The 111,821-nt window shown below is 56.6% G+C and carries 120 protein-coding genes, 3 tRNA genes and 1 pseudogene (2 of these 124 cut by a window edge); 59 read left to right on the forward strand and 65 right to left on the reverse strand.

From position 1 onward, the window contains the following. The 18 genes from GMO_RS13520 to GMO_RS14960 all read right to left on the reverse strand — a co-directional run. Positions 1-163: the 5' portion of a DNA circularization protein gene (locus GMO_RS13520; RefSeq protein WP_008851295.1), read on the reverse strand. The gene continues 1,187 nt to the left of window position 1, outside the view; the window shows 163 of its 1,350 coding nt (coding positions 1-163); the start codon lies at positions 161-163; the stop codon falls past the left edge of the window. Continuing rightward, the gene (locus GMO_RS05360) at positions 160-2,214 is read right to left on the reverse strand and encodes a phage tail tape measure protein (RefSeq protein WP_008851296.1); all 2,055 of its coding nucleotides are present in this window, start codon (positions 2,212-2,214) and stop codon (positions 160-162) included. The genes GMO_RS13520 and GMO_RS05360 overlap by 4 nt, the downstream gene beginning before the upstream one ends. A gap of 171 nt (positions 2,215-2,385) precedes the next feature. Continuing rightward, positions 2,386-2,961 carry a hypothetical protein gene (locus GMO_RS05365; RefSeq protein WP_008851297.1) on the reverse strand — a complete coding sequence of 192 codons (576 nt, stop codon included), beginning with the start codon at positions 2,959-2,961 and terminating at the stop codon, positions 2,386-2,388. Continuing rightward, on the reverse strand, positions 2,958-3,350 hold the full coding sequence (locus GMO_RS05370; RefSeq protein ID WP_008851298.1) for a phage tail tube protein: 393 nt from the start codon (positions 3,348-3,350) through the stop codon (positions 2,958-2,960). Before GMO_RS05370 ends, GMO_RS05365 begins: the two co-directional genes overlap by 4 nt. After that, the gene (locus GMO_RS05375; RefSeq protein ID WP_040508309.1) at positions 3,350-4,834 is read right to left on the reverse strand and encodes a phage tail sheath subtilisin-like domain-containing protein; all 1,485 of its coding nucleotides are present in this window, start codon (positions 4,832-4,834) and stop codon (positions 3,350-3,352) included. Before GMO_RS05375 ends, GMO_RS05370 begins: the two co-directional genes overlap by 1 nt. Before the next feature lie 3 nt (positions 4,835-4,837). Next, on the reverse strand, positions 4,838-5,065 hold the full coding sequence (locus GMO_RS05380; RefSeq protein ID WP_040508311.1) for a DUF2635 domain-containing protein: 228 nt from the start codon (positions 5,063-5,065) through the stop codon (positions 4,838-4,840). Next, positions 5,010-5,618, reverse strand: a complete 609-nt coding sequence (locus tag GMO_RS05385) for a phage tail terminator protein (protein ID WP_008851301.1) — start codon at positions 5,616-5,618, stop codon at positions 5,010-5,012. Before GMO_RS05385 ends, GMO_RS05380 begins: the two co-directional genes overlap by 56 nt. Next, positions 5,615-6,154 (reverse strand): hypothetical protein, encoded by a 540-nt coding sequence (locus GMO_RS05390; protein WP_040508312.1) that lies wholly within the window; start codon positions 6,152-6,154, stop codon positions 5,615-5,617. The genes GMO_RS05385 and GMO_RS05390 overlap by 4 nt, the downstream gene beginning before the upstream one ends. After that, positions 6,139-6,549 (reverse strand): phage head completion protein, encoded by a 411-nt coding sequence (locus GMO_RS05395; RefSeq protein ID WP_040508313.1) that lies wholly within the window; start codon positions 6,547-6,549, stop codon positions 6,139-6,141. The genes GMO_RS05390 and GMO_RS05395 overlap by 16 nt, the downstream gene beginning before the upstream one ends. Position 6,550: 1 nt before the next feature. Next, positions 6,551-7,192: a head-tail connector protein gene (locus tag GMO_RS05400; protein WP_083813615.1), complete on the reverse strand. Its 642-nt coding sequence runs from the start codon at positions 7,190-7,192 to the stop codon at positions 6,551-6,553. A gap of 3 nt (positions 7,193-7,195) precedes the next feature. After that, positions 7,196-7,396: a hypothetical protein gene (locus GMO_RS05405; protein WP_040508317.1), complete on the reverse strand. Its 201-nt coding sequence runs from the start codon at positions 7,394-7,396 to the stop codon at positions 7,196-7,198. An 11-nt stretch (positions 7,397-7,407) separates the two neighbouring features. Further along, positions 7,408-7,887: a hypothetical protein gene (locus GMO_RS05410; protein WP_008851305.1), complete on the reverse strand. Its 480-nt coding sequence runs from the start codon at positions 7,885-7,887 to the stop codon at positions 7,408-7,410. A 40-nt stretch (positions 7,888-7,927) separates the two neighbouring features. Continuing rightward, positions 7,928-9,331, reverse strand: coding sequence for a phage major capsid protein (locus tag GMO_RS05415; protein WP_008851306.1), 1,404 nt, complete (start codon positions 9,329-9,331; stop codon positions 7,928-7,930). A gap of 62 nt (positions 9,332-9,393) precedes the next feature. Continuing rightward, complete coding sequence (locus GMO_RS05420; protein WP_008851307.1) at positions 9,394-10,062, reverse strand: HK97 family phage prohead protease; 669 nt, start codon at positions 10,060-10,062, stop codon at positions 9,394-9,396. 3 nt (positions 10,063-10,065) lie between these two features. After that, a complete protein-coding gene (locus tag GMO_RS05425; RefSeq protein WP_050801413.1) occupies positions 10,066-11,427 on the reverse strand; it encodes a phage portal protein in 1,362 nt (453 codons plus the stop codon). Between the two features lie 18 nt (positions 11,428-11,445). Continuing rightward, on the reverse strand, positions 11,446-12,942 hold the full coding sequence (locus GMO_RS05430; protein WP_008851309.1) for a terminase large subunit: 1,497 nt from the start codon (positions 12,940-12,942) through the stop codon (positions 11,446-11,448). A gap of 194 nt (positions 12,943-13,136) precedes the next feature. Beyond that, positions 13,137-13,679, reverse strand: a complete 543-nt coding sequence (locus GMO_RS05435; RefSeq protein WP_040508319.1) for a phage terminase small subunit P27 family — start codon at positions 13,677-13,679, stop codon at positions 13,137-13,139. A gap of 103 nt (positions 13,680-13,782) precedes the next feature. Next, positions 13,783-14,043: an HNH endonuclease gene (locus GMO_RS14960; RefSeq protein WP_408734794.1), complete on the reverse strand. Its 261-nt coding sequence runs from the start codon at positions 14,041-14,043 to the stop codon at positions 13,783-13,785. On the opposite strand from GMO_RS14960, the gene GMO_RS14655 reads away from it, so the two are divergent. After that, on the forward strand, positions 13,971-14,201 hold the full coding sequence (locus GMO_RS14655) for a hypothetical protein (protein ID WP_040508321.1): 231 nt from the start codon (positions 13,971-13,973) through the stop codon (positions 14,199-14,201). The two genes, GMO_RS14960 and GMO_RS14655, sit on opposite strands and share 73 nt — an antisense overlap. Before the next feature lie 8 nt (positions 14,202-14,209). On the opposite strand, the gene GMO_RS14145 is transcribed toward GMO_RS14655, so the two are convergent. Continuing rightward, positions 14,210-14,791: a hypothetical protein gene (locus tag GMO_RS14145; protein WP_139064390.1), complete on the reverse strand. Its 582-nt coding sequence runs from the start codon at positions 14,789-14,791 to the stop codon at positions 14,210-14,212. Between the two features lie 327 nt (positions 14,792-15,118). Here GMO_RS14145 and GMO_RS14150 point away from each other — a divergent pair, with 327 nt between their 5' ends. Together GMO_RS14150 and GMO_RS13525 are read left to right on the forward strand one after the other, a co-directional pair. Then, complete coding sequence (locus tag GMO_RS14150; protein WP_139064391.1) at positions 15,119-15,562, forward strand: hypothetical protein; 444 nt, start codon at positions 15,119-15,121, stop codon at positions 15,560-15,562. After that, entirely contained in the window at positions 15,559-16,233 is a 675-nt protein-coding gene (locus GMO_RS13525; RefSeq protein ID WP_050801414.1) for a BRO-N domain-containing protein, read from the forward strand. Before GMO_RS14150 ends, GMO_RS13525 begins: the two co-directional genes overlap by 4 nt. Positions 16,234-16,263: 30 nt before the next feature. Here the strand turns inward: GMO_RS13525 and GMO_RS05460 are convergent, their stop codons facing one another. The 10 genes from GMO_RS05460 to GMO_RS14965 form a co-directional block, all read right to left on the reverse strand. Then, a complete protein-coding gene (locus GMO_RS05460) occupies positions 16,264-16,875 on the reverse strand; it encodes a DUF3164 family protein (RefSeq protein ID WP_008851313.1) in 612 nt (203 codons plus the stop codon). After that, positions 16,875-17,141, reverse strand: a complete 267-nt coding sequence (locus tag GMO_RS14535) for a hypothetical protein (RefSeq protein ID WP_083813617.1) — start codon at positions 17,139-17,141, stop codon at positions 16,875-16,877. The genes GMO_RS05460 and GMO_RS14535 overlap by 1 nt, the downstream gene beginning before the upstream one ends. Positions 17,142-17,187: 46 nt before the next feature. After that, positions 17,188-18,039 carry a tyrosine-type recombinase/integrase gene (locus GMO_RS05465; protein ID WP_040508326.1) on the reverse strand — a complete coding sequence of 284 codons (852 nt, stop codon included), beginning with the start codon at positions 18,037-18,039 and terminating at the stop codon, positions 17,188-17,190. A gap of 692 nt (positions 18,040-18,731) precedes the next feature. Further along, positions 18,732-19,253 carry a hypothetical protein gene (locus tag GMO_RS05475; RefSeq protein WP_008851316.1) on the reverse strand — a complete coding sequence of 174 codons (522 nt, stop codon included), beginning with the start codon at positions 19,251-19,253 and terminating at the stop codon, positions 18,732-18,734. Between the two features lie 12 nt (positions 19,254-19,265). Beyond that, positions 19,266-19,493, reverse strand: a complete 228-nt coding sequence (locus GMO_RS05480; RefSeq protein ID WP_139064392.1) for a hypothetical protein — start codon at positions 19,491-19,493, stop codon at positions 19,266-19,268. Next, positions 19,490-19,672, reverse strand: coding sequence for a hypothetical protein (locus GMO_RS05485; RefSeq protein ID WP_008851318.1), 183 nt, complete (start codon positions 19,670-19,672; stop codon positions 19,490-19,492). Before GMO_RS05485 ends, GMO_RS05480 begins: the two co-directional genes overlap by 4 nt. Then, on the reverse strand, positions 19,669-20,874 hold the full coding sequence (locus GMO_RS05490) for a hypothetical protein (protein ID WP_008851319.1): 1,206 nt from the start codon (positions 20,872-20,874) through the stop codon (positions 19,669-19,671). Before GMO_RS05490 ends, GMO_RS05485 begins: the two co-directional genes overlap by 4 nt. Positions 20,875-20,876: 2 nt before the next feature. Continuing rightward, the gene (locus tag GMO_RS05495) at positions 20,877-21,179 is read right to left on the reverse strand and encodes a hypothetical protein (RefSeq protein ID WP_008851320.1); all 303 of its coding nucleotides are present in this window, start codon (positions 21,177-21,179) and stop codon (positions 20,877-20,879) included. A gap of 8 nt (positions 21,180-21,187) precedes the next feature. Continuing rightward, positions 21,188-21,487: a hypothetical protein gene (locus tag GMO_RS05500; protein WP_008851321.1), complete on the reverse strand. Its 300-nt coding sequence runs from the start codon at positions 21,485-21,487 to the stop codon at positions 21,188-21,190. Between the two features lie 12 nt (positions 21,488-21,499). Further along, a complete protein-coding gene (locus GMO_RS14965) occupies positions 21,500-21,781 on the reverse strand; it encodes a GcrA family cell cycle regulator (RefSeq protein WP_083813618.1) in 282 nt (93 codons plus the stop codon). A gap of 77 nt (positions 21,782-21,858) precedes the next feature. Here GMO_RS14965 and GMO_RS05505 point away from each other — a divergent pair, with 77 nt between their 5' ends. The 4 genes from GMO_RS05505 to GMO_RS05520 all read left to right on the forward strand — a co-directional run bounded on the left by GMO_RS05505 (position 21,859) and on the right by GMO_RS05520 (position 23,915). Then, positions 21,859-22,173, forward strand: coding sequence for a hypothetical protein (locus GMO_RS05505; protein WP_040508329.1), 315 nt, complete (start codon positions 21,859-21,861; stop codon positions 22,171-22,173). 629 nt (positions 22,174-22,802) lie between these two features. Beyond that, entirely contained in the window at positions 22,803-23,168 is a 366-nt protein-coding gene (locus tag GMO_RS13530; RefSeq protein ID WP_175282589.1) for a helix-turn-helix domain-containing protein, read from the forward strand. A gap of 118 nt (positions 23,169-23,286) precedes the next feature. Further along, positions 23,287-23,673 carry a hypothetical protein gene (locus GMO_RS05515; protein ID WP_008851323.1) on the forward strand — a complete coding sequence of 129 codons (387 nt, stop codon included), beginning with the start codon at positions 23,287-23,289 and terminating at the stop codon, positions 23,671-23,673. Further along, positions 23,670-23,915 (forward strand): hypothetical protein, encoded by a 246-nt coding sequence (locus GMO_RS05520; protein ID WP_139064393.1) that lies wholly within the window; start codon positions 23,670-23,672, stop codon positions 23,913-23,915. The genes GMO_RS05515 and GMO_RS05520 overlap by 4 nt, the downstream gene beginning before the upstream one ends. Here GMO_RS05520 and GMO_RS05525 read toward each other — a convergent pair. Then, positions 23,888-24,337, reverse strand: a complete 450-nt coding sequence (locus GMO_RS05525) for a hypothetical protein (RefSeq protein WP_040508330.1) — start codon at positions 24,335-24,337, stop codon at positions 23,888-23,890. The genes GMO_RS05520 and GMO_RS05525 overlap by 28 nt on opposite strands. On the opposite strand from GMO_RS05525, the gene GMO_RS14375 reads away from it, so the two are divergent. From GMO_RS14375 to GMO_RS05565, 9 genes are all read left to right on the forward strand, one after another. Then, a complete protein-coding gene (locus tag GMO_RS14375) occupies positions 24,330-24,485 on the forward strand; it encodes a hypothetical protein (RefSeq protein ID WP_175282586.1) in 156 nt (51 codons plus the stop codon). The two genes, GMO_RS05525 and GMO_RS14375, sit on opposite strands and share 8 nt — an antisense overlap. Continuing rightward, positions 24,472-24,717, forward strand: coding sequence for a hypothetical protein (locus GMO_RS05530; RefSeq protein ID WP_050801416.1), 246 nt, complete (start codon positions 24,472-24,474; stop codon positions 24,715-24,717). The genes GMO_RS14375 and GMO_RS05530 overlap by 14 nt, the downstream gene beginning before the upstream one ends. A gap of 296 nt (positions 24,718-25,013) precedes the next feature. Further along, positions 25,014-25,157 (forward strand): hypothetical protein, encoded by a 144-nt coding sequence (locus tag GMO_RS14380; protein WP_008851327.1) that lies wholly within the window; start codon positions 25,014-25,016, stop codon positions 25,155-25,157. Between the two features lie 47 nt (positions 25,158-25,204). Next, complete coding sequence (locus GMO_RS05535) at positions 25,205-25,651, forward strand: hypothetical protein (protein ID WP_139064395.1); 447 nt, start codon at positions 25,205-25,207, stop codon at positions 25,649-25,651. Beyond that, positions 25,651-25,998: a hypothetical protein gene (locus GMO_RS05540; RefSeq protein ID WP_050801417.1), complete on the forward strand. Its 348-nt coding sequence runs from the start codon at positions 25,651-25,653 to the stop codon at positions 25,996-25,998. Before GMO_RS05535 ends, GMO_RS05540 begins: the two co-directional genes overlap by 1 nt. A gap of 388 nt (positions 25,999-26,386) precedes the next feature. After that, a complete protein-coding gene (locus GMO_RS14155; protein WP_139064396.1) occupies positions 26,387-26,596 on the forward strand; it encodes a hypothetical protein in 210 nt (69 codons plus the stop codon). 190 nt (positions 26,597-26,786) lie between these two features. After that, positions 26,787-27,920 carry a tyrosine-type recombinase/integrase gene (locus GMO_RS05555; protein WP_008851330.1) on the forward strand — a complete coding sequence of 378 codons (1,134 nt, stop codon included), beginning with the start codon at positions 26,787-26,789 and terminating at the stop codon, positions 27,918-27,920. A gap of 603 nt (positions 27,921-28,523) precedes the next feature. Further along, positions 28,524-29,198: a hypothetical protein gene (locus tag GMO_RS13840; protein WP_245528442.1), complete on the forward strand. Its 675-nt coding sequence runs from the start codon at positions 28,524-28,526 to the stop codon at positions 29,196-29,198. A gap of 431 nt (positions 29,199-29,629) precedes the next feature. Then, positions 29,630-30,214, forward strand: coding sequence for an NUDIX hydrolase (locus tag GMO_RS05565; RefSeq protein WP_040508337.1), 585 nt, complete (start codon positions 29,630-29,632; stop codon positions 30,212-30,214). 285 nt (positions 30,215-30,499) lie between these two features. On the opposite strand, the gene GMO_RS14540 is transcribed toward GMO_RS05565, so the two are convergent. The 6 genes from GMO_RS14540 to GMO_RS05595 form a co-directional block, all read right to left on the reverse strand. Further along, positions 30,500-30,706, reverse strand: a complete 207-nt coding sequence (locus GMO_RS14540; RefSeq protein WP_280985123.1) for a DUF5694 domain-containing protein — start codon at positions 30,704-30,706, stop codon at positions 30,500-30,502. Between the two features lie 22 nt (positions 30,707-30,728). Continuing rightward, positions 30,729-31,492, reverse strand: a protein-coding gene (locus tag GMO_RS13850; protein ID WP_139064397.1) for an IS5 family transposase whose coding sequence is annotated in 2 segments (ribosomal slippage) — positions 30,729-31,153 and positions 31,153-31,492 — 765 coding nt in all. Because the reading frame shifts where the segments join, the coding sequence is not laid out codon by codon here. 908 nt (positions 31,493-32,400) lie between these two features. Then, positions 32,401-32,592 carry a hypothetical protein gene (locus GMO_RS05580; protein ID WP_008851336.1) on the reverse strand — a complete coding sequence of 64 codons (192 nt, stop codon included), beginning with the start codon at positions 32,590-32,592 and terminating at the stop codon, positions 32,401-32,403. A 73-nt stretch (positions 32,593-32,665) separates the two neighbouring features. Then, the gene (locus tag GMO_RS05585; protein ID WP_008851337.1) at positions 32,666-33,268 is read right to left on the reverse strand and encodes a nucleoside 2-deoxyribosyltransferase; all 603 of its coding nucleotides are present in this window, start codon (positions 33,266-33,268) and stop codon (positions 32,666-32,668) included. Positions 33,269-33,316: 48 nt separating this feature from the next. Beyond that, a complete protein-coding gene (gene xylB / locus GMO_RS05590; protein ID WP_008851338.1) occupies positions 33,317-34,777 on the reverse strand; it encodes a xylulokinase in 1,461 nt (486 codons plus the stop codon). A 93-nt stretch (positions 34,778-34,870) separates the two neighbouring features. Beyond that, entirely contained in the window at positions 34,871-35,731 is an 861-nt protein-coding gene (locus tag GMO_RS05595) for an N-formylglutamate amidohydrolase (RefSeq protein WP_040508340.1), read from the reverse strand. 75 nt (positions 35,732-35,806) lie between these two features. Between GMO_RS05595 and GMO_RS05600 the strand changes: the two genes are divergently transcribed. Next, positions 35,807-35,881 (forward strand) — tRNA-Val (locus GMO_RS05600). Positions 35,882-36,148: 267 nt separating this feature from the next. On the opposite strand, the pseudogene GMO_RS05605 reads toward GMO_RS05600, so the two are convergent. The 3 genes and pseudogenes from GMO_RS05605 to GMO_RS05620 all read right to left on the reverse strand — a co-directional run. After that, a pseudogene (locus tag GMO_RS05605) lies at positions 36,149-36,390 on the reverse strand (hypothetical protein); the annotation flags it as partial. 25 nt (positions 36,391-36,415) lie between these two features. Next, a protein-coding gene (locus GMO_RS13860) for an IS5 family transposase (RefSeq protein WP_139064397.1) occupies positions 36,416-37,179 on the reverse strand; the annotation gives its coding sequence in 2 pieces (ribosomal slippage) (positions 36,416-36,840 and positions 36,840-37,179; 765 coding nt in all). Positions 37,180-37,577: 398 nt separating this feature from the next. Continuing rightward, positions 37,578-37,784, reverse strand: coding sequence for a cold-shock protein (locus tag GMO_RS05620; RefSeq protein WP_008851341.1), 207 nt, complete (start codon positions 37,782-37,784; stop codon positions 37,578-37,580). A 976-nt stretch (positions 37,785-38,760) separates the two neighbouring features. On the opposite strand from GMO_RS05620, the gene GMO_RS13865 reads away from it, so the two are divergent. Continuing rightward, a complete protein-coding gene (locus tag GMO_RS13865; protein ID WP_008851342.1) occupies positions 38,761-38,913 on the forward strand; it encodes a DUF3309 family protein in 153 nt (50 codons plus the stop codon). Here GMO_RS13865 and ruvX read toward each other — a convergent pair. Then, the gene (ruvX, locus tag GMO_RS05630) at positions 38,867-39,397 is read right to left on the reverse strand and encodes a Holliday junction resolvase RuvX (RefSeq protein ID WP_050801418.1); all 531 of its coding nucleotides are present in this window, start codon (positions 39,395-39,397) and stop codon (positions 38,867-38,869) included. The genes GMO_RS13865 and ruvX overlap by 47 nt on opposite strands. A 69-nt stretch (positions 39,398-39,466) precedes the next feature. Between ruvX and gatC the strand changes: the two genes are divergently transcribed. The 4 genes from gatC to GMO_RS05650 all read left to right on the forward strand — a co-directional run bounded on the left by gatC (position 39,467) and on the right by GMO_RS05650 (position 42,881). Further along, positions 39,467-39,754 carry an Asp-tRNA(Asn)/Glu-tRNA(Gln) amidotransferase subunit GatC gene (gatC, locus tag GMO_RS05635; protein ID WP_040508489.1) on the forward strand — a complete coding sequence of 96 codons (288 nt, stop codon included), beginning with the start codon at positions 39,467-39,469 and terminating at the stop codon, positions 39,752-39,754. Continuing rightward, positions 39,754-41,241, forward strand: coding sequence for an Asp-tRNA(Asn)/Glu-tRNA(Gln) amidotransferase subunit GatA (gatA, locus tag GMO_RS05640; RefSeq protein WP_008851345.1), 1,488 nt, complete (start codon positions 39,754-39,756; stop codon positions 41,239-41,241). Before gatC ends, gatA begins: the two co-directional genes overlap by 1 nt. Next, on the forward strand, positions 41,238-42,695 hold the full coding sequence (gatB, locus tag GMO_RS05645) for an Asp-tRNA(Asn)/Glu-tRNA(Gln) amidotransferase subunit GatB (RefSeq protein WP_008851346.1): 1,458 nt from the start codon (positions 41,238-41,240) through the stop codon (positions 42,693-42,695). Before gatA ends, gatB begins: the two co-directional genes overlap by 4 nt. Positions 42,696-42,789: 94 nt before the next feature. Next, positions 42,790-42,881 (forward strand) — tRNA-Ser (locus GMO_RS05650). 369 nt (positions 42,882-43,250) lie between these two features. Here GMO_RS05650 and GMO_RS05655 read toward each other — a convergent pair. From GMO_RS05655 to GMO_RS05680, 6 genes are all read right to left on the reverse strand, one after another. Continuing rightward, a complete protein-coding gene (locus tag GMO_RS05655) occupies positions 43,251-43,463 on the reverse strand; it encodes a hypothetical protein (protein WP_040508343.1) in 213 nt (70 codons plus the stop codon). A gap of 203 nt (positions 43,464-43,666) precedes the next feature. After that, positions 43,667-44,485 (reverse strand): lytic transglycosylase domain-containing protein, encoded by an 819-nt coding sequence (locus tag GMO_RS05660; protein WP_008851349.1) that lies wholly within the window; start codon positions 44,483-44,485, stop codon positions 43,667-43,669. A gap of 53 nt (positions 44,486-44,538) precedes the next feature. Next, the gene (locus GMO_RS05665; RefSeq protein WP_008851350.1) at positions 44,539-46,320 is read right to left on the reverse strand and encodes an aminopeptidase P family protein; all 1,782 of its coding nucleotides are present in this window, start codon (positions 46,318-46,320) and stop codon (positions 44,539-44,541) included. Continuing rightward, positions 46,317-46,847, reverse strand: coding sequence for a GNAT family N-acetyltransferase (locus GMO_RS05670; protein ID WP_008851351.1), 531 nt, complete (start codon positions 46,845-46,847; stop codon positions 46,317-46,319). The genes GMO_RS05665 and GMO_RS05670 overlap by 4 nt, the downstream gene beginning before the upstream one ends. Position 46,848: 1 nt before the next feature. Then, positions 46,849-47,754, reverse strand: a complete 906-nt coding sequence (locus GMO_RS05675; RefSeq protein WP_008851352.1) for a 50S ribosomal protein L11 methyltransferase — start codon at positions 47,752-47,754, stop codon at positions 46,849-46,851. Further along, positions 47,754-49,976: an ATP-dependent helicase gene (locus tag GMO_RS05680; RefSeq protein WP_008851353.1), complete on the reverse strand. Its 2,223-nt coding sequence runs from the start codon at positions 49,974-49,976 to the stop codon at positions 47,754-47,756. Before GMO_RS05680 ends, GMO_RS05675 begins: the two co-directional genes overlap by 1 nt. Before the next feature lie 27 nt (positions 49,977-50,003). Here GMO_RS05680 and GMO_RS05685 point away from each other — a divergent pair, with 27 nt between their 5' ends. Next, entirely contained in the window at positions 50,004-50,693 is a 690-nt protein-coding gene (locus GMO_RS05685) for a JAB domain-containing protein (protein WP_008851354.1), read from the forward strand. Next, positions 50,690-51,412: a RadC family protein gene (gene radC / locus GMO_RS05690; RefSeq protein WP_008851355.1), complete on the forward strand. Its 723-nt coding sequence runs from the start codon at positions 50,690-50,692 to the stop codon at positions 51,410-51,412. The genes GMO_RS05685 and radC overlap by 4 nt, the downstream gene beginning before the upstream one ends. A gap of 10 nt (positions 51,413-51,422) precedes the next feature. Here the strand turns inward: radC and GMO_RS05695 are convergent, their stop codons facing one another. From GMO_RS05695 to rpmE, 6 genes are all read right to left on the reverse strand, one after another. Beyond that, a complete protein-coding gene (locus GMO_RS05695) occupies positions 51,423-52,550 on the reverse strand; it encodes a 5-(carboxyamino)imidazole ribonucleotide synthase (protein ID WP_040508345.1) in 1,128 nt (375 codons plus the stop codon). Next, entirely contained in the window at positions 52,547-53,074 is a 528-nt protein-coding gene (gene purE, locus GMO_RS05700) for a 5-(carboxyamino)imidazole ribonucleotide mutase (RefSeq protein WP_008851357.1), read from the reverse strand. Before purE ends, GMO_RS05695 begins: the two co-directional genes overlap by 4 nt. Further along, positions 53,075-53,278 carry a YdcH family protein gene (locus GMO_RS13870; RefSeq protein ID WP_008851358.1) on the reverse strand — a complete coding sequence of 68 codons (204 nt, stop codon included), beginning with the start codon at positions 53,276-53,278 and terminating at the stop codon, positions 53,075-53,077. A gap of 156 nt (positions 53,279-53,434) precedes the next feature. After that, positions 53,435-54,019, reverse strand: a complete 585-nt coding sequence (locus GMO_RS05710; protein ID WP_008851359.1) for a DUF1013 domain-containing protein — start codon at positions 54,017-54,019, stop codon at positions 53,435-53,437. Between the two features lie 220 nt (positions 54,020-54,239). After that, positions 54,240-54,695, reverse strand: a complete 456-nt coding sequence (locus GMO_RS05715) for an Hsp20 family protein (protein WP_008851360.1) — start codon at positions 54,693-54,695, stop codon at positions 54,240-54,242. Between the two features lie 159 nt (positions 54,696-54,854). Then, complete coding sequence (gene rpmE, locus GMO_RS05720) at positions 54,855-55,082, reverse strand: 50S ribosomal protein L31 (protein ID WP_008851361.1); 228 nt, start codon at positions 55,080-55,082, stop codon at positions 54,855-54,857. Between the two features lie 189 nt (positions 55,083-55,271). On the opposite strand from rpmE, the gene mscL reads away from it, so the two are divergent. Further along, a complete protein-coding gene (mscL, locus tag GMO_RS05725; protein WP_008851362.1) occupies positions 55,272-55,760 on the forward strand; it encodes a large conductance mechanosensitive channel protein MscL in 489 nt (162 codons plus the stop codon). Beyond that, positions 55,760-56,140, forward strand: coding sequence for a hypothetical protein (locus GMO_RS05730; RefSeq protein ID WP_008851363.1), 381 nt, complete (start codon positions 55,760-55,762; stop codon positions 56,138-56,140). Before mscL ends, GMO_RS05730 begins: the two co-directional genes overlap by 1 nt. A gap of 39 nt (positions 56,141-56,179) precedes the next feature. On the opposite strand, the gene secF is transcribed toward GMO_RS05730, so the two are convergent. Continuing rightward, positions 56,180-57,124 carry a protein translocase subunit SecF gene (gene secF, locus GMO_RS05735; protein WP_008851364.1) on the reverse strand — a complete coding sequence of 315 codons (945 nt, stop codon included), beginning with the start codon at positions 57,122-57,124 and terminating at the stop codon, positions 56,180-56,182. A 5-nt stretch (positions 57,125-57,129) separates the two neighbouring features. After that, entirely contained in the window at positions 57,130-58,671 is a 1,542-nt protein-coding gene (gene secD / locus GMO_RS05740) for a protein translocase subunit SecD (protein ID WP_008851365.1), read from the reverse strand. A gap of 152 nt (positions 58,672-58,823) precedes the next feature. Between secD and GMO_RS05745 the strand changes: the two genes are divergently transcribed. After that, entirely contained in the window at positions 58,824-59,807 is a 984-nt protein-coding gene (locus GMO_RS05745) for a Gfo/Idh/MocA family protein (protein WP_008851366.1), read from the forward strand. A 26-nt stretch (positions 59,808-59,833) separates the two neighbouring features. Here the strand turns inward: GMO_RS05745 and GMO_RS05750 are convergent, their stop codons facing one another. Together GMO_RS05750 and GMO_RS05755 are read right to left on the reverse strand one after the other, a co-directional pair. Further along, complete coding sequence (locus tag GMO_RS05750) at positions 59,834-61,645, reverse strand: ABC-F family ATP-binding cassette domain-containing protein (RefSeq protein ID WP_008851368.1); 1,812 nt, start codon at positions 61,643-61,645, stop codon at positions 59,834-59,836. Positions 61,646-61,707: 62 nt separating this feature from the next. After that, positions 61,708-62,439, reverse strand: a complete 732-nt coding sequence (locus tag GMO_RS05755) for a response regulator (RefSeq protein WP_008851369.1) — start codon at positions 62,437-62,439, stop codon at positions 61,708-61,710. 243 nt (positions 62,440-62,682) lie between these two features. Here GMO_RS05755 and GMO_RS05760 point away from each other — a divergent pair, with 243 nt between their 5' ends. From GMO_RS05760 to recQ, 8 genes are all read left to right on the forward strand, one after another. Then, positions 62,683-63,159: a sigma-70 family RNA polymerase sigma factor gene (locus GMO_RS05760; RefSeq protein ID WP_008851370.1), complete on the forward strand. Its 477-nt coding sequence runs from the start codon at positions 62,683-62,685 to the stop codon at positions 63,157-63,159. A 131-nt stretch (positions 63,160-63,290) separates the two neighbouring features. After that, complete coding sequence (locus tag GMO_RS05765; protein WP_008851371.1) at positions 63,291-63,866, forward strand: sigma-70 family RNA polymerase sigma factor; 576 nt, start codon at positions 63,291-63,293, stop codon at positions 63,864-63,866. Between the two features lie 201 nt (positions 63,867-64,067). Then, entirely contained in the window at positions 64,068-64,244 is a 177-nt protein-coding gene (locus GMO_RS14385) for a NepR family anti-sigma factor (RefSeq protein WP_008851372.1), read from the forward strand. 95 nt (positions 64,245-64,339) lie between these two features. Continuing rightward, positions 64,340-66,124: a sensor histidine kinase gene (locus GMO_RS05770; RefSeq protein ID WP_008851373.1), complete on the forward strand. Its 1,785-nt coding sequence runs from the start codon at positions 64,340-64,342 to the stop codon at positions 66,122-66,124. A 107-nt stretch (positions 66,125-66,231) separates the two neighbouring features. After that, a complete protein-coding gene (gene cydD, locus GMO_RS05775) occupies positions 66,232-67,920 on the forward strand; it encodes a thiol reductant ABC exporter subunit CydD (RefSeq protein WP_008851374.1) in 1,689 nt (562 codons plus the stop codon). Beyond that, complete coding sequence (gene cydC, locus GMO_RS05780) at positions 67,917-69,590, forward strand: thiol reductant ABC exporter subunit CydC (RefSeq protein ID WP_040508350.1); 1,674 nt, start codon at positions 67,917-67,919, stop codon at positions 69,588-69,590. Before cydD ends, cydC begins: the two co-directional genes overlap by 4 nt. A 58-nt stretch (positions 69,591-69,648) precedes the next feature. Beyond that, positions 69,649-70,056 (forward strand): OmpA family protein, encoded by a 408-nt coding sequence (locus GMO_RS05785; protein ID WP_008851376.1) that lies wholly within the window; start codon positions 69,649-69,651, stop codon positions 70,054-70,056. Between the two features lie 13 nt (positions 70,057-70,069). Then, complete coding sequence (recQ, locus tag GMO_RS05790) at positions 70,070-71,923, forward strand: DNA helicase RecQ (RefSeq protein WP_008851377.1); 1,854 nt, start codon at positions 70,070-70,072, stop codon at positions 71,921-71,923. A 7-nt stretch (positions 71,924-71,930) separates the two neighbouring features. Here the strand turns inward: recQ and GMO_RS05795 are convergent, their stop codons facing one another. After that, positions 71,931-72,410, reverse strand: coding sequence for a copper chaperone PCu(A)C (locus GMO_RS05795; protein ID WP_040508352.1), 480 nt, complete (start codon positions 72,408-72,410; stop codon positions 71,931-71,933). A gap of 108 nt (positions 72,411-72,518) precedes the next feature. On the opposite strand from GMO_RS05795, the gene nrdR reads away from it, so the two are divergent. Genes nrdR through thiL form a run of 3 tightly spaced genes read left to right on the forward strand, consistent with a single transcriptional unit; the run spans position 72,519 to position 74,452 of the window. Continuing rightward, entirely contained in the window at positions 72,519-73,022 is a 504-nt protein-coding gene (gene nrdR / locus GMO_RS05800; RefSeq protein ID WP_008851379.1) for a transcriptional regulator NrdR, read from the forward strand. Next, positions 73,019-73,501: a transcription antitermination factor NusB gene (nusB, locus tag GMO_RS05805; protein WP_008851380.1), complete on the forward strand. Its 483-nt coding sequence runs from the start codon at positions 73,019-73,021 to the stop codon at positions 73,499-73,501. Before nrdR ends, nusB begins: the two co-directional genes overlap by 4 nt. 3 nt (positions 73,502-73,504) lie before the next feature. Further along, complete coding sequence (gene thiL, locus GMO_RS05810) at positions 73,505-74,452, forward strand: thiamine-phosphate kinase (RefSeq protein WP_008851381.1); 948 nt, start codon at positions 73,505-73,507, stop codon at positions 74,450-74,452. A gap of 30 nt (positions 74,453-74,482) precedes the next feature. On the opposite strand, the gene GMO_RS05815 is transcribed toward thiL, so the two are convergent. After that, on the reverse strand, positions 74,483-75,676 hold the full coding sequence (locus GMO_RS05815) for a hypothetical protein (protein WP_008851382.1): 1,194 nt from the start codon (positions 75,674-75,676) through the stop codon (positions 74,483-74,485). A gap of 142 nt (positions 75,677-75,818) precedes the next feature. Between GMO_RS05815 and GMO_RS05820 the strand changes: the two genes are divergently transcribed. Both GMO_RS05820 and glk read left to right on the forward strand, forming a co-directional pair. Continuing rightward, complete coding sequence (locus GMO_RS05820; protein ID WP_008851383.1) at positions 75,819-76,640, forward strand: SDR family NAD(P)-dependent oxidoreductase; 822 nt, start codon at positions 75,819-75,821, stop codon at positions 76,638-76,640. Between the two features lie 78 nt (positions 76,641-76,718). Continuing rightward, positions 76,719-77,687 carry a glucokinase gene (gene glk, locus GMO_RS05825; RefSeq protein ID WP_008851384.1) on the forward strand — a complete coding sequence of 323 codons (969 nt, stop codon included), beginning with the start codon at positions 76,719-76,721 and terminating at the stop codon, positions 77,685-77,687. 307 nt (positions 77,688-77,994) lie between these two features. Here glk and GMO_RS05830 read toward each other — a convergent pair. Continuing rightward, a tRNA-Cys gene (locus GMO_RS05830) sits at positions 77,995-78,068 on the reverse strand. Between the two features lie 154 nt (positions 78,069-78,222). Here GMO_RS05830 and GMO_RS05835 point away from each other — a divergent pair. From GMO_RS05835 to GMO_RS05850, 4 genes are all read left to right on the forward strand, one after another. Beyond that, positions 78,223-79,680: a TolC family outer membrane protein gene (locus GMO_RS05835; protein ID WP_008851385.1), complete on the forward strand. Its 1,458-nt coding sequence runs from the start codon at positions 78,223-78,225 to the stop codon at positions 79,678-79,680. Between the two features lie 33 nt (positions 79,681-79,713). After that, positions 79,714-80,223 (forward strand): DUF2497 domain-containing protein, encoded by a 510-nt coding sequence (locus GMO_RS05840; protein ID WP_008851386.1) that lies wholly within the window; start codon positions 79,714-79,716, stop codon positions 80,221-80,223. 45 nt (positions 80,224-80,268) lie between these two features. Beyond that, a complete protein-coding gene (locus tag GMO_RS05845) occupies positions 80,269-82,935 on the forward strand; it encodes a valine--tRNA ligase (RefSeq protein ID WP_008851387.1) in 2,667 nt (888 codons plus the stop codon). A gap of 542 nt (positions 82,936-83,477) precedes the next feature. Next, positions 83,478-83,693, forward strand: coding sequence for a hypothetical protein (locus tag GMO_RS05850; protein ID WP_008851389.1), 216 nt, complete (start codon positions 83,478-83,480; stop codon positions 83,691-83,693). 20 nt (positions 83,694-83,713) lie between these two features. On the opposite strand, the gene ilvD is transcribed toward GMO_RS05850, so the two are convergent. Beyond that, positions 83,714-85,570, reverse strand: a complete 1,857-nt coding sequence (gene ilvD, locus GMO_RS05855; protein WP_008851390.1) for a dihydroxy-acid dehydratase — start codon at positions 85,568-85,570, stop codon at positions 83,714-83,716. A 154-nt stretch (positions 85,571-85,724) separates the two neighbouring features. Between ilvD and GMO_RS05860 the strand changes: the two genes are divergently transcribed. Genes GMO_RS05860 through GMO_RS05870 form a run of 3 tightly spaced genes read left to right on the forward strand, consistent with a single transcriptional unit; the run spans position 85,725 to position 89,696 of the window. Then, positions 85,725-87,662, forward strand: a complete 1,938-nt coding sequence (locus GMO_RS05860) for a CocE/NonD family hydrolase (protein ID WP_008851391.1) — start codon at positions 85,725-85,727, stop codon at positions 87,660-87,662. A 50-nt stretch (positions 87,663-87,712) separates the two neighbouring features. After that, positions 87,713-88,270 (forward strand): peptide-methionine (S)-S-oxide reductase MsrA, encoded by a 558-nt coding sequence (gene msrA, locus GMO_RS05865; protein WP_008851392.1) that lies wholly within the window; start codon positions 87,713-87,715, stop codon positions 88,268-88,270. A gap of 43 nt (positions 88,271-88,313) precedes the next feature. Next, complete coding sequence (locus GMO_RS05870; protein WP_008851393.1) at positions 88,314-89,696, forward strand: DUF2252 domain-containing protein; 1,383 nt, start codon at positions 88,314-88,316, stop codon at positions 89,694-89,696. A gap of 3 nt (positions 89,697-89,699) precedes the next feature. Here the strand turns inward: GMO_RS05870 and GMO_RS05875 are convergent, their stop codons facing one another. From GMO_RS05875 to GMO_RS05895, 5 genes are all read right to left on the reverse strand, one after another. Then, positions 89,700-91,013 (reverse strand): ABC transporter ATP-binding protein, encoded by a 1,314-nt coding sequence (locus tag GMO_RS05875; RefSeq protein ID WP_008851394.1) that lies wholly within the window; start codon positions 91,011-91,013, stop codon positions 89,700-89,702. After that, a complete protein-coding gene (locus GMO_RS05880; protein ID WP_008851395.1) occupies positions 91,010-92,653 on the reverse strand; it encodes an ABC transporter permease subunit in 1,644 nt (547 codons plus the stop codon). The genes GMO_RS05875 and GMO_RS05880 overlap by 4 nt, the downstream gene beginning before the upstream one ends. Positions 92,654-92,743: 90 nt before the next feature. Further along, positions 92,744-93,199, reverse strand: coding sequence for a dUTP diphosphatase (dut, locus tag GMO_RS05885; protein ID WP_008851396.1), 456 nt, complete (start codon positions 93,197-93,199; stop codon positions 92,744-92,746). Positions 93,200-93,218: 19 nt separating this feature from the next. After that, complete coding sequence (coaBC, locus tag GMO_RS05890; RefSeq protein WP_008851397.1) at positions 93,219-94,424, reverse strand: bifunctional phosphopantothenoylcysteine decarboxylase/phosphopantothenate--cysteine ligase CoaBC; 1,206 nt, start codon at positions 94,422-94,424, stop codon at positions 93,219-93,221. Between the two features lie 3 nt (positions 94,425-94,427). Next, positions 94,428-95,216 carry a class I SAM-dependent methyltransferase gene (locus tag GMO_RS05895; RefSeq protein WP_008851398.1) on the reverse strand — a complete coding sequence of 263 codons (789 nt, stop codon included), beginning with the start codon at positions 95,214-95,216 and terminating at the stop codon, positions 94,428-94,430. 30 nt (positions 95,217-95,246) lie between these two features. Here GMO_RS05895 and mutM point away from each other — a divergent pair, with 30 nt between their 5' ends. From mutM to GMO_RS05955, 12 genes are all read left to right on the forward strand, one after another. After that, complete coding sequence (mutM, locus tag GMO_RS05900; protein ID WP_008851399.1) at positions 95,247-96,089, forward strand: bifunctional DNA-formamidopyrimidine glycosylase/DNA-(apurinic or apyrimidinic site) lyase; 843 nt, start codon at positions 95,247-95,249, stop codon at positions 96,087-96,089. 117 nt (positions 96,090-96,206) lie between these two features. After that, entirely contained in the window at positions 96,207-96,476 is a 270-nt protein-coding gene (gene rpsT, locus GMO_RS05905; RefSeq protein ID WP_008851400.1) for a 30S ribosomal protein S20, read from the forward strand. Positions 96,477-96,791: 315 nt separating this feature from the next. After that, positions 96,792-98,228 carry a chromosomal replication initiator protein DnaA gene (dnaA, locus tag GMO_RS05910; protein ID WP_040508359.1) on the forward strand — a complete coding sequence of 479 codons (1,437 nt, stop codon included), beginning with the start codon at positions 96,792-96,794 and terminating at the stop codon, positions 98,226-98,228. A gap of 87 nt (positions 98,229-98,315) precedes the next feature. Then, complete coding sequence (gene dnaN, locus GMO_RS05915) at positions 98,316-99,440, forward strand: DNA polymerase III subunit beta (protein WP_008851403.1); 1,125 nt, start codon at positions 98,316-98,318, stop codon at positions 99,438-99,440. 10 nt (positions 99,441-99,450) lie between these two features. Next, positions 99,451-100,554, forward strand: a complete 1,104-nt coding sequence (gene recF, locus GMO_RS05920; protein WP_008851404.1) for a DNA replication/repair protein RecF — start codon at positions 99,451-99,453, stop codon at positions 100,552-100,554. 82 nt (positions 100,555-100,636) lie between these two features. Beyond that, on the forward strand, positions 100,637-103,081 hold the full coding sequence (gene gyrB / locus GMO_RS05925; protein WP_008851405.1) for a DNA topoisomerase (ATP-hydrolyzing) subunit B: 2,445 nt from the start codon (positions 100,637-100,639) through the stop codon (positions 103,079-103,081). Positions 103,082-103,109: 28 nt separating this feature from the next. Next, a complete protein-coding gene (locus GMO_RS05930; protein ID WP_008851406.1) occupies positions 103,110-103,859 on the forward strand; it encodes a DUF3108 domain-containing protein in 750 nt (249 codons plus the stop codon). Positions 103,860-103,962: 103 nt separating this feature from the next. Next, positions 103,963-105,297 carry a bifunctional UDP-N-acetylglucosamine diphosphorylase/glucosamine-1-phosphate N-acetyltransferase GlmU gene (glmU, locus tag GMO_RS05935; RefSeq protein WP_008851407.1) on the forward strand — a complete coding sequence of 445 codons (1,335 nt, stop codon included), beginning with the start codon at positions 103,963-103,965 and terminating at the stop codon, positions 105,295-105,297. Beyond that, positions 105,297-107,123 (forward strand): glutamine--fructose-6-phosphate transaminase (isomerizing), encoded by a 1,827-nt coding sequence (glmS, locus tag GMO_RS05940; protein ID WP_008851408.1) that lies wholly within the window; start codon positions 105,297-105,299, stop codon positions 107,121-107,123. Before glmU ends, glmS begins: the two co-directional genes overlap by 1 nt. Positions 107,124-107,194: 71 nt before the next feature. Continuing rightward, entirely contained in the window at positions 107,195-110,182 is a 2,988-nt protein-coding gene (locus tag GMO_RS05945; RefSeq protein WP_008851409.1) for an FAD-binding and (Fe-S)-binding domain-containing protein, read from the forward strand. A gap of 146 nt (positions 110,183-110,328) precedes the next feature. Beyond that, positions 110,329-110,949, forward strand: coding sequence for a thiamine phosphate synthase (locus tag GMO_RS05950; protein WP_008851410.1), 621 nt, complete (start codon positions 110,329-110,331; stop codon positions 110,947-110,949). Between the two features lie 48 nt (positions 110,950-110,997). After that, positions 110,998-111,821: the 5' end (the start) of a cation:proton antiporter gene (locus tag GMO_RS05955; protein WP_008851411.1), read on the forward strand. It continues 1,759 nt past the right edge of the window; the window shows 824 of its 2,583 coding nt (coding positions 1-824); its start codon is at positions 110,998-111,000; the stop codon falls past the right edge of the window.

Raw genomic sequence — 111,821 nt, forward strand, 5'->3', positions numbered from 1 at the left:
TATTCCGGAAAGGATATTCGTGGACTGCCGTGCGTCGTCCGCGCCGGGTCTCAGAGCGTTCAACTGCGAACTCTATTCCGCGCCAGGAGGCAGGGAGGAGCGTGTCGAGCCAGGACGTAAGATCTCTGGCCGCACCAAGAACTGAGAGTAGGCTCTCACTCATGCCATTACGCCCGTCACATTGTTATGCACTACACGGGCATCGTGAATGGCGCCCTCCTTGCTCAGCACGCTGGCATGGGTTCCTGGAGCCGCCTGTACCTGGATGGTCATCGAGCCGCTTGCCCCAGCAGTTGTCCCGCTGGACGGCGTGATATTGACCGTCTCGCCAGAGGGGCGCCGGGATAGATTCAAGGAAACGGAATCAGAATACCTTGTCCCTGATGTTCCGTAAGCATCATGTCCGGCGCGTCCCGTCTCAAGCCATTTGGCAGCCCCACCTGCGCCCTGGTTATGCGCATAACCAAGAATGGAGAGTTTCTCTTGAGGAGAGGCATTCCGATAAGCAGCGCTGTGCTGAGACAGATAACGCGCATGCATATCAGTATAGGCTTCAAAGAACTGCTCCTGCATGCCTGGGTTGCCCAGGAACTGCTGACGGGTGGGCTCTTGGACACCAAGGTACCGCGCGGCTTCAGAGATCTCTTGAGATCCCATCTGATATCGGCCTGCAAACCGACCGCTTGAGCCGCCCATCTGGTCGTAACGGGCGCCTTCGATACCGGCGACAGATCTGGCGAAGGTCTGGTATTGCTGCTGGTTTGCACCTGTGTCTTTCAGGAGCGTGCCAGCCTGATACGGAACGCCTGGACTTGCCAGACCCATCACGGCGTGCGCGGCACGGCTCATCCCTCGTGCGATGCCGCCGACTGCATGGCCGATCCAGCTGTTTCTGAAGAGGTCAATCGTGTGGGAAATATGTTCCCAGGCGTCATCAAACGAGGCCCGGACGTTTGCCCACATGTTCGAAAAGAACTGGGATATTCCTGCCCAGTGCTTGTAGATCCCAAGTGCGCCAGCACCAATGAGTGCGGCAGAGGTAGAAATCAGGAGGCCTTGAGGGGTGAAAACGCCGGCCACTTGAGCAATGGTGAGGCCAACTCGACCGATCGCCAGCGCAAGATGGGTCCAAGGCGCAGCCATTTTGAGAAGCATAGACCCGGTCATGAAGGCGACCAGGCCTTTCAAGGCATTCTCTGGGCCACCTACCAAGCCTGTCAGAGCGCTGATCCTCTGGCCCCAGATCTGAAGCTCATGACCAACACTCTGCCAGTTTATGGCTCGAACCCATGACGCAAATTGCTCAACGGCAGTGCCGAGCGTGTTTACGGCCGTGGTCACCTGAGGACTGGTTGCAAGCCATTCCGCAAACTGATTCAGAAGAGGGGTCAGGGTAGGGGAGAGACGTTCAGATATCCGGTTTCCTAGCCCTTGTACGGCAAGGGTCAGGCGCGTCTGCGCCATTCTGAAGGCATCTGCCGCGGCCGTCGTCTGAGGGGTGACATGAAGATAGCGCTCCGCTTCGCGCTGATAGTCCCTCATCCCCTGGGCGCCACGCCTCAGGAATGGCAGCAGCGCTTCGCCCGCACCTCCGAAGGCGATCGCAGCGGCCTGGGACTGGGCGAAGGGATCTTTGAGAGCCGCTATGCGCTCGGCAATCTTGGGGAACACCTCGGATGCGTTGCGTCCCTCAAGAGCAGTCTTGCGAAAAGCGATATGCCAGCCGTTCATCAGGGCCACAAAACTGGCATTTCGTCCGCCTACGGCGTCGTACATGTTCTGCCCGAGGCCTCGGAGAGCGGATGTCATGGTCCCGGCAGAGGCGCCTGCTATCTGGGCCGCAGCTTCCCAGGAAGAAAGCCGCTGTGTCGAAACCCCGATCCCCTGGGAGGCAAAGCGAAGCTGCGATCCCCACTGCGACCATGCGGCGACCATACGATACATGCCTGCCAGACTGGCCGCACCCGTAATGGCCCCGAGCGGAGCGACGATCGAGCTTACCCGATCAAAGACATCCCTTGCACCTCGGCCTACATCGCGTAGTGAATTGCCAACCTGATTGAGGCCTGACACCTGTGAGAGGCGATTGACGGAAGCATAGAGATTTCGAAAAGGCTGGAAGGTTTCGCGGGTCTTCTTGGTGATATCGTCGAGTGTCTTTGTGACCTTGTCGACGGCGGTGATGGTGACACTGAAGCCCTTTCCACCGGCCATGTCCGCTCCTGCTTATCGTATTTATCGTGAGAGGGAATGGCGTCCTCTATGAAGGAGGCCTTTGGGCGGCAATCTGGCGGGTAGCCTGCTGAGCGGCCTCGACAAGCTCTTCACCCGTCATGCCCCAGAAAGGATCCGGACCGCAGCGGAAATGATACGCCAGATCCCAGATCAGCTGTTTCCAGTTCCGCGGCCATCGTTCGTAAAAACCTCGATCACCTTGGCAGTCTTATACACAGTCGAGGCCGGGAATTTATGAACGGTCGTGATGGGAATGCCGCAGACTTGGCTGACCAGAGACATACGGTATTTCAGGTCAGAGGCGGGGCCCTGGGAATTACGAAGGTTCGAATTCGCCTTGATCATTTCCCCGGTTGTGGCGCTTCGGACGTACAGTTCCGAGTAACCGATCGTGCCTACGTTGACCGGAGGATTCAGTTCGATCGTATCCTGTGAAGGATCAAATTCGAAACCATCGACTTCAGCCATAATGGTCGTCATGACCAAATCGGAAATGGCCGCGGTAACTCCCAGAGGAAGGAGATCAGCGACCTTCGAACTTATGCCGCAACACGCCACGACGATGTCGCGAGCAAAAATCGACATGGCTTCCGGATTGGCATCGACCTCGATGGCCCGCTGAGCATTGCAAAGCTTCAGCGCATCAGGTTCCTGGATGGACAGGGTTTGGATCTGTCCGCCTTCGAATGAAATCGGGGCAGCGAGCTCATAGGATTCGAAGTTCATTTCGTGATCTCCGTCACAACCCCGTCAAAGCGGACCTCAAACGTGCCTTCTGCTGTGTTCACGCCTGCGACATCGGTAGCGATCACATTCGTTCCGACTACGGTCTTCCCGTTGGCCAGGACCGCTACGACCGTGACTGCACCGATATCGACAATCGCGGCCTGAGAAAGGCCACCGCTGTCGCGCATCATGAAGGAGATAAAGCCCGGTTTCGGGGTTTCAGAATAACCCTGCACACCAGACTGGCCCGTGAGAACTTCACGTTTTTTCGTCGTGGCATCGTATGTCAGCTCGGATGCGACATCGACTGCAATGCCCTCGATTTCAACCGAGACTGTACCAGCCCGGACAGCCATGGAGTTCGGGGCAGAAGTGTAAATGCCGGCCATTAGGCAGAGACTCCACTGATGAAGTTGACCTTGATGGCAATCATCCGAAGCTGATCAACAAGGTGGAATGGCAGCATGAGAGCCACTGTTCCGTTGCCCATGTTTTCTGCTGAGGCGTTCGCCTTGAATGTTTCATACCCCTGGGCGAACCCGTTGTCGCAGAGGGTCTTATAGCGACCGACAGCCGCTGCCAGGATCGTCTGGGACGTCACCATATTGGAGCCGCCAGAAATATCCGTCCCATCGGCAACGAGCTTTTTGCGGCCGTAACGGGCTTTCAGAAAGGCCTGAATATCACGGATGATATAGACAAGGCTGTAAGGCGTTTCGACGTTCAGCCATGTAATGTCGGGCGCGCCAGACGTATTCGTCTGCCAAAAAGTGATGGCACGGTCGATAACAACCTGACCTGCATCATTCACCACAAACGTCGAAATACCATCGTACAGAAGGGTATTTCGAATGGAGAGATCGAAACGACTTTCCACAGGCGGCGCCAGAACATTCAGGACCAGTTCCTGCAGCGGCACGCCAGGATCTGCACGAAGGCTGGCTGCGGCCGCCCCCATATAATCTGCTCCCCACAGCCATGCGGGGCTGGGGCTGTCGTCAAACCCCATACCAGTCCCAGTGAACTCATCCCGCCCATTGCCGAAGGTCGACAATGTGCCAGCCGTGCCGCGGACGCCACAGAAGTAACCGCCATAAAGCATCTGAGCCCAGGACCATCGTCCGGACGTCTCATCCAGAAGTGCCTCAAGGAGGCCGAGTGACGTGCTGTCAGTATAAGGCGAAACGATGAAATCGAACGTCTTGTCAGACAGATTGGTCAGCCCACTGGACAGACTGTCTGAAGGATTTGTCTCGCCTCCGGTCAATGCCGAAACTGACAGGGTCAGGCCAGCCGGCGTGCTTTCGCCTCCGGCAGTCCCGAGATAGTTGAAACGGACATCAATCTCGTTGCCGACTTCTCCCTTGTTGAGAGACGTCAGGGTGATGACACCGGCACTAGAGCTCACCGATACCGGAACGTTGGCGGTTGCGTTAATCTTGGCGACGATGGCAGCTGCTACCGTTGTCGCGTCGGATCCGCTAGCCACTCCAATCTGGATTTTCGTGCCGGCAAGATATAACGCAATGGTTCCGCCCGCTGTCGCTGTGCCGGCAACGGTGATGGTTCCTTTGGCCGCGACCGCCGTACTGTCTTCAGACTGCGGGAGAATATAGATCGTCGCCGTAGGATCCTGCAGGATATACTGCCGATACATCAATGCTGGCACGGAACCGACACCACAGGCGGCATCGACAGCGCTTTTTCCCGTGGCCAGAAACGGCACATCGGGAGTGGTTGTTCCCGACGAGAGCATAGGTCCGAGGATCAAAGTCCGCTGGATCTGATCTCCGCTTACGTATTGCGGATCAACCTCAGCGAATACGCCATGTGTCCGCTGCGTGAGATCAAGGCTTTTGAAGGTAATCGACATACATCAGGCCTGCGGTTTCGTGAGAACGGCCGGAGCAGCTTCAGGCGCCGGTGCAGCCGATGGAGCGGCCGGAGAAACGATTTCGACATCCTTGTCGCGAAGGAGACGCTTCCAATAAGCCGCCCTGGGCTGTTCTCCGATGGCTTGCACCTGGATGCCGCTGTCCGGGATCAGTTCATGGGTGACGTAGTCGCGGATCTTCAGACCCGCCCGAGGTTTGAGAGTAATCATTGGATTTCCCAGAAGGATTGAGATCCGGCACCCGGAATGACAGCCCTGGCGTTCCGGACTGATCGACCGTTTCAATGTCGATCTCGATCAGGGGAGGGGCGCCAATTTGGAAGCCGTCTGCAGCCGAAATCGTGACATCGATTGCGAAATCGAACTGCCATGCCAGACGGGCACGGTTTGGATCGCCGAGAAGACCGCCTCGGGCATAGCGAAAGCCCTGTGAGGCGCAAATGTCATCAGGACGCCAGTTCAGAATGGCGGAAAAAAGGGATTTCTTGACATCATTTACGGCCAGGGTTGCCGTTTTCTGTCCCCGTCGGTCAGAGCTGTTATCGAGAAAAACGATAATCCCAACCGTTTCAGTTACCTTCTGGACCAGACTATTCTGAACCTGGTTCCCTTCCGGTTCGTCTTCGAGAGGAATCACAAACGCACAAGGTGGCTGCATCCAGGTTGTATCGTTGGCCATCGCGTACTCTGCCGCTCCGGCCACCTGGCCGTTGAAGACGCCAGCGTAAGCTTTCACCTGCCGGATTATCGTGTCGATGTTCATCGTTTCTTTCTGACCATCCTGATCCCGGCTCGGGCAGCAGCTTCCAGGCGAGGCTCTATGCTCTCCTCACTTTCACCCAGCGCGCGGGTGAGGAAGGGTCGTGGCTCAAGACGTCTTATCGTTCCGATGCCACTTTTGCCGCGGATCCTTTTCCCGCCTGAACTCAGCCGTCCGCCTCCTTGCGCTCCTTTTTCAAGAAACAGTGCATAGAAAGCGGTGTCCCTGATCGACACGCCTTCGCCGCTGCGGAACGCCCGGACCTTTATCGAGCGCGAGAGTGTGCCAGTGATGCTGGTGGGCGATTGTCCTGGAGAAGAAGCCTGATGGAGGCCTTTTTTATAGCCTCCTCGGTATCTGGCAGCTGACCCGCCTGGCCCTCGATAAACACGGCCCGTCCCGATGCTCTTGCGAATATCAGAGCGGGCTTGTTTGGCGACTTCCCGCCCGGCCACCATGAGGGAAGCCTTGAGAGCCTTCTTATCGAACTGAAGAGCCGCTGCATCGACCGTAATCCGAAGATTTATGGCATCGGCCATGGGTCGTTTTCTTTCTCAAGCTGGCATTCCAGAATGACGAAGCGTTTCCTACCGGCGATTTCCCGCATGCGCCGTATCCGGAAGATCTCCATGCGGATGCTTTGATCAACTCGCTTTGTCTGTCGGATAATGGCGTCAGCATTGGTGACGGCATCCAGCCATCGGATAAAAATCCGATGGGTTATTGGCGCACCATCGACCTGTTCGATACCGCCTGCAGCCGCCCAGAAGCTAAGGGCTCCTACTGGCTGCACATCGCCGCGCACTTTCTGGACATTCCCCAGAGTTTCAATGATGCCTGTTCCCTCATCGAGGGCCTGTGCAACTTGCTGTCGCGTCGCCAGAAGAAGTGGCCAGCGCAGCCGGCCTATTCGAACCGACTCACTCTCAGCCATTCTACCCTCCGAAGGTTATCAGCCGGTATGGAGCTAGGAGAGCCTCTGCCGCAGCAGGGATCTGTGCATCCGTATCCCCCCGGTTTTCGTAGAGATACGACGCGATCATCATCACTGCCTGCACGATTGGAACCGGAATCACAGAAGGGTCGGCTCCATACCCAGCTTCGAAAATCGTGCTCAGATGCTGGATAGGCCCTTCAATTGCATCAGGCAGGATCCGAAGATGGGCTGGCTGCAGGACATTATCGAGAATGTATTTGTCTGAAGCCAGAAGCTGCGTTGTACCATCCGGACGCATCAGACTGACGCTACTCACTGACACGACCGGGCTGCGGGGCAGTTCAAGCGGTGTCCGGCCAAGGCGCGGCAACCCGAAGGCATTTCCACCTGGAAAAAAGAGTGGGGCATAAGGCGTGGGGCCAGCCGCCTGAGGCATCAAGCGCCGACCCACAGACCACTGAAGAGTCTGTGTGATCAGCGCCCGCGACAGGTATTGTTCAGCCAAAGTGCGAGCCGTAGCCAGATATATGGCCAATAGATCGTCATCATCCTCGTAATCGATACGAGTATGGCGCCGCAGTCTTTCCAGGGAGACTGGCTCGCACGAAGGAGGGGACACCACCGTAAGGGCGGTATCCATGGCTTAGGCCTTCCGAACCGGTGCCGAGACCTTGGTGGTACGGTCTTCCTTGGCGAGAAGATCTTCGTAGGGCTTCGCAAGCTTCAGCCGGATCAGCTTTTCACAGATCGGGCGCGGAAAGCTTGCGGATTCACCAGCATTATAGGTGTTTCCACCGACGCCCTGGCGCCGGAGGAATGTCACACTCGCATCAGTCGAGTTCATCAGAGGCTCCTTTAGGCCGCAGGGTAGCGGGCAAAGCCTGCCGCAATGACCGCTGCCATAATGGTCGCGGTATCCTTTTCAGAGGCCGACAGCGTCGGCGTGAACAGGATCCGGAAGTACTGCTGGGCAGACGCCACATAGACCTCAAGGCCAGTAACCGTCTCCACGGTACTGCCTCCCGTGGCGCCGGTACCGACAACACCTGGATCAGCAGGATCGCCGTAGGATGATTCGTAAGGCTCCCACGTCACACCATCCCCGCTCGTCTGGAACGTGATGTCCGTCAGGCTGAGTGTCGCGGCAGCGGAGAGAGTTGCGGAAGACTGAAGAAGAAACACAAGCGACTGAGGGACACCCAAAGCCACCAGATCGATGGTGATGCCTGTTACGGCGGCAGCATTTCCCGCGCCTCCCGCAACCGCATTGACGACGGCCGCAGCTGCGACCGCCGAAAAGTAGGATTTTGGATCCCGAAGGCCAACGATATCCATGGTCTATATCCGTAGAAGTTGAAAAGTGTGACGTCGGCCGTCAGGACGGCTGCCAGGTTACGCCCTGGACCATGGCAATCGCTTCGTCGTGCCTCATCTGGAAATCATGCTCCGAGATGGCGCGGACGAGGGTCTGATCCTGCTGGAACGTCGAAACGGTGTTCCCATCCAGATCCTGATAGGAGGCCTCTCGGGAAACACTCAGTTCCATGGACATGGAATCCAGAAGAAGAGCCTGGGTCATTTCCACCAGATAGATCTCAGAGCACCCGGTGACCGAACTGATCGTCAGATTGGTGGGGATCTGTGTCGTGGTCTTGTAAGGGATGCCAAGGATCTTTCCGTCATTCATCTCGTCGCGATAGACGTACTGCCCATAGGCATTGAGCAGCGAATAGAGGAACATCTCGCTGCGCGGATTCATGATCCAGCACGGCTTCTGAACCGTGATGTTGGCCATGCGCAGACGAGTGATGGCACCCGTCAGAGCCGAATTGACCGTTGCGAGCGAAACATCCGAACTGGCCGAAATGATCGAAGAAGCCAGGCAGAAGGATTTGAAACCGCGGGGGCTGTCATTCAGGCCATCGCCACGGATAAAGGCCAGATCTTCTCGCCGAGCCATAACCTGCACGATATCGTCACGCACAAACGCATCCACTGCGGGATCACTGTAACGCATGAGGTCATTCGAGACGGGGACGAGGGCTGTCAGCTTTTTGTAGCTGGCCACGATCTGGTCAAGGCGCTGCTCACTGACCGGGATAGACGCCAACTCTGCACCATAGCCTGCTGTGGCAGCCTGGCTCTGGCGCGGCAGGGTCATGGTGCCACGCGGCATTGGCAGCCCGCGTGGACCAGCCGCTCGCACAACAGTCTGGGCACGAAGAAGCTCGATGATCTCGGCCACGTAATCAGGTGGGACGATGAAGCCACCGCCCGGCCCGGAGCCGGTATTCAGAGCCTTGGTGACGGGATGGTTTTCGCCATAGACGCTCTTCGCCTCGAGGGCAGCAAGATGGGCATTTCCGCCGCCCTTTGCCATCATCTTGGCGATGCCGGCAAAGACGACACCCTTCTCGAATTTCGGCTTGGGCGTCGGAGCGGCTCGGCCAGCTCCGGCCCCCTTCCGACGAAGACGGGCAAGAGCCTTCTCGGCTTCTTCTCGGTCTTCCGGATCCTCGGGGTCCTCTGGGTCCTCGGGATCTTCCGGATCCTGTGGGTCTGCCGGCTCTGCATTATCGCCCTCGGCTTCCTGAGCGCGCTCGCAGAGGTCGATACGCTTGCCAAGGTCCGCAATCTGGCTCTCCAGTTCATCGAACCGGTCACTGTCTTCCTTCGACAGTTCTTCACCTTCCGGCAGGTCTGCAGCCTTCTGTGCGAGGGTCTTCATTCCAGCAGCGAGATTCGCCTTCTTGCGGCGAAGTTCATGCAGCTTGCGCATCAATATATCCGTATTTTCAGAAAAGGCCGGCTAGACCGGCAATCACGCTGGCGGCCTGGTCTTCAGACCAGAGCGGCTCGGGCGCGCATCATGAGAAGTCGTTTCCGGCGAGAGGCAGTGTTGCTGCGTGCCTCGCTTCCCATGGAAATGTTCTGATCCTCAGCACTGACAGCGACGTCCTGGTCTGTTTGCTGGGGAGGTTCGATCAGGGCTTCCGGATTGGAAGGGATCGTCACGATGGACCATTCCAGAAGCTTCTGACGGGTGAAATCCATGCCGAAATCATCCATCCGCTCCGAGGAAAACTCGAAATCAACCGGATGAAAACCGACACTTGCAGCGTTCAGAAAGCCTCCTTGGCACATCTGAAACACGGCATCAGCGCGCGGGCCGGCAAGGGGGACATCGGGAGAGATGAATTCGACCTCAGCCCAGAGGAGGTTGTCTGTGACATCCACCTGAACGCTTTTACCAACCGGAAAATTTTCCGCGTCGTGGGCATAAAGAACCACAGGATTCTTCCTGTATTCCGTCAGATCCCACCCTGCTGGATCAATGACGTCTGCATCCCGGTCGATAGCGTCAGTCGAGATGGTAAAGCGCAGACGCCTGTCTCCCGTCTGGGAAATGTCGGAAAGAGCAACCTGCTTTCGGATCCGTAAATCCGCCGGCAGTGGATCGCCTTTCCGCGCCAGCGACTTGAAGCGTCGCAATGGCGTGATGCGTGACATGAATCAGTCTCCAACGACGTTCTGGGCAGGTCCTGGCGGACCATCCGCACTGCTGACGTCTTCGGTGGCAGGTGCCGGCGCGACTGGAGCCGCGGCGGTCGGAGGCGGCTTGGTTTCCGGTTTTCCTCCCGGATCAGCCATGTTCAGGGGAATGATAAACTCGTCCCCACCTGGGACAGGGTTCATTCCTTCCCTGATCCGTACTTCATTGCGGGTCATGAACAGACCATCCAGAGCCGTCTTGTAGGCTGTAAAACGTGACTGCTGGTCTCCCCTCAGGAGCGCCTTGAAGTCGAATTCAAAAAAGAGCTTCGAACGTTCGTCATCGAAAAGAAGCTTCTGACGGGCTCCTTGCTCAAAACGAACTGCCATCGGCGCCAAGGCATCATCGATATAAGCCTGGTTGGCATTCTCGAAGTTCGAATAATGAGCGTCCGACATATCGAACACCTTGTGAGGCGGCGTACGAAAGAGTCGACAGATGTCCGGGACTGCGAAACGCCTTGTCTCTAGGAACTGAGCTTCTTCAGACGTCATCGCAATCTTGTCGAACTTTACCCCTTCCTCAAGAACGGCAACTTTGCTGCTGTTTTCGACGCCCCCATACAGGTCTTTCCAGGACTGCGCCATTCGCTGCGCTGCTTCGGAAGAGAGTTTGTTCGGTGAGCTCAGGACGCCCCCCAGCTGCGCCCCGTTTCGAAACAGGGTTGCACCATGTGCCTGGGCGGCAAGCGCTATGCCAATCGTATCCTGGGCAATCGCAATCGGGCTCAGTCCCAGATAGCCCCCGTCAATGGAGATGTTGCGAATATGGAGCACATCATCGCCATGCAGCGTGAGCCCGTCTCCAAGTTGGGGATGGCTGACGTTGTAATACAGCCAGCCCTTGGGGGAGAGCAGGACATTCACGCGGTCTGGATTGAGAGGGATCAGTCCGAGAGGCTGCCCGGCTTTGCCTCTGACAATGACCGCATAAGCGTTTCCACGCAGCTCCAGGGCTGTGACCATGTAGCTGATGAATTCAAAAGGGGTCTGCCACCCATTGGGCTGTGCCAGGAGAGCGTTTAGGGGGTGGGAGGTATCCACGATGGCGCCTCCGCCAGGCAACGACCTTTTGAGGAGAAGTGGTAATTTCCCCATGTCCTCGGCCTTGGCTTTGACACAACCATAAACCGTCGAGACCTGCATCGCTGTCAGCGGGGTGACAGGTATTCCGCTGGAACCTGTCCATCCACCGAACATCCCCATCATATTGGGGTTTGGCCATGCAAGGCTGAAATCAGTCGGAGCCACGCTATCCGCCTTCTGGCGGCGTTGCGGCATCGTTAGATACGGCTCCACGCGGCGCCTGGTGCGAGATGGCATCCGGGCTTCTCCTGGGTATTAGAATGCAAGCAGCCCCCTTTCTTCGTAAACGGAGCCTGTACTTTCCCCTCCCAGATAACGGGAGCGGGCCATTATGAGAGCGACGGGGCCGTCGATCTTGTTCTCTGGACGTGCCTTCCGAGGAAAGACCTGTTCTTTTCCGTCTTCTCGGGCCTCTACGTTCGACATCATCCAGGTCATAGGGTCATTCTTCTCGCACCCATGCTCGAATTTCCCGGCATCGATCTCAGCTGCAACCTGCTTCATAGGTTCTGAATAATTCCGGGCGTTCTGATCGAACTGGATGACCGTAACGCCTTTATCCATCAGGCTTGTTACAAGCATGGTTGCTTGAGCCGGATCGAAGACAACTTCTGCCACTGTGAATTGCTGCCGGATCTCCTCCAGATCGTCCTCAATACGCTTGAAGTCGATCATGTTGCCGTCAGTCACGATCAAGGATGGATCTGCGGAATTTGCCCAGCCTCGGTAGTGCTCATTGGCCGGAACATCGAGAGCCGCCTCCGGGAGGTAGTATTTTCCGAAGGTGGCAAAGCGCCCATCTTCCAGGGGGATGAGCACCTGCATGGCGGCGATATCATTCTTGGATGCGAGATCTAGGGCGATGACTGCCGTTCGACCGTGATAGTCGTAGGCATCAAAGCCTTCTTTCCTGCAATCATTCCAGGACTGGACGTTGAAAAATCCGGACCGGCTATTCACCCAGACATTGAGATGCTTTGTCTTGAATGTTGCCTGAAGACGGGGGTTGCGAATGGCGTCTTTCTGTCGGGTCAGCAAGAATTCTTCGTTGACCGAAACCCCGATGTTTGGATTGGCCTTTCGAAGAGAGGCGGGGTCGGTCCAGTCATCTCCATCATCGATCGTCCACTCGATGTAGAAAAGCGTGTCATCCTCGAAGACCTGCTCAAGGACTTTTCGGCCTGTGAGGATCTGGTCGTAGCAGGGGCCGGCAATGTTGGAGCCGGCCGTGGTGATACCCCACATGAGCGGTTGATCACGCGCGCCCATACCGGTGAGCATCGTATCCCACAAATCCGATGTGGCATGCTCATGGTACTCATCCACAATAGCGCATGAGGGCGATGAACCGTCCCCAGGTTTCCCGATAACGGGCTCAAAGCGCGAAGACGTGCTCAACACGTTGATGTTCGAAGCATTTACTCGAACACCATACTGGGACCGATATTCAGGCGTCTTGCGCGCCATCTCTGAAGCTGGGCGGAACACCTCCCAGGCCTGCTTTTCGCTGGTGGCGCCGCAATAAACCTCAGCGCCGTATTCATCATCTGCCGCCAGCATATACAGACCCACTGGCGCCGAGAGAGCTGACTTGCCGTTTTTGCGGGGGACGACGACCATGACAACGCGGAACCGCCGAAGCCCATCGCTTTTCCGCGTCCAGCCAAATGCATTGACCAGGATGAACGCCTGCCAGGGTTCAAGGACAATCAGTTCGCGCTTCTGAGCCCATTTCCCTTTGGTATGGGGCATGAGCTCCACAAAGCGACAGATCTTCGCGCCCTTGCGGAAATTCAGTTCATAGGGAAAGTCTTCTTCGTCTGCCCGCAGAAGGTCGCGCTCAAAACGTTCACAGGCGAGGCGGACCCATTTACAGGCTGGGATGACGCCAGCCAGAACGTCGCGGGCATATTGTTCCGCCAGTTCGACGTGTTTGCTGTCGAGCTTCAGCCGAGATCGGCGAACGGGTTTTCCTTTTTCTCCTCTGCGGCTCCGACCCTTGACCGGTCTGCCGGCGTCAGGCCGAACCTCGCGAGCCACATTGCCACCCGTCTATTTGCATCAGCTATTGCCGCCACTTCAGGGCGCATGCGCACCATTGGTCCGCTCTTGCCGATCGTGACGTAGGTCTGGGAGCCTCCCTCAGCGATCGTGTGCTCTTCCAGACGAGAGGTTTTTTTTCCGCTTTCGTCTGTATCATCGACCAGCTTCTGATAGGTGATCGAGCGTGCCAGAGAGTCACGCGCTTCCCATTCGTCAGAGATGGCCAGGCATAATGCTTCGAGCGCTGCACCATCTGCGCTGGTGAGAACACCCATGTCCGTGAGTAATTTGTGCGCTTTCGTCCACGCAGCCTTCGCACGCTTCGGAAGATGAGAAGGGGCACTCAACCGGGATTTTTTCGGCTTCGGTTCAGCAGGATTCTGCCGATGCTTGCGCAACGTGCCTGACACCACTTTCAGGTGCGTTGGCTTCGGAGGACGCCCCATAACTTTTTTCCTCCATTATGGCCGCACGAAAAAAAGATTAAGACGCGGTCCACAAACGGTCGGAGGGCCAAGTAAATGACCCCCCTACCGGGGGTTGTGTTACCTATTCGCCACACGCTGTGCGTGTGCTGTGGCAGGAATGGCACAGTGCCATACAGTTGGTTGCATCGAGCCGACGGTCAGGGGCATCGCGCAACTTCTGAATGTGGTGGACCTCCGTCGCAGGCGTGAGCAGCTGCTCACGCCTACAATCGTGGCAAAGAGGGTTTCTGATCAGGAACCATTTGCGGAATGCCTGCCACTTTCTGTCATACCCTCTCGCGGAAGCAGATCCCCGATGACGGTCATATTGCTGGTTACGCAGGGGCTGCCTCCAGCCAGCAGGACGGTAGCGGTCAGGAGCGTTTGGCATCAGAAGCTACAATCGAACGAATTGCTGTTATCGGAGCCCACTTCGACATGAATATGTTGATACATGTCATTCTCTCAAGAATGCAGAAAAGCCGCGCATGCTTTATCTAAAGGCCGTCTTAATGAGCAGGCCCAGATGCAAGATCATTTACTTGAAGCCAAGCCATTATCGGTGATGGATGATCAGTACCATCTAAAAGTATTTCGACGTGGACCATGTGGTTTCCGTAGCCCAAAATTTTCATGGTGCTACCAGTAGACGCAAAACCACAATTATAACCTTCAAGGGCTGTTTCCATCTCAGATGATCTGGAAATATTATGAATAGAGGGAAGAATACCGCGAAGAGTTTCTGCGGTTTTACATTCTACAACCACATCAGAGCGAGGATGTACGACCAGTCCTATAGTTTCTGTGTCTAGGCTTAATCGTTCCCCTTGCGAAGGCGTCCCCAACTCTTTGCAAGATACCCAGTCACGGCCAATGTAGCTTTCGGGAGCATGGCATACTCCCTTTTTATTCAGTGCACCGTTCAAAGAGAGAACAGTTTGGCAAGCATTGAACTGAGTAGAAGCGTCTACACTAGGAAACGAGCAACTATCATTTGCTTCCAAAAAATCCCTGTTTTCAATGCTAGAGATGTTTTGCGCATAAGCAATTCCGCTTGCAGATAACCAAACTGCAATAAAAAGATGCTTCATAATACCCTCTGTAAGTACCTCAATAAAATCGAGGTTGAGGGCATCAGATAACTACTCTTCTTTGCTTGCTTCAATTCCAATTTTTAACAAGCGGCGGATGGCTTCGGCACGGGAGAGGTTGTGAGTCTCAGCCCATACGTCCAGTTCACCAAGCAAGGGCTGCTGCACGCGAGAGCGAACTTCCTCGCTCTCGACCCTAGGGCGTCCCATCTTTTTGCGCGCAATAAGTGTTGACATTGCATACTATATACGCGCATATAGTCCGGGCGGCAACAGGAAATCCAACCTTCCTGAGCCGCCCTAACCTCCGACAAGGGAAGACCCCCCATGCCAAAGGCTAATCACGCCTCTACCACATCCCGTCGGGCTATGCTCGCCGGACTTGCTTCTTTGCCAGCCGTGAGTGTCGCTCATGCTGCCTCTAAAAACCCCGATGCTCAGGTTGTGAGACTTTGCACTCAATACAGAGCAGTTCGTCAGGAGGTAGTCCGCCTTGATTTCGCACCACTGTTGCCATTTGGCTCACCGGCGGCACGGGCAGAGGAAGCACTCAGGACAGAACTCGTAGAGGCGTCTGATCAGCTTCTGCAAAAGCTTTCTGAGACGCCCGCAACCTCCCTGACAGGCTTGCACGCCAAGGCACAGACCGTTCTACTGTACCTGCCTGTTTACATCGATGAGTTTGAAGCCCACCCGGAAGACCCGGAAATCACATTCATCCACGCCTTCGCCGCAGATGTTATCGCCTTGGCCGAAAGGGGGCTGTCATGAGCGGCCTCGTCCCTTTCAACTTCGAAAATCATTCTGTCCGTGTAGTGATGCAAGATGGACAGCCTTGGTGGATGCTCACCGATGTTTGCGCTGCTCTAGAGATTAAGAATGCTCCACATGCCGCTACCAGGCTCGATGACGACGAAAAGGCGACTATCGTTAATAGCGATAGTGGGAATCTCAACGCAGATCGCACGATCATCAACGAAAGCGGTCTCTACAGCCTGATCTTTACGAGCCGCAAGGCATCAGCCAAGCGCTTCAAAAAATGGGTCACGTCAGAAGTCCTCCCAACGATCCGTAAAACGGGATCGTTCTCAATGGGACCAACTGTGCCACCCGTTCTTCCGGTCTGGGCCTCCGAAAATCTTTCTGACCGGATCGCCTTCATCCGTGAAACGCGCCTGATCTTTGGCGAAGCAGATGCGCTCTGGGCCTGGGAGCAGATGGGAATGCCACTACCACCGATGTGGGAAGCTTCACTTGAGGATATTGTCGCAGGACAAAAGAACATGTCCTATGCCGAGGCGGTTGGCGACTGCATGGACTCAGTTCAGAAATATCGGATCCGTGACAGTGAGCCCCAGCTTCCCGGCCAGAGGAAAGGGGCAAGTCAGAAGGAAGTAGCGCAGGAACGGATCACAATCACCCGAACGGTGAAGAAGCAGTAAGTCCAGTGGGTGCCTTTGATGGCACCCACTTCAAGCCTTAGCCAGTTCCAGGGGAATTTGCTGATAGCTTTCGCTGCCCTCGGGCCGCTCATAGAAACGCAGATAACTGCGCGTTGAGTCGATCCGCACAGATGCGGTGATAGCATCCATTGCGCGCATCCATTCTTCATCCTCGATGCTGTAGCGGCGCAAGCCAAGGATCTTGGTGGTGTTCAGCCGGCCTTCCTTGCCGACATCGAAAGCATCCAGCACGATCGCTTTGATGTTCTGGTTTGCGCCCTCACTCCAGCGCGTAAGACAGCTATCGATCAGATCCTTGGCGATCTGCAATTCGGGTCCGAACGTGATGAAGTCCCCGATCGCCACCAGAACCCGCAGACGTCCGTCATACGTCTTGAGGGAGACATTCCCTTTGCTGCCCCCGCGCTTGGCGCCATACTTCTCAGCGAGCAGATCGAGGAAGCTCTGGATCTCGATCATCCCATCGCGACGAAACGAGACCATCTGCTCTCGAAGGCCGCAGGCTTTCGCCACAAGACCTCGCACCAGTTCATCCTGAAGGAGATCTTCAGGCCGAACGTTTGCGACAGGCACAAGGCGGCCGGCCGCATCTTCCATGAAACCGTCAGGAACATTGCTCATCAGGATACCTCATGCAGCTGTTCATCGCGCCGGGTTTGCGCCACGCCATGGGCATGGTCCGCTTCCCTGGCGGCCCAAACTCGGATCCCCGGGATGCGGGAGTTTCGTGCGATCCGCTCGTATCGATGCGCTGCCCGGACCCAGAAGTCGACGTTTTCAGCTCGGATCTCGTCCAGTGTTTCCGGGCGTCTCCGATAGCGGGGAGCATGATCGGCCTGAGCTGGACGACGCGAGGGAGCAGGATGGCGAGTGGAACGAGGCGGCATTGTCTATTTCCCAAGCGGAGAGACCACACTCCACACCACGTGAAGGTCAATCTCTCAGGTAATTTCCCGAACCGTCCCCGTCGCGGACGTGGGTATATCTTGTCGTGGTAGCCAAGGAACTGTGTCCAAGCGTCGCCTGGACAACATGCGCAGGAGCGCCGTTGTCCAAGGCATGTGATGCATTGGCGTGCCGGAGCCAGTGCGGTGAAATCGCTTCTGACAATCCGGCACGCCGCGCGGCCCGCTTCACGAGGCGATTTGCTGCTCTCAAATGAAGCGGGCCCCCGTCGTGGCCGGGGACAACCGGCGCATTGCTGCGGTTGTCGACTCTCAGCGCCACGAGCTCTTTCCACAGCTTTGCAGGAACCGGGACGCTCCGCGTCTTGTTCCCTTTGCCAAACACAGAGGCGATGCCCCCCTGTTGGCGCCGTGTCATATCTCTCCAGGTCAGGCCGCACAGTTCGGAGATGCGAAGGCCAAGAAAGTACAAGACCTTCAATGCCGCACGACGACGCGGACATTCCTCCTGGTCGATCATCTTCCTGACATCCTCCTCAGAGAGGATGCGTTCACTGAGACGGTCGCGCTCTTTCTCGATGCGGATCGCTGCGCCAACGTCAACAGACAGGAAGCCGACGCGCACGCCAAATGACAGGGCCGATTTCACGGAGGCGAGCTTTCGTCTCCGCGTAGCATCGGCGCCTTCAAGGCTGTCGTACCATTCCTGCAGATCCTCAAGCGTGACCTCGAGGAACGGTTTGGCGCTCCACGCACGAAAAGATTCCACGTCCGCCCGATAGGCCCGAGCCGTGTTCTCGGAGCGGTTGTGGAGCCACATTTTCATGAGACGATCGTCGTCAGAGATATTGGGCGTTTTCCCCGCCGCTGCTGGCGCCATTCGTCCAACTCTCTAACAAGTCATTGATACATATAAGTTTTCATCCTCATTTGAGGCATGAAAAAACGTCAGATAACAGGTATTATCTGACGGCTTTCAGGGGGATATTCAGAGTTATCTGACACGCCGCCCAACGGGCCATGTCAGATAACTCTGCGTTATCATGACGCTTTCGGAGCCCTTCAATCGGAAGGCGCGCCACCCTTTTTTCTTCCGCAGTCACCCAGTCTCGGGCCTCGCCCAAGCACTGATCTGACAACTCCCCGCGGGAAGGTTTCTCCTCGCCGTGCTTCGGCATCACGCTGCACAGCGAGAATGATTTCCCCGTGAAGAGGTGAGGAGACGCTCATGACGCGAGCATCCCAGGCATTCTTCTGCCATTTCGGCCGCGCACAACGTGCGACGACTGTTGCAATCGAAGGAAAATCCGGCAGCAGAACATCTGAGCGATGAATATATGTCCGGTTCTGGATGAGCGGGACGCAGAGAGCGTCCTGGTCTCGAACCGCCAGGATCACAAAATGATCTCTGCCGCGTAGGCATACCTCGCCCACGCTCGCCGCTGCGAGTTTTCGCATTCTGATTCGCTTTTGTGGGGAAGGGGCAAAATGCCAACAAAAAAGGCGTGGCCCGGTTATCCGGACACACGCCATCGAAGATTTTAGACTGTTACGCTGCCCAGCTGGGCCAGGTCAAACAATTTTTATCCGGACAGCATTGCAGTCGAAATACTCCACAAGCTGTTCCAGCAGGAGATCGATTGCCCCGACAATCTGCTTCCGATCGCGCTGGTAATGCATTGCGATACGGGAAACAGAAAGCCCCTCGATAACAAGGAGAGTGAGCATATCTGAGGCGCGTCGCCCCAGAGAACGACGGACACCCTCATACCGAGCAACGGCCTGAGCGCGTGCAATCATCATATCATGGATGTCGCCACGCCGCCCTGACCGGTATCGTTCAGGATCAGTCGCACCCTCCACGCCTGTTTCATAATCGCGAGCCCATTTTTCGGCCGCTTTCACCTGGGCGGCAGAAATAGTTCCGTTCTGGAGAAGTCCGTAAAGGCCGGCTCCTCTGCGCAGAACTGTAACGGGGACTTCCTCTTTTTTGTCGGTCAACTTCACGTCGACCAAAGTCATTTTTCCTGCCAGCGCCCCTTCGAGCGGGGCACTGTCTTCAGCTTGGCCAGAGGCCAGAGCAGCAATGGTCATCAGAACTCCACATCAGGTGTGGTTGCGGCGTACAAATCGGCCACTTGAATCCCGGCGCTGTTGCTTTCGGGTCAAACGGGCCTGAAGGGTCGAAGCCTCCAGGGCTTTTTCCGCCAGGCGCTGTTCGAGCTTGGCAATCTGGCGCTTGGCCATGGCCAGCTCATCACATACCGAGCGGAATTCTGGTCCTGCCACCAGTGAGATGGCGGAGCGCTTGAGCGAGGAGAACGGCTCCATCACGGTGCTGATCCCGAGGCGATGCAGAAAGCCTTGTTCTCTGCTTCATCTCTGGTCTGTTTCAGGAACTGAGCAGCACCGACTGCGCAGGCTTCTTTGTCTGTCATGGGAATGGAGAGCATTTTCCAGCCGCTGTAACTGGATGCAAAGACCATCATGATCAGATACCAGGGAGCAATCATGCTGCCTGTCCCTTTGGGCGGTACCAGGCAAGATAGGCTTCCCGTGTGACTTCGCAGCTTGGCAGCTTCTGCTGACGGGCCTTTGCAGGCCAGTCACGCTCGAGGGCCGTGAGATCCCGATGATGCGTGAACATTTCGCTGCGCAGCTTGAGCGCGCGCCCGTAAGCCTCAACGGCTTCCTTTTCCCAGGCGTCCCTTTCAGGATCCGGCGTCTCCGGCTCAGGCTGAGCCGTTGATACCCCGGCCTGATGATCAGCCCAGAAGCGTTCGATGGGCTTGCGATAAACGGACATCTTATCCGGCGTATCGCCGTTCAGGGCCATTTTCTCGCAATGCTGCTTCACAGCTTCGACGAGGATGTCTGCGGGTATGCCTGAAATCAGATACTTTCGGCAGATGCTCTTTGCGAACCCGGCCTGCCGCTCTTCCAGCCGCCCGACCTTCAGCACCCGCGCCACGATCTGGCTGAGTTCGGCCTCAGAAATCCTGATCGGGGAAATTTCGGTTTCGGTTGGTTCGGTAGATTTAGAATTAGAAGGGGATATATCTTTCTCTGATTCTAGATCTACGGGAAACCTAATATCCTGATCTGAACCTAATTCGGAAACCAAACCCTGTTTTTCAAAATGGGTTTGGTTTTTCCCTTCGGATCCAGAGATCACACTGACAAGGGGCATCTGGCGCTGTTTGCGCTGCACGTTTTCGGCTTCTGCCAGGCGGCGGGCATAGGCTTCCTCTTTCGTCTCTCCCGCGCGTGGCCGGCCGCCGCGAAGTCCGTTCCTGGGAGACGTGATGACCCGGACGGATGCACCCTGTGGCACATCGCCGGCGAGCTGACGCACCTCGAGTTCTGCCTGGCGCGCTTCACGCTCTGCCTTGGCAGCGACCCTTTCAGCGCGACGGATCTGCCTTTCGACCAGGTGCGGGCTGTAGAGAGCTCCGTCTGTATCGCGTTGCATGTATCCGTACTGGATGAGGGAAGGGACGACGCGCTCGAGGACGGCTTCATCCTCGCGCGCCAGCCGCGCTATCTGCCTGTTATCAAGAGGTGTTCCCCCGATACGGAAGATCACGTCTTTGGCCTGCTTCAGGGCATCACGAAGGGAATGGAATACGCCACGCTGCTCGGCCGGAAGGGCGTACAGGAAGCCAAGAGAGGGCAGCGCTGCACGATCGAAGGTTTCAGGGACGGCCGGCTGCATGGTCAGTGCCCTCGCGACATGAGGATTTCGTCGCACTGGTTCGTCAGGCGTTCGAACGCATCGCGCATCTCCAGCAGTGACTCATCATGGGCGGCACGCTCGCTCTCGAGCGCGGCCCTGAGCTGGTCGCGTTCATTGATAAGGGCGGTACTCAGCGAGTCTGCCTTGTGCAGGGCCAAGCGCCACTTCCCGACATCAAGCACCAGGCCGGAGTGAACCGTCAGTCTCAGCACTCCGAAGCTGAGGGAGCGGGGAGGACCTTTGCGGTAGCCAAAACCGAGGCGGCGGCCGATCTCAGCCGTCACGCCAGATGCTATTCTTTCTCTGTGAGGCATCTCTGCTCCCGCACTTTTCTGAAGATTTCGTCCGCAAGTTCGTCGCACTCGACCATCATGCGCATCAGTTCGTCTCCGCGCGGCGCACAGGATCCAGACATCCAGTTCCGGGCTGTGCGCGGGCTGACTTCTCCCATCTGGGCGATGCGTTTTGCCGCATGGCGCCCGTTCCCGAACCGCCCCCGAAGCACGCGCGCAACAAGATCCGCGCAGCTCTCGATCTGGCCAGGAAGTGAAAACGGAAAGAAGTTGCCGTCTTTCGCACGAGACTCTGCCATTCGAATCCTCCATCATCCCTTTGTGAGTGGGGTTGATGGGGATTCGAAAGAAGCTCTTTTGGCTCGGGCCGGAGCTACCAACTCCGGCCCATTTTCCTGTCCTCTGACACGCACCGTCCCGCTGCGCCCGTAATAGAGCAGCCTGCTGAGTTCAGTGCTGGTGAGCCTGGAATCTGGAATGACCGAGAGACTGGTATGACAGGGGCAGTAGGGACCGCCGCCAGAAACTGGATCACCGCAATAGCGGAAGCCGGTTTCTTTCGGGTCTCCAAATGGCCAGCGGCATCCGCGCATGATTTTACAGCCTCCCTTTCGCGAGAGAGGCAGCCGTTACGTCCGGAGCATTGCCGCCCCGGACGCGCTGGATCACCATGGGGCTGCAACACACAACCATGGAGATTCGGATGTCACAGAAGCTTCGGCCCATCCTTTTGTCAGCCAAGCGACAGAAGGACGGTCGGTTGAAAGTGAAAGTCAAAGTGCCGATGCAGGACGCACCCGAGGAAAACTGGCCCACCGTCAGTTTCTTCCTCGTGGGTGACAGGGCGAACGGCTCATATCCCCTGGAAGCCCTGATCGGAGAATCCTTGAAAGAAATCGCCCGAAGCGCGACCGAAACCGCTCAGAAGCTTCCGTCCTTACCAAGGGATTTTTATATGAAAGCTCACACCGCAGGCAGTCATTAACGTTGGAGAAGGTTAATTCCTCGGCCCCGGGAAGGTTCTGGATCTCCAAGAGGAGCATATCCAGACGGTGCATTAGAGAGGGAAGCCCCAGGCCTCTCAGTCCTCGCGGCCTATCAGCCATGTTTTGAAGGCGACGGCTAATAGACAGGAAGGCGGCATTAACCCCTTCGATGTCTTCTAAAGTCGCTTTTACCGCTTCCTCAACTTGAGGGAGCGGCCCATTTTCTTTGTACCAGATCGAGCTACGAAGCTGTTGCAGCGTAAAGAGATCACCAGAATTCGGGGATCGAATGCAGTTCTCTTTCGCCTCTGCAGAGCAATGACGGAGATTATCCTGAGATGATGCCCTCATGCCGCTTGCTCCGCCTCAAAAAGATCGGGGCGAAGTTGCTCGGGACTTTTCCCGGTCAGTTCAGAAACCGTTCGCAGATGCCACTTAGGCACTCTTGTCCATTGCGAAACAGCAGCTTTGCTGATTCCACATCTCTGGGCGATCTCAGTGACCGCCCCTCTACGGGACCGGATTTCGTTAAGAGTGTCATCGCTCATGCCGTCTTGTTACCGGAGTTAATAATTTCCAGCAATAGAATTAACAGGCCGACATGATAGGGGTCTGCCATGCGGGTGGAATGACGACGCCCAAACCTTCCCGTAAGAAGTCCCCGACCCCTGCTTCAATAGCGATGGGGCAAAGGATCAGAACACAACGAGAACATTTAGGGTTTACCCAAGCTAAACTTGCGGCCATGTTAGGGGTCACTGTGAATGCGATAGCCCAGTACGAAACTGGGCGGGCGTCACCAAGGAGGGAGCGTGTTCCGGCGCTTTTGGAGGCTTTGGGTAAGTCAATCGGCTGGCTACTTACTGGGGATGACCCCGTCGAAGCCGTAAAGGCTCAGACCGAGCAAGAGCAGACGATTCTCTTGAAAGCCCGCGAATTGTCTCCTGATGCGCAGGATATCCTTATCAAAATGATAGATGCTCTCAAAAAATAATATTAACGGCGGTAATATTTTTCTTGCTCCACCTTGTTACCGGAGTTAACAGTCTTCCATCGCCCAATACGATGGAGATTGGACAGTGGACACCCACACAAAGTCAGCATGTGAAGGAATGGCCTGCTCCCTTCGTGAGCGCCTTCCGAAGCCTTCTCAGGTCATCGAGATAGAGGTCCGCCTCAGGAAGAAGCACTTCCTGTCGCCTCTGAATCAGGCTCTGGCCTATGCATCCTCGAACGCGGAAGTTCAGGCTGCCCTCGACAGTATCAAGGCAGACTATCCAGACGTTTATCGCGCTCACCTTGAAGCCAAGCATGCGTCGCTGCACCGCCTTGCGCCAGCATGGCTGTGTCTGAATTTTGCTGATTTCTGGGAAAGCGCCATCCGGGACGCGCAGTTCCCGGTCGGCAGCCCCTTCAGCCTGCTCTTTCAGGACTTGGCCAACACATGGCGTAACCGCGCGCCCTCCCGCCAGATCTCGCATGTAGGAGGTGTGGCATGAACGATCGAGTGCAACAGCTTGCCCTCACGATAGCCAAGCATCTGGACGGCGAGAGTGTCGGCGACGGGATGATGGTTCTGGCCGCGCTGGCTTCATCAATTCTTATCCGGTCAACGCCGAATAAGGACACCGCTTTAAAAGCTGCAGATTTTCTCGCTGAAGCGACAAAAGACGGCATCAATCAAAACTGGGACAAACATCGGGCCATCAAGCATCAGTCTGAAACGGCAGGTGTAGCATGAAACAGCAGCCAGTGACTTTCATGAATGCCTGTACCCAGGAAGGGTTTGACCGCTTCCTCAGGTGTTCGATCGCCCCGTCGGTCCATAACAAGGCGCGGGATGTTCGAAACAGGATGGCCGCGTGCCAGAACCTGGCGACGCAGAACGCAAGCCTGAGCAATCATCGTGTCGCCCAGTCGTGGGGTGAATGAGCCTATGGCCTGGCGCAGGAGCTGGCCAGCCTTCTTTCCCTCAACTGTCTGCCCGAGCCGGTTCCTGCCATTCCGCCCCGGCCGCTCGATTGCCGACCTCTCACGGTATCTCCGCTGGAAGAGATCGAGGCGGCAGAAGCGGCCCGCACCCTGAAAGACTGGTGCACAGGGCAGGTTTTCCTCCTCCGCGGCTTCGTGGAGCGCATTCTTCGGGGAGGCCATCATGCTCATTGATCTGCCCGGCTCCATCGGCCCGATCATTCTGTGTCTGTACCTCTTCCTTTCCGGCTTCCTCACTGGGATGGGCCTGGAGCGTTTCCGCTACGTGGTCAGCATCTTCACTCCTGGCAAAGGGAGCGGATCCGATGAGCGCCAGTAGTCGCAGTTCCGACAAATTCTGCGTAGTCATGCTCGGGCGCCGTCCCGGCAGGTACAGCTCGAGGTTTACCGAGTATCTCAAGGCCGAGAAATTCGCCAAGGAGCAGGCCTCACGCCATTGCTGCGCCTTCGACATCTTCCGCGGACGGCGTCTGGTTGCCACGGCCTGCACGCCGAATTTCCAGGGGCAGGTCAAGGTCGACATGACCACTTACGGAGCGACCATCGCATGAGCCGGGTTCGTTGCATCCGTTCTCGCGCACCGGTCAGCCCTGAGATCGCAGGGAAGGGGGCTGAGCGATGAGATGCCCCTATGCCGGATTCCGCACCCTCCGTCGCCGCGCTGCGGAGATGGGATACGCGCCACGCAAAACCAATGGCGGCCACGTCTGCTGGACACATCCTTGCGGAGCCCTGGTCTTCGGATCGAGCACGCCAGGAGACCATCGAAACGAGCAGAACCTTCTCGCTTTGATGCGTCGGAAGCTTCGCCAGAGCGCCGCTGCATCAGCCTCCTGAGGACAATCTCATGTACCCATACATCCTCATCGCCCTGCTGGCCGGTCCCCAACGCTTGCCGTTCATGCATACGGAGCAGGGCAGTCCCTATTCGACTGTACCAAAGCAGAAAATCACCGCCATCCGCCTTGTCTGCAAACCGGAAGAGGACTGATCGTCATGACTGAGACTGGACAGAGGCGTCCAGGCCGAACCCGGGACATGCAGGTCTCCGAGCTGACCGTGCTCTTCAGGGCAAATATGCCATGGGACCAGGCCATGACCGCAGCCGATGCATTCGTTTCAGAGATCGAGGCGAGATGCGCAGAAGAACAGCGCCGGAAGGATGCAGAAGGGCAAGAGCCGTTCGCATATGTGTCGCAGGAGGATGCTAATACCCCGAAGAATGCTCATGGACTTGAGCAGTTCGGAGAGTATTGCGACAAAAAATATGAATACTTCCAAGTTCCCCTTTACACCCACCCCGCCAACGTAGCCGCGCTGAAGGCGAGGGTAAAGGTGCTGGAAGACGTCGGTCGTGGATACTTAAAAACCCAAGACGTGATCCACGAAAAAGGTCTTTTTGGGGCATCCCTAGACGAATTTAACTTGCGGGACGCTGCAAGAGATTCCTTTCGCGCTGCCCTCACACGCGAGGGAGGGGAGTGATGAGCAAAGTTCAAGAATGGCTAGAGAGCGGTGAGTATCTCCCGCCGTTCCTGCGCGATTTTCACGATCAGAAAGACATCTTCAAGTATCTTGATGAAGTCCGTGAGCGATCGGTCAAGAAAAACGGAGGGCAATATATGGATAACCTCACGTTCTCCGACGCACAGATCTACACGATCGACATCTTTCTATGGGTCATGGCGCGTCATGGATACACACTTCAGCGCAGCCGCAAGGGTCTGCTTTTCTCTGATCTGGATGACACGATAGCGCGCGCCAATAAATCACGGTCGGATACTTCTATCGGGCTTCTGAAAAGCCTCCTTTCAAAAGGAGACCCGGCATGAGCGGGCGGACGGATACGAGTCAATATGTCATCGTGGATTTGCGAGCAGAGTGGGCACGCAGACCATTTCTCACATTCTGGCGTCCCAATTTTGCAAGTTACGCATACCCGCTTTCGTGGGCTGGTGATTACACCAGGGCGGTCGTGATCGAAAAAGATGAATACCTGACGCGTCGCCGGTATTCCGTGACGACAGGAAGGTACACTGGAAGATGGGAGAGATTTGCCGTCCTGCGATCCGTCGCAGAAGCAATCGCCACTGCCCCGCCGCCTGGTCAAATCGATGGGGACGCTGGCCCTGTCGTGCTCAACAATAAAAAGAACCGGGATTACCTGATCGCAAACCGGCTGAGATTTTCACGGACAGCCATGGACGCGGAGGCGAGGGGATGAGTGATACAACAGACCCAAGGATTGAGGCGGAAGCACTGCTGGAAACTATCAAGGCGGAACTAAAGAGGGAAACTCAATACACGTCCGCGTCCGACAGCCGAACCGTTTCTGCTGGTTGGCTCAGAGATTGGTTTGGCATTCACCGCAAGCCAGCAAAAACCATCGCTTCGCATTGGTCGGATGAGCCGGAACCGGAGGCAAAATGAGTGAGCAAATAGTTCTCCGCAGCGTGGCGTCCGTACTTGCTGAAGATCTGCAAGGAATCATCGGGCGCACGAAGCTCCTGCATCATCTGAAAGAGGTGCCTGAGTTTAATGGAGCGCCAACCCATCGCCGGATCGGCATCAAGATCATGTTCCGCCCTGAAGACGTGCGAACCCTTATCGAAAGCCTGGAATGCCCCTCTCCATCGTCAAACGCAAAGGCAGGGAAGCGTTATACATCCGCGGAACCGTCCGAGGACAAAGCATATACGAATGCACTGGAACGGCTGACCCGGAGCAGGCGGAGGCTTTCCGCGCGAAACGGGAAGCGGAACTCTGGGAAGAATCAGTCTACGGCAAACGCGCTGTCGTAACCTTTGCTTCTGCTGTCTCGGCCTATCTTGAGGCAGAGCAGCGGAGCGAGACCACGCTGTTCCACATCGAGCGGCTGTTGCGCCATTTTGGCACACGCAAGCTCAACACGATCAAACAGCAAGATGTAGATCAAGCATACAAGGCAATCCTGACGAAAGGAACGGACGCCTCGCCAGCCACAAAGCTCCGGGGCGTGCTCACGCCACTCAGGGCAATTCTTGAGTTCGCAGCACTTCGGGATTGGTGCGACAAACCATCATTTGCCAGCCCGAAGATCGCACGCACAAAAATGCAATTCCTGCGTCCTGCCGAGGCAATCGATCTGGTGAATGAGGCCGCTCCCCATGTGCGACCGTTACTCGTGTTCCTGATTGGCACGGGAGCTCGCATGTCTGAAGCGCTTGAGCTGGACTGGCGGGATGTGGACCTTCCAGCTGCCCGCGCTGTTGTCTGGCAGAAACAGGATACAGAACGCCATATCGACCTTCCGCCTGTCGTGGTGCTGGCTCTGTCAGGGCTGCCTCATAGGGAAGGGCGAGTGTTCCGGCCGTATCGAGGCAAGACGATGGGCGAGGGATACCATGACACAGGACGCAATGGCGGCGGCCAAATCAAGAACGCATGGGCTTATGCCTGTGAACGAGCCGGATTCTCAGGAAGGGAACGCATCTGGACGCCAAAAGGATCGACCAAGGAGAAGCGTGCATTTGTTCCCGATCTCACGCCGCACTGCCTCCGTCACACGTGGGCGACCTGGCATTATTGTATCCACAAGGATTTGCTGAGGCTGAAGGAGGAAGGAGGATGGCAGACCATCAGCATCGTAACGCGATACGCCAAGAAGATGCCTGACTTTCATCGGGAAGCCGTCATCCGCTGGTTGGGATATACGGACTGGCCTGATATCGTCCTTACGTGCCAGATCGGGGCCACTCACGACAAAGGAGAATAAGTCATAGCAATATCAATAACTTACTTTGGAAACCCTTCGCCTTCACACGGCAGGGGTCACAGGTTCAATCCCTGTCGCGCCCACCATTCTAGACGGCTGTTTTCAGCTACTTTCCAGCATATAAATTATTATCTCCCCGGTTCAGGTCGGTCCATAGCAGGCCGGAATTATCCGTATCGCAGCATCCCGATCCGGGCCAGATCCGTACCATGAAACTCTGAGTTATCAGGTCGCTTCCGCTCGGGCCTGTACTTAGAGTCAAGTCTTGAGCCTAAATTTTAAAAAATTTGGTGCCATGGGACGATTACAGGCGGCTTGATCAGGACGTGTTTCTTCCTGAGGGAGATCGCAATGCTCGTTATAAACTTGTCTGCCTGCTTTATGAGGAGAACCAGAATGTTCGGTAATGGAAATCCGTTTGCCACAAGCAGATATTACTGTCAGTTGGATCAGGAAGATAGCGGTTTGACAAATACAGTGACTGCATCATGTCGCGGGTCAGATTGATTCACACGTTTAACACCTTAAAAATTTACCCAACTGAATCTTCCGAAGATCTCTAAACAACGTTGGTATTGCAATAAGCTTAATAAGGATTTCATCTTGCACAGTCCAGATTTCAGCTCGTGGCATAGTGCGTTGATAACGGTGCTTGGTCTGGCGTTATTTACCCTGCTTGGTATCGGTACGCGTCTTGTAATGATGCTGACGATTCAGCAGCGCAAGGAACGCTTGAATCGGCAAATTAACGAACGAGTCAAAACGCTGATTGCAGCATACAAAACATTAGGAGGCTCATTTACAGGAGACCTAACTGTCAGCCCGATCCATTTAAAGGATATAAAGGGCCGGAATGGCAATAACCAAGATATAACGTCTCTCGAGTTGTCAGGTAGCTCGGAACGTACTCGACGTATTCGAGACGCTGTCGAATCTGCTCTGTCAGATATTATTCTTCTTGGAACAAAAGAGCATGTCCGCATGGCTGCGAAGGCTGCATCCGAACTTGCACAAGGTCGCACTGTTCACACACATGATTTAGTTGTGGCATTGCGTGATTTCATCCGTAAAGCTTTGGATATCGAAAAAATACCTTCTGACCAAGAGCTTCCTCGCCAAGGTCCGAGCCGGCCTTCTGGTTCAGGCGGACGTGAAAAGGGAGAAAGCAGCAAAGACGGAGGAGGGAAAGGAGGGGGCGAAGGAGGCATGGTCGGCGGTATGGGCAGTACCATTCCCGCCGACAATGATCCGGATTCTGCGGCCAACCATCATACATGATTTCACGACGATCCGAGCGCACTTCTTGCCCGTTATTCTATCCCGACCGTGTCAATACGTTCCTCAGTTTCGTTACGGTGAACTGCTACACTCCCTTTGCTTGAGGCACGAAATCGTCCCGATTTACATCTTTTACGATTTCGACAAGCTGAGGAAAATTTGAGGCCAGTTGGCTCTCTTCATGGATGAAGGTCCACTGATCCGTGTGCTGGCTTCATACCCGATCTGGTGACGATACTTCGGACTATTTCTTGTCAGTTTTTCAAAAGGAAACTCAGACCTTTATCTATAAGGCAAGCGGTGACCACAGCCTGTCTGCTGCACATTCGCTAAGTAAATACACTGTTTGGACAGAGAACCCGGTTGTCCGCTTTTGATCTGGGATGCGCTCTTTCTCTGGACGCCCGGCTGCTTGAGGGTAACATGGTATCATGAAAGCGCGCACTTACCGTCAGCTTCCTTCGTGGACTGTTCAGAACTCTTCATATGCTCTCAAAGACCGCTGGATCAGCGTTCGTGCCGATACGTGTGAAACCGACGAAGGCGTTTTAATCGATCCTTTCTATGTTCTGGAATATCCGGACTGGGTTCAGATCGTCGCAATTGATCATACCGATAGGCTTATTCTTCTCGAGCAGTATCGGCATGGTTGGGGCACGACTTCTCTTGAACTCCCTACAGGAGGGATTGAAGCCTGCGACGATCATCCGATCGCGGCAGCGCGCCGCGAACTTGAAGAGGAAACAGGCTTCACATCAGCTTCCTGGCAGCACATAGCGACTTTGGCACCCAATCCTGCAAACCAGACCAATCGCTGTCACATTATTCTGGCTCAAGGTGTAATACAGAATGGTGCTCGTAAAGATGATCCTACAGAACGGGTCCAGATTTCTTTTGTTCCGGTCGACGAAGTGAAAACACTAGCATGCAATGGGAAAATCATTCAAGCGATGCACGTGGCCGCTTTGGCTCTGGCTTTGACCAAGATCGGACGCTGGAACTCTGAGCTGATCTGAATGTAGCGTAAGTATAGAGACCCCGATCAACGCGCAACTATGAAATCCCGATTCAGCGGCCTTCCTCCCGGTTATACTGCTGCTGATCAGAGGATGAATGTCCGTCTTGGAAGCCGCGCTATGCGGTTAGTTTCAGGCGGACTGAAACTAGGTCTGGTTGATCTTGTCTGCGCACTATACGACGCACCTCGGTGAGATCGTGCGGGCTAGAGCTGAGGAAAGCTATTCATGCCAGTATGTCAGTCACTGAGCGCGAATTTCCCTATTCAACAAAAAAGACGTCATCTAATGCAGGGCCGCTTCTGCGTCGATCAGGGTCACGTCGCGCATCTGGTCGAGATAGGCTTTGTGAGAGGCTCCAAGAATTGCAAGCATTCGAGTGCCCGGTTTGCGGGTCAACACTTCCCGGATATTTGCGACCATCCGGAGGTTTCGTGTCTCCCAATATCCGACGTAGTATCGCCCGTAGCCTTGAAGTGACGGCTCCTTCAGCGCCGCTCCCTAGGCTCAGGGCTCATAGCCAGCAGATGACGGTTGCAGCGAGGCAGATGGCCGAGAAGAAGACGGTGGGGCATCTGTCATAGCATGTCGCGACCCGTCTCCAGTCCTTGAGCCTCCCGAACATGATTTCGATGCGGTTGCGACGTTTGTATTTCCGCTTGCCGTATTTTATGGGTTTCCCTCGGGATTTCCGTCCCGGAATGCTGGGTTTGATCCCTTTCTCCTCCAGGGCATCCCTGAACCAGTCAGCGTCATAACCCCGGTCTGCCAGCATCCATTTGGCTGATGGCAAACTGTCCAGAAGGGCAGCAGCTCCGGTGTACTCACTGATCTGGCCTCCTGTCATGAAGAAGTCGAGCGGATGTCCGTTCCGGTCGGTGACGGCATGCAGCTTTGTATTCATCCCACCTTTGGTCCGCCCGATCAGGCGGCCTGGAGCCCTTTTTTTAGCCGCAGGCTCGAAGCCGTGCGGTACGCCTTGATATACGTCGCATCAATCATAATCGTCTGGGACTGTGCCTTTGCGGCAGCCAGACCGTCCATCCTCCGGGCGAAGATCCCCATCCCCATGGCGCCCCAGCGCTTCCAGCGGTTGTAGAGCGTCTTGTGTAGAGCGTATTCCCGGGGTGCATCACGCCAGCGCAGGCCGTTCCGGTTCACGAGAATGATCCCACTCAACACATAACGGTCATCAACGCGAGGTCTGCCGTGGCTCTGCGGGAAAAAGGGCCGCAGACGCTCCATCTGCTCGTTCGTCAGCCAATACAGGTCACTCATATCAATGGGTCCTGAACCTAGCGCTTCTTGTATCGATATAGCAACGTATTAGTGGTCCAATAATTTGTTGTTTTTGGAGCGTCAGACATGTGGTGGAAGGCAGTTGCGTCGATGGAGTATGGCTTCGAGCACTTCCATTACATCCGACACAAATTTTAATCGGTGTTCATTCGCCTGCTTTTGACCACTGATATCAGACTGATTGTTTGTGGAGATAATTGGTTCACATAATAATTAACCAAATAAAATTTTGCCAAAAAACTGAATTTGCGTTTCTTCTTTTATGTAATCTTCTATTGATTAGAACACCAATGTATACACCAGTAAAAATCATAAATAAAACCCCATATAATAACATATGATCATTTTATATTTATCTGTTACAATTTTTATTTTCTGTTAATTTTTTAATAACTCGTGTTCTGTGAAATATCTTTTTAAAGATTTTATGTTTGATGATTAATTGACGAAACAGTACTTATTTTTTACGATCCTGCCGTCAGTTTTCCGTAAGGTAGGAAAGATGGGAACGGTAATGTCATCCGCATCGTTGAACGAGTTCCTGAGAGTTACGCAATGGAGTCCGGGGCAGCTGGCTCACCAACTCGGGCGTACGGAGGATGATATTCTCTGGTGGTCCCGCCATGAGGAAGAAATTCCTCAGAAACTTCAGAACTGGATGACGAGAATCGTTACAGCATTCCAGACTGAACCACCGGGGCAGGGATATGCATTGGAGCGCCCGGAAACATGCTGCTTCAACGGAGATCCTTCCATTACCGTCGTATGCGCAGTTTGTGGCTTTGCTCCGCGCTGTCGGCAGGGGCAGTATCAGTCGCACTGAACATTACAAAGCAGAGGGCGCCAATTATTTTTATAATTTTTTATAATCAGCGCATTTTCAGAAATTATCCTCGCAGAACTGATTGCAGCGCGTCAGCCGTATCAGCTGCTGCCGCAATATCCTGATAAGCAGGATTGTTCTCGGGAAGATTCCGTAGCGCTTTTTCCAAATGAGAAATGACTTCCTGGATCAGTTCATGGGCTTCACTATCGACTTCCTGGCGGTCATTTTCTTCATCTTGATGAAACAGATTCATACTCTTTGCTTCCATTCTGAAAAGACAAAGAAACATTTGCCCCTAAACTGTTCCGTGACAAGGGATATTCAGTTTAGCGCTTTTCCAGAAGGCGGCATGCAAGACGATGAGCCGCTTTGCGAAATGCTTCATCAAAATCAGTGTCCACCGCAATTTCTCCGCCACCCATCCCGATAAAGCCATCGACCATACCGTTCTGTAACAAGCCTTCGGAATGCACCAGCATTCCATCTGGGTCTTCCATGTGCCCGGAGGCTGGCGTTCCGTCACTAAGGCGAGGAATGAGCGGTTTCTTCAACAGATCCCGCCAATACGTTTCCACTTTTTCGGGATAAAGCCGCCCGTCCACGGTATAGGCTTCCAATGGCTTGCCCAGCCCCAGCATATAGCCGATTTCTACAGCCGTGCCGGGGTCCATTTCTGGACTGCGCCTGAATGGGTCAATACAGAACAGGCCAGCGTTACAGCGATCCATGAGCGCACGATCTGCACGAACAAAGGCAAGAATGGTCTCTTTGCCAGGAGGAAGCAGTTGTGCCTCCGCCTGGCCATCGAACGGAGCAACGCCTTCGAGATCATACTGATTACAGATCTCTTTTAACCGCTCGAAAATTTCCAAGGCCTTCGGGCGAAAAACCATGTCGCCAGCCAGATAAACAGAAGGACGCTTTTTCATACCGGAAAGCTTTAACACACCCCTTTTTTCATAGAAATGACCCCATATTCAGGGACCGGAGATTCCTCTGAGGGCCGGATAGATTTTAAGGTACCGATGATAGGCTTGGGCATAGGCATCCTGGAGAGTAGGATCAGGATCAATCGCAGCTACGCGTTCGGGCGCAGTGCAGATGGCTTCGACAGCTTCTCCAGTTGCTGCAATCCTGGCCAGCCGGGCGGCTCCAAAAGCGCCTCCATGCTCTCCATGGGCAAGCCTGTGGAGCCTGATGCCCAGAACGGAAGCGATAATCGACGTCCAAAGTGGACTGCGAGATCCCCCACCAATCACATCCGCTTCCCGGAAATGGGAACCTGAAGCGCTCAAGCCCTCTTGCGCATCCCTGAATGAAAAAGCGACTCCTTCCAGAACCGCCTGTGTCAGTTGAGCACGTGTTGTTTCCTGAGACAGACCAATAAAAGCGCCACGAATGGTTCCATCGTTATAAGGCGTGCGTTCCCCTGAAAGATAAGGTGCAAACATAACGGGCGAGGGACGATCTGCAACTTCTGGAAGTTCAGCCAAAAGGACGCGTTCCTCAACTCCGGAAACCTTTGCCCACCAGGCCAGGGAGGATGCCGCAGACAAGGTTACGCCCATCTGATGCCAGGTTTCCGGTACTGCGTGACAAAAAGAATGGATGGCGGACCCTGTCTCGGGTCGAAAGACATCTGTCGTGATCCAGACGACACCGGACGTTCCAAGAGATACGAATGCATTTCCCGGCTTAATAGCTCCAAGCCCAACTGCACCTGCTGCATTGTCCCCCGCACTGCCTGCAAAGACTGGTCTTTCACTCATCCCCCACCGATCTGCGAGATCTTGCTTGAGGCGCCCTGCAATATCTGTCCCTTCGCATAAAGCGGGCATATTTGCGGTAGTTAGCCCCGTTGCAGCGAGTGCGGCATCGGACCACAGACGGTTTCCTGTATCGAGCCACAAAGTGCCGGATGCGTCTGACATATCCTCGATCATATCCCCGGTCATCTGGTAGCGAAGCCAAGCCTTGGGGAGCAGAACATGCTGCGTTTGCCTGAAAATCTCAGGTTCGTGCCGTGCGATCCAGAGAAGTTTTGGAGCGGTAAAGCCAGGCATTGCAATATTGCCGGTTATCTTGCGGCTTTGTGGAAATCGCGTTTCAAACAGGCTGCACTCCGTCTCAGAGCGAGTATCATTCCACAGGATACATGGCCGCAGGACTTTGCCATGCCTGTCGAGAAGAACAGCGCCATGCTGCTGGCCTGAAAGACCGATCCCTTTTACCGAGCCAATCTGCCTGGGGTGTTTTTGCTGAAGGGCGTCAATGGCCGTGCAGGCTGCGTTCCACCAGTCAGCCGGATTCTGCTCGCTCCATCCACTGTGTGGGCGACTGACTTTCAGGAATTCCGTATGAGATCCTACTTCCTTCTGGGTTTCGTCGACCAGCAGGACTTTGATACCAGATGTTCCAACGTCAATTCCAAGAAACATGCCTAGATCCAGAGCATTATTTTAACTTCGACCATAACACACAGTTTGTGGGAACGAGCGAGTACACGTTCCCGTGAAAAAGTGTGTGCCTCATTAGGCTGGCACTGAAAGCATCTGGTGTTTCAGAAACTCAGCCAAGGCGGCCACAAGGCTGGTCATGTCCTGCTGAACTTTTTCAAAATTCCGGCTAACCGTCATCGTGCCAAGATTCAGATATCGCTGACGACAGATCTCCAGTTGAATGGCGTGAATGCCCTGAACAGGTTTCCCATAATGGCTCGTGATATAGCCACCCGCATAAGGAATGTTTCTTCGGACAGCATATCCCTGATACATCAATTTTTTTTCGAGAAATGCGGTCAATTCAGGCGCACAGGATTGTCCATGCCGATCTCCCAGAACAACGTCGCAGGTTCTTGAATAGGGCAGGGGAGGCATGGAGTGCGCTTCCAGGAGAATGACAGTTCCAAATTGCCGCTGGAGTGTCTGTAAAAGATCCGAAAGCACACCATGATAAGGGCGCCAGCACAACTCCAGCCTATGCTCTATCTCCGTAACGGGCAGGCAGTGGCGGTAGATTTGTAATCCTCGGGATGCCAGGCGCGGAATAACACCAAAACCAGCCTTGACCTTGGCTGTCTTCAAAAGAATGTCTTCTGGCGGTCTGGGCTGAAACATGCCGGCATCAAGTTCACGCGGGTCCCGATTTACATCACACCAGATCCGGGGAAACTCGGAGGCCAGCACGGTAGCGCCTGAGACTGACGCCCTTTCAAAGAGGCGATTGACGAAACGATCTTCTGTTTGTTGCAGCACATGAAGAGGAAGGCGAGTATTTTCCAAAAATTCCTGTGGATAATTTTCCCCCGAATGAGGCGATGAAATCACCAGAGGAATAGGCATTTTCTCAGGAAATCTGACTGTAAATGCTGAGAGAGAAGAATGCGCCGTCATAATCCGTGTATTTTTTTGCTTCCAAGGGGTTGCCAGCCTTAGCGGTTACAGCTAGAAACCGCCTCACCGGACCGGGGGCGCATAGCTCAGCGGTAGAGCACTACCTTGACATGGTAGGGGTCACAGGTTCAATCCCTGTTGCGCCCACCACTCGGTCCGGCAGATAATCCCACAAAATCAATGATTTATACAAGTAACTTTAAGGTATCTATCCTCCATTAGCGGTTCACGTTTGTGCAGATTGATGCATTTCGGGACACCATGATGTTTGCAAAACTAGTGCAGGTCGCCACCTCGGCGATATCTCAGCCGAATCGGTTACCTGCCTGTACGCCGATTCTGCACTCGCTGACATCGAGCATCATCACTTAGCGGTGAAACGGTGATATTCTGGCTGCCGTAGCACCTCCTTTCAGATCATCCGATAAGATCTTTTTCTTTTTTCTCCCGTTCAGCATTCACGCTGAGTTTTTGATACATTCCTAATGCCACCACCATGAATGTCGCGACTACTAGCAATACTGCGGGATAAAGAATGTCTTCAGGGGCCTTACCGCTTCGCTCGAAGACTCCGACAAGACCTTCGATAAAGACAGCAATAATAATCGTCGTCATAAATTTTTGTGAGGGCTAGTACGAGCTTCTGAGAGGGATTGCTTTCCCCCTAGGCTCAGGGCTCAGGGCTCATAGCCAGCAGATGACGGTTGCAGCGAGGCAGATGGCCGAGAAGAAGACGGTGGGGCATCTGTCATAGCATGTCGCGACCCGTCTCCAGTCCTTGAGCCTCCCGAACATGATTTCGATGCGGTTGCGACGTTTGTATTTCCGCTTGCCGTATTTTATGGGTTTCCCTCGGGATTTCCGTCCCGGAATGCTGGGTTTGATCCCTTTCTCCTCCAGGGCATCCCTGAACCAGTCAGCGTCATAACCCCGGTCTGCCAGCATCCATTTGGCTGATGGCAAACTGTCCAGAAGGGCAGCAGCTCCGGTGTACTCACTGATCTGGCCTCCTGTCATGAAGAAGTCGAGCGGATGTCCGTTCCGGTCGGTGACGGCATGCAGCTTTGTATTCATCCCACCTTTGGTCCGCCCGATCAGGCGGCCTGGAGCCCTTTTTTTAGCCGCAGGCTCGAAGCCGTGCGGTACGCCTTGATATACGTCGCATCAATCATAATCGTCTGGGACTGTGCCTTTGCGGCAGCCAGACCGTCCATCCTCCGGGCGAAGATCCCCATCCCCATGGCGCCCCAGCGCTTCCAGCGGTTGTAGAGCGTCTTGTGTAGAGCGTATTCCCGGGGTGCATCACGCCAGCGCAGGCCGTTCCGGTTCACGAGAATGATCCCACTCAACACATAACGGTCATCAACGCGAGGTCTGCCGTGGCTCTGCGGGAAAAAGGGCCGCAGACGCTCCATCTGCTCGTTCGTCAGCCAATACAGGTCACTCATATCAATGGGTCCTGAACCTAGGAACAATTGCCTATTTTTAGCTTTCCCAGATTCCGGTTACCTGATTTGCATTAAAGTCTACTTTAATATATTATGATATTTTATTTAGAGCGGAACATTGAAGCATGAAAAAATTTATACTTCTTCTTTTGGTACCTTTCGTACTTGCTGCCTGTGAAGGTGGCACAGAAAATCAGAACAAAATCTTTGGAAAAAAAGGATATATCGGACCATCAAATATGCCCCTTCATGCTTCGCCGACGTATGCACCAACTACAGAAAATAAATCTCAGGGTACTATGGATTATGCAAAAATTAACTTCCCGACTGTCCACTAATAAAAAAACCGCCCTTCATAAAGGGCGGTTTTCTTTTCTGTCAAAGACAGACAAAATTCTTTAGAGAATTTTCAACCCAACAGCGGATCTTTTGCCGTTTCGTCCGGCTTCTACCTCATAAGAAACCTGCTGGCCTTCGTTGAGACTACGAATTCCCGCTTTTTCCACCTCGGAAATATGGACGAAAACATCCTGAGCTTCACCTTCAGGTTGAATGAAGCCATAACCCTTAGTCGGGTTGAACCATTTCACGGTGCCTGTTGCCATAACGAGGCTCCTTCATAACAAAAGCGGTCGCGCACCAAATTTATGCGCGGTCCTGTTTTCTACGGAGAACAACTAGCGCCACGCGCGCTGATTTCTCATGGTAAAAACATCCGCCATCCACCCTTATAACCACAATTCAGGTGCAGAGAGCAAGAGAAATTCGATTATTTTTATTGGTTTTACAAAAATCTCCTAAAACTAATATCATACTTTGTAAAATAGACGTCGAAACAGAACTTCATGTCGGATCGTGCTAGCGAAAATTGGTGCTCCACAAACCACCGGGCATAGGTGCTTTTGAAGCACGCGGCACATAAGGATAAGACTCAGTATTATAATCCGGGTTCTCAGCCATCGCCTGAAGGGTCGTATCATCCCGCAAATCCACTGGCCGTGGAGCAGGCATATTCTGCGGTACATTCTTTCCCTTGGTTATGGCGCCACAATGCCGCACGGCCGCACTGAAGGGGAGGGCGTTTCCATTGGTTCCAGCCAGCATCTGTGTCCGGACACAGGAGCTATCTGTCTGCGTTGAAATCCATTGAGCCCGGGAACAGGACGCAAGCAATAGGGGAAGAGTCAGGAGAATGTAGCGCATGGTCGTAACCTATGTGATTTTGCAAATTTCGAACAGAAAAAATCCAATATAGCCTATCTTCGGTGAATGCGGCTTGATGCTATCAGGACGCCATTTGTCGTTCTGGACGGAAATCCCTGGTTTTCTAACCACGATGTGTTTCCCTGACATCCGAATATCTCTTTCTTCTTTGGCACCATTGGCTGTCTTCTCGTTTTCTTTGGACTGAAGTCTATTACCCCCTGAATTTCCGTAACCCGTTGCATCTCTCCAAGACAGGGACGAGAAAGCTTCCCGCTTACCAAGAGATATTCAACTATTCCTGAACCAATATGGAAAACCAGAACTTTTCCGGCTTCGACACGTATCTTTCTGCGTAACAAGCGCGAGTAACCCGTCATGAGCCTTATCATTCTTGTCGTTCTGGTGCTCCTGTTGATCGGAGCCCTGCCATCATGGCCTTACAGTTCTGGCTGGGGATATTACCCTTCCGGAGGGCTCGGTCTCATTCTCCTGATTGTGCTACTTTTGATTCTGACCGGACAGATCTGACATTTCCCGTTTCCGCGATGGCTGGAGAGGTTGCATCCAGCCATCCCTGAAGCATGTAAGCAGCAGCCATCCTGTCGACCACTTTTGCACGACGCCCACGCGTCATGTCTGCCTCCTGAATCAGAAAGCGGTTCACTGCGGTGGATGACAGACGTTCATCCCAAACACAGGCTGGAAGATCCAGTCGTTCGGCCAATGCAGTGGCCCAGTCGGAAGCGGCACGCGCTGCTGGTCCGAAAGAACCGTCCAATGACAGTGGCAATCCCACCACCAGTCCACCGACCTCTTCCTGTTGCATGATCTGCCTGAGTTCCTGAGCATTTTCCCCCAGCTTCCGGCGTTTAAGTGCAGAAAAGGGGGAGGCGAGCATCAAAGATACATCTGTCAGAGCAACCCCTATTGTCTTTGAGCCAGGGTCGAGGCCAAGCACGCGTTGGCCACTCTTGAGGATATTCCGGAGATCGTGTGGATTGAATAGGGGCATGACACGGCGTTATGATCCGGACGACGGCTGAAAAGCCACCATAAAATTTCCTCTTACTCAGGAATGTTCATGTCGCTCGACGCGAAAACAGTCACGCGCATTGCCAGACTGGCCCGGATCGGCCTTGAGCCATCAGAAGTTGAAATCCTTGGCAGGGAAATGGGCTCGATCATAGACTGGGTCGAACAGCTCAACGAAGTGGACGTTTCGGACGTTCCTCCCATGATCGGAACAGGTCTCGCCAAACCACGCCTTCGGGAAGACAGGGTAACAGACGGCAATTGCCGTGATGCTGTCCTCTCCAACGCACCGGACCGCGAAGGTCCATTCTTCACGGTTCCGAAGGTGGTTGAATAATGTCCGGTATTCATGATTTCACGTTGGCCTCGGCCCGTGACGCCCTCAGGACACGCAAGATCTCCGCCGCTGAACTGACGGATGCTCATATCGACGCCATTGATCGTCTGGATGACCGTCTTAACACCTTCATCACACGCACACCGGAGCAGGCCCGTATCGCCGCCAAAGCCGCCGATAGCGCGCTGGCAAAAGGTGAGGGAGGGAAACTCTGCGGTATTCCGCTTGGGATCAAGGATCTCTTCTGCACGAAGGATGTCCGCACGACTGCCGCGAGCAGAATCCTCGGCAATTTTGTTCCACCCTACGAAAGTACCGTTACGTCCAATCTCCTGCGTGACGGAGCGGTTTTCCTCGGCAAACTGAATCTTGATGAGTTTGCCATGGGGTCTGCAAACCTGACATCTGCCTTTGGGCCAGTTGAAAACCCCTGGAAACGAAACGGTTCTGACGCGAAGCTGGTGCCGGGAGGGTCGTCCGGTGGATCTGCCGCGGCGGTCGCGGCTGGTCTTGTGCTGGGTGCAACGGGTACGGATACGGGGGGCTCCATCCGTCAGCCGGCGGCCTTTACTGGAATTGCCGGGATCAAGCCCACCTATGGCCGTTGCTCACGGTTCGGGACGATTGCCTTTGCCAGTTCGCTGGATCAGGCCGGCCCCATGGCCCGCAACCTTCAGGATTGCGCCATTCTGCTCGAATCCATGGCAGGCTTCGACGAACGCGATTCCACCAGCGTTGATATTGCGGTCCCGAACTACGAAGCGGCTCTGACCCGTGGGGTCAAAGGTCTGCGCGTGGGTATCCCCAAGGAATACCATTCTTCGGGCATGCCGGCGGAAATTGAAGCGCTGTGGCAGCAGGGTATCAACTGGCTCACAGATGCTGGCGCTGAAATTGTCGAAATTTCACTCCCGCATACAAAATACGGCCTACCTACCTACTATATCGCGGCACTGGCAGAAGCCTCCTCCAATCTGGCACGCTATGACGGCGTCCGTTTCGGAGAGCGTGTCCGAGCTGCCTCCCTGGACGGTCTGTATGAAGCAACCCGCGCGGCCGGTTTCGGAGAGGAAGTCAAACGTCGCATCCTGATTGGCACGCACGTTCTGTCTTCCGGTTATTACGATGCCTATTATCTGAAAGCGCAGAAGGTCCGTACCCTGATCCAGCGGGATTTCCTGACGGCCTATGAAAAGGTTGACGTGATCCTGACCCCGACTGCTCCTTCCGGTGCATTCGCGCAGGATGAAAAGCCGTCCGATCCGGTGCAGATGTATCTGAATGACGTCTTTACGGTTCCGGCCAGCATGGCGGGCGTTCCGGCTCTTTCGGTGCCAGCTGGCCTTGATGCACAGGGGGTGCCGCTTGGTCTTCAGTTGATCGGAAAGTTTTTCGACGAAGAAACGCTGCTTGCTGCCGGTCATGTCATTGAGCAGGCTGCATCGTTTACCCATAGACCCGCCATCCATGCAGGAGTGTCGGCATGAGCTATCGTATCACCGGCAGCACCGGCGAATGGGAAATCGTGGTCGGACTGGAAGTTCATGCACAGGTCATCAGCAACGCCAAGCTGTTCTCGGGTGCTTCCGCGACTTATGGCGGTGAACCCAACACGCATGTCAGCCTGATCGACGCCGGCTTCCCGGGCATGTTGCCGACCCTGAACCGGGAATGCGTTGCCCAGGCCATACGGACCGGTCTTGGTCTGAACGCTGAAATCAATCTTTTCAGCCGCTTCGACCGCAAGAACTACTTCTACGCGGATCTTCCAACCGGCTATCAGATCAGCCAGTTTGCTCATCCTATTGTCGGCAAGGGTGTCGTACTTGTTGATCTTGCGGATGGGAAAACGCGCGAAATCGGCGTTACACGCCTTCATCTGGAGCAGGATGCCGGGAAATCAATCCATGACCAGGATCCTACCCGATCCTTCATCGACCTGAATCGCGCAGGCGTCGCGCTGATGGAAATCGTCAGCGAACCGGATATTCGTTCTCCGGAAGAAGCGGGAGCCTATCTGCGCAAACTGCGTCAGATCCTGCGTTATATCGGCACCTGTGACGGCAACATGGAAGAAGGGTCCATGCGCGCGGACGTCAATGTGTCAGTTCGCAAGCCAGGCGAAACTGGTTACCGGACACGGTGTGAAATCAAGAACGTAAACTCCGTCCGCTTTGTGATGCAGGCTATCGAGGTCGAGGCACAGCGTCAGATTGAAGTCTGGGAAGCCGGAAGAGAAGTCGATCAGGAAACACGCCTGTTTGATCATGTCCGTAGTGAAACACGCTCGCTTCGCTCCAAGGAAGATGCGCACGATTACCGCTACTTTCCCGACCCTGACCTTCTGCCGCTTGTTTTCGAACAAAGCTGGGTTGATGAACTGAAAAGCGGGCTTCCCGAACTACCGGAAGCCAAGCGTGAACGACTTGAGCAGGAATATGGTGTCAGCCGTTACGAATCAGGCGTCCTGACCGCAGAACAGGCTATTGCCGATTTTTATGAGGCTGTTGCAAGGGGCGCAGATGCTCGGCTGGCTACAAACTGGATCCTGGGTGATTTTTTTGCCGCGCTGAATCGGACAGGCCGATCCATTGAAAACAGTCCTGTCAGTGCGGCAGGATTGCGTGAGCTTCTTGCTCTGATCTCGGATTCGACGATCAACGGGAAAATCGCCAAGGAAGTTCTGGAAGACATGGTCGAGACAGGCGAGACTGCCTCTGCCATTGTCGAACGCAAAGGCCTGCGTCAGGTTACGGACACTGGTGCTATCGAAAACGCCATCCGCGATATTCTGACCGCAAATGCCGATAAAGTCGCGGAATACAAGAGCGGCAAAGACAAGCTGTTCGGCTTCTTTGTTGGGCAGACAATGAAGGCCATGAAAGGAAAAGCCAATCCGGCTATGGTCAACGAAATGCTGAAAAAGCTGCTTTCTGAGTAGAGAAGCAAAAAAAGTGTCTTGAGGGGTTTGACCGCAACGCGGTTCCCCCTTAAGAACGCTTCTGCAAACGCCGTGTAAAACCGCGTAAAAGTGCGGAGGGGTGGCCGAGAGGCTGAAGGCGGCGGTTTGCTAAACCGTTATACGAAGAAATTCGTATCGTGGGTTCGAATCCCATCCCCTCCGCCAGCGCGCTTCTGAAAATTCAATAAAATCAAAGAATTAGGCGCTGTAGGCCAAGCCATATCTCTCGTAAAACAAGAAACGTGCGTTTGCCTGAGATTCTATGCAACAGTGCGACGCACATCTTATCGCTATTGACGGCTAAGTAACTGCTCAGTTTCGCTGCGGTGTGAGGGGCTTTGTCCGTGCGGAAGATGGTTACTTGACGGTATCTGGCAGATGCGTGGATTCTTCCTGCCATTCTGTCATTTAAAGTCTAACAGGCCCTAAGCCGCATTCTTGTTATGCGTGATGTAATTTCTTGGGAAAGTGCATTTCCCCTAACGAGAAACTGAAGATTTATAGAAAATAATCAAGAAGAAAGAGGAAATGGTCCTATTGATAAGAGAAAAATGACGTTTTCAGTAACAAAATATCAAGAAATTCTGTTTCACTTTCTAAATATATAGCGTCACACTCTTCTGCTCCCCAGCTATCGGAACAGAATTTTTGATAATCCGCATTACGGCTTTTGGTCCAACGGACCTTATCCTTGGCCTTATCGCGCTGGTCAAAGCGCTCTATCATCTCCTGCTCTATCTGTATCATCTCCTGTTATGGCTTCTTTTACAGCACTGACAAAATTCAAAGGCTTCTGATGGATGATGCGTTCCTTTGGCGTTTTTATGATTTTACTGTTCATTCTGAGCGGTTGCAGCCAACATTCACAAGATTCTGCATCCAGCCGCCCGCACCATAAATATTCTCATGGTGCCTATGCAGGTTATGGTGGAGGGTGGTCTGGCTATTGATCACCAGGCCAGATGGATGGGGTGAGCCCGATAAGAAGCCAGATCCCGGCCGCCATGGCCATTCCCAGCAAACATTCCCTGCCCCCTGTCGTCATGACGGATAATCCGGGGAGGGGGCCCGTACACGACTCTGGGAACATGTGCAGCGGCATCCGGAAGCATTCTCGGATCAAAAGAGGCGCCATGCTTGGGAAAAGTAGCAGAGGATGAAAAGGACGGCATGATCACCTGGGGGCCGTTTGCTGTCATGATCACCTGAGGCAGGAAATCCGGTGGGCGATAATTATCCGGCTGTCCGTGCCAGATCGCCATCACATGACGTTCATATTCGGCGCCCAAGGCTGGCGTTAAAGAATGGTAGGCCGCTATGGCACCTTCCCACCCATGCAACCGCTCAAAGAGATCTGTCAGGAACCGGGCACCATAACGGGCATTGGCTTCAGGATCGAAAGCGTCTTCCAGCGACCGAAAAGCATCAGGGTGATGATGCAGGTTGATCTGCATGCACCCGACATCAATCGAGACAACTCCCTGTTGTTGGAATGCCTGTACGGCTTCGACGGCTTCATCTTTGGAGGCATAGAAATAACCGTGTCCTGCGGCATTTATGGTCCACGGCCATGCTATGACCGTGTTCCCGTCCGGACTGCGCCGTCCGCTCTCTACCCTGCTGATTGCATCCAGCAGCCGGGAAGGAATACCTGCTTGCCTTTCCGCGACACTGACGGCTTCACGACAGGCAGAAATACTTTCCGCAGCGTAGCCCTGTGAGACACAGGCCCATAACAGAACAAGAAAATGACAGTACTTTCCGGTCATGGGCGCATTTATGACCGGAAAGTATGAAGAAAGTTTTTACACAGCGATGCGTTTTACCGCTGCAACGGCAGACATGCCTTTTCAAGCCACTCCCTGACCTCGGGCTCGACCTGTGGGCTAACGCGTTTTAGAACCTCGGCATGATAGGTATTCAGCCAGTCAATTTCGTCGTCATCCAGCAAAGATACGTCAATCAATGCCCGGTCAATTGGGGTGTAACTCAGGATCTCGAATTCCAGAAACGTGCCTTTCCGGCCTTCGTATCGTGATTTGCGGACAAGCATCAGGTTTTCGGTACGGATGCCATATTCGCCCGGCTCGTAATAACCTGGTTCGTTGGAAACGATCATGCCTGCCTCCAAAGCGACCGGACGATAAGCTGGCGAGATGTTCTGCGGACCTTCATGGACGGACAGATAGCTTCCAATGCCATGGCCCGTACCATGGTCGTAATCCATACCGACCTGCCACAAGGCAGCGCGCGCTAGAACATCCAGACGATGACCGGTAGTCCCAGACGGGAAACGCACGCGGGAGAGGGAGATATTGCCCTTCAGAACGCGGGTGAATGCGTCCCGGACTTTCTGCGGCGGAGCACCCGGTCCAACCCAGACCGTACGTGTAATGTCAGTCGTACCGAACGGATACTGTCCTCCATTATCAATCAGATAGACACTGTCCGGCCCGAGAACACGGTCTTTCCCAACTGTTGCCCTGTAGTGCGGAAAAGCACCATTCGGTCCAACGGCCGAAATCGCATCGAAACTCTGTTCACGATATTCAGTGGCACGCAAACGGGTTGCATTCAGACGGTCAACGAGGGTGGTTTCGTGTTCACCTGTACCCGATGTTGCAACAGAATGGAGGAAGCGCGCCATTGCTATCCCGTCAAGCGCATGAGCCTTGCGGGCTCCTTCCTGCTCGACCGTGTTCTTGATGGCTTTTGGAAGAGTGCAAGGATCATTCCCATCGACCGTTGTCGCACCGGCAGCCCGCAGGGTGTTTTCAAACCAGACGGGTGTGGTGACGGGGTCCAGACGGACCTTGCGCCCCCTGAAAATATCCAGCCGCTTTTCGAGCCGGGCAGGGGGCGAGACCTGAACTTCCGCGCCCAGAGCCTTCGCCAGTCCTGGTGCCAGACGGTCGGGCTCCGCGAACAGTTCCGCTTTTCCGTCAGCATGAAGAATCCCGTATCCATGGGCTACGGGGGTCAATGGCACATCACTACCCCGAATGTTCAGCAACCATGCCAGAGACGTACAGTCTGCCAGAACGACAGCGTCCTGCCCGACCTTGCTGAGTTCCTGCGCGAGGCGGTGACGTTTGCTTTCGCTGGTTTCCCCGGCAAATTCCAGCGGATGATCCACAATGGCGTTTCCCGGAGGCGCAGGCTGGTCCGTCCAGGCCTGATCGACAGGGTTGCTCTCGACCGCAACCAGATCCACACCGTCCGCCAGCCATGACGTCAGCATGGAACGACTGACAAGACGTGGATCGTAGCCTATTTTTAGTCCCTGGGCATGCTGAGCCAGCCAGTCTGACACCGGTTCAAGCTGCACATGCCGGCGTTCCCAGAGTTCATGGGGAACCTGCTCCTCCATCTGGACGGTATAACGCCCATCCGAGAATACGGCGCCTTGGTCCTGCAAAAGCACTGCAAGCCCGGCACTGCCTGCGAAGCCCGTCAGCCATGCCAGACGCTCAGAAGAAGCCGCAACATATTCTCCCAGATACTCGTCGCCACGGGGAATGATGAAGCCGTCAATTCCGAGTGCCTTACAGGCCTTGCGCACAAGGGCAGGACGCTCACGAAGGGGAATGGAGGAAAGGCTCATGAAAAATCCTTTTCCGTTTGAGGAACAGTCTCAAGACAAAGTGTCATGAACAGAAGGTCAAGCCAGCGGCCATTTTTCTGGCCAACCTGGGGAAGAGTACCGTTTTCCTGAAAGCCGAAACGACGGTGCAGAGCAATGGACGGGGCATTTCCTGCCGTGATAGCTGCTACCATGACATGAAATCCGGCTACTTTTGCATGATCCCGCAGACCTGCGAGAAGCTGCTGTCCTGTTCCGTGCCCCTGCCATACGGGAGCGACATAAAGGGAATGCTCGACCGTTTTCGCATACCCCTCAAAGGCGCGGAACGGACCATAAGAGCCATACCCGATCACGTGGTCCGTCTCATCAACAGCAACCAGCACGGGAAAGCCGCGGGCTCTGCGCTCTTCAAACCACTGACGGCGCTGCGCCAGCGTGAAAGGCGTACTGATCCACAAGGCGTCCGTCTTCTCGATAGCGTCATTCGTGATGGACAGGATTTCCGGAAGATCCTGCTCCCATGCCTCACGGATCGTGACCGACATTCTAACTACGGCGACGTAGGATTAGTGTCGCCCAATCGCCTTCGCGCAATTTACGTTCCAGAACCAGACCCTGGCGCCGATGCGCTGCCAGCACCATATTGGCCTGTGTATCCAGCAGACCTGCCAGAATGGCTGTCCCTCTCGGCGCCAGATTCAGTGCAAGGGACTGCGCCATGCGGCACAGTGGACGAGCAAGAATATTGGCGAACACCAGATCATAGGGCGTATTGGCACGAACCGCTGCCGTGCTCCACCCATTCCCGAAACGGCACTCTAACAGATTACCCAGTCCGTTCAGACGGGCGTTCAGTTGCGCAGTCCGTACAGACCAGGGTTCGATATCCACTGCCAGAACAGGCCGGTGCAGCAGGCTTGCCGCCGCCATAGCCAGAATCCCGGACCCACATCCCATATCGAGGATCCGCTGCGGCCTGCGATGGACCACCAACTCAAGAGCGCGCAGACAGCCGCGCGTTGAACCATGCTCACCCGAACCGAAAGCAATACCCGCATCCAGGGTGATCGTCAGGCGGGAGCGATCAGGCTGCTCCTGAAGGTGAGTGCCACGAATGGCAAAGCGTTTTCCGACGTCCTGCTGGGGAAAAGATTCGTAGGTCCGGGCCAGCCAGCCTTCCGATTCCGTAGGAATACGGATCAGTTCGGCATCACACCCGGTCAGAAGACGCGCGACCGCAAGGGCGCTTTCCAGTTCATCTTCCCTGTATCCCGTATCCTTAACGCCTTCGAGGCGCCAGTATTTCTGCGCATCGTCAGCTTCAAAGATCCCTACGGTTTCACAGACACACATCAGCGCCTGCTCAAACAGGGGAACAAATTCCTCTTCCACCGTGATGGTCAGGGTCTCTAGCGCAGTGGCATGACGACGGCCAATGCTACGGGGTGCCATCACGATCTGATCTCCACGAAGTTTGCCATGACGCGCTTGATGCCGTCCTTTTCAAAGTTGATTTCCAGCCGGTTCCCGTCTGCCGCAATGACGATGCCTTCCCCGAACTTGTGATGGAAAACAGTTGCGCCAACAGGAATAGAAGATTCTGCCTGAATATCCGTAATTTTTGGGCTTGAAGTCTGAAACCGGGCCGGACGCCGGCTGGTCAGGGGGCCGGAGGCAAACATGGAAGGCATGGCTGCCGCCTGACGCCGGCTTTCGAAAGACTGGCCCGTAACCTGAACGTATTCGGAAGGAATTTCCTCGATGAACCTGCTTGGCATGGAAGACTGCCAGTTCGCGTAAATCCGGCGGCTGGCCGCATGAAGAACGATTGCCCGCCGACGCGCACGGGTCAGCCCCACGTACGCCAGACGTCGCTCTTCCTCGAGTGCACGGTTTCCCCCTTCATCCAGAGACCTCTGGGACGGGAACACACCTTCCTCCCATCCGGGAAGGAAAACCGTATCGAATTCCAGCCCTTTCGCACCATGCAGTGTCATGAGGCTGACCTTGTCATCTGACAGATCGCTTTCCGTATCCATGACAAGAGCCACATGCTCAAGAAAGCCCGCCAGCGTTCCGAACTCACCAATGGCCCTCAGAAGTTCGCGGATATTATCAAGACGTCCGGGCGCTTCCACCGAACGGTCATCGCGCCACATCTGAAGGTAGCCACTGTCTTCAAGCAGTTGCTCCACTGCAACGACATGACCTTCCTTTTCCAGTGTGTCATGCGCCCGCTGGAACGCCGCCATGAGACCCGTCAGCGCCTCTTTCGATTTGCCCTTCAGGGTGCCCTGATCGATCTGCCAGCTTACTGCAGCCGTCAACGGGCCGGGAAGGGCGCGTGCCTGAACGTGCAGTTTCTGTACGGCAACAGCGCCCACACCTCTTTTGGGAACATTGATGATGCGTTCAAAGGCCAGATCATCCGAAGGCTGTGACAGGACACGCATGTACGCCATGCAGTCACGAATTTCCGCCCGCTCGTAAAACCGCAGGCCACCGACCACACGATAGGGGATACCGATCGTCATGAGGCGCTCTTCGAACGGGCGCGTCTGAAAACCGGCACGCATCAGAATGGCGATTTCCGACAGGGAATGCCCATCAGCACGCAGACGCTCGATGGCGCCTCCCACCATCCGTGCTTCCTCATCGGAATCCCGGACGCCGATAATCTGGACACGCTCACCCTGCGCGTCTTCGCGTCCGGGCCTTAGGGTCTTGCCAAGACGTCCTTCATTATGGGCGATAAGCCCGGCAGCCGCAGCAAGAATCTGGGCCGTAGAGCGATAGTTCCGCTCCAGGCGGACAACCTTCGCCCCCGGAAAATCCTTTTCAAAGCGCAGGATGTTTTCCACCTCTGCCCCACGCCATGAATAGATGGACTGGTCGTCATCCCCGACGCAGGCGATGTTGGATGGAGCGTTTTCCCGCTTTGCCAGAAGCCTCAGCCAGAGATACTGGATAGTGTTGGTGTCCTGATATTCATCGACCAGAATATAGCGAAAAATCCGATGGTACTGCGCCAGCACATTGGGCTGCCCACGCAGGATCTCCACCATGTGGAGCATGAGATCGCCAAAATCACAGGTGTTCAGCTCTCTCAGACGCTGCTGGTAAGACCTGTAAATAGCGAGTGCATGACCATTGGCGAAGTCACTATCCTCAGCGGGGGTGACCCTCTCTGGCGTCAGACCCCGATCCTTCCAGCGCTGGATGATACCCAAGAGCTGGTTGGGTGGCCAGCGTTTGGTATCAATGCGCCAGGGCTCCATGACCTGCTTGAGCAGACGCAACTGATCGTCCGTATCCAGAATGGTGAAACCACTTGTCAGGCCGACATATTCCGCATGCCGACGTAGCATCCGGGCACAGATGGAATGGAACGTTCCCAGCCACAATCCTTCCGCAGGCTCACCCAGGATGGCGCTGACACGTTCGCGCATTTCCCGCGCGGCCTTGTTCGTGAAGGTCACGGCCAGGATCTGGCTGGGATAGGCGCGCCCGGTCAGCAGGATATGCGCGAAACGGGTCGTCAGAACGCGCGTCTTGCCCGTACCGGCACCTGCCAGAATGAGAAGCGGTCCTTCCGTCGTCTCGATGGCCCGTCGCTGTTCGGGATTGAGGCGGGAAAGATAATCGGGAGTGGGGATCAGAGGGTCTTGCGGCACACTCCCGATATAGAGTGAGATGCCTGCATGGCCAATACACCCTCCCGGATCGATCTGACACGTGGCGCAAGCCCGAAAAGACATCGCGCCCGGATGAGAGCGCGTGTTCTGGCAAATGGCGCCCACACGCTAGCTGATTATGAAATTCTGGAAATGCTGCTTTTTGCAGGCATTCCCCGCCGGGACACCAAGCCACTGGCAAAGGGACTCATGACCCATTTCGGTGGCCTGATCGACGTTTTTCGGGCGCCTACAGCCGAATTACGAGCAGCAGGTCTGGGCGATGACACGATCCGGGTCCTGCGTCTGCCAGCTATCGCGGCAGAACGTCTTGCTTCGTCCGAGCAGCGTGAAAGGCCCACGCTTGGAAACTGGGAACAGCTTCTCGACTACCTCGATACCGCTCTTCAAGACAGCATCTCTGAACAGTTCCGCCTTCTGTATCTCGATAATCGCAACCGGCTTCTTGCCGATGAAGCGGTTCCTGCCACCCAGGACATTCCGGAACGAAATCGCTCCATTGCAATACGTGCCCTGCAACTTCATGCCACTGCGTTGATCGGTTTCCATGTCCAGCCCGGAAAAGCGCCCATCCATTACGCCCAGCCAGCCAGAGCACTAGACTGCGCCATGCGCCCACTGGCCATTACGCTCCATGACGTTCTGCTGACCGCCACCGGCCACCCCGTCAGCCTGAGGGGAGAAGGGCTGCTATGAGCGATTCTACGGTTCTGGAGCCACCAGGACAGGACAGCACGGCCAGAGAAAGAGAAGACCCGTCCTATCCATCTGCTCCTATTGCCCTGCTGACAGGGCGCGGAAGGCATCTGCCAGACGATAAACTGCTCTATCTGATGACGCGGCTTTTCACCGGGCGCGAAGAGGGTACCGCAGAACTTTCCCAGGCTTTGACAACCCGCTTCAGAACCCTAGCCAATGTCCTGTCAGCCAGTCATCAGGAACTGGAATCCATCCGCACTATGGGAATGCACATGATTCCCATGATGGCCGTCCTTCAGGAAGCAGCCCTTCGTTACAATCGTGCCCGCCTGCCGGACGCAGATCTTCTTGATAACGAAGAAAAACTTCTGGATTATCTCACGGCCCGTCTGGCGCGGGAAAATATCGAGCAGTTCCGCATCCTGTTTCTGAACAGCCGGAACGGACTGATCGCAGATGAAGCGCAGGCGAGGGGAACAGTCAATCACACTCCGGTTTATCCGCGAGAAGTCGCAAGACGCGCCGTGGAGATCGCCGCAACCTCGCTGGTGCTTGTTCATAATCATCCCAGCGGCGATCCCACGCCTTCTGACGCAGATATACAGATGACTCTTCAGGTTCAGGCAGCGCTGAATGTGGTCGGTGTGAATCTGGCCGATCATTTCATTATCGGCAACGGACAGCACACCAGTTTCCGGCAAAAAGGCCTGTTCTGAAAACCAGATCCTATCGCCGTAAGGGGAGCAGATCTTCCAGACCCAGATCTCCCGGCAAACCGCCCCGTGGGAAAATCGTATTGACGTGCCCCATCTTCCGACCGGGACGCGCTTCCTTTTTTCCGTACAGATGCAGGGACGTACCATCTGTCGCAAGAATGGCTGGCACACAGGCCATATCTTCCGGTCCGATCAGATTGTGCATGACAGCATCGGAATGACGGCACGCAGGCGGAAGAGGCAGACCGGCGACAGCCCGCACATGCATCTCGAACTGGTCCACCAGACATGCATCCATGGTCCAGTGGCCTGAATTATGCGGGCGCGGAGCAATTTCGTTAACAAGCAGACGACCATCGGCGGCATGAAACATTTCAACACCCATGATGCCAACCAGACCCAGCTCTTCGGCAATTTTCATCGCCATATCCTGTGCCTGCCGGGCCAGATCCGGCATGATGCGTGCAGGCGCCATAGTCACATCGAGAATACCATCACGATGACGGTTTTCGGCCACATCGAAGCAACGGACTGTTCCATCCTGTCCGCGGACAACCATCACGCTGACTTCGCGTTCGAAGTCGATCATCTTCTCCGCAACGAGCGGATAGGGAAGATCTGAAAGACCTGCAAGATCAGACGCCGTCTGGACACGAAACTGCCCTTTGCCGTCATATCCGAAACGGGTTGTCTTGAGAATCAGAGGGAAACCGATCTCTTCTGCGAGACCGTCCAGATCATCCTGACTCCGGACCGAACGCCAGGGCGCTACTCTGACACCTGCTTTGGTCAGTCGTGTCTTTTCAATGATCCGGTCCTGACTGATCCGCAGAATATCACCAGCCGGCCGGACTGGCCGGAGCGCTTCCAGAAGAGTGAGACCTTCAGCACTGATATTTTCAAATTCGAATGTCACAACGTCACAATGTGCTGCAAAATCCCGCAGCGCCTGTGGATCATCATAGGAGCCGAGCGTAATGGATGCCGTTACTTCCGAGGCCGGACAATCAGCAACCGGATCAAGAATATGAACCCGATAACCCAGCTTGGACGCCGCGACCGCAGACATACGCCCGAGTTGGCCCCCTCCTATGATTCCAATCGTGGAACCGGGCAAAAAAACGTCTTTCTGGCTCATTCGACCGGCACATCCCCGACGGCTGCAGTGCGTGTCGCTCGCCATGCTTCCAAGCGCGCCGCAATTTCGGCACTGGAGAGAGACAGGATGGAGGCGGCGAGCAGACCGGCATTTGTTGCCCCCGCTTTCCCGATGGCAAGTGTCCCCACCGGAACGCCGCCAGGCATCTGGACAATGGATAGTAGACTATCCTGCCCATGAAGAGCACGGCTTTCCACTGGAACCCCTAGGACAGGCAATGTCGTCCATGCTGCACACATGCCAGGCAGATGGGCCGCCCCGCCTGCGCCGGCAATAATGACCTGTAATCCCCGTTTGCGCGCTGTCTTGGCGTATTCGACAAGTCTGTCAGGCGTCCGATGCGCGGAAACGATCCGTCGTTCGTGGGATATGCCAAGTTCATCAAGCACTTCGCAGGCATGGCGCATGGTTTCCCAGTCGGACTGGCTTCCCATGATGACGCCTACGCGAAGGCTGGAGGCGTCCTGAAGGACATCGTCGGAAGAAGAAAGGGTCTGGCTCATTCAGGCAATGTTGTCCGGGATGAGACGGGTCTCGATCCAGGCGATCTCGTCCTTGAGCTGCAACTTGCGCTTCTTGAGGCGCTGAAGCTGGAGCTGGTTGAGGGGATGATGGATCAGACGTTCAATGACCGTGTCAAGATCACGATGCTCGCTCCGCAATTCATGCAGACGCTTCAGCATGGCGGCATTGTTGTCAGTCAGCATGTTGTCGATCCCGGAGCAGGGTCAGGGCAGAATGGTAAGACAGGAGAGCCTGTCCATCATTTCAGTTCCCTACCATAATGCGCGGGGATCAGGCCAGTAGGTCTCATCAGAACGGGGAACAAAGTATATTCCCCGTTACTCCGGTGGTGTTGCTTTTCAGTCCTGCCCGTCACCAGCGGTAGCATAACTGTCCACAACCGGAAGAGCCTGTCCGTCGCGGGCAAGACGGTCATTGGCAGCGTTGACAGCTGCGTTGAGATCCGTCTGTGTGCAAAGTCCCAGAATGACCGGATCACGCGGCTTGATGTTGGCGCTGTTCCAGTGCTGACGGTCACGCACCTTGATGATGGTGTCCTTCGTCGTTCCCAGCAGCTTGACGATCTGTGCCTCGGAAAGCTGTGGAAACTGACGCAGGATGAATGCAATCGCGTCCGGACGATCATTCCGCTTGGCCACTGGCGTGTAACGGGCACCTTTGGTCCGTTTCTTAACCGGACTGGCAGATGGCAGGATTTTCAGCCGGGCTTCTGAATTGGCTTCACAGCGCTTGATCTCGGCTTCGGACAACTGGTGATTTTTGACGGGATCATAACCATTGATACCCGCTGCAACTTCCCCATCAGCAATCGCCTGAACTTCCAGCGGATGCATCCCGCAGAATTCAGCAATCTGGGTAAATGTCAGCCCGGTCTTCTCGATAAGCCAGACGGCCGTGGCCTTGGGCATCAGGGGAAGGGTCATGTCAATGCGTTCCTTTTGGGGCGCGAATGGGCCAGCAAACGCAGGCACCGATTGGCGTACCCGGCAAGGAAAACCCGACACGGGAGATGATCGCGGCACCTGCTGGATGCACGGCGATTAAGAAACTGGATATGGGCTACTACCCATCCACGGTCAAGAACCAATATCGAAGCGGGACCGGTTTACACCGGTGCCGCCTGATAAATTCATTACCTTCCGATCAGGCAGCCTGAATGGATTCTACGCAGGAGGACGTGGTTCCGGTCTGGATCGGGATGCGACGGGACGTCGCGCTTTCCGGAACAACCTGCCTTACGGCAATGGTCAGTAGACCGTTTTGCAACTCGGCATGATCAATTTCCGTATGATCAGCCAGTACAAAACGCCGCTCGAAAGCGCGAGTGGCAATCCCGCGATGAAGCCAGTCACGATTTCTGTTTCCGTCAGGAACATTGCCCCGGATGACAAGCGTATTGTCCTCCTGCAGAACCTCAACGTTTTCAGGCGCAAAACCAGCTAATGCCATCGTGAGCGCGTAATCCGCGTCACCGGTTTTTTCAATATTGTACGGGGGATAGCTTGGAACGGCCTGAGCATTGGCGGCATTTCCAGCCATACGGGCAAGACGGTCGAAACCGATGGCGCTGCGAAACAGCGGCGTGAAGTCGTAAGTCATTGAAACCTCCAAGGGCAGGTATCATCTGAGGCAGCCCCCATTACTTGGCAGACTGCTATGGATTTACTGGCCATGACCCAAAAGGCATCATGACCAGTCATCCAGATGGAACCTGTCAGGCACATTTTCAAGAGATGTGCCTCAGGGAGGATGCAGAACTTACTTGGTGCGCGTACCGATACCGGCAAAACGCTTGTTGAACTTGGCGACCTGTCCTCCGGTGTCGAGCATACGCTGCACGCCGGTCCATGCCGGATGGGATTTCGGGTCGACGTCCAGACGCAGCGTTGCTCCCGGCTGACCGTAGCATGAATGCGTCTTGTATTCCGTGCCATCGGTCATGATGACGGTGATCTCGTGATAGTCGGGGTGAATGCCGGATTTCATGAATTTCTAACTCCAGGAAGAAAGCCCCGATACCGACCGGAGCGAATCATCAGGCGCGTATAACGGAAAGTGCTGTCAGATGAAAGCCGCTTTACTGGATCGCAAGAGTCCGTTTATCCCTTGGCTGAGAGCAGGCTCGGATGTCAGGCCTGCGACCGTACCCGCACGGTACCTCACGAAAGGTTTGATATGAGCGACACGAACGACGGCAAACATGGACTGCATGCACCGTCCATTCATACTCCGGTCTGGGTCAGCGACTTCCAGAAGTTCATCATGCGCGGCAACGTGCTTGACCTGGCAGTCGGTGTGGTCATCGGTGCAGCCTTCACGGGCATCGTCAACAGTGCAGTGAAAGATCTTCTGACGCCCGTCATCGGGATGCTGACAGGCGGCGTCGATTTCTCCAACATCTTCGTCACCCTTAAAGGGCCGCATGAAGCAACACTGGCTGATGCCCAGAAAGCCGGCGCTGTTACCCTCAATATTGGCGTTTTCCTTAACGCCGTCATTCAGTTCCTGATTGTCGCGTTCTTCGTTTTCTGGGTCACGCGTATCGTTGGCAAGCTGCATCGCCAGGAAGAAGCCACACCCGCTGCGCCGCCGCCGCCCAGCAAGGAAGAAGTTCTGCTGACGCAGATCCGCGACCTTCTGGCCAGCGGAAAAGCGTCGTCCTGATGAAAACTTCCCTCCGGCACCGCATCTTCCGCAAGGCAGTCCTGCTGGTTCTGGGGGGAGGATTACTGTCAAGCTGTGCGATCCATCCTCAGATCGAGGGGGTCGCGCCTTCTCCCAATGCCCGGCTTTATTCCTATCTCATCGTGCATGGTATGGCCCGGGGTGCGATCATGACGCGTCAGATCACACCGGAGAATATCCGCCAACTTGTAGCGCTGGATCGTAATGCCCAGATCGCTGCCATCAACGCCATGCGCCTTCAGAACAGGGCAGGGAACCGTCAGGCGGATGCTACCCTGGAAGATCTTCTGAAAGATATTTCGCAGCCTCCGTCACATGGTGTCGCCAGCACGGAAGCACAAAAAAACCGGCAGCCCTGAGGCGCCAGTTTTTTTGTGCCGTCCTTCCCGGACCAAAGGTCAGTTCGGGGCGCTGCCACTTTCCTTGCGCAGTCTCTTTTCACCCATGAGAAGCAGCAGGGGAGAAGCGATAAAAATGGATGAGGATGTTCCCACCACGATTCCGAACAGCATGACCGTCGCGAAACCAGTCAAAGTGCTTCCGCCGAAAAGAGCCAGAGGGAGCGCGGCAAGAAAGACTGTCATGGATGTTCCCAGCGTACGGTTCAGTGTCTCGTTGATGGAAAGATCCAGCAGTTCACGCAGAGGCATTGTGCGGTATTTACGCAGGTTTTCGCGGATGCGGTCATAGACCACAACCTTGTCGTTTGTAGAGTACCCCAGAATGGTCAGCAGTGCGGCCACCATGACAAGATCGAATTCAAACCGGGTAACCGCCAGAAAACCCACCGTCTTCGTCAGATCTAGGATGAGCGTCACTACCGCACTGATGGCGAACTCCCGCTCAAAACGCACCCAGATGTAAATCAGGATCATGGCAAGGCTGAAGCCGAGAGCCAGCAGACCATCCCGGAAAAGTTCGGACGATACGGAAGCCCCGACGGCGTCCGCCCGAAGAACCTGCGTGCCAGGTGCAACCTTGGAGACAGCCTGCTTGACCCCATCAACCAGTTTCTGGGTCTGGGCCTCGCGGTCTGCACCTGAGGGCGCATTGATGGCAATCCGGACATCGCGCGGGGAGCCAAAAGCCTGCACGGCGTCAGGGTGAATACCAGCCTGCGACAGAGCCGCACGGATTTGACCAAAATCGGCCGGACCGGGCGTCTGCGCCTCGACGACGATCCCACCCCGGAAATCAAGACCGAGCTTCAGGCCCGGCTCGAAAAACAGGATAATGGACGCAATGGACAGAACGGCCGAGACAATCAGGCCCATGTGACGGCCACGCATGAAATTAATGCGTCGATCGTCACGGACGAAACGGAACAGGGGACGTGACAGCATGACGTTCAGACCGGCAATTCTTTGGGACGGGCGAGTGCATACCACCGTACGACAAGCAGCCGTGACAGCAGAAGCGTCGTGAAGAGGGTCGTGACAATACCGATGGTGATCGTCAGGGCGAAATTCCGCACCGGCCCTGTACCGAACACGAACAGCATGACGTGAGCCAGAAAGGCCGTGGCGTTACTGTCGATAATGGTACCTGTTGCACGCTCGAAACCTGCCTGAAGAGCCTGAAGGGGACCGCGTCCACGCTTCACTTCTTCACGGATACGTTCGTTGATCAGAATATTGGCATCCACGGCCATACCCAGCGTCAGCAGCATTCCGGCCATACCAGGCAACGTCAGTGTCGCCTGGAAAAGGGACAGGATGGCCACCATGAGGATCAGGTTGGCAAAAAGCGCAACGTCCGCGTACAGGCCAAAACGACCATAGAACAGCACCATGAAAACCACGACCAGCAGCAGTCCGACCACAAGGCTCATGATACCGGCATGAATGGACGCGGCGCCGAGGCTCGGGCCAATTGTTCTCTGTTCCACAACAGAGAGGGGGGCCGGCAAAGCACCCGCACGCAGCAGAAGCGCAAGATCCGAAGCACTCCGGGCATCAAATCCACCCGTGATCTGACCACTGCCAGCCGTGATCGGATTGATGATATTTGGAGCTTCGATCACCTTGTTATCGAGAACAATGGCAAAGCGCTTGCCGACATTGGCGCGCGTGACATTGGCAAATTCCGTAGCGCCAGCGCTGTTGAGCTGGAACGTCACCGCCCATCCGCCGCTCTGCTGATCGATGACGGCACCCGCGTTCGTCAGATCGGTACCATCGACATCGACATGATCCTGAACGGCAACCTGCGAATGCGTGCTTTCATCTTCCAGCATCGTGGAGCCAGGACTTGCCACGCTGGGATTTGGTGCCAGCAGACGGAACGTCAGACGGGCGGTTGTTCCCAGCAGAGACTTGATACGTTCCGGATCACTGACACCGGGGAGTTCAACCACAATGCGGTCATCGCCTTCGCGCGCGATGCTTGGGTCAATGGCACCCGTCGCATCGATACGACGGCGCACGATTTCAATGGACTGCGCAACAGCTTCGCGCGCTCTTGCCATCATCGCATCATGCTGCAGGGCGAGAACGATACGGCCATTCTGTTCCGAAACATGGAATTCGTTCGGGACAACCGAGGGAAGCGCCTGCATGGCAATGAGATCAGCCGCCCGCTCGCCCTCGGAACGCGGCGCAAAGCTCAGGCTGGCCGTCTGGTCGTTTTTCCGGAAATCCCTGTATCCAAGGGATTTGTCAAGAAGCGTCTGCCGCGCCTGATCCTGCAGGGATTGCAGGCGATCATGTTCCAGAGACTTCAGGTCGAGCTGAAGCAGAAGGTAGGAACCACCTCGCAGATCCAGACCCAGATGGATCTGCCGCCAGGGCAGAGCAGGCGATGGCGCTTTCATGAAATTGGGCAGACACAGCAGAACGCCGATCAGGCAGATGCCTATGACGCCCAGCAATCTGAGCCGGCTGTAATACATCATATCAGGTCGAGACGTCCTCGGCGGATGTGGACAGGTCGTTATTTCGTGGGCGGGACCATGCCGTTTCCATCCTGCCGATGCAACCTTTCTGCACCTTCTTGCAGACCAGCATCTTTGCGCTCAGGGCGTCGACTGATAATCCTTCGCTCATGAGCATACGGCAACAGCTTCGCGTCGGCATCGTGGGTGCCGGTCATTTTGGACGGTTTCATGCCCTTAAGAGCGCTGAAAATCCGTCAGAACAGCTTGTCGGGCTCTATGATCCCGTTCCAGAACGTGCAGCCCTTGTGGCAAAAGAGGCACAGTGCGAAGTCTGTGCCAGTTACAGCGACCTTCTGGCGGCTGTGGATGCCGTCATCATTGCGGCTCCGGCAGAGTATCATTTCCCGCTGGCCAGTCAGGCCCTTCAGGCGCACCGGCATGTTCTGGTGGAAAAACCCATCTCCGCAACACTGGAGGAAGCCCATGCCCTTGCTGACCTAGCCCGCCAGACCGGGAATGTCCTGCAGGTCGGGCATCTGCTGCGTTATTCAGCGGAACACCAGGCGATCACGCAGCGAATCACAAGCCCGCTCTATATCGAGGCAACCCGCATCGCCCCTTACAAACCGCGTGGTACGGATGTTTCAGTCATTCTGGATCTCATGATTCATGACCTCGACCTTGTCCTTTCCATCGTAAACAGCCCAATTGCTGATATCGACGCTCTCGGGGCCGCCGTTTCCAGCGCCCACGAAGACATCGCCAATGCCCGTGTCCGGTTTGAAAACGGATGTGTCGCAACAATCACCGCCAGCCGCATTTCTCTGAAGACTGAACGCCGCATGCGCCTGTTTTCACAGGCTGGCTATCTTTCCGCCGATTTCATGGAACGCAAACTGAGTTTCATCGGACGGGAACGCGGAATGCCACTACCAGGCACGGGTGGTTTTCGGCGCGAAGCCATAAGCTGGAAAGATCATGACAATCTGGCGGCTGAACATCAGGCTTTTGCGGCCTCATGTCTTCACGGCGCTCCGGTACTGGTTGATGCTAAAGCCGGAATACGTGCTCTCGACGCGGCCCTGCGTGTTACCAGGAGCATCTCTCGCTCTCGGCACATCATGGAAAACTCAGGCCTGATCTCTGATTGAAATTTCCTCTAAAATTCTAAAACAAGTTACTGATTTTCAAGTATTTCTTTTTTCATTTCAAGTTCCAGCCATTCTTCCTCAGCCTTCGTCAGGGCATTTTCTGCCTCAAGGAGGGCGTCAGTGACTGTCTGGAACTTCTTGGGGTCACGAGCATACAGGTTAGGATCAGTCAGAAGCTTCCGATATGTCTGGATGTCCTTCTCGAACTGCTCCATTTTAGCAGGCAGCAGATCAAGGGCGCGCTTATCGTTATAACTGAGCTTCTGGGACTTCTTTTCTGTTTTTAAAGCAGATTGTGGTGCAATTTTTTCAGAAGAGTCCTGTTCTCTCTGCCGTTTTGCAGGCGCTTCTCCGCGCCGCTGTGCCAGCATATCGGAATAGCCGCCCGCATATTCGATCCAATCTCCGTTGCCTTCGGCCACAAGAATCGAACTCGCTACGCGATCCAGAAAATCACGATCATGACTGACAAGAAGCACCGTTCCAGCATAATCAGCCAGCATCTCCTGCAGAAGATCGAGCGTTTCCAGATCAAGATCATTGGTCGGCTCATCGAGCACCATAAGGCTGGAAGGCTTTGCCAGCGCACAGGCCAATGCCAGACGCCCACGCTCTCCGCCTGACAGCTTGCCGACCGGTGTTCTCGCCTGTTCAGGGCGGAACAGAAATTCCTTCATATATCCGATGACATGACGCTTTTCGTCCCCGACCTGCACCATGTCACCACTTCCACCTGTTAGCGTGTCAGCAAGCGTCTTTTCAGGATCAAGGCTTTCCCGCTGCTGATCGAGCGTCACCAGAGAAACGGATGGTCCCATCTGAACCGTTCCCTCCTGCGGTGCCAACCGTCCGGTCAGCAGCCGAAGAAGAGTTGTCTTTCCAGCACCATTCGCTCCAACCAGCCCCAAACGGTCTCCCCTCAGAAGACGCAGATCAAGGTTTCGTACAATGGCGCGATCATCATAAGCCCAGGACAGATTTTCCGCGGCAATAGTGATCTTGCCACCACTTTCGGCTTCCATGGCTGCCATGCGAAGCGTTCCCGTCCCACGGGATGCCATCTCCCGTCTCTGAGTCCGCAATCCGGCGAGTTCAGCAACCCGACGGACATTGCGTTTGCGCCTAGCCGTCACGCCATATCGCATCCAGTCTTCTTCGCGGGCGATCTGGCGATCAAGCTTGTGCGCGTCGCGTTCTTCCTGCTCTAGAACCTCATCCCGCCAGCTTTCGTAACGGGAAAACCCCTGATCCAGCCGGCGTGTAATGCCACGTTCAAGCCAGACCACACTTCTGGAGAGCGTTTCAAGCAGGCGACGGTCATGGCTGATGACAATCATCGCAGAACGGGATGCAATCAGTTCCTTTTCCAGCCAGCTGATCGTGGGCAGATCAAGATGATTGGTAGGCTCATCCAGCAGAAGGAGATCCGGTTCCGCCGCCAGCGCCCGTGCAAGGGCGCACCGCCGGACTTCACCTCCTGAAAGATTTTCGCAGTCCTCATCTCCCGTCATACCGAGTTCGGACAGCATGACGCGCGCGCGGTAGCTTTCCGTCTCATCCAGATCTTCTGCAACATAAGAAAACGTCGAAGAATAAGCTGAAAGATCAGGCTCCTGTGCCAGATAATGAATTTTTATTCCCGGCTGGACAAAACGGGTCCCATCATCCGGTACGATTTCTCCAGAAGCGATCTTCAGAAGAGTCGACTTTCCGGAACCATTATGTCCAACAAGACAGATCCGTTCCCCGGGCTGTACGCCAAGCTCCGCTCCATCAAGGAGCGGGCGCCCGCCGAGAGTATAGGTGATATTCTGAAGGAGAAGGATAGGTGCTGACATGCCTGTCTATGTGTCGCAGGCTGCCCTCGGCTGCAAGAGACCCTGTCCCCGATAAAAGAGGGTCAGACGTTCACGCCACCTGTTACGGCCTGATAGGTTGCAACGGCCAGGGTCATCGGCTCGAAAGGCTTCGTGATGACGAAAGACGGCTCCTGGGCTTCTCCTGTCAGGAGCCGTTCAGGATAAGCCGTTACAAAAATGACTGGTGCCTGATGATGCCGCAGGATGCGTCCAACAGCCTGCATGCCATCGCCGCCGCCGCCCAGATTGATATCAGCCAGAATGAGACCCGGCTTTGTTTCATCTGCCAGCTTTACGGCATCACTCTCCGTATGAGCAACACCGGCGATCCTATGACCACACCGCTCAACCAGATCCTGAATATCCATCGCAATGATGGGCTCGTCTTCAATGATCAGAACGCTGGTCTGGGCAATGCCTTTCAGTCCTTTCCGTGCCTCCGTCAGTTCCTCTGCTGCCACATCCTCAGGAAGGTCGAGCGCCTGCGCAGCGGAGGAGAGGGACTGTTCTTCCAGAGAGGTCAGTAGCAGCAACGCCCGCTGGATCACAGACATGCCCGCCACATTCTCGGGAACCTGCGCAGCAAATTCCCTGACGAGAAGACCGTAAAGCCGAAAGCGCGGAGGAAGCTCACCGGCGGGATTTTCCATGAGGCTTTTCAGCGCTACCGCGACAAGTTGGTCTCCAGCTTTCTGATCTCCCAACAAGGCACGGGCAAAGCGGCGGGCATAAGGCAGCGCCCTGATAAGTTCCTGACGTGCCGAATCAATCATGGTCCTCAGCCCTTGTTTCAGAATCATAGCCTCTCGCCCCGGTAAGAGGGAGAGACCATATTTCACAGAATGAAGTGAACAATCATCATGACATGAGAGACATATTTCGCCTAGTCTCCTGCAAGCTGACGATCTTTACCGCGTCACAAAAAGGATTTTCCCCTGGTCACACCCGCATCCGAAAGCCCCTCCGCATCTGATAAGGGCGGAAAGGGAAACTTTCACCGGCGCCTCCTGCAGGCCTTGCCGGATCTGCGGGGTTTTGCGCGTTTTCTGACGCGAGATGCGGTTCTGGCTGACGATCTTGTACAAGACACAATCGTTCGCGCCTTGGCAGCACAGGCCCAGTTTCAAGAAGGAACAACCCTCAAGGCCTGGCTCTTCACAATTCAGAGAAACACATTTTACGAGATCAGGCGACGCAGTTCGCGCGAAAAAGAGATCATGCAGGACATTGAAATGGACCTGCCTCCCTCTACCGAGACTCCCTCCCGCCAGAATGCCCGGGACGCCGTTCAGGATCTGGGAGAACTTCTCTGGAAGCTTCCAGAACTTCTGCGCGAAGCCATCATCCTGGTCGGTGCACAGGAACTGTCCTACGAGGATGCAGCCGCAATCTGTGATGTTCCTCCCGGAACCATGAAAGCACGCGTCTCCCGTGCCCGTTCCCAGCTTTCCGTAATCGTAAACCAGTCCTCTCCTGAAAAAATAAGCATCTGATTTTTCGCTGGATTCTGAGGTTTTTCCTTTTCCTGGATTATAGACAAGAAATTTCTTCGCCCGGAATGCAACGATCCTGATTGCCCGTTCATTGATCTCATGAAAACAGGACGAAATCAGGAGTAAGTTCCATGACGTTCCACGATCAGGTCATTGCTATTCTTCCGAAACTGCGTGTGCAGGCCCTTTCGCTGACCCGAAACCGTGCCGCCGCCGAAGACCTTGTGCAGGACGCCGTGTGCAACGCTCTGGCCGCGCAGAACAGTTTCATTCCTGGCACCAATTTCTCGGCATGGATGCATCGCATTCTTCGCAACCGTTTTATCTCAGATCTGCGCAAGCGTCGTGAGACAACGGATATTGACGATGTGCCAGCTTCTTCTTTTGCAAGCTCGCCAACACATGAAGACAGCCTAGCTCTCAAGGATCTTTCGATGGCCCTGTCACGTCTGCCGGCTGACCAGCGTGAAGCCCTTGTGATGGTTGTTATTCAGGGCATGAGCTACGAAGCGCTGGCCGAAGCAACCGATTGTGCCGTCGGTACTGCCAAGAGCCGCGTTTTCCGTGCACGCCGTCAGCTGGAAGCTTGGATGACCGGTGACCTCCCTGCCAATGACAAACTGCGCGTAAAGGTCAAAGCTCTGCGCGATGCGATGGATGTCCGTCGTCGCAATGGAGAAGGGACAGAAGATCTCTTTCTGTCTTGATCCTGTGAAATAGGCAGCGGCGCTCTTTTTTCCATTTCGCTCGAGAAGCGATTGCGGAGAGACCCGCGTTTTTGTAAGCCGGTCAGATCAGCTCATTTCACAAACAGCCTTTCTGATGGAACTCAAGCTCCGCGCGATGGTTAGCAGCAAAGGCATGAGTGTTTGGTTTTTCGGTATCAGGGAAAGGTTCAAGACAGGGCAATGACCGGGGGAGATAACTACGAGACCTCATCCGGAAAGCAGAACAGTGGTGAGGAACAGGATTCTCCCTTCGGCATCTGGTTGAGCCGGGGTCTTCATCAGCTTTTCGATGATGTTGCCAACGAGCCGATCCCCGAAGAACTGCTTCGGTTGATCGAGGAAGACAGAAACAAGTGAAATTTTTCAGGTCTGGTTCGCCAGACCAGAACGAGCAGACTTCGACCTCAGGTTCCTCCCGACGACGCGGTTGGTCAGGACTTCGCAGCCTGCGTATGCTTGATACGGTGGGCGCCAGGGTTATGGCGCTGATCGTTGCTGCTACCCTTCCATTGGCGACCATTGCTGCATTTCTGGCATGGCACAGTTATCAGCAGAACGTCGGAAATGGTCTGGCCCGTACGGAACGTGACGCCCAGATTGCGATTTCAGAAATTGCCAGCGATCTTGATCAGACGCACATGGCACTGGACATGCTGGCCGATGAGGATATTTCCTCCGGTAATGCCCTGAGGGAATTCGGGCTGGTCCAGATCATCTCCCAGCATCATTACTGCTCCCTGATGCTGACAGACGCGCAGGGGAAACCTTCCGTTGTCCTGCCGCCGCCTTCCACGCAGGATCCGGAGATTTGCAGGTCGGAACAACTACAGCCTGCAATAACCTCGGTCATCCCTCATCCCAGCGTCGGCGTGGACGTTCTGAAAGGGAACAGGGGGCCGCTTCTGCGTTTCGTGGTGCCAATCCTCAGTCACAATGACGTTACGGGCTATATCATTGCCGTTCGGACCCTGGGATGGCAACGCAGTCATCTGCCCGCAGGGGATGGACGTCTGCTGCTGGGCTCAAGTGACAATGCCCGTCACCTCCTGATGATGGGAGACGGTGCGCTTTACCCGCTTTTCCTCGATTATACGGATATTCCGGATCTACCAGCGCCTGCAGTTGAGCGTCTTCTCAGGGATGCCCACGCAAATACCCTGCATGATGCCTTCACCAGCAAGGACGTGACCTACGTACTGCAGAACGCATACGGTTCCGTCAGTCTGGTCGTGGCTGCAGAGCGAACGGCGCAGGAAAGTCATGCGCTGAATATCTTTATCCTGAGAGTCGGGCTTATTGTGGGACTGCTTGTGCTGGAACTGCTGGCTGTAGCTCTGGGCGCAAGATATTTTTTGGTCAATCCACTGGAAAGACTTGCTGCAGCGGTTGCGAACTGGAGACGCGGAGCACCATTCGATTCGCATACTGATCAGTCGATTCCCCTAGAGATCAGGCACCTTGACCGTGCTTTCCTCCGTGCGACCCACCGTCTCACCCGCCATGAAAAAGAACTGGAACGCTCCGCCCGGAATCAGGACCATCTGATCCGCGAAATTCATCACCGGGTGAAAAACAACCTTCAGGTCGTGGCGTCTTTGCTGAATTTGCAGGGTAGCCGTATCCGGTCCCATGAAGCGCGTGAAGAATTCCGGCTTGTCCGTGACCGGGTCCGCGCGCTCGCCACCCTTCACCGTCATCTTTATTCGGAAAACGGCCTCTCGGCGCTGGATGTGCAAAACTTCCTTGAGGAGCTGTGCAGCCTGCTGTTCTCCGCCAATGGTATGAATACGCAGACACGCATCCGTCTTCAGCTCGACATTGATCATGTCCTGATTTCCCCGGACCAGGCTGTTCCTATCGCCCTGATCGTCACGGAAGTCGTCAGCAACGCCCTGCGATATGCATTTCCGGATGGACGTTCAGGGCATATCCGAATCACCCTCCGCCGCCTTGCCGATGATGGAAAAAATCCTGAAGGAACAGTTGAACTCAGTCTTGGCGATAATGGCATCGGTCTGCAGGCGGGCCGCGCGTCCGAGTCCCGGACTCGACGGGAGGGAATTGGCATCCAGCTCATTCGCGGATTCGCGCGTCAGATCAACGCAAACTTGGTCGTCAGCAATGAAAACGGAACCTGGTACGAACTGAAATTTATTCCCGCCGACCCTGCGCCGACGGCTCTGGCAATTGCCAAAAGGGCCATAAGCCAAGGAAAAAAGACATCTTCTGACACATAGAGACCCCGGCTGAACGCCTGCTGTAAGGCGAGGCGGGAAATAAATAAGCGGCAAGAATTTTCACAGGTACTGTCTTGTGGCGAATTTGCGACCTATATGCTGGGGTCATGAAGGCCGACAAGAAAATCGCAAAAGCGTGGGTGAAGGCGCAGGGGCGAGCCAGTCGCTCCCGCACCTCCGTTGTAGTGATCCTCGGACTGCTCTCGACCCTTTTGGGTCTGCTGCAGGCATGGGCTCTGGCCCGGACACTTGCTTCCATCCTGACAGGCAACCTGGAAAATGTGGCGCCCGCCATCACGGTTTTCCTTCTCGTCTGTATCGTTCGCACGGTTCTGTCCGTGTTGCAGGAACTGGCAGCGTCCACAGCAGGCATGGAAGCCCGCAGACGCTTACGGGCCGAAGTGCTTTCCCGCATCGTTGGCGAAGGACCTGCCCTGCTTCGCAGACAGCATAGCTCCGCGATTGCCGCCACTCTTGTCGACCGCATCGAAGCCCTCGACGGTTATTTCGGTCGCTGGCTTCCTGCCGCTGCCCTGTGGCTTGTTTCACAGTGGATCGTGGTGATCGCGCTTTATCTTGAAAATCATCAGGCCGGTATCATTCTGGGGCTGTGCTGTGCGTCCCTGCCTGTGTTTCAGGCCATTTTCGGGATTGCTACCGGCGTTGCGTCCCGCCGCCAGTTTCTTGCCATGACCCGGCTTCAGACGCGTTTCCTTGATCGCGTCAAGGGTATCGCAACCATCGTTCTGTCAGGTGGCACGGAACGCGAAACGCAGGCCCTTGCGAAAAGCGCCGATGACCTGCGGCTCAGGACCATGAAGGTTCTGCGGATTGCATTCATAGCGTCCGCCACAACAGATATTGCCATGGTGGCAGCCTTGGTTCTGATCGTTGTCAGCCAGAGCCGTCATCTGATAGCGGGCTCTTCCGAAGCCATGGTGACCAGCGCCCTGTATGCTGTTCTGCTGGTACCGGAGGCTTTCGCTTCATTTCGTGCGCTTTCCGCCGCCTATCAGGACCGTGCACATGCCACGGCTGCGGCAGAGGCGATGCATGACCTTGCTCCCATGCCCGCAGCCGAAAATACGGCTCCGGCGACACCGCAGCACGCAGAGGGCGGCATTTCCGTCGCTGCGGAACATGTCTCCTTCGCATGGAATGAAAAGCGTGGTGCCGTCATTCATGATGTCAGCTTCCAGCTCCCAGCAGGGGCTGTACTGATTCTTGAAGGCCCATCTGGCGCCGGCAAGTCCACCCTGCTGGAATTGCTTCTGGGATTTGTCAGTCCGACAGGAGGTTGTATCCTTCTGGGAGGGCAGGACATGCGTCAGATGACCCCTCGTCAGATTTCTTCCATCATAAGCTGGATCGGTCAGAAGCCTGTTCTTTTCGCCGGTACGATCCGGGAGAACATCCTCTTTGCCCGCCCAGATGCCTCCGGCGAGGAACTGGATGCCGCGATCAGGGCGGCTGCTGTTGATCAGTATCTGACCGCTCTTCCCGAAGGGCTGGAAACACGCATTGGCGAAGGTGGCTTTGGTCTTTCAGGTGGGCAGGCGCAGCGTATCGCCATTGCCCGCGCCTATCTGAAAAATGCTCCCCTTCTTCTGCTTGATGAACCGACCTCCCATCTCGATCCTACGACAGAAGCGGACATTCTCGGCAGCCTGCGGGCGCTGGCCAAAGGGCGGACCGTCATCCTGTGTACCCATTCCGCACAGGCCCGCCAGTTCCACGGACGTCATCTGGTTCTGGAAGCCGGGCGCGCTGTCGCTCTTACGGGAGAAGCCGCATGAGTTCCTCTCCTCGTACCTCGAACGTTCGCTCTACAAGCGCACTCTCTCGCATTCTTCAGGTCTGGAGGCCACAATACGGCCGTCTCATCACAGGGTTGATCCTTGCCGAACTTTCCGTCTGCGCTGGACTGGCGCTGATGGGGGAGGCCGGTGGTCGCCTGACAGGCGCGGCCATCGGGGTTGGGGCTGGCTATCTGCTCCTGCGCTTTGCCGGTTCTTCCCAGATCATCCTGCGATATGTCGAACGCCTGTACACCCATGATGCGATGTTCCGTGCGCTGGCGGATCTGCGCGTATGGTTCTATCGGTGTCTTGCAAAAGGCGCCGCGGCAGGGCTCGGGTTCCAGAGATCCGGAGATCTGCTGTCGCGCCTGGTGTCCGATGTACAGACACTGGACAACCTTTACCTCCGCATTCTGGTCCCGCTTGCGGCAGCTGTCCTGACCCTGCCCATCGCGACTTTCATCTGGCTTCGGACTGGCGTGGCGGCCGGACTGCTGACAGGCATTCTGTTTGCCATTCTGGCGTTTGTGCTTCCCTGGCTTGGTCTGCGCCTGTCACGACGTTGTGGACCGGATATCCTCCGCGCTGAATCCGACCTGCGCATCGCGTCTCTCGACCTGGCTTCCGGCCTGCGGGAGGCACGGGCCTTCGGAGCGGAAGACGTTCTCTCAGAAGCCGTCATCAAGCGCCAAGAGACCCTTCTCGCCGCCCAACGCCGCCAGGCCGTGCGTATGGCGCTGATGCATGGCTTCGCATCCCTGATCGCGAAGCTTGGTGTGGTGGTCATTCTCTGTGCCGTGGCTGGACTGTTTTTCCCGGTGGCTGCTCCTGTCGCTGGGGTGATGGCACTCTTTGTTGCGATTACGGCGCTGGATGGTGTGACGGGGCTGGCGCGGGCCGGTCTTCTGGGCGGGCAGGTTGCCCATGCGGCAGAACGGATCGTGGAGGTCGCGGATCGGGCCCCGGCCGTTGCGGAAGGCGATCAGCCTCTACCATCCGGACGTGATATCCGCGTTGAAGACGTGACATTCAGGTGGACCCCCGAACGCGCGCCTGTGTTCAGGGACCTGAACCTGACGCTGCGACAGGGAGAACGGGCTGCACTGATCGGACCATCCGGAGCCGGAAAATCCAGTCTTGCGGCGCTACTTCTCAAGGTCGTGCCGCCGGAGAAGGGGAAGATTCTTCTGGGCGGAGTGGACATCATCGACCTGAAGGATGACGACCTACGTTCACAGATTGCATGGCTTTCGCAGGCCAGCCATCTGTTTGATGATACCGTAAGGGGCAATCTGCTTCTGGGACGGACGGACCTTTCCGACGATGCACTTTGGGATGCTCTGGAGAAAGCCCGCGTCGCGGATGTCGTCCGCTCGCTTCCCGAGGGACTGGAGACATGGATCGGAGAAAGCGGTTCGAAGCTTTCTGGCGGACAGGGACGGCGGCTTGCGCTGGCGCGGGTGCTCCTCTCTGAAGCTCCCATCCTCATTCTCGATGAACCTGCCACCGGTCTGGACGCAGAGACGGAACGGGCTTTCCTGGAAACGCTGAATGATGTCGGGGAGGGACGGAGCGTTCTTCTGATCGTTCATCGTCTCACCGGTGTCGAACGGCTGGACCGGATCTGGCGCCTGGAAGATGGGCAGGTTGTTTCGTATGCCAGTTGACCCACTCAAGCGGAAAAGGCACCTAAAGCCTTTACCCTTCCTGACAGGACGTTGCACCATGGTTCGCTTTCTTTCTTCCATCCGCCTTGCGGCGCCGGTTCTCGTCCTGTCCGCCTCTCTGGCAGGGTGCGCCCAGCAGCAGGAACGCGACAGTTATGTCGTTTTTTTCGATCGTGAATCGGTCAGCCTGAGCCCGGTTGGAACAGCCATTGTCAGCAAGGCTGCGGCAGCCGCGCGCGCCGAACACGCCTCCGTCGTGCAGGTTTCTGGCTCCTCGGGCGTCAATGGTGATCCGGACATCCTGAAGGAACTGGCCAGCAGCCGCGCCCAGACCGTTGCTACGCAGCTTATGAATGACGGCCTGAATGGTGCACGGATCGAGATGGCCCCCCATGCACCGGCAGCCATCGAGGACTCCCGTGTCGCGCTGCGCCGCGTGTCCATTACCATTGTCCCGGGCCACTGAACCGGCATCCTGAATGACGGAAGGACAGAACGCAGAGTCTCCTGAGAAAGCAGGGAAAAATCCCAGCGACGTCCTGTCGGATGTTTTCGGTTTTTCCGGTTTTCGTGGTCTCCAGCAGGACGCTGTCGAGACTGTCATGCGGGGAGAAGATGTTCTTGTCCTGATGCCGACGGGAGGCGGCAAGAGCCTGTGCTATCAGGTTCCCGCCCTCTGCCGGGAAGGCATGGGGCTTGTCATCTCCCCCCTGATTGCCCTGATGGATGATCAGGTTGCGGGGTTACGTCAGCTTGGTATCCGGGCCGCTGCCCTGCATTCCGAACTGGAAGCCGACGAGCGCGAGACGCTGCGTCATGACCTGCGCAACGGCACCATTGATATTCTCTATATCTCACCCGAGCGCCTGCTTCAGCCCGGAACCAGCAGCTTTCTGGCGCGACGGAAAATTTCCCTCATTGCCATCGACGAAGCGCATTGCGTTTCAGCCTGGGGGCATGAATTCCGTCCCGAATACCGGGCGCTGGCGAGCCTGCCCGAACTGTTTCCCGGTGTTCCACGCATCGCCCTGACGGCTACGGCCGATCCACGTACGCGCGACGACATCCTGAACGTACTGGGCATGCCCCAGGCGCGCGTTCTGATGGCCAGTTTTCATCGTCCCAACCTGTTTGTGGAGGCCCGTCCGAAGGGGGGTGAAAGCCGCCAGCTTCTGGAGACACTCCAGAACCACCGAACCGGCGCTTCCATTGTCTATTGTGGAAGCCGGAACAAGACCGAGCGCACTGCGACGATGCTGCGCGAGAAGGGCCTGACGGCTTTGCCTTATCATGCCGGACTGTCCCCGTTGGAAAAACGGGCGGCGCTGATGCGCTTCCGGTCGGGGGAAGACATGGTCATCGTGGCGACCATTGCCTTCGGCATGGGCATCGACCGTCCGGATGTCCGCTGCGTCGTTCATCTCGACATGCCATCATCCCCGGAAGCCTATTACCAGCAGATTGGCCGGGCAGGGCGGGATGGGGAGCGCTCGGAAACGCTTCTGCTCTATGGCGGAGAAGACATGGCCCGGGCGCGTTACTGGCTTGAGCAGTCCAGCGCACCCGACCATGAGAAGCGTGTCATGCAATCCCGGCTGGAAAGCATGATCGCCCTGACCGAAACGACAGGCTGCCGGACGCAGGCGCTTCTAGCGTGTTTCGGGGAAACGCTGGACGCGCCATGCGGCCATTGTGATAGTTGCCTCAATCCGGTTTCCACCTTTGACGGAACCGAAGCTGCCCAGAAAGTCCTGTCGGCCATATACCGGACAGGACAGAGACTTGGGGCGGTCCAGCTCTCCAATGTGCTGCGCGGGCGCCTCAATGAGACGATTGAGCGCAACGCCTATCAGCATCTTTCTGTTTTCGGCATTGGCAAGGATCAGAGCGAGAACTGGTGGCGGGGGGTCATCCGGCAGCTGATTGCACGTGGCGCGATTCGGATGCATGGAGAATATGGCAGTCTGGCGCTCCAGTCCGAGATCGCACGTCCCATCCTGCGGGGCGCCGAACGCATTTCCCTGCGGATGGATGTACGGCGCCCACTGGCCGCTGCCGTCAGCGGCAACCCGGAAAATGACAGTCTCTCACCCGACGAACGTATGACATTCGATGCGCTCAGAAGCTGGCGCCTGTCGGAAGCGCGGGAGCAGGAAATTCCGCCTTACGTTATTTTCCACGATTCCGTGCTGCGGGACATTGCACGCGAATATCCTACGACACAGAGCGAGCTGGCCTGTATCCGGGGCGTGGGATCCTCGAAGCTGGACCGTTATGGCGCATCGGTCCTTCAGGTCCTGAAAGAAAACCTGAAGGCAGCCATAACATCCTGACAGGACGTCAGTCGAAGCTGTTCGGATCCGGCGCCGTTACAGTGAAGCTGACCGTAATGTCGCTTCCCTTGAGGAAATGGAACGTGAACGGAACATGACTGCCGGTAGGCGGCATCGAGGTAACACCCTCGCACAGCAGGTGATAGCCGGCAGGGGGAAAGATCATGGTCGAGTTAGGGGGCAGGGCCAGGTGATTGAAAAGATCATTGGCACCGGGCGTCTGTTCCTGGTCCGTGTGATGCGCCATGACGGTGGTGCAGACAGGAGAGGTAATGCCTTTCAGGAGATGATCGTTCCCGTCATCATTGCGAATCGTGAAGTAACCCGATCCCTGCTGGGGATAATGGGAAGAGGCCTGGAACGTCCCGTCAGCGACCACGATCCTCTGTTCATTATGGGCCACGTCCGGAGCAGTGACCGCGTCCTGCGCAATGGCCTGGGTGGTAAAAAAGGCAAGGACGCCAGCTAGGACAGATACCCGTTTCAACGACAGTCTCCCGCTTCATGGATGGTCCAGTTTGGGTCCGAACGCATCATCCGGTAAACTGGCCTCATTTCCAGTGGCACGACAAGGCCCCAACAATCAGGACAGTGCATGCGTTGCCCCTTTTGCGGACATGATGACACACAGGTCAAGGACAGCCGCTCCACCGAAGATGGTGTGGCCATCCGGCGCAGACGTGTCTGCTCGGCCTGTACGCAGCGTTTTACGACGGTCGAACGGATCCAGCTCCGGGAACTGACGGTCACAAAAGCCGATGGACGGCGCGTGCCTTTCGACCGGGACAAACTGTCGCGGTCCATCCGGGTGGCGCTGCGCAAGCGCCCCGTGCCGGAAGAAAGACAGGAGCGGCTGGTCAACGGCCTTGTCCGGCAGCTGGAAGCCTCTGGCGATCAGGATATTTCTTCACATCACATTGGCGAACTTGCAATGGATGCATTGCGCGAAGTGGATGGTGTGGCCTATGTCCGCTTCGCCAGCGTCTATCGCGATTTCCGCGAGGTCGAGGCTTTCTCGAAGATCCTCGCAGACATGCAGCCTTTTCCAGGGGAGACCACGCTCCCCGATCATAAAACCGACTCCCAGGAGACCTCATGACCGCATCAGACGCGCCATCCAGCCGACCGACGCGCCGCAGCCGCACGATCGCACGAGTTGCGGCCGTACAGGCCCTTTTCCAGTGTGAGCAGTCGGGTGATAACGCGGAAACCGTCATCAACCAGTTCGTCCGCCATCGGCGGGTCGCAGCGGGGGCTTCTTTCGAGGATGGCCACATCCCCGATGCCGACCTTTCCCTGTTTCAGGTTCTTGTACGGGGCACGACGCTGGAGCAGGATCGCATTGATCACGTTCTGGCGGACACCCTGCCGGAGAACTGGCCGCTTCCCCGGCTTGATCCGGTTCTGCGTGCACTTCTGCGGGCTGCGGTTTATGAACTGATCGAAACCGATACGCCTGACCGCATCATCATCAATGAATACTTGGATGTCGCTCACGGCTTTTTCTCTGGCGATGCCCCCAAGATGGTGAATGGCGTCCTGGACACCGTAAGCCGCCGCAACGAAGACAATCCCTGAGCCATGCTGGGCGAGTTCGATTTCATCGCCCGGCATTTTCAGCCCCTGGCAGGGGCGGGAAGCCTTGATCTACGGGATGACTGCGCCCTGCTGGACTGCCCAGCAGGCGAAGAAATCGCCCTTTCCACCGATACCATGGTGGAAAATGTCCATTTTCTGCCGGACGACCCGCCGGAGACGCTTGGACGCAAGCTCCTGCGCTGCAATCTTTCCGATCTTGCGGCGATGGGTGCGAAACCTCATGCCTATACGCTGAATATAACGGTTCCACGGGACGGGATGCACGACGACGCATGGTTCGGCGCCTTTTCTTCAGGGCTGAAGGCGGACCAGCAGCGTTTTGGCGTGACCCTGCTGGGGGGAGACACGACGTCAACCGCAGGCCCTCTCGTCCTGTCAGCGACTGTGTTTGGCAGGCTCAGGAAAGGCTGCGCGCTCAGGCGCAATGGCGCTCGCTCTGGAGACAGTCTCTGGGTAACGGGAACAATCGGAGATGCGGCGCTCGGACTTCTGGTTCTGCAGGGCGTACTGTGCGATCCAACCGGCTTTCTGGCGGAGCGCTACCGTATTCCACAGCCACGGACAGGGCTGGCGTTGAATGGCATCGTCAGTGCGGCCATGGATATTTCAGATGGGCTGGTTCAGGACTGCGGACATATGGCCCGGGAATCCCGTGTCGCTCTCGAATTCGTCGCCAGTGCGGTTCCGGCCTCCGAGGCCGCCTCTGCCTCAGGAGAGCAATGGCTGGAGCGACGCCTGACGGGAGGAGACGATTATGAACTTCTTCTGGCGTGTCCCCATCAGAACGAACACGCTCTCCAAATGGCCTGTGCCACCGGTAATGTTCCGGTTCACCGGATTGGAAGGGTCATCTCCGGTTCTGGTGTTCGGGTGCTGGCTGCGGATGGGAGCCTGATGCGGATGGAGAAAGGTGGCTGGCAGCATTTCTGACTGCCTTCCGCCTTTCCCGCGATCAGATTTTCATGCCGGATCATCAATGGCGCGTTCATACAGACGATAGCGCTTGTAGGGATGGGGAACGATCGCTTCCGCGAGATGTCTCATGCCCTGATCGGACTGCTGAATCCAGCCGAGTTCCACCCACTTGTAGGGCAGGGCATGTCGGCGGCGCATCAGTTCCGCGATGGCCAGTGAGGGAAGCAGCGCGCCCAGCATCGTTCCGCGGAGCCGCTGGGTCACGCCCAAAAGGATGACACGTGCCGAATGGAATCTGTGCAGCCCGAGCCGGGCGGCCAGCTTGATCCACCCCAGAGGCGAAGGGTCACCTCCCAGGTCACCGGCGATGTCATAGAGATTGGGAACCACGAGCGCCATCGCCACCGGCTCGTCATCCTGTTCGATCTGAACGTAATGTTCGGGTCGAAGCAGCGGTTTGAGCTGGTGGATCATGGCCTGCATCTCATAATCCTGAAGCGGAACAAAATTGAACTTGTCACTCCAGGCATCATTGTAGAGCCGGCGCAGGACCTCGCCCTGTTCTGTAATCTGTTTCTTGGACAGGCGCTTGATCGAGATGGAACCCAGTCGTCCTTCACCGACCTTCAGATCGCCCGGGATGCGAAAGCGCGACTCCGTGCTGTCATCAAGATCGAGCTTGTAACTCAGAAGATCCTCGACGGGGCTGTAGCCCGCGTCTTCCACGAGTTTGCCCAGCAGGCGCGGATGCCAGGGCATGGCAATCATGAGGGGCTGGTCCTGCCCTTCGATCATGAGTCCGGATTCGCCGTTACCACTAAGGGTCACGGGGCCACGCATTCTCTTCATGCCCTGAAGGCGGAGCCAGTTGCGGGCCGTTTCCAGCAGAAGCGTCACAACTGCTTTCTCGGAAACGGCATCCAGCGCACCAAAAGAGCCGATCTTCTGGTCCCAGTGCTCAATGGCGCGATGATCCACGATGGCTGCGATGCGCCCTACAGGCGTCCGACCACGCCAGGCTATGAAATAGCGGATGCTGGCATGCCGGAAAATAGCAGCTTTCCGGGGGTTGAGAAGGTCGTTCTGCTCCATGTCCAGCGGCGCCACGAAACCGGGCATGTCTGCATAGAGACGGCGAGGCAGCGTAATGAAAAGCCGGAGATCTGCCCGTGTCGTGACAGGGCGAACCACAAGAGCGTCATGTGGAGCAGGCATGTCAGTCTTGTCGGGCAATGTCATAGGGTAGGGCCTTGCACCTCTGATCTGAAAACATATCCCGCAAGGCAGGATACTGTGCCCTTGCGGCACGGGGTCGCGTCTTGTTGCATGGGAGGGCTATACCTTTCCAGCATCCATCCGACCACGAATAATATGGTTTTCCATGTCCGACGATCCTGTTTCTTCCACATCCCCCCGGTTTCACGCCCTCATTACCGGTGCATCCAGCGGCATCGGGGCGGCTCTGGCACTCTATTACGCCCGTCCGGGGACGCATCTTTCTCTCTGGGGAAGAAACATGCGCCGGCTTGAAGAGACCGCCGAGCAGGTCCGCAAGCGGGGAAGTACTGTCTCCGTCCTGTCGCTGGATCTGTGTGAGACGGAAACGGCCTTTGAGACCCTGCGGGCCGCGGATGACGAAAACACGGTCGACCTTCTTGTTCTCGGTGCAGGACTGGGAGATATCCGGCCGGAAGGCGCGCTCGCGGAAGCGGCTGAAGATGTGCGGAAAATCTCACTCGTCAATTTCACCACGCCTGCCACGCTTGCCACGGAAATGGCTGGCCGCATGGCGCTCCGCAAGCAGGGCAACATTGTTCTTCTGGGGTCTGTCGCGGCATTTCACGATCTTCCGGTTGCTACGGCATATAGCGGTTCGAAAGCCGGTCTGGCCCGCTTCAGCACGGCTCTTCATGCCGCCATGGCACCGCACGGCGTAAAAATCACGCTGGTTTCTCCCGGCTATGTCGATACTCCAATGAGTCGCCGCCTCGAGGGACCGCGTCCTTTCCTGGTAACACCCCAGAAAGCCGCGCGCCTGATCGGGCGCGCTGTCCGTCAGGGCAGGGCGCACCTTGTTTTCCCATGGCCATTCATGATCGCCCGGATACTGGAAATGCTTGTGCCCCGTCCTGTCGCACATCGACTGCTGCGCAGTGCAGAAGTGAAGCAGGCACCTGTCAGCCCTACACACGAAAAATTGTGAAAAGCTTGACGGCACCTTGGCAGTAGGCAACTGCTTTTCGTCATTCTGCCGTCCGGATTTAATGAGGATTATACGACCATGAGGGAAATTGTTGCTGTCGATATCGGAGGAACTCACGCCCGATTTGCGATAGCTGCCATTGATGACGGCAAGGTGGTTTCCCTCTCTCAGGAGACCACGCTGAAATGTTCGGATCATGCAAGCCTGGCGCTTGCCTGGGAAACGTTTGGTCGTCAACTTGACCGTCCGCTTCCCAAGGAAGCCGGAATCGCCGTTGCATGCCCTGTCACTGGCGAAATTCTGAAGATGACCAATAACCCATGGATCATTCAGCCAAGCCAGTTGGCGAGACGTCTGCATCTCGACAAATTCGTGCTCGTCAATGATTTCGGTGCTGTTGCGCACGCTGTCGCACAGGTCGACTCATCACAGATGAAACATCTCTGCGGCCCTGACGTCGATCTTCCGTCAGAGGGGGCAATTACAATTGTCGGTCCAGGCACAGGGCTGGGCGCTGCCTGTCTTTTACGCCGCAAGGACAGGTATTTCGTCATGGAAACCGAAGGAGGGCATCTCGATTACCCTCCACTGGATGAACTGGAAGACAAGATTCTGCATGCCCTGCGGCTGAGATTCCGTCGTGTTTCAGCAGAACGGATTGTTTCCGGGCCGGGTCTGACGAACCTGTACGAAGTCATTGCGGAAATGCAGGGCTGGCCCATCACGCTGCGTGATAACCGGACATTATGGAAAAACGCACTTGAAGGTTCCGATACCGTGGCAGCAGCCGCTCTGGAACGCTTCTGTCTCAGTCTTGGTGCCATTTCGGGCGATCTGGCGCTTGCCCATGGCGCCCGTGGTGTCGTTATCGGTGGTGGGTTGGGCCTGCGTCTGGCCAATATCCTCAGTGATTCGGGATTTGCCGAGCGCTTTGTCGCAAAAGGCCGTTTCGAAGCGATGATGAGCGAGATGCCCGTCAAGATCATCATGCATCCGCAGCCTGGTCTTTTTGGAGCCGCAGCTGCTTACGCTGCTGAATATCCCTGAACAGGAATCACGGCATCTTCGGATTTTCAGGAAAAATCTTTTCTGAAAATCCGAATGAAAGAATGTCCTAGGATTTACCGAAGCAATCCCAATAACAAGCAGACATCTGTGAACGGTCCTGTCGACTGGCAGGTGCGTAATACGCGGCCCCATTAGATCGCGGCTATCACCAGCAACAAGACATCGTCAGAAATGGAGAGATATACCTGATCAGTCGGTCAAGGCGGCTGGCAAAACAGGCTATAGTGCTGCCTGAGACTATAAAGACCGTCTGAAAATAGCCGTTTACTGCGAGGAGGGAAATATCTGGAGGTCCGGGCGGGAATCGAACCCACATACGCGGATTTGCAGTCCGCTACATCACCATTCTGCCACCGGACCCCGAGAGCAGGCAGCTATATCTCTCCTCGGCGCCGATTGGTCAAGAGGGGATATTCTGACAGTAAGAATTTTCTTCTGTCCCTCATCAGGGTATTAAGAACTCATTCACCAAACGCTGGCATACATGCCGACGTGGAGAGGGCAGGAACAACTCATGAACTCAGGACACTACGGTACGACAAAGCTGACGGTCCCAGTCGGACTCGGTCTGCTGTCCTTCCTCCTGACTGGTACTTCCCTGGCGCAGAAATATGATGGGAGCGGATCTCCGACTTTCGTTCCGCATACCCTTCAGGAAGCCCTCTCAACCGCTTACCTCACCAATCCGACCCTTCGTGAAGAACGGGCCAAGCTACGTTCAATTGACGAACAGGTTCCGACTGCGCTTGCCGGCTGGCGCCCCACCGTCCAGACAAATGCCAGCCTGACCTATTATAACGGCTCAAGCGATTATGCTGCCTCCGCCGGATATCAGGGTAGCAACAGACGATACGAAACTCCGGGCTATATGGGCGGTGTGACTATCACCCAGCCTTTATATCAGGGTGGAAAGACCGTTGCCGGCGTCCATGCGGCCACCAATCAGGTCATGGCGGAACGCGCCAAGCTGATCGAGACCGAGCAGGAAGTCTTCAGCAATGTCGTTCAGGCTTATGTCGGGGTCGTCGAGGACGAACAGCTTCTCCAGATCGCCATTAACAACGAGCATGTGCTGCAACATCAGCTTGAAGCCACACAGGAGCGATTCCACGTCGGTGAAATTACACGGACTGACGTTGCGCAGGCCCAGGCCGCTCTCGCCAGCGCAGTTGCGGAGCGGCAACAGGCAGAAGGTACACTCCAGAGCGCGCAGGCAACGTATCTTCAGGTAGTGGGGATCACCAGCGCACCTAATCTCGTGGCACCACAGCCGCTCAATCTACCTATAAAAAGCGAGCAGGAAGCCGTTTCTCTGGCAGTCCAGAACAATCCAAATGTCGTCAATGCCCTCTTCGCGGAAGCTCAGAGCAAGGACAACGTCTCCGTACAGATTTCCCAGATCATGCCGAAAGTCTCTGCAAGCCTGAATTATCAGCACGAACTCAACCAAGCATATGGACACTCCATACAGGACAACAAGTTCGGTGAAATCAGCTTCCAGATTCCGCTTTATCAGGGCGGTTCTGAATATGCCTCCATCCGAGGGGCCCGTCAGCAGGCACAGGCGGCCCACCGCGAAGTGGATGTCCAGCGACGGACTGCTCTGCAGAAAGCTGCATCGAACTGGCAGCAGATGGTATCTTACCGGCAGTCAATCGGGAGCGACCGTGAGGCCATTTCCGCCAATGTGATTGCACTTGACGGCGTGGAAAGACAGGCACTCGTGGGAACCAGTACCACACTGGCTGTGCTTCAGCAGCAGCAGACCCTTCTTCAGTCGCAACGGACGCTGGTTCAGCATCTTTCCAATCTGGTCATGTCTTCCTACGCGGTCGCAGCAGCCATGGGACGACTCACAGCTGTGGATCTCAAACTTGGCGTGCCGCTTTACGACGAAAAAGCCTATTACAATGCAGTAAAGAACAAGCTGTGGGGCACGAGCGATTACGCCATCAATCAGCCTGGTCGCTGAAATCATTTCAGATAACGGAACTGCTCTTCTTCAATGACTTCTTCCACGCCCGATTCCCTTGCCGGTGATCATGAGACGGTCGCAAACGTCCTGAACTCGATCCGTCATATTCTGCATGATGACGCCTCTGCGGCTCCCGAACACAAGGAACACACCGCCATGCCTGATACCCGCGAAGAGGAACTGACGCTGGATACATCCATGATGGTGTCTCCGGCGACTGGCGGGAACTCGGAAACGGCAACTTCGTCCGATAGGAAACCTGCAGAAGCAGGCAAGGGCAGTTTCGCGCCAGATCAGGACAATCTGATGAATCCTCAAACCATTGCGTCCGCCGAGCGCTCACTGGACGCCCTGCAATCGGCCCTCAGCAAGCCCATCCCTTCCGATACCGTTGTTAGCCAGAGCAGCGGACTGACCATCGAGGATATGGTTAGAAGTGAAGTCCGGACAATGGTTCGGACCTGGCTTGATGCCCATCTGCCATCACTGGTTGAAATTCTTGTCCGCGCAGAAATTGCGCGTCTGCGCCCCCGCGAGTAAGAGCATCTGACGCTCTTTCCTGATTTTACTACTCTCTGGATAACCATGCTCGAAAAAAGCTTTGTCCCCGCCGATCATGAGGCCGCTCTGTACGATGAGTGGGAAAAAAGTGGGGCCTTCCGGGCGCACCCTGATGCACCCGGTACGCCTTTTTCGATCATGTTCCCTCCGCCAAATGTCACCGGGACACTGCATCTGGGGCATTCCCTTAATTTCGTGCTCCAGGACATGTTGATCCGCTGGAAGCGCCAGGAGGGCTACAATGTTCTCTGGCAGCCGGGGACCGATCATGCCGGTATTGCAACCCAGATGGTTGTGGAACGCGCCCTTGATGCGGAAGGGACCAGTCGGACAACTCTTGGGCGTGAAAAATTCCTGGAACGGGTCTGGGACTGGAAGAACGAATATGGCGGGACCATTGTCCGCCAGCTTCGCAAGCTTGGGGCTTCAGCTGACTGGGAGCGGGAACGCTTCACAATGGATGAGGGCCTCTCCCGGGCTGTTCGCAAGGTCTTTGTTCAGCTTCACAGGGAAGGATTGATTTACCGCGACTGCCGTCTCGTCAACTGGGACCCGAAGTTCCGTTCAGCCATTTCCGACCTGGAAGTGGAGAACAGGGAAACCAAAGGCTCAATGTGGTATATCCGTTATCCGCTGGAGAACGGCCAGACCATTACCGTTGCAACGACACGCCCTGAAACGATGCTGGCGGACACTGCGGTTGCGGTTCATCCGGACGATGAACGCTACGCCGGCATGATCGGCCAGTTTCTGACGCTTCCCCTGACGGGACGCCGCATTCCCGTCGTCGCAGACCTGCATTCCGACCCGGAGAAGGGAACGGGCGCCGTCAAGATCACCCCGGCCCACGATTTCAACGATTTTGAAGTCGGACGCCGGCATGATCTTCCGACGCCCACAATTCTGGATGAAACGGCCTGCATCTGGCTGGACGAAATCCAGTCCGAACTGCGGGATGTGGATGGTCTGGCTTCAGTTGCGTTTGTCCAGTCTCTCTACGGCCTGAGCCGGGAGGACGCGCGCAAAGCCATCGTGACAGAACTCGAGCGCCTCGGGTGGCTCGAGAAGATCGAACCCCACAAACTTCAAGTGCCCTATGCGGAGCGTGGCGGAGCGATTGTCGAGCCACGCCTGACACTGCAATGGTATTGTGATGCCAAGACGTTGTCCGGGCCCGCGGTTGAAGCCGTCGAAAACGGAAAGATCGTTTTCGAGCCCCGCCAGTGGCAGAACACGTTCTTTGCGTGGATGAGGGACATCCAGCCTTGGTGCATCAGCCGCCAGCTGTGGTGGGGTCATCGTATCCCTGCCTGGTACGGGCCCGATGGCAGCGTTTATGTAGCCGAAACTCTGCAGGAAGCTCAGGCTCAGGCTGGCGCAGGCGTTGTCCTGACGCAGGACGAGGATGTTCTGGACACATGGTTCAGCTCCGGCCTGTGGCCTTTTACTACTCTGGGATGGCCTGATCAGACAGAAGAACTGGCTAAATATTACCCGACCAGCGTTCTTGTCACGGGTTTTGACATCATTTTCTTCTGGGTCGCCCGGATGATGATGATGGGCCTGCATTTCATGAAGGATGTTCCATTCCGGACCGTCCTGATTCACGGTCTTGTCCGGGATGAAAAAGGGCAGAAAATGTCCAAATCCCGCGGGAATGGACTGGACCCGCTGGATCTGGTGAATGAATTTGGTGCTGATGCAACACGACTGGCCATCTGTGCGGGAACAGGGCCGGGGCGTGACATCAAGCTGGGTCGCAAGCGGGTGGAAGAGCATCGAGCTTTCATCACGAAGCTCTGGAACGCAGCGCGTTTCCTTGAAATGAACGGCGCAAAACCTGTTCAGGACTTTGATCCTGCGACTGTCAGGAGCGCGCTTGGTCGATGGATCCTTTCCGAAGCCAATGTCGCTGTCACCGAAGCCCAGCGTGCGCTGACAGCCTATCGCTTCGATGAATATGCGAACTGCTGTTACAGGTTTGTCTGGAGCCGTTTCTGCGACTGGTTCGTGGAATTTGCAAAACCGGTTTTTGCAACCGAAACAGACGAGACAACAGAAATTCGTGTCGTCAGCGCGCATGTCCTGGGACTGATTCTGCGTCTCATGCAGCCGGTCATTCCATTCGTAACCGCCACATTATGGAAAGAACTGGAATATCCGGGCGCGTTTGAAACAGTCCGCTGGCCTGATGTCACACCGGTTCCGGCAGCAGAGGAGGCGCAGGATGAACTGGACTGGGTAATCCGGCTCATCAGTGAGGTCCGCACGGTCCGGTCGGAAATGAACATTCCGCCGTCCCAGAAAGCGCCTTTGCTGTTCCGGGATGCGAAGCCCGAGAACTTGGCACGCGCCAAAACATGGGCTGAAGCCATCGGGCGTATGGCGCGCGTTTCCGAAGTCGGTGTTCTGGAAGCGGAAACGCCGAAAAATGCTGCTCAGATCGTACTGGATGAGGCAACCGTATTCATTCCGCTTGAAGGACTGATTGATCTTGATGCGGAACGGGCCCGTCTGGCCAAAGAGATCAGCAAAAACGAAACCGAACTTCAGAAGGTTCTGCGGAAGCTGGCGAACGCCGATTTCGTCGCCCGGGCCAAGCCGGAAGTGGTGGAAGAAAATCGCGAGCGACAGGCAACCTTTGAACGCGACCTCGTGCGTCTCAAGGCTGCCTTGGGACGTCTTGCGTAAGACCTTGCACCCGACGTTACTACTTTTTTAACCCGTTGGTCTTTTCCTGCTCCGGCAGGAAAAGACATGCGCCCGGGACGGACAGACCTGAAAACGGGTTCTGTTGGAAGCGATGTGCAATAAATAGTGTGATCCGTCAGCCTCATAGAATTCCACCTTGCCGGAGCATTCTGACGGTTTGGGGAGCGGAATAGCTGGACTATCCGCGATCTGACTGCTCCTATGGCGTATCAAGCCCGCAGATAGTCTGGTCATCCTTTCCGCCCTGCAATTGTCAGAGCAACGCATTTCCGCCGGTTCACAAAAAATCCGTTCAGCCTCTTGAGTACTGAGGCCGTTTTAGGATGAGCCGTCAGGAGTTTTCCGACCATTCAGCCGGGATGTCGGTTCTGGACCAGATTGCAGTTTATGCGTCCGCGGATGAATCGATGGTCAATGTCAGGCATCCGTCCCCCCACTTATGTTGAACCGGACGGGATGCGTGGGTTTCATATCAAAGCGGAAAGAGACTGCTCTGCGTTGCCAGTTTGAGAGAACGTTGGATGTCTCAGCCTGGCGAAGACGAGCCGGATTCAATTCTCGAACAGGCAGGCATTCCTGAAACCACGACACAAGGATGCAACCAGTTGACGGGAAAGCAATGGGTCCATGCCCGGGTCGGGAACAAGCGACCGGTTTCATGCCGCTCTTTTGGCTGGAACATTGATGTTGCGCCGGCTACGGGGCATGATGAAGATAGCGGGCCTCTTCCGTACTGAAAGAGGCCTTGGGAATATCCTCAGCCGCGTGTCTTCACGACGATCTGCGATAGATCCCGAACGGCACCGTTTGCCGCGCTTGTCGTCATGGCGGCATAGGCCTGAAGAGCGCGGGAAACCGTCCGTTCACGGTTGGGCTTCCAGGCATTGTCACCCTTTTCATGCATCCGTTCCCGACGCGACGCGATATCCGCGTCTGAAACGTCGAGATGCAGACTGCGGGCCGGAATGTCGATCACGATACGATCTCCGTCTTCCACCAGGCCAATCAGACCGCCTTCAGCGGCCTCGGGGGAAATGTGTCCGATGGAAAGACCCGAGCTTCCACCGGAAAAGCGGCCATCCGTGATCAGGGCGCAGACTTCTCCCAGCCCCTTGGATTTCAGATAGCTGGTCGGGTACAGCATTTCCTGCATGCCAGGACCGCCTTTCGGGCCTTCATAGCGGATGACAACCACGTCTCCGGCCACGATTTTCCCGGCCAAAATGGCCGTAACAGCATTATCCTGACTTTCGAAGACGCGTGCCGTTCCATTGAATGTCAGGATCTTGTCGGAAACACCTGCTGTTTTGACGATGGCCCCATCTTCGGCAAGATTTCCGTACAGGACGGCCAGACCACCGTCTTGGGAGAAGGCATGGGCCTTGTCACGCAGGACGCCTGTGCTGCGATCGAGATCAAGGTCATGATACCGGCTGGACTGGGAGAAGGCATGGACGGTCCGGACACCGCCCGGCGCCGCGCTGAACAACTGGCGCGCCTCTTTGTCACCATGCACGATGTCCCATTTTTTCAGGGCGTCCCCGAGGGTCGGGGCATGGACCGTGCCGACAGACGTTTCCACCAGTCCTGCCCGGGCCAGTTCCCCGAGGATGGCGGGAATACCACCGGCGCGATGTACGTCTTCCATGTGTACGTCAGCCTTCGCAGGGGCCACCTTGCAGAGATTGGGTACCTTGCGCGACAGACGATCGATGTCGGCCATGTGGAAATCGACTTCGCCTTCGCGGGCAGCTGCGAGAAGATGAAGGACCGTATTGGTTGAGCCACCCATGGCGATGTCGAGCGTCATGGCATTCTCGAACGCCTGACGGGTCGCGATGCTGCGGGGCAGGGCAGACGCGTCATCCTGTTCATACCAGCGTCGGGCCAGTTCAACGGACAGGCGGCCAGCACGGAGAAACAGATCCCGACGGTCTGTATGCGTCGCCAGCAGCGATCCATTGCCCGGAAGGGAAAGGCCGAGCGCTTCGGTCAGGCAGTTCATCGAGTTGGCGGTAAACATCCCCGAGCATGAGCCACAGGTCGGGCAGGCGGAACGTTCAATCTGCTCGGACTCATCATCACTGACCTTCGGGTTGGCGGCAGCGACCATGGAATCCACGAGATCCAGTTTCCGCTCGATGCCGGGGCCGTTCAGCTTTCCCGCCTCCATCGGGCCACCGGAAACGAACACTACAGGGATGTTGAGGCGTAGGGACGCCATCAGCATGCCAGGCGTGATCTTGTCGCAGTTGCTGATGCAGACGATGGCGTCAGCGCAGTGGGCATTCACCATGTATTCGACGGAGTCTGCGATCAGTTCGCGAGAAGGCAGGGAATACAGCATTCCTCCATGCCCCATGGCGATGCCGTCATCGACTGCGATCGTGTTGAATTCCTTCGCCACGCCACCGGCTTCCTCGACGGCAGATGCCACCAGCGCACCCATATCCTTCAGATGAACATGACCGGGAACAAACTGCGTGAAGGAATTGGCGATGGCGATGATGGGTTTGCCGAAATCACCATCTTTCATCCCGGTTGCCCTCCAGAGGGCACGGGCGCCTGCCATGTTGCGGCCATGAGTGGTGGTACGGGAACGATAGGCAGGCATGAATTTCGACTTTCGTAACGGAAGAAGGCCCCGCTCCATAGCGAATCAATCGTCAGGAGGCCAGTGCAGGAAATATGTGCAAACCATATCTGGTACCTCTTGTCGGAATAACAACGAAAAGGCCAAACTTCCCGCCAGATATCAGGAGCTTTTCGTGACTCGCATTTTTCTCAGCCTCGGTACGACCCTTGCCCTGACCTGCCTGTCCGCAGCACAGGCCGCCGATCCCGGTTCCGTCGCACAGACGGTCACCCCGGACATGATCCAGAACGGCAGCGACATTCCTTCTCATGTGGTCATGCCGACAGACCAGCGGGACTACATCAAGAAAGACGTCATGATCCCCATGCGGGATGGCGTGAAGCTTCATACTGTCATCGTCATTCCCAAAGGCGCGAAAAACGCTCCTATTCTCCTGACACGCACACCCTATCATGCCAGTGAGCGGCTGAACCGCATTCCGAATGCCCCCACCATGCGTGCCATCTCTCCGCAGGGAGACGGTGTCTTCATCGATGAAGGCTATATCCGCGTCTTTCAGGACATCCGGGGCAAGTATGGCTCCGAAGGCCATTACGTCATGACACGGCCACCCATCGGTCCGCTCAATTCCAGCAAGACCGACGACACTACCGATGCGTGGGACACGATTGACTGGCTGGTGAAAAATACTCCGGAAAGCAATGGACGGGTGGGGATGACGGGGTCATCCTATGAAGGGTGGACCGTTGTGATGGCGCTTCTAGACCCACATCCCGCCCTGAAGGTTGCCGCCCCGGAAAGCCCGATGGTGGATGGCTGGATGGGCGATGACTGGTTCCATTACGGTGCCTTCCGTCAGGCCGGTTTCGACTACTTCACGGCACAGATGAGCGAAGCCGGCTCAGGTCCGGGCATTCCGCGTCCTGATGCGGATGATTACACGACGTTCCTTGCGGATGTTTCTGCTGGCGGCTTCGCAACAAAAGCCGGGCTTGACCAGTTCCCATGGTGGCGGCGCATGAAGGCGCATCCGGATTATGACGCATTCTGGCAGGAACAGGCGCTGGATCAGTTGATCGTCCGTCATCCCCTCAAGGTCCCCACCATCTGGGAACAGGGGCTCTGGGACCAGGAAGACATGTGGGGCGCCATCCATTCATGGATGAATCTCAAGGCCCACCACACACAGGTTCCCAACATCCTTGTCATGGGGCCTTGGCGGCATAGCGGCGTGAACTATGACGGTTCCACTCTGGGGCCGCTGCATTTCAATGGTGATACCGCCTTATGGTATCGCACCAATGTCATGCGGCCCTTCTTCGATCACTACCTCCGGAATGCTCCCGATCCGCATCTGGACGAAGCCATCATCTACAATACTGGCGAAGACCACTGGGATCATTTCCGCAACTGGCTGTCAGACTGTGGTGAGACCTGCATGCAGAAGGGGGAAAGACTTTATCTTCAGCCGGACCATGGCCTTGCCTTCGGCCGGACTCTGCCCGGATCGGACAGCTATGTTTCCGATCCCGCCCATCCTGTTCCCTTCATGACGCGCCCCTATCAGATGAACGCCGATCCACGCTGGAAGCCCTGGCTTGTCAGTGACCAGCGTTTTGCGGAGAGCCGGCCGGATGTCCTGACCTATGAAACGCCGGTGCTTGATCAGCCCGTTCGGGTTTCCGGTGTCCCCACGGCGGATCTTTTCGCCTCCACAACCGGGACGGATGCGGACTGGGTGGTCAAGATCATTGACGTACAACCTGGCGTAACGCCGGACCGTCCGGAAATGGGCGGTTATGAGCTTCCCATGTCGATGGATATCTTCCGGGGACGTTACCGTCAGAGTTTCAGTCATCCTACGGCTATCCCGGCAGGACAGGTGCAGGAATACCGCTTCACATTGCCGGCGGTGAACCATGTCTTCCAGAAAGGGCACCGGATCATGGTGCAGATCCAGTCAAGCTGGTTCCCGCTCTATGACCGCAACCCGCAGACGTTCTTGCCGAACATCTTCAATGCGAAAGCCGGTGACTACCATCCGGCAACCCAGACCATCCACCGTGGTGGCGACCATGCCAGTGCAATCTGGCTTCCGGTCGTGAAATAGGAGAGGCGTCTCCCCATATGGGGAGACAACCTTTTTCAGGAGATCCGGATATGAACACACAGTCTTCAGGGCCTCTGGCTTCAATCCTGCTAGGCGGCGGATGTTTCTGGTGTGTGGAAGCTGTCTTTACCGGGCTGCGCGGCATTGTCTCCGCCGATCCGGGCTATGCTGGCGGTCATGTTGCGAACCCGAGCTATGAGCAGGTTTGCACGGGACAGACGGGCCATGCCGAAGTCGTGAACGTCGTTTTCGATCCGCAGGAGATTTCCCTGGAGGATGTTCTGCGCGTCTTTTTCACGACCCATGATCCTACCCAGCGAAACCGGCAGGGCAATGATGTCGGGACACAATATCGTTCCGTTATCTTCGGGACGCCGGAGCAGCAGGAAACCGCCCGCAAGATCCGCGACGAGATCGCAGCGGAAAAGATCTGGCCCGACCCGATCGTCACCGCCATCAGAGGACCGGCACATTTCTGGCCGGCTGAAGAGAAACACCGCGATTATTTCACCCGTAATCCCGAGACCGCTTACTGTGCGGCTGTGGTTGCGCCGAAAGTCGCGAAAGCACGGAAACTGTATCGGGACCGTCTGAAACATCCGGCGTGATTTCGGTTGGTCAGGCAGACATTGCCCGTTATCCTGATTCATTATGGCATCTCTCACACCGTCAGTTCCGGTCCGTTCCCGCCAGACCCGCTATGCAGCGGGAATGGCGCTCCGCAAGACGGTGCCCCGCAGCAGCCATGCTCCCTGGACGCCTACAGCGAAGCGCGCGGACCCGGTCAGCATCCTGTTGAAACAGGGCACGACGCGGATCTCTACCCTGCTGCCTATCCGGCATCAGCGCATGAAGGCTTCTCCACTGGCGTTCCTGCGCGGTGCTGCAGCCGTCATGGCGGCTGATCTGGCCACGACCCCGACCACGGGCCTGCGGGTTCAGGCCTGCGGGGATTGCCATCTAAACAATTTCGGCTGTTACCCTTCGCCGGAAGGCATTCCGGTTTTTGACATCAACGATTTCGATGAGACGGCACCCGCGCCTTTCGAGTGGGATCTCAAACGTCTTGTCACGAGCCTTGTCCTGGCGGGGCGGGAGGCTTCCCTGCCCGAAAAGGCATGTCAACAGCTGGCGGTTTCCGCGTCTGAGCAGTATGTAGCGGAAATTCACCGCCTCGCGACGATGCCGCCTCTGCAGGCCTGGAACGAGCGGATTGACGTGCGCGCTATCATTTCCGGTATCGGCGGTCACAAGACGCGCGACCGGATGCGCCGCCAGCTGGACAGGCAGCTTGGAGCGATTTCCAATCAGTTCGGCATGATCGATCCGTCTTCCGCCCGTCAGCTGAAGGAAAAGCCGCCTTTCGTGCGCCGTCTGCCAGAGAATAACGATATCGTCCGGGATGCGTTTGGCCTCTATGTCGCCCAGCTGCCGCCCGAACGGCGGATCGTGCTGGAACGCTATGCTCTTCAGGATGTCATTTTCAAGGTTGTGGGCGTTGGCAGCGTCGGAACGTTCTGTGCGCTCGGTCTTTTCACGACCGGTGACAACGATCCGCTGATCCTTCAGATCAAGGAGGCACAGACCTCGGTTCTGGAGCCTTATGCCGGAGTAGTCCCCTTCGCCAATCATGGACAGCGTGTCGTCGTCGGTCAGCGCATCATGCAGGCGACATCCGACGCTTTCCTAGGATGGACACACACGGACGGCAAACGGACTACCAAGCAGGTTGGCAAGACGGCCGGGGGCGGACGGGATTTCTATGTCCGTCAGACCAAGGACAGTCGCCTTGCCCTGATCGGTGAAAAAATCGAGGATGATCTCCTGCCGGAATATGCCGAACTCTGTGGCAGGACGCTTGGCAGGGCGCATGGCCGCTCGGCAGATCTGGCCGTTCTGAGCGGTTATCTGGGGCGGGGACGGTCCTTTTCCGCGGCGATAGCGGAATTTGCCACTCATTATGCCGATCAGAGCGAACAGGACTGGCGGGCCTTCGTGCAGGCCATTGCGGAAAAGCGGGTTTCCTGCGCCTGAACGCTATTCCTCGTTTTCGAGGTGAAAACGGTCGGATTCCTCGTCGTAATCGAAGAGTTCCACATAGCGCGCCCAGCCAATGACCGTAGTCAGGGTCTGGCGGGCGTAATCGGGAGACATGTTCTCCTCCATTGCCTTGCGGAACCGGGCGGCATCGACCGTGTGATTTGGTCGTTCATCCAGCGTACTGCGGATCGACTTCAGAAGGGGGATATGATGAAGCAGGGCCGTCCGCATGATGTCGCGGCGCGTATCACTGTCCCCTTCGACGAACGCCCGCCCGTCCATCGTGAGGAGGATGTCGCCGTCTTCGAGTTCGGCCAGATCCAGAAGCTGAAGCGATTCTCCGAGAGGGAGAAGATCATCGAGCGTCATCTGGAGGCGCTGTGCCAGTTCCGGCAGGTCGGCCCGGCCGGCAAGGGGATCAGACCCCAGTACTTCCAGCAGGCCAACCAGAACCTCGATCGGGAGGTCAGGCAGAACGATCGAGAAAGGTGGCAGGGTGGATGATCCCGCAGACAGGGATGCTGTCGGGTCTACCTCCGAGACGACCGGCGCGCGGCGGGTCATGAGCATGTAGATCTGATCCACGAAGCGGCGGAAATTTTCATCCTCGCGGTTTCGGGGATGCGGAAAGGGCACATGGATTTCGTGTGTCACCCGCCCGGGACTTGAGGAGACGAGAAGAATGCGGTCACACATCAGCACGGCCTCCTCGATCCCGTGGGTGGCCAGCAGCATGGCCTTCAGGGGCAGGCGCTTCTCATCCCACAGTTCGATCAGATCCGTCCGCAGGTTCTCCGCGCTCAGGACATCCAGCGCGGAAAAGGGCTCGTCCAGAAGAAGCAGTTCCGGCTGAAGGGCCAGCGCACGGGCAAAGGAGACACGCTGGCTCAGGGCGTCGGACAGTTCCTTGGGATACGCATTCTCGTAGCCTTCAAGGCCCATGACCTGTGTTGCGGCATCCGTCATCTTTTCCCGTTGCGCACGGGGCAGACGTCGCATTTCCAGTCCCAGTGCCACATTCTGACGCAGCGTCAGCCAGGGAAAAAGGGCACCGGACTGAAAAACCGTCGCTACACCGTCCAGCGGTCCCTTTACGGGCAGTCCTTTCCAGAAGATCTGCCCGGATGTGGGCTGTGTCAGACCTGCCATGATCCGCAGAAGGGAGGACTTGCCCGAACCGGAACGCCCCAGCAGGCCCAGGATTTCACCGGACCGGACATCCAGGCTGACCTGATCCAGAACGACGAGATCGGTGCTGCTTTCCTTGAGATAGGTCTGTCGGCAGTCACGCAGGGAGAGGAGCGGTTTCATGGGATCGCATATTTCTGGGCGGCATGGACCGCGAGGGGTTGCAGAACGAGGCGGTCCAACAACATGGAAAGCAGGGTCAGAAGCATCAGGGCCACGATCTGTGCATGGACCTGGCCGAGCATGGCTTCGGACAGGAGGGTCGCGCCCAGTCCGCTGTCAGACGGAACGAAGGCTTCGGCCACCATGACCGCATTCCAGACCGGGACGGCCGCCATCAGCAGGCCGCCGCATAGATCCGGCGCAATCGCGGGGAGAAGCAGCCGGCGCCATAGCAGGGAGCCCCGCAGACGAAGACCACGTGCCACCTGTCTCAGGCCAGAGGGAATGCCCTCTACTCCGTCCAGAACGGCAAGACCAACCAGCCAGTGCGCCCCGAGGAAAAGCAGAACCGCGGCGGCATCGAGATGAAGTAGACGGCAAACAGGATAGAGCAGAACCGCCGGGAAGACCGAACAGGGCATGATAGCCGTGCGGACATGATGCCGTTCCTGCGGAGAAAGCTCTCCGAGGGCAACGCCGAGCGGAACCCAGAGCAAGATACTGATCAACAGCGCGCCACAGACATGCGAGAGGGTCAGGACGCTCTCCAGCAGGTCGAAAGGAAGCGTCGGCAGAGCATGACGGAAAAACAGGACCACGACCAGCAAGGCCGCCGAGAACCATGGAAGAATAGGCCATTGTACGGGTTCGACCGTCATCACGGGCCGGAATCGCCGCGCCCGGCCAATACGGCAGTTCCCAACCGCGGAAACAAGGTGCCGCAGGAAAACGCTCAGGCGACTGAGCAGCCGGCTGTTGCGCCAGAGCTTCAGAACCCAGGAATAGGTCCGTCTGCCACTTTCAGCCGGCCCCTCCAGGCGATAGCGCTGTGCCCAGCCGAGCATGGGACTGGTCAGCCCCTGGTCCACGGCGAATACCAGCAGAAGAATAACCGCCGCAGCCTCGAACACCCAGGTCGGGCGGTCCTGCATCATGCCGGTCAGGGCCAGTGTTCCGCATCCGCCCACGTCATGATGGGTCAGGAGCATCAGGAGACCTTCCGCCGACAGGATCCGGACCCATAGCCCCGGAATGGCCTGAGCCGCCCGATAGGCCGACATCGGGACGGCCAGTGGCATCAGAAGGCGCCAGAAGCGCTGCCATCCCGTCATGCGCAGACTGAGGGAGACGGCTTCAAGTTCTGCCGGAAGGCTGTCTTCGGCATCCAGAATGGCTGTCGTCACGCGCCAGATCATGCTGGACGCTCCAACAAGCATGATGGTGACAACGGGCGAGCAGAACGGTGCAAGCAGACCGATCAGCCCCAGTCCCGGAATGGCGCGGCCAACGGAAAGGCCCGGCACCAGGATCTGCCGGAAACGGGGCCACTGGCTGGCTGCTCCGGCGAGCATCATGGAGGCCGTCACCACAACGCCGATAGACAGAAAAAAATGTACGAAGGTCAGCCCAAAATCTTTCCAGAGAGGAAAGACCGGGTGGGACGGCAGGACGGGGACGAGCGTGGTGACGGCGGACCGGTCCGGCAACATCCCGAGCGCAATGGCCGTCAGGACGAACAGAATGGACAGCTCAACACCGCTCATACGCTGTTTCCAGCGCTGCATGACACGGATGGGCATGGCCAGTGGGCTGCCCGTCATGGCGTCCTGTATCCTCCGTGAACGTTACGCTCCGAGACTAGGGACGGTTCTCCCGGAGGCTCAAGCCTTTTCTGCATCGTTCGGATGGTTTCAGCGTCCCGTACTTCCGAAACCGCCCGTTCCACGCACCGTCTCGTCGAGAGAGGAGACCTCCTGCCACCGCAGGCGGGACACTGGGGCAAAGACGCCCTGGGCAATGCGTGTTCCCCGTTCGACCATAAATGCGTCCTGCCCGGCATTCATGACAATGATCCGGATTTCACCCCGGTAGTCCTCGTCGATCGTGCCGGGCGTGTTGGGGAGCGTGATGCCGTGTTTGAGCGCCAACCCGGAACGGGGGCGGACCTGGAGCTCGTAGTCTGCGGGAAGAGCGACGCACAGCCCGGTCGGGATCAGGGCCCTTTCTCCCGGCGCGATCGCAACCGGTGCATCGACGGCCGCAAGAAAATCGAATCCGGCCGCCCCGGCAGTGGCGTAGGCTGGTAGCGGAAGTCCTTCAGCGTGAGGAAGGCGCATGATTCGGACGTCGATCAGATTGGTGTTCATGACGTCGTCTTATCGTGGATCATCCGTTCTGTGGAGAGGCGGGATCATTCCGGAAAAACGCCTCCACACGCTCGACCAGCTTTTCCGCTACATCCGTCTTGTCCATCTCCGGCCAGTGCTCCGTGCCGTGCGAATCAATCAGGCTGACCGTATTACTGGCAGCGCCGAAAACGCCGTTTCGCACGTCGTTCGCAACGAGCCAATCACAGCCCTTGCGAAGACGCTTGGCTGTCGCATTCTCCAGAACATCATCCGTTTCGGCCGCGAAGCCGATGACGAGGGCAGGGCGGCGCGTATTCCGGCACAGAGAGGCGAGAATGTCGGGATTTTCGGTTAGTTCCAGCACGGGAGGAGCATCCCCGTTCTTCTTGATCTTCCCTGAAGCGACCTTTTTTGCCCGCCAGTCACTGACGGCGGCCGTACAGACCGCCAGATCGATGGGCAGGGCTTCCTCACAGGCGGCCAGCATCTCCTGTGCCGTCGTGACGGAAAGACGGGTTACGCCATCCGGGACGGGCAGGCTGACGGGGCCGCTGACAAGTGTGACATCCGCACCCCGTGCGGCCAGGGCCCCTGCGATGGCATAGCCCTGACGCCCGGAGGAATGATTGGAAATGAAGCGCACGGGGTCCAGCGGTTCCACCGTGGGGCCGGCCGTCACCAGAGCGCGGATCCCGCGCAGGGGACGGAATGGATTCAAAAAATCACGAATGACGCGTTGAATATGATCCGGCTGACTGAGACGGCCCGGGCCGGTCTCACCGCAGGCCATGGCGCCCACATCCGGCCCCACCACATGCACGCCACGCGCTTTCAGCAGGGTCAGGCTGGCCTGTGTTGCCGGATGTTCCCACATGCGCACATTCATTGACGGCGCAATAAGAATGGGGGTCGTCGTTGCCAGCAGAAGCGTTGTGGCCAGATCATCGGCCAATCCGTGCGCCATGCGTGCCATGAGATCCGCCGTGGCCGGGCACACCACGACCAGATCGGTGCTCCGCGCAAGGGCGATATGCCCGATCTCGCTTTCCTGCGTCGGGGCGAACAGGGCGTCATGCACCTTCTCACTCGTCAGGGCTTCGAGACTAAGAGGCGTTACGAACGCCTTTGCGGCCTCGGTCATGACGGGCGTGACCACGACTCCATCCGCACGCAGCAAACGTACAAGCTCCAGCGCCCGGTAGGCCGCAATTCCGCCGCCGACGATCAGCAGAACGCGGCGCATGGGTTACAGGCGCCAGCCGGAGTGAATGGCTGCGATACCGCCAGACAGGTTCCGGTACTGAACGCGCTCCAGGCCTGCGTCACGCATCATCTGCGCCAGCGTTTCCTGATCGGGGAACATGCGGATGCTCTCGGCCAGATACTGGTAGCTTTCCGAATCCTTGGCGATAAGCTGTCCCATCCGGGGCAGAACCTGAAAGGACCAGGCGTCATAGACCGGGGAGAGGGCAGCTACCTCGACGCGGGAAAATTCAAGACAGAAAAAACGCCCACCGGGCTTGAGAACACGCCGCGCTTCCCGCAGGACGGCGTCCTTGTCAGTACAGTTGCGCAGTCCGAAAGCGATTGTCACCCGGTCCACCGAGCAGTCGGGCAGGGGGATGGCTTCCGCATCCACGACGCAGACTTCGATATCCCCGATCAGTCCGGCCTTGATGGCACGGTCCCGTCCGACGGAAAGCATGGCGGCATTAATGTCCGTCAGGAGTGCCGGGCCCCCACCGGAGCGCAGCCAGCCAAAGGTGATGTCTCCCGTGCCGCCTGCCAGATCGAGGAGTTTCATGTTCGGACGCGGGCTGAGCATCCCTACGAAAATGCGTTTCCAGACACGGTGAATGCCCAAGGACATCACGTCATTCATGATATCGTACTTGCCGGCGACGCTCTCGAACACCTCCCGGACCATCGTCTTTTTCTGCTCCCGCGGGACATTGCGGAAGCCGAAATCGGTGGTGTCCCCTGTTTCCGGAGAGGACTGGAAGGGCGAGGCGGTGTGTTCAGCGCTATCGGTCATGAGGCAATCGATATATCTTTGTGCGCAGCCATGCCAGAGCTTCCCGAAGTTGAAACCGTCATGCGCGGGTTCCGTGATGCCTTCGAAGGGCAGCGGATCAGCCGCGTTTCCGTCAACCGTCCAGACCTGCGCTGGCCGTTTCCCCTGGATCTGCGCGAAAAACTGGAAGGCCGCACTGTCCTCTCCTTCCATCGCCGCGCCAAGTATATCCTGATGAGGGTAGAGGGCGGCTGGACCATGATGCTGCATCTCGGCATGTCCGGCCGCCTTCTTCTGGGCCGCGCGGGACAGAACACGACTCCGCCCAGACATGAGCATCTGGTGCTGGAAACAGAGAACGGCGCGCGGGCCGGACTGGTCGATCCACGCCGCTTCGGCATGGTCGATCTTGTCCACACGGCGGAAGAGACAGATCACCGCCTTCTGGCAGGTCTCGGGATCGAACCTCTGGAGCCCCGTCTGGACGGGGCTCTGCTGTCAGAGCTGCTGGCGGGCCGCAGAACGCCGATCAAGACAGCATTGCTGGATCAGAAACTGATCGTGGGGCTTGGCAATATCTATGTCTGTGAGGCGCTGTTCCGCTGCGGCATTCATCCGGAGCGTCCGGCTGCCACCATCACTGCACAGGACGCGGAAAATCTCGTGAAGGCCATCCGTTCCATCCTGAACGAAGCCATAGCGGCGGGAGGATCATCGCTTCGGGACTATGTGCAGGCGGATGGCACGAAAGGAAGTTTTCAGAATCTCCATCTCGTTTACGGACGCGAGGGAGAAACCTGCCTGACCTGTGGAGAAGCGGGCAGAATTACAAGAATAACGCAGGCTGGCCGATCGACGTTCTTCTGCCCCTCCTGTCAGATCAGACCGGATTGAGAACCCGGCTCTCCCGATCCTGTGTAAAATGTGCAAAACACTTGACGGGAAGGGATCTGTCGGAGTAGAGGGCGCCAATCATTTACGCGACAGACCGCAAACTGAACCGAAAGATCCATGGCAAATACAGCTTCCGCCCGCAAGCGCATCCGTCAGAACGCACGTCGCCGCGAGCGCAATGTCGCCCGCATGTCCCGTATGCGTACCTTCATCAAGAAGGTCGAGCTGGCTATCCAGTCCGGTGACAAGACCGCTGCCGCTGACGCTTTCAAGGTGGCACAGCCGGAAATGCAGCGTGCCGTCGGCAAAGGCGTAATCGCCAAGAACACCGTAAGCCGCAAGCTGTCCCGTCTTTCCGCCCGTATCAAGGGTCTTGCGACGGCCTGAACCCTTCCTTCGGGTATGGATTGAAGAACGCGCTTCCCATCATCGGGAGCGCGTTCTTTTTTGACTGTGGCCTCTGGCCAACATTCTCTGACAGACTGCTGAACCCTCCGTGTTCCAGCTTGCTTCGGTCCGTCGGGACGCTTATCGTGCCTGTCTAGCCGAAGCATCGTGTCAGACTGACTGCCCTCCGGAAAGCTGCCGGATTTTCCCGGCCCACCTCCCGAATTCATGGGGAGGACCGCTTTCCGCTGGAAAAACTGACCCCTGCATACGGGGAACCATGACAGACCCCTGACACAGGCGCAGGGACGGGGAATGAAAGGGGGTACCAAGGTGGAACACGCTCAGTATCTGGACGCCAGCGCCTCCGCCCCCGGCACCGCGAACCCACTTGAAGCCGCATGGCACCGGGTCCGCGAGAAGCTGAAAAGTGAGGTTGGCGAAGTCGAATACCGAACCTGGCTGCGTCAGATTGTTCTGGGGCCGCTGGAAGAAGATGAACTCATCCTCTATCTGCCGACACGCTTTCTGCGGGACTGGGTCCGCAGCCAGTACGGCGACCGGTTGCAGACCCTCTGGCGCAACGAACGCGATGACGTCCAGGCCATAGAATTACAGGTCAAGCGCGGCCTTCCGGAAATTCCCGCAGATGAGGGTTCCGAAAAGGAAGAACCTTCTTCCGAACCGCTTCCATCCGCATCGGTCAGCGCGCCGGAAATCCGCAGCGACCTGACCGTTCCGCTTGATCCGCGCTTTACCTTCGATACGTTCGTGGTCGGCAAGCCTAACGAATTTGCGTATGCCTGCGCCCGACGTGTAGCGGAAAAGCCTTCCAGCCCCGGTTTCAATCCCCTGTTCCTCTACGGCGGGGTGGGCTTGGGTAAGACGCATCTGATGCACGCAATCGGCACGGAACTGACGAAGACGGGCAATGTCTCGGTGGCCTATATGTCCGCCGAGAAATTCATGTATCGTTTCATCGCGGCCATCCGGTCCCAGTCCACGATGGAATTCAAGGAGCAGCTCCGCTCCGTCGATGTGCTGATGATCGATGATCTTCAGTTCCTGATCGGCAAGGACAACACGCAGGAAGAATTCTTCCATACGTTCAATGCTCTTGTGGACGCGGGGCGGCAGATCATCGTCAGTGCCGACAAAAGTCCATCCGATCTTTCCGGGCTGGAGGATCGTCTCCGCACCCGCCTCGGCTGCGGCATGGTAGCGGATATTCACGCCACGACCTTCGAGCTGCGTATTTCCATTCTGGAAGCCAAGGCGAAAGCGTCGGGAACCCATGTGCCATCCAAGGTGCTGGAATATCTGGCGCACAAGATCACGACAAACGTGCGTGAACTTGAAGGAGCCCTGAACCGGCTCATCGCCCATGCCGATCTGGTGGGACGTCCCGTTACGCTGGATACGACGCAGGATGTCCTCAAGGACATGCTCAAGGCGCATGACCGTCGTGTCACGATCGAGGAAATCCAGCGCAAAGTAGCGGAACACTGGAACATCCGCCTGACCGACATGTCGTCGGCCCGCCGCGCGCGTGCCGTGGCCCGTCCGCGGCAGGTTGCAATGTTCCTGGCCAAACAGCTGACCAGCCGGTCACTTCCTGAAATCGGGCGCAAGTTCGGAAACCGCGATCACACGACGGTCATGCACGCCGTGAACCGCGTTGCCGAACTGATGGATCAGGATGTCTCCTTCGCGGAAGATGTCGAACTTCTGCGCCGGATGCTGGAAGGCTGATTCATACCGAAAGCCTGCGCCGTGTCTCTTCCGCCCGGTGCAGGCGTCTGCTAAGAACCGGGAATTACTTCAAGTTCGAGGCTCGGAATGAAATTCAAGGTTGACCGCACCCTGCTGCAACGGGCTCTGGCACATATCCATGGCGTTGCAGAAAAGCGGAACACCATTCCCATTCTAGCGAACGTTCTTCTGGCATTCGAAGGCGATATTCTGCGCCTTACTGCCACGGACATGGAAATTGCCGTGGTCGAGGATGTGCCGGCCACCGGCGAGCGGCTTGGCTCCACGACGGTTCCGGCCGCTGTTCTGTTCGAGATTGTCCGCAAGCTTCCGGACGGCGTGGCAATCGAGTTCGATCACGCCGACAGCGAAGCGCCGCTGGCGCTCAGGGCAGGGCGTTATGCCACCAGTCTGAATGTTCTGCCGGTGGATGATTTTCCTGCCATGGTAGCTGGTGACCTGCCGCATCGTTTTCATATCCCCGCCGGTACGCTACGCGGTCTGATCGACCGGACAAAGTTTGCGATTTCCAACGAGGAAACGCGGTATTACCTGAACGGAATTTATCTGCACGTCGCCGAGAACGGTTCCATCCCCATGCTTCGCGCAGTTGCAACGGATGGTCACCGCCTCGCACGCGTAGAGACGGAACTTCCGGAAGGCGCGCGCGGTATGCCGGGTGTCATCATTCCGCGCAAAACCATCAACGAACTGCGCAAACTGCTGGATGAAGGCGCGGCCGATCTGGAAGTGTCCCTTTCCGACACGCGCATTCAGTTCCAGGCCGGACCGGTTCTGCTGACGTCCAAGCTGATTGATGGCACATTCCCGGAATATGAACGCGTTATTCCCAAGGGTAACGATCGTATCCTGCGTGTCGGCAAGAAAGATTTTTCGGCGGCAGTCGGTCGTGTCGCTGCCATCAGCCAGGAGCGTTCGCGTCCGGTCAAGCTCTCTGCCACGCACAACATGCTGACGCTGTCGGCCATCAGCCCCGATCAGGGTGTGGCACACGAAGAGCTGGACGAAAATACCGTTACCTATGATGCCGCGCCTATCGAAATCGGTTTTCAGGCCCGTTATCTGACGGATATTACCGATCAGATCGATGTCGAAGTCGAATTTGCCTTTTCAGACAGTTCCGCACCCACCCTGGTCCGAGATACTGGCTCACCATCCGCGCTTTATGTCCTGATGCCGATGCGGGTCTGATCGGTCTGCGTTGAATCTGACACGCCTGGTCCTGACGGATTTCCGAAATTACAGGCGCATGGTCTGGAAACCGGAAAGCGCGATTTCAGTCCTTACGGGCGAAAATGGCTCCGGCAAGACCAATCTTCTTGAAGCTGTTTCGCTGCTTGCGCCCGGTCGGGGTCTGAGAAGCGCCCCCATGTCCATGCTCTGCCGCCACGGCGTAGAACGTTGGGGCGTTGCCGGCACATTCAGGAAAGGGCTGGATGACGTCCGGATCGGGACGGGAAGCGATCTTTCCGGACAGGGACGACGCGTTTTTCATTTGGATGGAGAAACCGTCCGGTCGCAGGCGGAAATCGGGGAAGTTTTTTCGTGTGTCTGGCTGACTCCCCAGATGGACCGCCTGTTCCAGGAAGGGGCAAGCGGACGGCGGCGTTTCCTGGACCGGTTGGTCATGGCCCTGTCGCCAGATCACGGACGGCAGATTGCGGCTCATGACCGCTCCGTAACCAGCCGCAACCGCCTCTTGGCCGATCGTCCGAATCAGAATGAGTGGCTGAATTCCATTGAGGATTCCATTGCACGGCATGCGGTGGCCGCATCAGCTGCGCGACTTTCTTTTTTGGAAAGCATGAACGCGCATCCGTTTGAAACTGCTTCTTTTCCACGCAGTCTTTTCAGGCTGGACTGCGCAATTTCCACCCGTCTTTCGAAGGCACCATCCCTTGAGGTGGAAGACTGGCTGAAATCCTGCCTCCGGGGCAGCCGACAGGAAGACCGTGCGAAAGGAACGACCTCGATTGGCGCGCATCGGGCGGATTTTTCACTCTTCGACGTTCAAAGCGGCCGCTCGGCAGAACTCTCGAGTAGCGGACAGCAGAAAGCCATGCTGATCGGGATTATCCTGTCCCATGCGAACCTGATGACCCAGCTCCGGGGACAGGCACCGGCCATTCTGCTGGATGAGCCACTGGTTCATCTGGATGAAATCCGTAGAGGCGCCCTGCTGGAGAGTTTGCCTTCACTCAATGCACCCGTACTGCTGACGGGGACGGATGCCGCACCATTCGAAAAGCTCAGGGAAACGGCCCGGTTCTTCCACGTTCATGATGGCCAGCTTTCGACGTCCTGAAAAAGGCCAAGCTGGCTTCCGGTCGCCCTATAGTCTATAGTCACAATACAGTTTTCAGAGTTCCACGGAGACCGCCTCGCGCATGTCAGAGACCCAGAACCAGCCGGAGATTCCTGGCGCAGACGGTGAAGATTACGGTGCTTCTTCCATTTCTGTCCTGAAAGGGCTGGATGCGGTTCGCAAGCGCCCCGGCATGTATATCGGCGACACCGATGACGGCTCCGGCCTTCATCACATGGTCTTCGAAATCATCGATAACGCCGTGGACGAAGCGCAGGCCGGTCATGCCACGTACTGTATTCTGACCCTGAACGGAGACGGCTCGATTTCCGTCCGGGACAACGGGCGCGGCATTCCGACCGACATGCATGCCGAGGAGGGTGTGAGCGCCGCCGAGGTCGTGCTGACGAAGCTTCATGCCGGTGGCAAGTTCAATCAGAATTCCTACAAGGTTTCCGGTGGTCTGCACGGCGTGGGTGCGGCTGTCGTCAATGCGCTGTCTGAATGGATGGAAGTCCGTATCTGGCGCAACGGGCAGGAACATTTCATCCGTTTCCGCCACGGCGAACGTGAAGCGCCGCTGAGTGTCGTTGGTCCGTCTGATGAACCACGCGGGACGCTCGTGACCTTCAAGCCGAGCAAAGGGACTTTCACAAAAGTCAATTTTGACTTCGCCATTCTTGAGCGTCGAGTTCGTGAGCTTGCCTTCCTGAATTCGGGTATGAAGATCATCATACGCGATGAGCGTCATGCCGAGCCGAAGGAAGTCCGTTTCTTCTACGAAGGCGGCCTGAGCGCTTTTGCGGAATGGCTTGATTCATCCAAAACCTCCATTGTCACGCCGCCCATTACCGGCCTGATCGACAATGAGGAAAGCGGGATCCGCGTCGAGTTCGCCCTGACATGGAACGACAGCTATCACGAGACGATGCTGTGCTTTACGAACAACATTCCGCAGCGGGATGGTGGCACACATCTGGCCGGTTTCCGGCAGGCCCTGACGCGTGTCGTCGGCAAATATGCCGAGAGCGTCGCCAAGCGTGAAGCTGGTTCCCTGACGGGTGAGGACATGCGCGAAGGCATGACGGCCGTACTGTCCGTCAAGGTGCCGGACCCCAAATTCTCTTCCCAGACAAAAGACAAGCTGGTCTCCTCGGAGGTTCAGCCTGTCGTGCACGCCGCGGCTTCGGATGCGATCTCCCACTGGTTCGAGACTCATCCCAAGGAAGCCAAGGCCATTGTCGCCAAGATCATTGATGCGGCCAGCGCCCGTGAGGCCGCACGGCGTGCCCGTGAGCTGACACGGCGCAAGGGCGTTCTGGATGTCTCATCGCTTCCGGGAAAACTGGCGGACTGTCAGGAACGGGATGCCTCCAAGGCTGAAATCTTCATCGTGGAGGGCGATTCCGCAGGCGGGACGGCCAAGCAGGGACGGGACCGGCGTTTCCAAGCCATTCTGCCGCTGCGTGGCAAGATCCTGAATGTCGAACGTGCCCGATTTGACCGGATGCTGGGTTCTGCCGAAATCGGCACGTTGATCACGGCGCTCGGAACAGGCATTGGGCGCGGGGAAGTCGATCAGGGTGGGTTCTCGGCCGAAAAGCTGCGTTACCACAAGATCGTTATCATGACGGATGCTGACGTGGACGGATCCCATATCCGGACACTTCTGCTGACATTTTTCTTCCGCCAGATGCCTGAACTGATCGAGCAGGGATACCTGTACATCGCCCAGCCGCCGCTCTACCGCGCCAAGCGCGGACAGGAGGAACGCTACCTCAAGGATGATGCCGCACTTGAGCAGTATCTTCTGGACAAGGCACTCAACAACGCCTCCCTAACCTTCAGGGACGGCCGCGAGCTGACCGGCGATGCCCTCATGGCGGAAGTGAAGTTCCTTGCGGACGTTACACGCAACCTGAACAGTGTGTCCTCCAAGATGCCCGCCTGGGTTCTGGAACAGGCCGCCATTGCCCGGGTGCTCGACAGCGATCTGGCCGTCGCCCGTGAACGGATGCCGGATTTCCAGAACCGTCTGGATGCGGCCTCGGCTGAAAGCGAGCGGGGATGGAAAGTGTCCCTGTCGGAAAGCGGACTGGAGTGTGCACGTTCAGTGCGCGGCGTGGGTGAGGTCTATCGCCTCGAACCGTCCGTCCTGCGGTCAGCCGAAATCCGCTCTCTCGTAGGGGATGGCGAGCGGCTGGCCCGTGATTTCGACGCACCTGTTGCCCTGCGCCTCGATCAGGCTACATATGAGCTCTTTGGTCCCGCCGCTGTCATGGCCCGCATCATTGCGCAGGGACGTCGGGGACTGGCCATCAACCGCTTCAAGGGGCTGGGCGAAATGAATGACGAGCAGCTCTGGCATACGACGCTCGATCCAGCCACCCGGACCCTGCTTCAGGTCAAGATCGGCGATGTCGAGGATGCCGGACAGGTTTTCTCTACCCTGATGGGAGATGTGGTAGAGCCACGCCGTGAGTTCATCATTGGCAATGCCCTCAAGGTCGCTAACCTTGATGTCTAGATTTCTAACCGGGATAGCAGCTACGGCGATGCTTCTGGCTGGGACGGCATCCGCAAGGGCGGATGCTCCGGTCAACGAAACCTTTGCCGTCTATCTCAAAGGCTTTCATGTTCTGAATGCCTCGGCATCGTATCAGTTGCAGAGCTGGGGCTATGGGGGGAGCACCCATATTCAGCCGGCGGGCATCATCAGCTGGTTCATCACGATGGATATCAATTCCAGCGTTCAGGGGCGCTTTGGCCCCAATAACAGCGTGCAGCCGATCTCCTACGAGAGTGGCGGGCTCTCGCGCGGGAAACACCGCCACGTCAAACTGGATTTCACGCAGTCTCTTCCGAAAGTGGTAGATCTCCAGCCTCCTGAGACTGATCGCGAGCCTATTCCCGACAATCTGCTTCCCCATACCATCGATACCCTGAGCGGGATGGCTCATCTGCTTCAGAACCTGAGGAATACCGGTCATTGCGATGGATCAGAGACGATCTTCGACGGTCTGCGTCTGACCCATCTGACTGTTCATGGTCCAACACAGGTTGATCTGCCTCAGAGTTATGACGAGTTTTATTCTGGACCATCCCTGCGCTGCGATTTCATCGGCGCGCAGACGGCGGGGTTCGTAAAGGATTCCAAGAACCGGGCCAAGCTGGCATCTCCACAGCCTGGCTCTGCCTGGTTCAAGCAGATTGAGGGAGTTGGTCTCGTTCCTGTCCGGATCGAGTTCAATCATCCCAAAATGGGACATATCGTCGTCGTTCTGCAAAAAGCCGTCCAGCACTGACGCTTTCTTCCCGACGTCCGCAATAATCGGCAATCGGAAGTGATGGACCAATCATCATCCTCCGTTTGACGTCAGAAACTGGTTTGGATACCCGGGACGGGACATGACCGATACTGCACATCGTACCAAGGCAATTATTCTTGCTGCGGGTCTTGGAACCCGCATGAAATCCAGTCTTCCCAAGGCGTTACACCGTCTGGGAAACCGCCCCATGATCACGCATCTGATCGAAACTGCACGGCAGGTCTTTGATGACGTGGTGGTTGTTGTGGGGCCTGACATGCCAGAACTGGAAAAGGCCGTTCGCCCCTACCGAACAGTTGTTCAGACCGAACGTCTCGGGACGGCCCATGCCGCCAATACGGCCCGGGATCTGTTCGGGGACGGCGATGTCGCCATTCTCTATGCTGACAATCCACTGATTACCACAGAAACCATGCGTAATCTCCTGACGACGCGACAGAATGGCGCCGCGCTGGCGCTGCTCGGCATGCGTCCGGCTGATCCGGGACGATACGGACGGATCGTGGAACAGGCCGGCGCGGTCACACGGATTGTCGAGTATAAGGATGCTTCCGAAGCGGAACGTCGCATTCCATTGTGCAATGCGGGCGTCATGTGTGCCGGGGCAGAGGATTTCCGCCGCTGGCTTTCGGACATCCGTAATGATAACGCGCAGAAAGAATACTATCTGACGGATGTGGTCGCCCTTGCGGCTGCCGCAGGACGGGTTGTCTGTGTGGAAGCGCCGGAAGACGAACTGAGAGGCGTCAATTCCCGCGCAGAGCTTGCTCTTGCGGAGACAACGCTCCAGCATCGACTGCGCACTGCAGCCATGGAGGCGGGGGTTACGCTTGTTGCGCCTGAGACGGTGTTCTTCAGTGTGGATACACGCTTGGCGCCGGATGTCACGGTGGAACCGAACGTATTCTTCGGTCCCGGCGTTACGGTGGAGAGCGGCGCTGTCATCCGCGCTTTTTCCCATCTCGAAGGCTGTATGGTTGGTGAGGCAGCCCTGATCGGTCCTTACGCCCGGTTGCGGCCCGGAACCGTCTGTGCAGCCCGGACCCATGTCGGCAATTTCGTCGAGCTCAAGAATGTCGAGCTTGGTCATGGCGCAAAAGCCAATCACCTGACTTATCTGGGTGATGCATCCGTAGGAGCTGAAACAAATGTCGGGGCAGGGACCATTACCTGCAACTACGACGGCGTCTTCAAACACCGGACCATCATCGGCGAGCGTGTTTTCGTAGGATCGAACGCCATCATGGTAGCCCCCGTACAGGTTGGAGATGATGCCCTGATCGCAGCAGGGAGCGTCATCACCCATGACGTTCCCGCCAGGGCCCTGGCTCTGGGACGCGCGCGTCAGACTGACAAGCCTGAACGCGGCCTGCAGATCAGAACGACACTCAGAACAAAGAAGGAGAACGGCTGATGTGTGGAATCTGTGGCGTTGTTGGCCATCGTCCAGCCACTCCGATCATTTTCGAAGCGCTGCGCCGGCTGGAATATCGCGGGTATGATTCCGCTGGTATCGCGACACTCACGGTCGATGGCCAGATCGACCGCCGGCGCGCGGCGGGCAAGCTCGATAACCTTGAAGCCGTGCTGAAAGAGCATCCCCTCAGCGGCGTGACGGGCATTGGCCATACACGTTGGGCCACGCATGGTGCCCCGACGGAACGGAACGCCCATCCGCACGCTGCCGGCCAGGTGGCGATCGTCCATAACGGAATCATCGAAAATTTTGGCGCTCTCAAGCAGGAGCTTGAAGCTGCCGGACGCGTTTTCGTCACGGAAACGGACTCCGAAACCGTAGCACATCTGGTCGATTTCTATCTGCAGCAGGGCAAGGCTCCGCGCGATGCGGCGTTCGCGGCCATCCAGCGCCTTGAAGGCGCATATGCCATTGCAATGATCTTTCAGGACCATGAAGGTCTTCTCATCGGCGCGCGCCATGGTGCACCGCTGGCTGTTGGCTATGGCGACGGGGAAATGTTCCTCGGTTCCGACAGTCTGGCCCTGGCGCCGCTGGCAAACCGCATCACCTATCTCGAAGAAGGTGACTGGTGCGAACTGACACCGGAGAAGGCAACCATCTTCGACAGCACGGGCAAGGAAATCAGTCGCCCCGTACAGAACGTCGCTTTCATGGCGGGGCAGGTCGGCAAGGATGGCTACCGTCACTACATGGAGAAGGAACTCCATGAGCACCCGGTTGCCATCGGCCAGACGCTGCAGCGCATCACGGACCCTGCCTCCAAGAAGATTGTACTGCCCGCCCTGCCTTTCGATCCCGCAACCGTCCCCCGCATGACAGTTACGGCCTGCGGATCGGCCTATTATGCGGGAATGGTGGGACGATACTGGCTGGAATCCCTGGCTCGCCTGCCGATCGAGATCGATGTGGCCTCGGAGTTGCGTTACCGTAATCCCCCCCAGCCGGATAAAGGCGTGGCGCTTCTGATTTCGCAGTCCGGGGAAACGGCCGATACGCTTGGTGTTCTCCGGGCGCTCAAGAAAGCCGGGCAAAGTGTCGTGTCTGTCCTGAACGTTGAACATTCAACAATGGGACGGGAGAGCGATCTCGTTCTGGGCATGGTGGCCGGACCCGAGATCTCCGTTGCGTCCACCAAGGCCTTCACGGCGCAGCTTGCGGTTCTGGCCGCGCTTTCCATCGAAATGGCCCGGAGCCGCGGCACGATTGACGAAGCGCAGGAAGAAGCCCTGACGGCAAGTTTGCTCGACCTTCCATCCCGTGCGGCGGAAGTTTTCACGCGTACCCCCGACATCCAGGCCATGGCGCAGATTGTTGCGGAAGCACGGGATGTTCTTTACCTGGGCCGTGGCATCTGCACCCCTATTGCTTATGAAGGCGCCTTGAAATTAAAGGAAATCAGTTACATACACGCTGAAGCTTATGCTGCGGGTGAACTGAAACATGGTCCGATCAGCCTGATTGACCGGACGGTTCCGGTCGTAGCTATCGCGCCATCCACCATCCTGTTCGACAAGACGCTCTCCAATCTTCAGGAAGCAAAGGCACGCGGGGGACGTATCCTGGCCTTTACGGATGCGGCAGGGGCGAAACGTCTGGAGGGTGTGGCAGAGAGGGTAGTCATCCTGCCGGATGTGGATGCATTCGTGGCACCCATTCTTTATGCCATCCCGGTTCAGATTCTGGCTTACGAGGTCGCTATCCTGAAAGGGACGGATGTAGATCAGCCGCGAAATCTTGCAAAATCCGTCACGGTTGAATGATGGAATTGCCACACTGTGGCATTTCATGAAGGATGTGGAAAAGATCTACTGTTCCACAGGGAGGGCCAGAAATGGGCGGAGATATCACGGTAACGCCGCAAACCGGTAATTCTGGCCTTTTCCTTGCTCCAGCGGAGCTTGCCACGAGAGAAAGCTTCCTGCGTCGTCTGGCACTGGAAGGCTTCTCTGGAGACATTGCGCCGGAAGTCTCTTCGCGCCTGACTGCGGCGACGGACAACAGCATCTACCAGCGTCTTCCTGTCGCCGTTCTTTATCCCCGTACAGGAGAAGATCTGAACAGCGTGGTCCGCGCGGCTCAGGATGGTGCCCTGACACTCTCCGTCCGTGGCGGTGGTACGGGAACGAACGGGCAGTCCCTGACATCCGGTGTGATCGTCGATGTTTCCCGTCATCTTGACCGTATCCTCGGCTTCGATCCTGAAACAGAGACAGTGACGGTTGAACCGGGCGTTATCCTTGCGCGCCTGAACGCCTTTCTGAAACCCTATGGCTATTTCTTTCCACCCACGGTTTCTACCGCCACGCGCGCGACAATCGGCGGCATGATCGCCACAGATGCGTCAGGAAAAGGCTCGCGCATCTACGGACGGACATCCGATTACGTTGAAACTCTGGACGTCGTCCTGTCAGACGGATCCGATTTCCAGGTCCGTCACCTGACTGCTGAAGATCTGGAAAGAAGCGTGGAGGGTGAGGGGTTGGCAGCCCGGGCCTGTCGTGAGGTCCAACGCGTCGTCAACGAACAAAGGGACGAAATCACCCGGGTCTTTCCGGACATGAACCGGGGTCTCACGGGCTACAATCTCCAGAACATTCTCCGTGCGGATGGCAGCTTCCATCTGGCGCGCCTGCTGGCCGGTTCCGAGGGAACGCTGGCGCTGACGAAGCGGGTTGTTCTGAATGTTCGGCGACTTCCCGCCCTGCGCCGCCTTCTGGTCATTCGATACGCCAGCTTCAATGACACGCTAAGGGACGTTCAGGCACTTCTGCCCACCAGCCCATCCGCCATTGAAGTACTGGATGAGCGCGTACTCGAAAAAGCGCAACAGGACATTATCTGGCATTCGCTGGAACAGGTCCTGGGTGCCCGCTCCGAGCGGCCTGTCAGAGGACTAAGTTTTGTCGAGTTTGTGGGAGACGACGCAGAAGCACTCCGGCTGCAGATGGACGACGCGGTTCAAAGACTTCAGAAGTCTTCGTTTAAAGTCATTGATTATAAAACAGTTTCAGACACAGAAACGATAGGACAATTCTGGACGCTGCGGGAAAAATCCGTTGGTCTTCTGGGGCGTCCTGACGGGCATCGGCAGGGTGTTCCCTTTGTAGAGGACACAGCCGTTCCGCCGGCTGTCCTTGCAGATTATGTCCGTGAGTTCCGTGATATCCTGGACGGCTATGGCCTGTCTTACGGCATGTTCGGTCACGCGGATGTCGGCTGTCTGCATGTCCGGCCGTTCCTGGACATGCTTTCGCCGGAAGATCGCGCCCTGATCCGGCCCATTTCCGATGCTGTGGCGCATCTGACGAAGAAACACGGCGGCCTGCTTTGGGGTGAACATGGCCGAGGGTACAGGGGAGAATTCTCTCCGCTGTTCTTTGGCGAGACGCTCTTTCAGGAACTCTGCCGGATCAAGGAAGTCTTTGATCCCAAAGATATTTTCAACCGCGGAAAGCTTGCGCCTGTCCGACAATATGCTGTTGATCGCATTGATGGTGTTCCCTTCAAAGGGGCATTTGACGCTGAAATCCAGCCCGGATTGAGAGACCGCTACGCCTTGGCTGTCAGCTGCAACGGAAACGGCGCCTGCTACAACCGCGAACCGGATATGGCGATGTGTCCGTCCTACAAGGGGACGAAAGACCGGCGCCAGTCCCCGAAAGGACGTGCGCTGCTCCTGCGGAGCTGGGCACGGTTGCGTTCCCTGCCAGCGTCCTCGCCAGATCGGGTAGCGCTTCCCGCCTTGACCGAGGAACTGAAGGCGTCGCTCGATACGTGCCTATCCTGCAAGGCCTGCGCCACCCAGTGCCCAATCCGGGTGGATATTCCGTCCATGCGGTCGAAGTTCCTGGCGTTCTATTTCCAGGACCGTCGCCGTCCGCTGCGGGATTACGCCATATACTGGCTTGAACCCCTGCTCGCTGTTGGCCGCATCATGCCTGCATTGGCCAATGTCCTGATGCATAACCCCTTCTCGGAAAAGGTTCTGAAAAAACTTGGACTGGTGGATCTTCCGCGCCTGCGCCCGGCTGTCCTGCCTTCCGAAGCGCGGCTGAACCACTCATGGCTGCGGCGGACAGGACAGCGTCCAAAAGCGGCAGTCCTGTTACAGGATTCCTTTACGGGCAGTTTTGACGGCGGTCTGGTCGAACAGGCCTATGCACTTTTGACCGCTCTGGGGCTGGATATACGCGTGACGCCAGTCTGGGATAATGGCAAGGCCCGTCACGTTCTGGGTTTCCGAAAAGGATTTGGCATTACGGCGCGCCAGACCCTCCGCAAAGTCCGGCACCTGGCGCGGTCTGGTGTGCCGATCATTTCGCTGGATGCGGCTACAGGGCTAATGTTCCAGCAGGAATACAAGGAGGTCGCAGGCCAGCTGCCGATCCCCGAGGTCCTGTCACTGGAAAAATATCTTCAGCGTCAGATTGCTGCCGGTCATCTGGAGCCGTTCAGGGCCAGTGCGGGAGAGACGCTGAAGGTTATCTCACACTGCACGGAACAGGCTGTGCGTCCGGAGAGCGCTGGAGAATGGGCCGCCATCCTGCAACATTTCGGTGTGAATGCGGAAGCCGGAAAAGCAGGCTGCTGCGGCATGGCGGGGCTGTTCGGTCATGAGGAAAAGAACGCGGCCCTTTCACGCAGGATCTTTGACCAGAACTGGGCGGAGAAAGTCACGACCCCTGTGCTGGCAACGGGTTTTTCCTGCCGGTGCCAGACTAGGCGGTTTGCAGGGTACCGTCCATCCCATCCTGTCGAGGCACTCGTAGCGGCCCTGCGAAATTCCACCGGTGAAATTTCCACTGGGAAAATCAGGTGATTTTTCAGCAGCATGCCCCTCTCGACGGAAAGAGAGCAACCTGTAACAGTGGTCAGGCCACCCTTTGCGAGCATCGTGTCAAACCGGGAAAAACGGCCTGATAACGTTGAATTTCGCTTTCGTGCACTGATGGAGATTTCTGTCCCATGTCCCGTCTGCCTTCGAAAATCTATCCCGTCGTCGATCATCCCCGCTGGGTGGAAACGCTTGGGAGTGCCGGAGCCCGGTTCATCGAGCTTTATCTGCGCGATCTCGATCTGCCGGAAGAAGAACTCCGGGCGCAGGCAATCACTGCACAGGAACTGGCCGTCCGCCATAATGTCACGCTGGTCCTGAACACCTACTGGCAGATTGCGATCGAGCTAGGTTATGAATGGGTTCATCTGGGACCAGAAGATCTCGCAACGGCCGATCTGACTACTCTGCGCAACAGTGGCATCCGGCTTGGAACGGCAACGCATACCCATACTGAGTTCGAAAAAGCCCTGGCCATCAGTCCGGATTACATATCTTTTGGCCCCGTCTGGGAAACGAAGAGTGTAAAGACAACGTTTGCACCCCAAGGGCTGGAACGCCTGAAAGAATGGCGTGGCCTCTGTGGAGACGTTCCGCTGGTAGCAATCGGAGGGGTAACACTGGAGCACCTTCCAGCCTGTCTGGAAGCCGGAGCGGACAGCGTTGCCGGAATGAGCGGGTTCATGAAGCAGGACGATCCGGAAGGACAGGTCCGTCGCTGGCTTGAGGCCGCCAGGTCGTTCCCGGCCTGAAAAATGACCCGGACGGGCAGGAGGATTGATGACGGAGTATAGGCCACAATGATGGTGACAGGACTGGCAGCCGTCCTCCTTGCGCTTGCGTTCCTGCTCACGCTGGTCAGCATCATTCAGCCCCTGGCAAAACGTCTGGAGATTTCCGAAGCGGTTCTCCTGGCCCTGACCGGCATCGTTCTGGGGGGCACGGCATCGCTGATCGTGCGTTCTTCTGCAACGGACCTGCTGGACGGGGCGGCGGAAGCGCTGATCTATTTCCCGATCAACAGCGAAGCCTTCCTGCTGATCTTCCTGCCCGTGCTGGTCTTCCAGGGCGCAATGGCCATTGATGTACGCCGGCTGGCGCATGAAGCGGCAACCGTGCTGCTGCTGGCTGTCGTAGCCGTTGTGGTGTCCACTGCCACAATCGGTTTCGCCCTGTATCCCTTTGCGGGGCAGAGCCAAGTCGTATGTCTTCTTCTCGGCTCCATCGTGGCGACGACCGATCCTTCGGCCGTGGCGGGGATCTTTCGCGAGATTGGTGCCGCTTCCCGTCTGACCCGACTGGTAGAAGGCGAGGCGCTTCTCAATGATGCCGCAGCGATTTCCATCTTCTCGATCCTGCTGGCCTCTGTCACGGCGCATCATCACATCCATCTGGGTGATGCCGTACTGGACTTCCTGACGGCGTTTGGGGGCGCCATTGTCGTTGGTGTCTGTCTGGCACGTCTGACACTGCTCCTCATCACGGGTCTGGGGGCATCTCCAGCATCGGAAATGAGTCTGACGCTGGCGCTGCCATATATGGTATATATTCTCTGCGATGAACTGCTGGGCTTTTCCGGTGTGGTCGCCACGGCCGCGGCAGGACTGACCGTCTCGGCTTACGG

The organism is Gluconobacter morbifer G707 (assembly GCF_000234355.1).
Lineage (GTDB): Bacteria > Pseudomonadota > Alphaproteobacteria > Acetobacterales > Acetobacteraceae > Gluconobacter > Gluconobacter morbifer.

Bases quoted from the DNA above. Each gene is read 5' to 3' on its own strand.
- GMO_RS05715 (WP_008851360.1), bottom strand. From the start codon at position 54,695: ATGACTTACGACTTCACGCCGCTGTTTCGCAGCGCCATCGGTTTCGAC.
- GMO_RS05360 (WP_008851296.1), bottom strand. From the start codon at position 2,214: ATGGCCGGTGGAAAGGGCTTCAGTGTCACCATCACCGCCGTCGACAAG.
- GMO_RS05505 (WP_040508329.1), top strand. From the start codon at position 21,859: ATGGGGCTGCAACACACAACCATGGAGATTCGGATGTCACAGAAGCTT.
- GMO_RS05390 (WP_040508312.1), bottom strand. From the start codon at position 6,154: ATGGCCGATGCCATAAATCTTCGGATTACGGTCGATGCAGCGGCTCTT.
- GMO_RS05410 (WP_008851305.1), bottom strand. From the start codon at position 7,887: ATGGATATCGTTGGCCTTCGGGATCCAAAATCCTACTTTTCGGCGGTC.
- GMO_RS13870 (WP_008851358.1), bottom strand. From the start codon at position 53,278: ATGCTGACTGACAACAATGCCGCCATGCTGAAGCGTCTGCATGAATTG.
- GMO_RS05395 (WP_040508313.1), bottom strand. From the start codon at position 6,549: ATGGCTGAGAGTGAGTCGGTTCGAATAGGCCGGCTGCGCTGGCCACTT.
- GMO_RS13865 (WP_008851342.1), top strand. From the start codon at position 38,761: ATGAGCCTTATCATTCTTGTCGTTCTGGTGCTCCTGTTGATCGGAGCC.
- GMO_RS05380 (WP_040508311.1), bottom strand. From the start codon at position 5,065: ATGATTACTCTCAAACCTCGGGCGGGTCTGAAGATCCGCGACTACGTC.
- GMO_RS05655 (WP_040508343.1), bottom strand. From the start codon at position 43,463: ATGATACAGATAGAGCAGGAGATGATAGAGCGCTTTGACCAGCGCGAT.
- GMO_RS05500 (WP_008851321.1), bottom strand. From the start codon at position 21,487: ATGGCAGAGTCTCGTGCGAAAGACGGCAACTTCTTTCCGTTTTCACTT.
- GMO_RS05950 (WP_008851410.1), top strand. From the start codon at position 110,329: ATGTCCCGTCTGCCTTCGAAAATCTATCCCGTCGTCGATCATCCCCGC.
- GMO_RS05460 (WP_008851313.1), bottom strand. From the start codon at position 16,875: ATGAGCAATGTTCCTGACGGTTTCATGGAAGATGCGGCCGGCCGCCTT.
- GMO_RS14535 (WP_083813617.1), bottom strand. From the start codon at position 17,141: ATGCCGCCTCGTTCCACTCGCCATCCTGCTCCCTCGCGTCGTCCAGCT.
- GMO_RS05730 (WP_008851363.1), top strand. From the start codon at position 55,760: ATGAAAACTTCCCTCCGGCACCGCATCTTCCGCAAGGCAGTCCTGCTG.
- cydC (WP_040508350.1), top strand. From the start codon at position 67,917: ATGAGTTCCTCTCCTCGTACCTCGAACGTTCGCTCTACAAGCGCACTC.
- GMO_RS05400 (WP_083813615.1), bottom strand. From the start codon at position 7,192: ATGGATACCGCCCTTACGGTGGTGTCCCCTCCTTCGTGCGAGCCAGTC.
- GMO_RS05850 (WP_008851389.1), top strand. From the start codon at position 83,478: ATGTCTCAGCCTGGCGAAGACGAGCCGGATTCAATTCTCGAACAGGCA.
- GMO_RS05415 (WP_008851306.1), bottom strand. From the start codon at position 9,331: ATGCGCAAGCTGCATGAACTTCGCCGCAAGAAGGCGAATCTCGCTGCT.
- GMO_RS14965 (WP_083813618.1), bottom strand. From the start codon at position 21,781: ATGCGCGGATGCCGCTGGCCATTTGGAGACCCGAAAGAAACCGGCTTC.
- recQ (WP_008851377.1), top strand. From the start codon at position 70,070: ATGACGGAAGGACAGAACGCAGAGTCTCCTGAGAAAGCAGGGAAAAAT.
- coaBC (WP_008851397.1), bottom strand. From the start codon at position 94,424: ATGCGCCGCGTTCTGCTGATCGTCGGCGGCGGAATTGCGGCCTACCGG.
- xylB (WP_008851338.1), bottom strand. From the start codon at position 34,777: ATGTTTCTTGGAATTGACGTTGGAACATCTGGTATCAAAGTCCTGCTG.
- GMO_RS05875 (WP_008851394.1), bottom strand. From the start codon at position 91,013: ATGAAACCGCTCCTCTCCCTGCGTGACTGCCGACAGACCTATCTCAAG.
- GMO_RS05580 (WP_008851336.1), bottom strand. From the start codon at position 32,592: ATGAATCTGTTTCATCAAGATGAAGAAAATGACCGCCAGGAAGTCGAT.
- GMO_RS05745 (WP_008851366.1), top strand. From the start codon at position 58,824: ATGAGCATACGGCAACAGCTTCGCGTCGGCATCGTGGGTGCCGGTCAT.
- GMO_RS05620 (WP_008851341.1), bottom strand. From the start codon at position 37,784: ATGGCAACAGGCACCGTGAAATGGTTCAACCCGACTAAGGGTTATGGC.
- GMO_RS05835 (WP_008851385.1), top strand. From the start codon at position 78,223: ATGAACTCAGGACACTACGGTACGACAAAGCTGACGGTCCCAGTCGGA.
- GMO_RS05675 (WP_008851352.1), bottom strand. From the start codon at position 47,754: ATGGCACCCCGTAGCATTGGCCGTCGTCATGCCACTGCGCTAGAGACC.
- glk (WP_008851384.1), top strand. From the start codon at position 76,719: ATGAGGGAAATTGTTGCTGTCGATATCGGAGGAACTCACGCCCGATTT.
- GMO_RS05785 (WP_008851376.1), top strand. From the start codon at position 69,649: ATGGTTCGCTTTCTTTCTTCCATCCGCCTTGCGGCGCCGGTTCTCGTC.
- GMO_RS05770 (WP_008851373.1), top strand. From the start codon at position 64,340: ATGCTTGATACGGTGGGCGCCAGGGTTATGGCGCTGATCGTTGCTGCT.
- GMO_RS05485 (WP_008851318.1), bottom strand. From the start codon at position 19,672: ATGATTGCTCCCTGGTATCTGATCATGATGGTCTTTGCATCCAGTTAC.
- gatA (WP_008851345.1), top strand. From the start codon at position 39,754: ATGTCCGGTATTCATGATTTCACGTTGGCCTCGGCCCGTGACGCCCTC.
- GMO_RS05430 (WP_008851309.1), bottom strand. From the start codon at position 12,942: ATGCCCCATACCAAAGGGAAATGGGCTCAGAAGCGCGAACTGATTGTC.
- ilvD (WP_008851390.1), bottom strand. From the start codon at position 85,570: ATGCCTGCCTATCGTTCCCGTACCACCACTCATGGCCGCAACATGGCA.
- mscL (WP_008851362.1), top strand. From the start codon at position 55,272: ATGAGCGACACGAACGACGGCAAACATGGACTGCATGCACCGTCCATT.
- GMO_RS14375 (WP_175282586.1), top strand. From the start codon at position 24,330: ATGCTCATTGATCTGCCCGGCTCCATCGGCCCGATCATTCTGTGTCTG.
- cydD (WP_008851374.1), top strand. From the start codon at position 66,232: ATGAAGGCCGACAAGAAAATCGCAAAAGCGTGGGTGAAGGCGCAGGGG.
- GMO_RS05420 (WP_008851307.1), bottom strand. From the start codon at position 10,062: ATGTCACGCATCACGCCATTGCGACGCTTCAAGTCGCTGGCGCGGAAA.
- GMO_RS05930 (WP_008851406.1), top strand. From the start codon at position 103,110: ATGCTTCTGGCTGGGACGGCATCCGCAAGGGCGGATGCTCCGGTCAAC.
- GMO_RS05880 (WP_008851395.1), bottom strand. From the start codon at position 92,653: ATGACGGGCAGCCCACTGGCCATGCCCATCCGTGTCATGCAGCGCTGG.
- GMO_RS05375 (WP_040508309.1), bottom strand. From the start codon at position 4,834: ATGTCGATTACCTTCAAAAGCCTTGATCTCACGCAGCGGACACATGGC.
- GMO_RS05815 (WP_008851382.1), bottom strand. From the start codon at position 75,676: ATGACATTGCCCGACAAGACTGACATGCCTGCTCCACATGACGCTCTT.
- GMO_RS05665 (WP_008851350.1), bottom strand. From the start codon at position 46,320: ATGAGCCTTTCCTCCATTCCCCTTCGTGAGCGTCCTGCCCTTGTGCGC.
- gyrB (WP_008851405.1), top strand. From the start codon at position 100,637: ATGTCAGAGACCCAGAACCAGCCGGAGATTCCTGGCGCAGACGGTGAA.
- GMO_RS05525 (WP_040508330.1), bottom strand. From the start codon at position 24,337: ATGAGCATGATGGCCTCCCCGAAGAATGCGCTCCACGAAGCCGCGGAG.
- purE (WP_008851357.1), bottom strand. From the start codon at position 53,074: ATGAGCCAGACCCTTTCTTCTTCCGACGATGTCCTTCAGGACGCCTCC.
- nrdR (WP_008851379.1), top strand. From the start codon at position 72,519: ATGCGTTGCCCCTTTTGCGGACATGATGACACACAGGTCAAGGACAGC.
- rpsT (WP_008851400.1), top strand. From the start codon at position 96,207: ATGGCAAATACAGCTTCCGCCCGCAAGCGCATCCGTCAGAACGCACGT.
- GMO_RS05945 (WP_008851409.1), top strand. From the start codon at position 107,195: ATGGGCGGAGATATCACGGTAACGCCGCAAACCGGTAATTCTGGCCTT.
- GMO_RS05425 (WP_050801413.1), bottom strand. From the start codon at position 11,427: ATGCCATCTCGCACCAGGCGCCGCGTGGAGCCGTATCTAACGATGCCG.
- GMO_RS14145 (WP_139064390.1), bottom strand. From the start codon at position 14,791: ATGAAGCATCTTTTTATTGCAGTTTGGTTATCTGCAAGCGGAATTGCT.
- GMO_RS05385 (WP_008851301.1), bottom strand. From the start codon at position 5,618: ATGAACATCGACACGATAATCCGGCAGGTGAAAGCTTACGCTGGCGTC.
- GMO_RS05585 (WP_008851337.1), bottom strand. From the start codon at position 33,268: ATGAAAAAGCGTCCTTCTGTTTATCTGGCTGGCGACATGGTTTTTCGC.
- gatB (WP_008851346.1), top strand. From the start codon at position 41,238: ATGAGCTATCGTATCACCGGCAGCACCGGCGAATGGGAAATCGTGGTC.
- glmU (WP_008851407.1), top strand. From the start codon at position 103,963: ATGACCGATACTGCACATCGTACCAAGGCAATTATTCTTGCTGCGGGT.
- GMO_RS05750 (WP_008851368.1), bottom strand. From the start codon at position 61,645: ATGTCAGCACCTATCCTTCTCCTTCAGAATATCACCTATACTCTCGGC.
- GMO_RS05710 (WP_008851359.1), bottom strand. From the start codon at position 54,019: ATGACCCTTCCCCTGATGCCCAAGGCCACGGCCGTCTGGCTTATCGAG.
- mutM (WP_008851399.1), top strand. From the start codon at position 95,247: ATGCCAGAGCTTCCCGAAGTTGAAACCGTCATGCGCGGGTTCCGTGAT.
- secF (WP_008851364.1), bottom strand. From the start codon at position 57,124: ATGCTGTCACGTCCCCTGTTCCGTTTCGTCCGTGACGATCGACGCATT.
- GMO_RS05695 (WP_040508345.1), bottom strand. From the start codon at position 52,550: ATGAGCCAGAAAGACGTTTTTTTGCCCGGTTCCACGATTGGAATCATA.
- GMO_RS05565 (WP_040508337.1), top strand. From the start codon at position 29,630: ATGAAAGCGCGCACTTACCGTCAGCTTCCTTCGTGGACTGTTCAGAAC.
- GMO_RS05405 (WP_040508317.1), bottom strand. From the start codon at position 7,396: ATGAACTCGACTGATGCGAGTGTGACATTCCTCCGGCGCCAGGGCGTC.
- GMO_RS05535 (WP_139064395.1), top strand. From the start codon at position 25,205: ATGCAGGTCTCCGAGCTGACCGTGCTCTTCAGGGCAAATATGCCATGG.
- GMO_RS05530 (WP_050801416.1), top strand. From the start codon at position 24,472: ATGAGCGCCAGTAGTCGCAGTTCCGACAAATTCTGCGTAGTCATGCTC.
- ruvX (WP_050801418.1), bottom strand. From the start codon at position 39,397: ATGCCCCTATTCAATCCACACGATCTCCGGAATATCCTCAAGAGTGGC.
- GMO_RS05845 (WP_008851387.1), top strand. From the start codon at position 80,269: ATGCTCGAAAAAAGCTTTGTCCCCGCCGATCATGAGGCCGCTCTGTAC.
- GMO_RS13530 (WP_175282589.1), top strand. From the start codon at position 22,803: ATGACGACGCCCAAACCTTCCCGTAAGAAGTCCCCGACCCCTGCTTCA.
- GMO_RS05520 (WP_139064393.1), top strand. From the start codon at position 23,670: ATGAACGATCGAGTGCAACAGCTTGCCCTCACGATAGCCAAGCATCTG.
- GMO_RS05755 (WP_008851369.1), bottom strand. From the start codon at position 62,439: ATGATTGATTCGGCACGTCAGGAACTTATCAGGGCGCTGCCTTATGCC.
- GMO_RS05765 (WP_008851371.1), top strand. From the start codon at position 63,291: ATGACGTTCCACGATCAGGTCATTGCTATTCTTCCGAAACTGCGTGTG.
- GMO_RS05490 (WP_008851319.1), bottom strand. From the start codon at position 20,874: ATGCAGCCGGCCGTCCCTGAAACCTTCGATCGTGCAGCGCTGCCCTCT.
- gatC (WP_040508489.1), top strand. From the start codon at position 39,467: ATGTCGCTCGACGCGAAAACAGTCACGCGCATTGCCAGACTGGCCCGG.
- GMO_RS14155 (WP_139064396.1), top strand. From the start codon at position 26,387: ATGAGTGATACAACAGACCCAAGGATTGAGGCGGAAGCACTGCTGGAA.
- msrA (WP_008851392.1), top strand. From the start codon at position 87,713: ATGAACACACAGTCTTCAGGGCCTCTGGCTTCAATCCTGCTAGGCGGC.
- radC (WP_008851355.1), top strand. From the start codon at position 50,690: ATGAGCGATTCTACGGTTCTGGAGCCACCAGGACAGGACAGCACGGCC.
- dut (WP_008851396.1), bottom strand. From the start codon at position 93,199: ATGAACACCAATCTGATCGACGTCCGAATCATGCGCCTTCCTCACGCT.
- GMO_RS05370 (WP_008851298.1), bottom strand. From the start codon at position 3,350: ATGGCCGGCATTTACACTTCTGCCCCGAACTCCATGGCTGTCCGGGCT.
- GMO_RS05660 (WP_008851349.1), bottom strand. From the start codon at position 44,485: ATGACCGGAAAGTACTGTCATTTTCTTGTTCTGTTATGGGCCTGTGTC.
- secD (WP_008851365.1), bottom strand. From the start codon at position 58,671: ATGTATTACAGCCGGCTCAGATTGCTGGGCGTCATAGGCATCTGCCTG.
- GMO_RS05595 (WP_040508340.1), bottom strand. From the start codon at position 35,731: ATGACGGCGCATTCTTCTCTCTCAGCATTTACAGTCAGATTTCCTGAG.
- thiL (WP_008851381.1), top strand. From the start codon at position 73,505: ATGCTGGGCGAGTTCGATTTCATCGCCCGGCATTTTCAGCCCCTGGCA.
- rpmE (WP_008851361.1), bottom strand. From the start codon at position 55,082: ATGAAATCCGGCATTCACCCCGACTATCACGAGATCACCGTCATCATG.
- nusB (WP_008851380.1), top strand. From the start codon at position 73,019: ATGACCGCATCAGACGCGCCATCCAGCCGACCGACGCGCCGCAGCCGC.
- GMO_RS05870 (WP_008851393.1), top strand. From the start codon at position 88,314: ATGGCATCTCTCACACCGTCAGTTCCGGTCCGTTCCCGCCAGACCCGC.
- GMO_RS05515 (WP_008851323.1), top strand. From the start codon at position 23,287: ATGGCCTGCTCCCTTCGTGAGCGCCTTCCGAAGCCTTCTCAGGTCATC.
- GMO_RS14380 (WP_008851327.1), top strand. From the start codon at position 25,014: ATGTACCCATACATCCTCATCGCCCTGCTGGCCGGTCCCCAACGCTTG.
- dnaA (WP_040508359.1), top strand. From the start codon at position 96,792: ATGAAAGGGGGTACCAAGGTGGAACACGCTCAGTATCTGGACGCCAGC.
- GMO_RS05895 (WP_008851398.1), bottom strand. From the start codon at position 95,216: ATGACCGATAGCGCTGAACACACCGCCTCGCCCTTCCAGTCCTCTCCG.
- GMO_RS05555 (WP_008851330.1), top strand. From the start codon at position 26,787: ATGCCCCTCTCCATCGTCAAACGCAAAGGCAGGGAAGCGTTATACATC.
- GMO_RS05435 (WP_040508319.1), bottom strand. From the start codon at position 13,679: ATGGGGCGTCCTCCGAAGCCAACGCACCTGAAAGTGGTGTCAGGCACG.
- GMO_RS05820 (WP_008851383.1), top strand. From the start codon at position 75,819: ATGTCCGACGATCCTGTTTCTTCCACATCCCCCCGGTTTCACGCCCTC.
- dnaN (WP_008851403.1), top strand. From the start codon at position 98,316: ATGAAATTCAAGGTTGACCGCACCCTGCTGCAACGGGCTCTGGCACAT.
- GMO_RS05685 (WP_008851354.1), top strand. From the start codon at position 50,004: ATGGCCAATACACCCTCCCGGATCGATCTGACACGTGGCGCAAGCCCG.
- GMO_RS05540 (WP_050801417.1), top strand. From the start codon at position 25,651: ATGAGCAAAGTTCAAGAATGGCTAGAGAGCGGTGAGTATCTCCCGCCG.
- glmS (WP_008851408.1), top strand. From the start codon at position 105,297: ATGTGTGGAATCTGTGGCGTTGTTGGCCATCGTCCAGCCACTCCGATC.
- GMO_RS05365 (WP_008851297.1), bottom strand. From the start codon at position 2,961: ATGAACTTCGAATCCTATGAGCTCGCTGCCCCGATTTCATTCGAAGGC.
- GMO_RS05465 (WP_040508326.1), bottom strand. From the start codon at position 18,039: ATGGCGCCAGCAGCGGCGGGGAAAACGCCCAATATCTCTGACGACGAT.
- GMO_RS14150 (WP_139064391.1), top strand. From the start codon at position 15,119: ATGCCAAAGGCTAATCACGCCTCTACCACATCCCGTCGGGCTATGCTC.
- GMO_RS05670 (WP_008851351.1), bottom strand. From the start codon at position 46,847: ATGTCGGTCACGATCCGTGAGGCATGGGAGCAGGATCTTCCGGAAATC.
- GMO_RS13525 (WP_050801414.1), top strand. From the start codon at position 15,559: ATGAGCGGCCTCGTCCCTTTCAACTTCGAAAATCATTCTGTCCGTGTA.
- GMO_RS05475 (WP_008851316.1), bottom strand. From the start codon at position 19,253: ATGACCATTGCTGCTCTGGCCTCTGGCCAAGCTGAAGACAGTGCCCCG.
- GMO_RS14385 (WP_008851372.1), top strand. From the start codon at position 64,068: ATGACCGGGGGAGATAACTACGAGACCTCATCCGGAAAGCAGAACAGT.
- GMO_RS14655 (WP_040508321.1), top strand. From the start codon at position 13,971: ATGCCTGCCACTTTCTGTCATACCCTCTCGCGGAAGCAGATCCCCGAT.
- GMO_RS05840 (WP_008851386.1), top strand. From the start codon at position 79,714: ATGACTTCTTCCACGCCCGATTCCCTTGCCGGTGATCATGAGACGGTC.